At 68.2% G+C, this 113,567-nt stretch carries 104 protein-coding genes and 1 pseudogene (1 of these 105 running past the window's edge); 49 read left to right on the forward strand and 56 right to left on the reverse strand.

The features are described from left to right. Nucleotides 1-597: pseudogene (locus tag BMW51_RS04660) on the forward strand (IS5 family transposase); the annotation flags it as partial. Nucleotides 598-628: 31 nt separating this feature from the next. Here the strand turns inward: BMW51_RS04660 and BMW51_RS04665 are convergent. Next, nucleotides 629-2,794 carry a primosomal protein N' gene (locus tag BMW51_RS04665; RefSeq protein ID WP_093003941.1) on the reverse strand — a complete coding sequence of 722 codons (2,166 nt, stop codon included), beginning with the start codon at nt 2,792-2,794 and terminating at the stop codon, nt 629-631. Nucleotides 2,795-2,888: 94 nt separating this feature from the next. On the opposite strand from BMW51_RS04665, the gene BMW51_RS04670 reads away from it, so the two are divergent. Further along, nucleotides 2,889-3,629, forward strand: coding sequence for a DUF4197 domain-containing protein (locus BMW51_RS04670; protein WP_177171531.1), 741 nt, complete (start codon nt 2,889-2,891; stop codon nt 3,627-3,629). 19 nt (nt 3,630-3,648) lie between these two features. Beyond that, the gene (locus tag BMW51_RS04675; protein WP_093003945.1) at nt 3,649-4,551 is read left to right on the forward strand and encodes a tyrosine recombinase XerC; all 903 of its coding nucleotides are present in this window, start codon (nt 3,649-3,651) and stop codon (nt 4,549-4,551) included. Between the two features lie 173 nt (nt 4,552-4,724). On the opposite strand, the gene BMW51_RS04680 is transcribed toward BMW51_RS04675, so the two are convergent. The 5 genes from BMW51_RS04680 to BMW51_RS04700 form a co-directional block, all read right to left on the reverse strand. Further along, on the reverse strand, nt 4,725-4,979 hold the full coding sequence (locus BMW51_RS04680; RefSeq protein WP_093003947.1) for an ATP synthase F1 subunit epsilon: 255 nt from the start codon (nt 4,977-4,979) through the stop codon (nt 4,725-4,727). Then, nucleotides 4,979-6,451 (reverse strand): F0F1 ATP synthase subunit beta, encoded by a 1,473-nt coding sequence (gene atpD / locus BMW51_RS04685; RefSeq protein WP_093003949.1) that lies wholly within the window; start codon nt 6,449-6,451, stop codon nt 4,979-4,981. Before atpD ends, BMW51_RS04680 begins: the two co-directional genes overlap by 1 nt. A gap of 24 nt (nt 6,452-6,475) precedes the next feature. Further along, nucleotides 6,476-7,378: a F0F1 ATP synthase subunit gamma gene (locus BMW51_RS04690; RefSeq protein ID WP_093003951.1), complete on the reverse strand. Its 903-nt coding sequence runs from the start codon at nt 7,376-7,378 to the stop codon at nt 6,476-6,478. A 115-nt stretch (nt 7,379-7,493) separates the two neighbouring features. Next, on the reverse strand, nt 7,494-9,023 hold the full coding sequence (atpA, locus tag BMW51_RS04695) for a F0F1 ATP synthase subunit alpha (protein ID WP_093003953.1): 1,530 nt from the start codon (nt 9,021-9,023) through the stop codon (nt 7,494-7,496). 3 nt (nt 9,024-9,026) lie between these two features. After that, nucleotides 9,027-9,596 carry a F0F1 ATP synthase subunit delta gene (locus BMW51_RS04700; RefSeq protein WP_245708288.1) on the reverse strand — a complete coding sequence of 190 codons (570 nt, stop codon included), beginning with the start codon at nt 9,594-9,596 and terminating at the stop codon, nt 9,027-9,029. Nucleotides 9,597-9,897: 301 nt separating this feature from the next. Between BMW51_RS04700 and BMW51_RS04705 the strand changes: the two genes are divergently transcribed. Continuing rightward, complete coding sequence (locus tag BMW51_RS04705; RefSeq protein WP_093003955.1) at nt 9,898-11,412, forward strand: TadA family conjugal transfer-associated ATPase; 1,515 nt, start codon at nt 9,898-9,900, stop codon at nt 11,410-11,412. A gap of 84 nt (nt 11,413-11,496) precedes the next feature. Then, nucleotides 11,497-12,681 (forward strand): retropepsin-like aspartic protease, encoded by a 1,185-nt coding sequence (locus BMW51_RS04710; protein WP_093003957.1) that lies wholly within the window; start codon nt 11,497-11,499, stop codon nt 12,679-12,681. Here the strand turns inward: BMW51_RS04710 and BMW51_RS04715 are convergent. Continuing rightward, nucleotides 12,678-12,899, reverse strand: a complete 222-nt coding sequence (locus BMW51_RS04715; protein ID WP_093003959.1) for a hypothetical protein — start codon at nt 12,897-12,899, stop codon at nt 12,678-12,680. The two genes, BMW51_RS04710 and BMW51_RS04715, sit on opposite strands and share 4 nt — an antisense overlap. Before the next feature lie 39 nt (nt 12,900-12,938). Between BMW51_RS04715 and BMW51_RS04720 the strand changes: the two genes are divergently transcribed. Continuing rightward, nucleotides 12,939-13,748, forward strand: a complete 810-nt coding sequence (locus BMW51_RS04720; RefSeq protein WP_093003961.1) for a class I SAM-dependent methyltransferase — start codon at nt 12,939-12,941, stop codon at nt 13,746-13,748. 32 nt (nt 13,749-13,780) lie between these two features. Here BMW51_RS04720 and phaR read toward each other — a convergent pair whose 3' ends face one another. From phaR to BMW51_RS04750, 6 genes are all read right to left on the reverse strand, one after another. Next, the gene (phaR, locus tag BMW51_RS04725) at nt 13,781-14,329 is read right to left on the reverse strand and encodes a polyhydroxyalkanoate synthesis repressor PhaR (protein ID WP_093003964.1); all 549 of its coding nucleotides are present in this window, start codon (nt 14,327-14,329) and stop codon (nt 13,781-13,783) included. A gap of 92 nt (nt 14,330-14,421) precedes the next feature. Next, nucleotides 14,422-15,465 (reverse strand): alanine racemase, encoded by a 1,044-nt coding sequence (gene alr, locus BMW51_RS04730; RefSeq protein WP_093003966.1) that lies wholly within the window; start codon nt 15,463-15,465, stop codon nt 14,422-14,424. Between the two features lie 57 nt (nt 15,466-15,522). Continuing rightward, entirely contained in the window at nt 15,523-17,124 is a 1,602-nt protein-coding gene (locus tag BMW51_RS04735; protein ID WP_093003968.1) for an MFS transporter, read from the reverse strand. A gap of 59 nt (nt 17,125-17,183) precedes the next feature. Further along, nucleotides 17,184-18,197 carry an inorganic phosphate transporter gene (locus tag BMW51_RS04740; RefSeq protein WP_093003970.1) on the reverse strand — a complete coding sequence of 338 codons (1,014 nt, stop codon included), beginning with the start codon at nt 18,195-18,197 and terminating at the stop codon, nt 17,184-17,186. A gap of 13 nt (nt 18,198-18,210) precedes the next feature. Then, nucleotides 18,211-19,320, reverse strand: coding sequence for a DUF47 family protein (locus BMW51_RS04745; RefSeq protein WP_245708289.1), 1,110 nt, complete (start codon nt 19,318-19,320; stop codon nt 18,211-18,213). 155 nt (nt 19,321-19,475) lie between these two features. Next, complete coding sequence (locus BMW51_RS04750) at nt 19,476-19,997, reverse strand: ferritin-like domain-containing protein (protein WP_093003972.1); 522 nt, start codon at nt 19,995-19,997, stop codon at nt 19,476-19,478. Nucleotides 19,998-20,184: 187 nt separating this feature from the next. On the opposite strand from BMW51_RS04750, the gene BMW51_RS04755 reads away from it, so the two are divergent. Next, complete coding sequence (locus tag BMW51_RS04755; protein WP_093003974.1) at nt 20,185-21,537, forward strand: cation:proton antiporter; 1,353 nt, start codon at nt 20,185-20,187, stop codon at nt 21,535-21,537. Nucleotides 21,538-21,540: 3 nt separating this feature from the next. Here BMW51_RS04755 and BMW51_RS04760 read toward each other — a convergent pair whose 3' ends face one another. Genes BMW51_RS04760 through BMW51_RS04780 form a run of 5 tightly spaced genes read right to left on the reverse strand, consistent with a single transcriptional unit; the run spans nt 21,541 to nt 25,721 of the window. Beyond that, on the reverse strand, nt 21,541-21,885 hold the full coding sequence (locus BMW51_RS04760) for a hypothetical protein (protein WP_093003976.1): 345 nt from the start codon (nt 21,883-21,885) through the stop codon (nt 21,541-21,543). After that, the gene (locus BMW51_RS04765; protein WP_093003978.1) at nt 21,882-23,114 is read right to left on the reverse strand and encodes a molybdopterin-dependent oxidoreductase; all 1,233 of its coding nucleotides are present in this window, start codon (nt 23,112-23,114) and stop codon (nt 21,882-21,884) included. Before BMW51_RS04765 ends, BMW51_RS04760 begins: the two co-directional genes overlap by 4 nt. Beyond that, nucleotides 23,095-23,682 (reverse strand): NADPH-dependent FMN reductase, encoded by a 588-nt coding sequence (locus tag BMW51_RS04770; RefSeq protein WP_093003980.1) that lies wholly within the window; start codon nt 23,680-23,682, stop codon nt 23,095-23,097. Before BMW51_RS04770 ends, BMW51_RS04765 begins: the two co-directional genes overlap by 20 nt. 24 nt (nt 23,683-23,706) lie before the next feature. Continuing rightward, the gene (locus tag BMW51_RS04775; protein ID WP_093003982.1) at nt 23,707-24,777 is read right to left on the reverse strand and encodes an LLM class flavin-dependent oxidoreductase; all 1,071 of its coding nucleotides are present in this window, start codon (nt 24,775-24,777) and stop codon (nt 23,707-23,709) included. Between the two features lie 35 nt (nt 24,778-24,812). Then, complete coding sequence (locus BMW51_RS04780) at nt 24,813-25,721, reverse strand: aldo/keto reductase (RefSeq protein ID WP_093003984.1); 909 nt, start codon at nt 25,719-25,721, stop codon at nt 24,813-24,815. 54 nt (nt 25,722-25,775) lie between these two features. Between BMW51_RS04780 and BMW51_RS04785 the strand changes: the two genes are divergently transcribed. Next, complete coding sequence (locus BMW51_RS04785) at nt 25,776-26,852, forward strand: Gfo/Idh/MocA family protein (RefSeq protein ID WP_093003986.1); 1,077 nt, start codon at nt 25,776-25,778, stop codon at nt 26,850-26,852. A gap of 78 nt (nt 26,853-26,930) precedes the next feature. After that, nucleotides 26,931-29,387: a TonB-dependent receptor gene (locus tag BMW51_RS04790; protein WP_093003988.1), complete on the forward strand. Its 2,457-nt coding sequence runs from the start codon at nt 26,931-26,933 to the stop codon at nt 29,385-29,387. A gap of 60 nt (nt 29,388-29,447) precedes the next feature. Here BMW51_RS04790 and BMW51_RS04795 read toward each other — a convergent pair whose 3' ends face one another. Then, nucleotides 29,448-30,728 carry an MFS transporter gene (locus BMW51_RS04795; RefSeq protein ID WP_425440970.1) on the reverse strand — a complete coding sequence of 427 codons (1,281 nt, stop codon included), beginning with the start codon at nt 30,726-30,728 and terminating at the stop codon, nt 29,448-29,450. Between the two features lie 117 nt (nt 30,729-30,845). On the opposite strand from BMW51_RS04795, the gene BMW51_RS04800 reads away from it, so the two are divergent. Further along, on the forward strand, nt 30,846-31,862 hold the full coding sequence (locus BMW51_RS04800; protein WP_093003990.1) for a YeiH family protein: 1,017 nt from the start codon (nt 30,846-30,848) through the stop codon (nt 31,860-31,862). Between the two features lie 11 nt (nt 31,863-31,873). Here BMW51_RS04800 and BMW51_RS04805 read toward each other — a convergent pair whose 3' ends face one another. Both BMW51_RS04805 and BMW51_RS04810 read right to left on the reverse strand, forming a co-directional pair. Next, nucleotides 31,874-32,863 (reverse strand): LacI family DNA-binding transcriptional regulator, encoded by a 990-nt coding sequence (locus BMW51_RS04805; protein WP_093005013.1) that lies wholly within the window; start codon nt 32,861-32,863, stop codon nt 31,874-31,876. Between the two features lie 63 nt (nt 32,864-32,926). Continuing rightward, a complete protein-coding gene (locus BMW51_RS04810; RefSeq protein WP_245708290.1) occupies nt 32,927-33,652 on the reverse strand; it encodes an arylesterase in 726 nt (241 codons plus the stop codon). 13 nt (nt 33,653-33,665) lie between these two features. On the opposite strand from BMW51_RS04810, the gene BMW51_RS04815 reads away from it, so the two are divergent. From BMW51_RS04815 to BMW51_RS04825, 3 genes are read left to right on the forward strand one after another with little or no spacing between them, the layout of a single operon-like run. Next, on the forward strand, nt 33,666-34,340 hold the full coding sequence (locus tag BMW51_RS04815; protein WP_245708291.1) for an ABC transporter ATP-binding protein: 675 nt from the start codon (nt 33,666-33,668) through the stop codon (nt 34,338-34,340). Beyond that, nucleotides 34,337-36,850 (forward strand): ABC transporter permease, encoded by a 2,514-nt coding sequence (locus BMW51_RS04820; protein ID WP_093003994.1) that lies wholly within the window; start codon nt 34,337-34,339, stop codon nt 36,848-36,850. Before BMW51_RS04815 ends, BMW51_RS04820 begins: the two co-directional genes overlap by 4 nt. A 20-nt stretch (nt 36,851-36,870) precedes the next feature. Next, nucleotides 36,871-37,314: a hypothetical protein gene (locus BMW51_RS04825; protein ID WP_093003996.1), complete on the forward strand. Its 444-nt coding sequence runs from the start codon at nt 36,871-36,873 to the stop codon at nt 37,312-37,314. Here BMW51_RS04825 and BMW51_RS04830 read toward each other — a convergent pair. Next, entirely contained in the window at nt 37,311-38,117 is an 807-nt protein-coding gene (locus BMW51_RS04830; protein ID WP_093003998.1) for a SirB1 family protein, read from the reverse strand. The two genes, BMW51_RS04825 and BMW51_RS04830, sit on opposite strands and share 4 nt — an antisense overlap. Nucleotides 38,118-38,233: 116 nt before the next feature. On the opposite strand from BMW51_RS04830, the gene BMW51_RS04835 reads away from it, so the two are divergent. From BMW51_RS04835 to BMW51_RS04850, 4 genes are all read left to right on the forward strand, one after another. Next, nucleotides 38,234-39,019, forward strand: a complete 786-nt coding sequence (locus tag BMW51_RS04835; protein WP_093004000.1) for an exodeoxyribonuclease III — start codon at nt 38,234-38,236, stop codon at nt 39,017-39,019. Further along, nucleotides 39,016-39,387: a GIY-YIG nuclease family protein gene (locus BMW51_RS04840; protein ID WP_093004001.1), complete on the forward strand. Its 372-nt coding sequence runs from the start codon at nt 39,016-39,018 to the stop codon at nt 39,385-39,387. The genes BMW51_RS04835 and BMW51_RS04840 overlap by 4 nt, the downstream gene beginning before the upstream one ends. 127 nt (nt 39,388-39,514) lie before the next feature. Then, a complete protein-coding gene (locus tag BMW51_RS04845; protein WP_093004003.1) occupies nt 39,515-40,057 on the forward strand; it encodes a hypothetical protein in 543 nt (180 codons plus the stop codon). Continuing rightward, nucleotides 40,054-41,541, forward strand: a complete 1,488-nt coding sequence (locus BMW51_RS04850; RefSeq protein WP_245708292.1) for a PepSY-associated TM helix domain-containing protein — start codon at nt 40,054-40,056, stop codon at nt 41,539-41,541. The genes BMW51_RS04845 and BMW51_RS04850 overlap by 4 nt, the downstream gene beginning before the upstream one ends. Before the next feature lie 3 nt (nt 41,542-41,544). On the opposite strand, the gene BMW51_RS04855 is transcribed toward BMW51_RS04850, so the two are convergent. After that, entirely contained in the window at nt 41,545-42,165 is a 621-nt protein-coding gene (locus tag BMW51_RS04855; protein WP_093005017.1) for a retropepsin-like aspartic protease family protein, read from the reverse strand. Nucleotides 42,166-42,423: 258 nt separating this feature from the next. On the opposite strand from BMW51_RS04855, the gene thrS reads away from it, so the two are divergent. The 4 genes from thrS to BMW51_RS04875 all read left to right on the forward strand — a co-directional run bounded on the left by thrS (nt 42,424) and on the right by BMW51_RS04875 (nt 51,049). After that, entirely contained in the window at nt 42,424-44,427 is a 2,004-nt protein-coding gene (thrS, locus tag BMW51_RS04860; protein WP_093005019.1) for a threonine--tRNA ligase, read from the forward strand. A 159-nt stretch (nt 44,428-44,586) separates the two neighbouring features. After that, nucleotides 44,587-47,355 (forward strand): TonB-dependent receptor, encoded by a 2,769-nt coding sequence (locus tag BMW51_RS04865; RefSeq protein ID WP_177171532.1) that lies wholly within the window; start codon nt 44,587-44,589, stop codon nt 47,353-47,355. Between the two features lie 136 nt (nt 47,356-47,491). Further along, a complete protein-coding gene (infC, locus tag BMW51_RS04870) occupies nt 47,492-48,025 on the forward strand; it encodes a translation initiation factor IF-3 (protein ID WP_019517390.1) in 534 nt (177 codons plus the stop codon). A 234-nt stretch (nt 48,026-48,259) separates the two neighbouring features. Then, complete coding sequence (locus BMW51_RS04875) at nt 48,260-51,049, forward strand: TonB-dependent receptor (protein WP_093004009.1); 2,790 nt, start codon at nt 48,260-48,262, stop codon at nt 51,047-51,049. 56 nt (nt 51,050-51,105) lie between these two features. On the opposite strand, the gene BMW51_RS04880 is transcribed toward BMW51_RS04875, so the two are convergent. Both BMW51_RS04880 and mutS read right to left on the reverse strand, forming a co-directional pair. Then, on the reverse strand, nt 51,106-53,853 hold the full coding sequence (locus BMW51_RS04880) for a [protein-PII] uridylyltransferase (RefSeq protein ID WP_093005021.1): 2,748 nt from the start codon (nt 53,851-53,853) through the stop codon (nt 51,106-51,108). Nucleotides 53,854-53,909: 56 nt separating this feature from the next. Beyond that, nucleotides 53,910-56,483, reverse strand: coding sequence for a DNA mismatch repair protein MutS (mutS, locus tag BMW51_RS04885; RefSeq protein ID WP_093004011.1), 2,574 nt, complete (start codon nt 56,481-56,483; stop codon nt 53,910-53,912). Between the two features lie 127 nt (nt 56,484-56,610). Between mutS and BMW51_RS04890 the strand changes: the two genes are divergently transcribed. From BMW51_RS04890 to BMW51_RS04900, 3 genes are all read left to right on the forward strand, one after another. After that, a complete protein-coding gene (locus tag BMW51_RS04890) occupies nt 56,611-57,102 on the forward strand; it encodes a methylated-DNA--[protein]-cysteine S-methyltransferase (RefSeq protein ID WP_093004013.1) in 492 nt (163 codons plus the stop codon). 39 nt (nt 57,103-57,141) lie between these two features. Further along, nucleotides 57,142-59,424 carry an NADP-dependent malic enzyme gene (locus BMW51_RS04895; protein WP_093004015.1) on the forward strand — a complete coding sequence of 761 codons (2,283 nt, stop codon included), beginning with the start codon at nt 57,142-57,144 and terminating at the stop codon, nt 59,422-59,424. A gap of 90 nt (nt 59,425-59,514) precedes the next feature. Further along, complete coding sequence (locus BMW51_RS04900) at nt 59,515-59,925, forward strand: hypothetical protein (protein ID WP_177171533.1); 411 nt, start codon at nt 59,515-59,517, stop codon at nt 59,923-59,925. Nucleotides 59,926-59,931: 6 nt separating this feature from the next. Here BMW51_RS04900 and BMW51_RS04905 read toward each other — a convergent pair whose 3' ends face one another. The 13 genes from BMW51_RS04905 to BMW51_RS04965 all read right to left on the reverse strand — a co-directional run bounded on the left by BMW51_RS04905 (nt 59,932) and on the right by BMW51_RS04965 (nt 75,703). Next, complete coding sequence (locus tag BMW51_RS04905; RefSeq protein WP_093005026.1) at nt 59,932-61,035, reverse strand: cell wall hydrolase; 1,104 nt, start codon at nt 61,033-61,035, stop codon at nt 59,932-59,934. Between the two features lie 113 nt (nt 61,036-61,148). Next, the gene (locus BMW51_RS04910) at nt 61,149-61,337 is read right to left on the reverse strand and encodes a hypothetical protein (RefSeq protein ID WP_093005028.1); all 189 of its coding nucleotides are present in this window, start codon (nt 61,335-61,337) and stop codon (nt 61,149-61,151) included. Nucleotides 61,338-61,339: 2 nt separating this feature from the next. Next, entirely contained in the window at nt 61,340-62,488 is a 1,149-nt protein-coding gene (gene tgt, locus BMW51_RS04915) for a tRNA guanosine(34) transglycosylase Tgt (protein ID WP_093004017.1), read from the reverse strand. After that, nucleotides 62,485-63,009 (reverse strand): EF-hand domain-containing protein, encoded by a 525-nt coding sequence (locus tag BMW51_RS04920; protein WP_177171535.1) that lies wholly within the window; start codon nt 63,007-63,009, stop codon nt 62,485-62,487. The genes tgt and BMW51_RS04920 overlap by 4 nt, the downstream gene beginning before the upstream one ends. 153 nt (nt 63,010-63,162) lie before the next feature. Then, nucleotides 63,163-63,849, reverse strand: coding sequence for a response regulator transcription factor (locus BMW51_RS04925; protein WP_093004021.1), 687 nt, complete (start codon nt 63,847-63,849; stop codon nt 63,163-63,165). A 1-nt stretch (nt 63,850) separates the two neighbouring features. Then, a complete protein-coding gene (locus tag BMW51_RS04930) occupies nt 63,851-66,535 on the reverse strand; it encodes a sensor histidine kinase (protein WP_093004023.1) in 2,685 nt (894 codons plus the stop codon). Continuing rightward, the gene (kdpC, locus tag BMW51_RS04935; protein WP_093004026.1) at nt 66,535-67,113 is read right to left on the reverse strand and encodes a potassium-transporting ATPase subunit KdpC; all 579 of its coding nucleotides are present in this window, start codon (nt 67,111-67,113) and stop codon (nt 66,535-66,537) included. Before kdpC ends, BMW51_RS04930 begins: the two co-directional genes overlap by 1 nt. Before the next feature lie 13 nt (nt 67,114-67,126). Then, nucleotides 67,127-69,175 carry a potassium-transporting ATPase subunit KdpB gene (kdpB, locus tag BMW51_RS04940; RefSeq protein ID WP_093004028.1) on the reverse strand — a complete coding sequence of 683 codons (2,049 nt, stop codon included), beginning with the start codon at nt 69,173-69,175 and terminating at the stop codon, nt 67,127-67,129. A 13-nt stretch (nt 69,176-69,188) separates the two neighbouring features. Further along, nucleotides 69,189-70,892: a potassium-transporting ATPase subunit KdpA gene (gene kdpA / locus BMW51_RS04945; RefSeq protein ID WP_093004030.1), complete on the reverse strand. Its 1,704-nt coding sequence runs from the start codon at nt 70,890-70,892 to the stop codon at nt 69,189-69,191. Between the two features lie 13 nt (nt 70,893-70,905). After that, nucleotides 70,906-70,995 carry a K(+)-transporting ATPase subunit F gene (gene kdpF, locus BMW51_RS04950; protein WP_019517694.1) on the reverse strand — a complete coding sequence of 30 codons (90 nt, stop codon included), beginning with the start codon at nt 70,993-70,995 and terminating at the stop codon, nt 70,906-70,908. A 112-nt stretch (nt 70,996-71,107) separates the two neighbouring features. Then, a complete protein-coding gene (locus tag BMW51_RS04955) occupies nt 71,108-72,001 on the reverse strand; it encodes a TorF family putative porin (RefSeq protein WP_093004032.1) in 894 nt (297 codons plus the stop codon). A gap of 174 nt (nt 72,002-72,175) precedes the next feature. Next, nucleotides 72,176-73,351 (reverse strand): Na+/H+ antiporter NhaA, encoded by a 1,176-nt coding sequence (gene nhaA / locus BMW51_RS04960; RefSeq protein ID WP_281243243.1) that lies wholly within the window; start codon nt 73,349-73,351, stop codon nt 72,176-72,178. Between the two features lie 258 nt (nt 73,352-73,609). Further along, nucleotides 73,610-75,703 (reverse strand): M13 family metallopeptidase, encoded by a 2,094-nt coding sequence (locus BMW51_RS04965; RefSeq protein WP_093004036.1) that lies wholly within the window; start codon nt 75,701-75,703, stop codon nt 73,610-73,612. A gap of 159 nt (nt 75,704-75,862) precedes the next feature. Here BMW51_RS04965 and BMW51_RS04970 point away from each other — a divergent pair, with 159 nt between their 5' ends. From BMW51_RS04970 to BMW51_RS04995, 6 genes are all read left to right on the forward strand, one after another. Continuing rightward, nucleotides 75,863-76,102, forward strand: coding sequence for a hypothetical protein (locus BMW51_RS04970; RefSeq protein ID WP_093004038.1), 240 nt, complete (start codon nt 75,863-75,865; stop codon nt 76,100-76,102). Nucleotides 76,103-76,188: 86 nt separating this feature from the next. After that, the gene (locus tag BMW51_RS04975; protein ID WP_177171537.1) at nt 76,189-77,868 is read left to right on the forward strand and encodes a M28 family metallopeptidase; all 1,680 of its coding nucleotides are present in this window, start codon (nt 76,189-76,191) and stop codon (nt 77,866-77,868) included. Further along, nucleotides 77,865-78,851: an agmatine deiminase family protein gene (locus BMW51_RS04980; RefSeq protein WP_245708293.1), complete on the forward strand. Its 987-nt coding sequence runs from the start codon at nt 77,865-77,867 to the stop codon at nt 78,849-78,851. Before BMW51_RS04975 ends, BMW51_RS04980 begins: the two co-directional genes overlap by 4 nt. 316 nt (nt 78,852-79,167) lie before the next feature. Next, nucleotides 79,168-79,380 carry a cold-shock protein gene (locus BMW51_RS04985; RefSeq protein ID WP_093004040.1) on the forward strand — a complete coding sequence of 71 codons (213 nt, stop codon included), beginning with the start codon at nt 79,168-79,170 and terminating at the stop codon, nt 79,378-79,380. 99 nt (nt 79,381-79,479) lie between these two features. Further along, nucleotides 79,480-79,728 carry a hypothetical protein gene (locus tag BMW51_RS04990; RefSeq protein ID WP_093004042.1) on the forward strand — a complete coding sequence of 83 codons (249 nt, stop codon included), beginning with the start codon at nt 79,480-79,482 and terminating at the stop codon, nt 79,726-79,728. Then, nucleotides 79,725-80,330 carry a hypothetical protein gene (locus BMW51_RS04995; RefSeq protein WP_093004044.1) on the forward strand — a complete coding sequence of 202 codons (606 nt, stop codon included), beginning with the start codon at nt 79,725-79,727 and terminating at the stop codon, nt 80,328-80,330. The genes BMW51_RS04990 and BMW51_RS04995 overlap by 4 nt, the downstream gene beginning before the upstream one ends. Nucleotides 80,331-80,348: 18 nt before the next feature. Here BMW51_RS04995 and BMW51_RS05000 read toward each other — a convergent pair whose 3' ends face one another. Next, nucleotides 80,349-81,218, reverse strand: coding sequence for a 3-hydroxybutyryl-CoA dehydrogenase (locus BMW51_RS05000; RefSeq protein WP_093004046.1), 870 nt, complete (start codon nt 81,216-81,218; stop codon nt 80,349-80,351). Nucleotides 81,219-81,297: 79 nt separating this feature from the next. Here BMW51_RS05000 and BMW51_RS05005 point away from each other — a divergent pair, with 79 nt between their 5' ends. Then, nucleotides 81,298-82,311: a DUF1176 domain-containing protein gene (locus BMW51_RS05005; protein ID WP_093004048.1), complete on the forward strand. Its 1,014-nt coding sequence runs from the start codon at nt 81,298-81,300 to the stop codon at nt 82,309-82,311. A gap of 15 nt (nt 82,312-82,326) precedes the next feature. Here the strand turns inward: BMW51_RS05005 and egtD are convergent, their stop codons facing one another. Genes egtD through BMW51_RS05035 form a run of 6 tightly spaced genes read right to left on the reverse strand, consistent with a single transcriptional unit; the run spans nt 82,327 to nt 86,600 of the window. Further along, nucleotides 82,327-83,304, reverse strand: coding sequence for an L-histidine N(alpha)-methyltransferase (gene egtD / locus BMW51_RS05010; protein WP_093004050.1), 978 nt, complete (start codon nt 83,302-83,304; stop codon nt 82,327-82,329). Between the two features lies 1 nt (nt 83,305). Continuing rightward, nucleotides 83,306-84,565, reverse strand: coding sequence for an ergothioneine biosynthesis protein EgtB (gene egtB / locus BMW51_RS05015; protein WP_093005034.1), 1,260 nt, complete (start codon nt 84,563-84,565; stop codon nt 83,306-83,308). A gap of 35 nt (nt 84,566-84,600) precedes the next feature. Beyond that, entirely contained in the window at nt 84,601-85,158 is a 558-nt protein-coding gene (locus tag BMW51_RS05020; RefSeq protein WP_093004052.1) for a cob(I)yrinic acid a,c-diamide adenosyltransferase, read from the reverse strand. A gap of 13 nt (nt 85,159-85,171) precedes the next feature. Further along, a complete protein-coding gene (locus tag BMW51_RS05025; RefSeq protein WP_093004054.1) occupies nt 85,172-85,405 on the reverse strand; it encodes a twin transmembrane helix small protein in 234 nt (77 codons plus the stop codon). A gap of 9 nt (nt 85,406-85,414) precedes the next feature. Next, entirely contained in the window at nt 85,415-86,245 is an 831-nt protein-coding gene (gene gluQRS, locus BMW51_RS05030) for a tRNA glutamyl-Q(34) synthetase GluQRS (RefSeq protein WP_093004056.1), read from the reverse strand. Nucleotides 86,246-86,279: 34 nt separating this feature from the next. Then, nucleotides 86,280-86,600, reverse strand: a complete 321-nt coding sequence (locus BMW51_RS05035; protein WP_093004058.1) for a DMT family transporter — start codon at nt 86,598-86,600, stop codon at nt 86,280-86,282. Between the two features lie 191 nt (nt 86,601-86,791). Between BMW51_RS05035 and BMW51_RS05040 the strand changes: the two genes are divergently transcribed. The 4 genes from BMW51_RS05040 to BMW51_RS05055 are packed head-to-tail and all read left to right on the forward strand — an operon-like array spanning nt 86,792 to nt 90,401. After that, nucleotides 86,792-87,262: a hypothetical protein gene (locus BMW51_RS05040; RefSeq protein WP_093004060.1), complete on the forward strand. Its 471-nt coding sequence runs from the start codon at nt 86,792-86,794 to the stop codon at nt 87,260-87,262. A gap of 55 nt (nt 87,263-87,317) precedes the next feature. After that, a complete protein-coding gene (locus tag BMW51_RS05045) occupies nt 87,318-89,423 on the forward strand; it encodes a S9 family peptidase (RefSeq protein WP_093004062.1) in 2,106 nt (701 codons plus the stop codon). A 4-nt stretch (nt 89,424-89,427) separates the two neighbouring features. Continuing rightward, nucleotides 89,428-89,994 (forward strand): DedA family protein, encoded by a 567-nt coding sequence (locus tag BMW51_RS05050; RefSeq protein ID WP_093004064.1) that lies wholly within the window; start codon nt 89,428-89,430, stop codon nt 89,992-89,994. Then, nucleotides 89,991-90,401: an acyl-CoA thioesterase gene (locus BMW51_RS05055; protein ID WP_093004066.1), complete on the forward strand. Its 411-nt coding sequence runs from the start codon at nt 89,991-89,993 to the stop codon at nt 90,399-90,401. Before BMW51_RS05050 ends, BMW51_RS05055 begins: the two co-directional genes overlap by 4 nt. Nucleotides 90,402-90,479: 78 nt before the next feature. On the opposite strand, the gene BMW51_RS05060 is transcribed toward BMW51_RS05055, so the two are convergent. From BMW51_RS05060 to BMW51_RS05095, 8 genes are all read right to left on the reverse strand, one after another. Continuing rightward, complete coding sequence (locus BMW51_RS05060; protein WP_093004068.1) at nt 90,480-90,869, reverse strand: hypothetical protein; 390 nt, start codon at nt 90,867-90,869, stop codon at nt 90,480-90,482. A 217-nt stretch (nt 90,870-91,086) separates the two neighbouring features. Then, nucleotides 91,087-91,278, reverse strand: a complete 192-nt coding sequence (locus tag BMW51_RS05065; protein WP_093004070.1) for a hypothetical protein — start codon at nt 91,276-91,278, stop codon at nt 91,087-91,089. 150 nt (nt 91,279-91,428) lie between these two features. Then, a complete protein-coding gene (locus tag BMW51_RS15830) occupies nt 91,429-91,761 on the reverse strand; it encodes a hypothetical protein (protein ID WP_143051800.1) in 333 nt (110 codons plus the stop codon). 113 nt (nt 91,762-91,874) lie between these two features. Further along, a complete protein-coding gene (locus BMW51_RS05075; RefSeq protein ID WP_093005036.1) occupies nt 91,875-93,074 on the reverse strand; it encodes a multidrug effflux MFS transporter in 1,200 nt (399 codons plus the stop codon). Nucleotides 93,075-93,508: 434 nt separating this feature from the next. Next, nucleotides 93,509-94,231, reverse strand: a complete 723-nt coding sequence (locus tag BMW51_RS05080) for a CPBP family intramembrane glutamic endopeptidase (RefSeq protein ID WP_093004074.1) — start codon at nt 94,229-94,231, stop codon at nt 93,509-93,511. A 255-nt stretch (nt 94,232-94,486) separates the two neighbouring features. Beyond that, nucleotides 94,487-95,455 carry a class II fructose-bisphosphatase gene (gene glpX / locus BMW51_RS05085; protein WP_093004076.1) on the reverse strand — a complete coding sequence of 323 codons (969 nt, stop codon included), beginning with the start codon at nt 95,453-95,455 and terminating at the stop codon, nt 94,487-94,489. A gap of 76 nt (nt 95,456-95,531) precedes the next feature. Next, nucleotides 95,532-96,359: a 2,3,4,5-tetrahydropyridine-2,6-dicarboxylate N-succinyltransferase gene (gene dapD, locus BMW51_RS05090; RefSeq protein WP_093004078.1), complete on the reverse strand. Its 828-nt coding sequence runs from the start codon at nt 96,357-96,359 to the stop codon at nt 95,532-95,534. Beyond that, nucleotides 96,356-97,021 (reverse strand): pyrimidine 5'-nucleotidase, encoded by a 666-nt coding sequence (locus tag BMW51_RS05095; RefSeq protein WP_093004080.1) that lies wholly within the window; start codon nt 97,019-97,021, stop codon nt 96,356-96,358. The genes dapD and BMW51_RS05095 overlap by 4 nt, the downstream gene beginning before the upstream one ends. A gap of 116 nt (nt 97,022-97,137) precedes the next feature. Here BMW51_RS05095 and BMW51_RS05100 point away from each other — a divergent pair, with 116 nt between their 5' ends. The 11 genes from BMW51_RS05100 (at nt 97,138) to BMW51_RS05145 (ending at nt 106,858) form a co-directional block, all read left to right on the forward strand. After that, nucleotides 97,138-98,136, forward strand: coding sequence for an LLM class flavin-dependent oxidoreductase (locus tag BMW51_RS05100; protein ID WP_093004082.1), 999 nt, complete (start codon nt 97,138-97,140; stop codon nt 98,134-98,136). Between the two features lie 52 nt (nt 98,137-98,188). After that, nucleotides 98,189-98,662, forward strand: a complete 474-nt coding sequence (gene purE / locus BMW51_RS05105) for a 5-(carboxyamino)imidazole ribonucleotide mutase (RefSeq protein ID WP_093004084.1) — start codon at nt 98,189-98,191, stop codon at nt 98,660-98,662. Nucleotides 98,663-98,685: 23 nt separating this feature from the next. Then, on the forward strand, nt 98,686-99,771 hold the full coding sequence (locus BMW51_RS05110; protein WP_093004086.1) for a 5-(carboxyamino)imidazole ribonucleotide synthase: 1,086 nt from the start codon (nt 98,686-98,688) through the stop codon (nt 99,769-99,771). Between the two features lie 57 nt (nt 99,772-99,828). Then, nucleotides 99,829-100,503, forward strand: a complete 675-nt coding sequence (locus tag BMW51_RS05115) for an HAD family hydrolase (RefSeq protein WP_093004088.1) — start codon at nt 99,829-99,831, stop codon at nt 100,501-100,503. Further along, complete coding sequence (locus BMW51_RS05120) at nt 100,503-101,225, forward strand: phosphocholine cytidylyltransferase family protein (protein ID WP_093004090.1); 723 nt, start codon at nt 100,503-100,505, stop codon at nt 101,223-101,225. Before BMW51_RS05115 ends, BMW51_RS05120 begins: the two co-directional genes overlap by 1 nt. Continuing rightward, nucleotides 101,222-102,352 (forward strand): hypothetical protein, encoded by a 1,131-nt coding sequence (locus BMW51_RS05125; RefSeq protein ID WP_093004092.1) that lies wholly within the window; start codon nt 101,222-101,224, stop codon nt 102,350-102,352. Before BMW51_RS05120 ends, BMW51_RS05125 begins: the two co-directional genes overlap by 4 nt. A gap of 10 nt (nt 102,353-102,362) precedes the next feature. Next, nucleotides 102,363-103,484 (forward strand): CDP-alcohol phosphatidyltransferase family protein, encoded by a 1,122-nt coding sequence (locus BMW51_RS05130; protein WP_093004094.1) that lies wholly within the window; start codon nt 102,363-102,365, stop codon nt 103,482-103,484. A 55-nt stretch (nt 103,485-103,539) separates the two neighbouring features. Further along, nucleotides 103,540-104,019 carry a DUF2141 domain-containing protein gene (locus tag BMW51_RS05135; protein WP_093004096.1) on the forward strand — a complete coding sequence of 160 codons (480 nt, stop codon included), beginning with the start codon at nt 103,540-103,542 and terminating at the stop codon, nt 104,017-104,019. Between the two features lie 108 nt (nt 104,020-104,127). Beyond that, nucleotides 104,128-105,186: a diacylglycerol/lipid kinase family protein gene (locus BMW51_RS05140; RefSeq protein WP_177171538.1), complete on the forward strand. Its 1,059-nt coding sequence runs from the start codon at nt 104,128-104,130 to the stop codon at nt 105,184-105,186. Further along, nucleotides 105,183-106,109, forward strand: coding sequence for a hypothetical protein (locus tag BMW51_RS16180; RefSeq protein WP_245708294.1), 927 nt, complete (start codon nt 105,183-105,185; stop codon nt 106,107-106,109). Before BMW51_RS05140 ends, BMW51_RS16180 begins: the two co-directional genes overlap by 4 nt. Then, entirely contained in the window at nt 106,106-106,858 is a 753-nt protein-coding gene (locus BMW51_RS05145) for a nucleotidyltransferase family protein (protein WP_218139364.1), read from the forward strand. Before BMW51_RS16180 ends, BMW51_RS05145 begins: the two co-directional genes overlap by 4 nt. On the opposite strand, the gene BMW51_RS05150 is transcribed toward BMW51_RS05145, so the two are convergent. Continuing rightward, entirely contained in the window at nt 106,850-108,178 is a 1,329-nt protein-coding gene (locus BMW51_RS05150; protein WP_093004102.1) for a lipopolysaccharide biosynthesis protein, read from the reverse strand. The two genes, BMW51_RS05145 and BMW51_RS05150, sit on opposite strands and share 9 nt — an antisense overlap. Before the next feature lie 119 nt (nt 108,179-108,297). On the opposite strand from BMW51_RS05150, the gene asnB reads away from it, so the two are divergent. Next, complete coding sequence (gene asnB / locus BMW51_RS05155) at nt 108,298-110,181, forward strand: asparagine synthase (glutamine-hydrolyzing) (protein WP_281243244.1); 1,884 nt, start codon at nt 108,298-108,300, stop codon at nt 110,179-110,181. Nucleotides 110,182-110,202: 21 nt separating this feature from the next. Here the strand turns inward: asnB and BMW51_RS05160 are convergent, their stop codons facing one another. Beyond that, on the reverse strand, nt 110,203-111,468 hold the full coding sequence (locus BMW51_RS05160) for a DUF2254 domain-containing protein (RefSeq protein WP_245708296.1): 1,266 nt from the start codon (nt 111,466-111,468) through the stop codon (nt 110,203-110,205). 104 nt (nt 111,469-111,572) lie between these two features. On the opposite strand from BMW51_RS05160, the gene BMW51_RS05165 reads away from it, so the two are divergent. Further along, entirely contained in the window at nt 111,573-112,448 is an 876-nt protein-coding gene (locus BMW51_RS05165; protein ID WP_093004106.1) for an SDR family oxidoreductase, read from the forward strand. 52 nt (nt 112,449-112,500) lie between these two features. On the opposite strand, the gene BMW51_RS16030 is transcribed toward BMW51_RS05165, so the two are convergent. Then, entirely contained in the window at nt 112,501-113,214 is a 714-nt protein-coding gene (locus BMW51_RS16030) for a hypothetical protein (protein ID WP_177171539.1), read from the reverse strand. A 112-nt stretch (nt 113,215-113,326) separates the two neighbouring features. Here BMW51_RS16030 and BMW51_RS05175 point away from each other — a divergent pair, with 112 nt between their 5' ends. Continuing rightward, nucleotides 113,327-113,567: the 5' end (the start) of a response regulator gene (locus BMW51_RS05175; protein WP_093004108.1), read on the forward strand. The gene runs 422 nt beyond the window's last position; 241 of the gene's 663 nt are visible here — the first part of the coding sequence; its start codon is at nt 113,327-113,329; its stop codon lies beyond the right edge, outside the window.

The raw sequence follows: 113,567 nt of genomic DNA on the forward strand, positions 1-113,567 counted from the left end.
CCGATTAGGCCCGTCCACGACGATCTACAACCGGTTCAACCGCTGGTCGCGCCGTGGCTTCTGGCTCAGGCTGCTCGACGCGCTGGTGGATGCCGGTGTGGTCGCGAAGAGTACCGCGATCGACAGCACTTACATCAAGGCGCAACGCGCGGCCTTCGGTGGAAAAGGGGGCGCCAGATCCAGGCAATCGGCCGCTCGCGCGGTGGCTGGACTACCAAGGTCCACGCGCTCACCGATGTCATCGGCCGTCCCTATGCGCTGATGCTGACGGCCGGCAATGTCAGCGACGTGAAAGCGGCGCCTGCGCTCCTCAAACAAGCCGGTCGCATGCGCTACCTCCTTGCCGACAAAGGCTACGATGCCGACCGGCTACGTCGCTCGCTCCGCGACGTCGGAGCCGTTCCTGTTATTTCCGGACGGCGAAACCGCAAACGCACGATCCGCTACGACAAGGACCGATACCGTGGCAGGCATCTCATCGAGAACGCCTTCCGCCGTCTCAAAGACTTCCGCCGTGTCGCCACCCGCTACGACAAACTCGCCGCCAACTTCCTCTCAGGCGTCGCCATCGCAACCGCAATCGCCTTCTGGCTCTGATTGAGTCTCAGCCCTAAGCAACGCTGAAATTTCAAAGAAAATTGTAAGGGTCGACGTCGATTGAAACCCGCACCTTCGCCGGCCACGTAAGCTTCGCCAACCACGTTCGGATGACGTCCTGCACGTCCAGCGTGCGCCGTGCATGAACAAGCAGACGAAATCGATGCTTTCCACGCAGCATCGCAAGCGGTGCCGGTGCCGGGCCATAAACGTGCATGCCTTCGACCTCTGGCGCGGCACGACCGATCGAGTGAGCAATGTCGTGCGCTGCCGCCTTCTCCTCGCTCGAAACGATGATGGCCGCGTAGCGCCCGAACGGCGGAGCTCCTGCCTCGCGGCGCGCCTCGACCTCTGCGGCGTAGAAGGCGTCAGCATCACCGGTGATCAACGCTTGCATCACCTGTGCGCCTGGACTGTGGGTCTGAATGAATACGCGCCCCGGCTTCTCGCCGCGACCTGCGCGGCCAGATACCTGCCTGATCTGCTGGAACGTCCGCTCGGACGCGCGGAGATCGCCTCCCTCCAAGCCTAAATCAGCATCGACTACTCCGACGAGCGTCAGGTTCGGGAAGTGGTACCCTTTGGTAACGAGCTGCGTCCCTACGACGATGTCGATCGCTCCCGCTTCCATACTGGCGACGAACTCTGCAGCCTTGACGGGCGACCAGATGGTGTCCGACGTGACCAGTGCCGTACGCGCCTCGGGCCACAGAGCCGCTACCTCATCCGCGATGCGCTCGACACCTGGGCCGCAGGCGACGAGCGTGTCCTCGTTGTGACATTCCGGGCAGAGCCGCGGCACGGGCTCGACGTGGCCGCAGTGGTGGCACGCCAACCGCCTAGTCAGACGGTGCTCGACCATCCAGGCAGTGCAGTTGGGGCACTGAAATCGATGCCCGCACGTTCGACACAAGGTAAGCGGAGCGTAACCGCGGCGATTGAGAAAAAGCAGCGACTGCTCGCCTTTGACAAGGTTCTCCTCGATTGCGGCGACTAATCGCGACGCAAGCCAGCGTCCTCTGGGCGGAGGCTCGGCGATGAGGTCTATCGTCTCGATCGATGGCATCGTCGCGTTGCCGAAGCGCTGCGGCAGCTTAACTTCGAAGTAGTTGCCTTGCTCTACCTGTTGACGCGTCTCGATCGCGGGCGTGGCAGAGGCGAGGATAATCGGGCAGCTCTCGAACTTGGCACGCATGACTGCAACGTCGCGTGCGTGATAGTGAACTCCGTCTTCCTGCTTGAAGCTTGTCTCGTGCGCTTCGTCGACGACAATCAGCGCGAGGTCCGCGTAAGGTAGGAATAAAGCGGAACGCGCGCCAACCGTCACGCGCGCTTCCCCGCTCGCGATTGCACGCCACGCGCGCCGCCGTTGCGTGACGCGAAGCCCAGAGTGCCAAGCGATCGGTTCGCACCCGAAACGGTCGGTGAAACGCTTTAGGAATGGTTCGGTAAGCGCAATCTCAGGGAGCAGCACCAATGCCTGCCACCCTTGTCTGATTGCCTCCGCCACCGCTTCGAAGTAGACCTCGGTCTTACCTGAACCGGTGACGCCATCAAGCAGGGTCGGCCTGAAAGTCCTAGCCTTGACGTCGTTTACAAGCTGCTCAGCCGCCGCGCTCTGCTCGCCCGTCAAGGGTGGCGGAGCATGGGCAGGATCGGGGGTCGGATACAAGCCATCGATATCGACAACAACTGGCTCGATCGCACCGACTTTCACGAGTCCCCGGATAACCGCATCGCTGACGCCAGCGATGTCAGCAAGTTCGCGCACCAGGCCTTGGCGCTCACCTATACGCTCCAGCGCCTGAGCGCGCTGTGACGTCAGGCGGTCAGGTAGACGATCGGTCGCACGATATTCGACGACAGATCGCGACGACTCAATCGCCGTCGACGAGAGCGCCATTCGAACGACTGCAGCTGGCGGCGCCAAGTAGTAATCGGCCGTCCACTCGATCAATCGCCTGAGCGGCGCTCGCAAGGGAGGCACATCCGCGACGGCAAGCAAGTTCCTAAGTCGATTATCACCTACTTCAGCATCAGACGGTAATCGATCCGCTTCCCACACTACGCCAGTCAGCTGCCGCGGTCCGAGCGGCACGGTCACGATCGAGCCGGGTTCAACTTTCATTCCGTGCGGTACACGGTAGTCGAGCGGACCCAGCGCAGAATTGAGAACGAGGACGCGAGCACGAGACATGCGCCTTGCATGTAGGAAGTCAGCCCTGTTTGCGAAACTGAGAAGTCGTTCAGCCAGCGTTCGGCTGTTAAATCTCAGACAGGGGTACGTAGGCTTGCCCAAGGAAAATTCGATCATGTTAGCCAGACCGGACTTTCACGAAGTACAGGCGAGCCGTCGCATCTTCCTGCTATCTGGGATGCTTGGCTCGGCAGCGTTGCTATCCGGTTGCGCCACGATCGGCACGAGTGGTGGTCTGGATGAGGGATTGCGGCGCCTGCTGACCATCTCGACGCAGCGCGCGGTGACGCAGCTAGTAGAGCGAAAAGGTTACTTGAACGACGCGGTTGCAAGGATCACCCTTCCGTCGAACGTAGCCGGCGGGGATCGCTCTGGAGCTGTGCTGGGAGCGTTGCTTCGCTCGCGTCCCGTGCAGGATCAGCTGTTGCGTCTCGTCAACGATGCCGCAGGCGAAGCTGCCGACCGGGCTGCCCCCATCATTCTCGACTCGATCCGCAATCTGAGCTTTACCGATGCCGCTGCGATCGCTCGAGGTGGACCCACTGCTGCCAGCGACTATCTGGAGCGCGCGATCGGGCCGCGGATCATCGACGCCATGTTGCCGGAGGTCGGGGCGGCGTTGCGAAGCTTCGACGGTAATGGCGTCCTCGGTCCGGTGCTCGGGGCCGCTACCGGCATCAACGTCGTTGGCTTGCAGCGCGTGGTGACGACGCAGGCCGCACGAGGATTGTGGCGTGCGATCGGACGCGAGGAGGCCGCCATCCGTGCCAACCCGCGCTCGGCACGTGACCCCCTGGTCGAGGCGCTTTTCGCGGGTGGTCGCTTGCTGGGCTGATTTTGCTTAAAAGAGTTACATGGAAGGCGCGGCCTACGATTTCGGCATCTACCTCGCACAGCAACGACGGCGCTCGGTCCACACGGTCCGGGCTTATCGCGCGGCTGCGGAACGGTTCACCTCGTTCCTGCATGAACATTGGGGTGCTGAGATCGATCAACGGGCGCTCTCGCGGGTCCAGGCCGTGGACCTGCGGGCGTACCTTGCCAGTCGCGTGAATGGTTCGGCGACACGGTCGAGCGGCCTCTCGAATGCATCTGCGGCGCGCGAACTGTCCGCAGTTCGCGCCTTTCTCGACTGGGCGAATGGCGTGGGTTCGACCCCAGCGTTCAAGGGTCCGCGGGTCAAGAAGGGGGTACCGCGACCGGTCGCGCCTTCTGAAGCCGTGGCGCTGGCGACCGAGGTGGCGGAGGAGAGCGACGAGGCGTGGGTGGCCGCGCGTGACTGGGCGGTGCTGCTGCTGTTGTATGGCGCGGGGCTTCGGATCGGTGAGGCGTTGGCGCTGACCGGAGCGGCGCTGCCGCTGGGTGACACGCTGGTGGTGACCGGAAAGCGCGCGAAGACGCGGGTCGTGCCGTTGCTGGCAGAAGTTCGCGCAGCAATCGAGGATTATGCCGGGCGGGTGCCGTGGCCACTCGATCGCGATCAGCCTCTGTTTCGCGGTGTGCGTGGCGGGGGATTGTCGGCGGGGGTCGTGCGGGTGAAGGTGCAGCGCGCGCGCGGCAGGCTGGGGCTGTCGGATCGCACCACGCCGCACGCGCTGCGGCACAGTTTCGCGACCCATCTGCTGGGACGGGGAGCGGACCTGCGCGCCCTCCAGGAACTGCTCGGCCATGCGAGCTTGAGTTCGACGCAGGTGTACACGCAGGTCGATGCCGCGCACCTGATGGACGTTTATCGCAACGCGCATCCGCGCGCCTGAGCGGGTGGAAGTTGAGAAAGTTGACATTCACGCGCACACGCGCGGGCGTCTCAACTTGCGGCTCCGAGGTTGCTGATCGGCACATGATGCCGAGCTAGCCATGCGAGAAACGGTAGGACAGTCGGTAGGTTGGGCTGACGATCGGCAGCAGCACGATGCCGCTACCGATCAGATCATTCGGCGTGTTCGGCCAGTACGGTCAGGCCGCGTGCGTTGACCTCGGCCAAGCCGCCGCGCACCGCGATCGTCTCGGGTGCGCCGTTCGGGGTCATCTGCACCAGCACGTTGCCGTCGCGGATCGTCGCCATGAGCGGCGCGTGGCCTTCGAGCACCGCGAAGTCGCCCTCGGTTCCCGGCACGGTCACCATATAGACCTCGTCCGAGCGCACCAGGCGCTCGGGCGTGACCAGTTCGAAGTGGAGCGCCATTACGCTTCCTGCGCCAGCTTCTCGGCCTTGGCGACGACCTCGTCGATGCCGCCGACCATGTAGAACGCCGCCTCGGGCAGATGGTCGTACTCGCCGTTCACCACCGCCTTGAAGCTGCGGATCGTGTCGTCGAGCTGGACGAACTTGCCCGGGATGTTGGTGAACACCTCGGCGACGTGGAACGGCTGCGACAGGAAGCGCTGGATCTTGCGCGCGCGGCTGACGGTCAGCTTATCCTCTTCGGACAGCTCGTCCATGCCGAGGATGGCGATGATGTCCTGCAGCGACTTGTACTTCTGCAGCGTCGCCTGCACCGCGCGAGCGGTCTCGTAGTGATCCTGGCCAACCGTGCGCGGCTCCAGCACGCGGCTGGTCGAGTCGAGCGGATCGACTGCCGGGTAGATACCCAGCTCCGAGATCGCGCGGTTGAGCACGGTCGTCGCATCCAGGTGCGCGAACGAGGTCGCCGGCGCCGGGTCGGTCAGATCGTCCGCGGGAACGTACACGGCCTGCACCGAGGTGATCGACCCCTTGTTGGTCGAGGTGATCCGCTCCTGCAGCGCGCCCATGTCGGTCGACAGCGTCGGCTGGTATCCCACCGCCGACGGGATGCGTCCGAGCAGAGCCGACACCTCTGCGCCCGCCTGCGTGAAGCGGAAGATGTTGTCGACGAAGAAGAGTACGTCCTGGCCCTCCTGGTCGCGGAAATACTCGGCGATGGCGAGACCCGAGAGCGCCACACGAGCACGCGCGCCCGGCGGCTCGTTCATCTGGCCGTATACCAGCGCGACCTTCGAGCCCTCGCTAATCGCGTTGCCCTCGGCGTCCTTGGCGATGACGCCCGCGTCCAAGAACTCGTGATAGAGATCGTTGCCCTCGCGGGTACGCTCACCCACGCCCGCGAACACCGAGGTGCCGCCGTGGCCCTTGGCGATGTTGTTGATCAGCTCCTGAATCAGCACGGTCTTGCCAACGCCGGCGCCGCCGAACAGGCCAATCTTGCCGCCCTTGGCATAGGGTGCAAGCAGGTCGATGACCTTGATCCCGGTGACCAGGATCGCGCTCTCGGTCGACTGATCGATGAACTCGGGCGCCTTCGCGTGAATCGGTGCGCGCAGATCGGTGCCGACGGGACCGCGCTCGTCGATCGGATCGCCGACGACGTTCATGATGCGGCCGAGCGTCGCCGGGCCGACCGGCACGGTGATCTGGTTACCGGTGTCGGTCACGTTCTGGCCGCGGGTCAGCCCCTCGGTCGAGTCCATCGCGATCGTGCGGACGGTGTTCTCGCCCAGATGCTGCGCGACCTCGAGCACGAGGCGGTTGCCGTTGTTGTCGGTCTCGAGCGCCGACAGGATCGCGGGCAGGTGGTTGTCGAACGACACGTCGACGACGGCGCCGATCACCTGGCTGATGCGACCCACATTGTTGCTGCCCGAGACGTTGGGGCGGTCATCGAGGACGGTTGCCATGTTCTGCTTCCTGCTTCTGAATGCTTAGAGCGCTTCGGCGCCGGAGATGATCTCGACCAGCTCGGTCGTGATCGCGGCCTGGCGCGTGCGGTTGTACTGGATCGATAGGCGATTGATCATGTCGCCGGCGTTGCGGGTGGCATTGTCCATCGCGTTCATGCGGCTGCCCTGCTCCGACGCGGCGTTTTCGAGCAGCGCGCGGAACACCTGCACCGCGACGTTGCGCGGCAGCAAGTCGGCGAGGATCTGCTCCTCGCTCGGCTCATACTCGACCGCCGCGTCGCCGTCGTTCGACAGCGCAGGTGTAAGAGTTTGGGCGAGCTTGGGATCGCGCGTCGGCACCGACACGGGGATGATCTGCTGCGTGGTCGGGATCTGCACCAGCGCCGACTGGAATTTGGCATAGAACAGGTGCGCAACGTCGAACTCGCCCGCGGCGTAGCGCGCGAGCAAATCGTCGGCGATCGCCTTCGCCTCGTCGAAACGCGCGACCTTCATCGTCGAGAGATCGTGATCGGCGACGACGCCCGTCGGATAGAAGCGCTTGATCACGCGGCCCTTGCGCCCGACCGTGTAGAACCGGACGGTCTTGCCCGCGGCTTCCAGCTCCTCGGCCTTGCGGCGCGCGGCGCGGACGATGTTGGTGTTGAACGCACCCGCCAGACCACGCTCGGAGGTGACCACCACCAGCATGTGGACTTGATCCTTGCCGGTGCCGGCGAGCAGCGGCGACGCGCCCTCTCCGCCTGCGCGCGCGGCGAGGCTGGCGACCACGCTCTCGATCCGCTCGGCATAAGGGCGACCGGCCATCGCCGCTTCCTGCGCACGGCGCAGTTTGGCGGCGGCGACCATCTTCATCGCCTTAGTGATCTTCTGGGTCGACTTGACCGAGTTGATCCTGATCTTGAGGGCCTTGAGAGACGCCATTCGTTTCCTCTTACCGTCACCGCAAGCGGATCGGGGTCAGCGTTCGCCAGGGCCGTGTCGCTTGGGACGGCCCCTCTCCCAACCCTCTCCCCGGCGGGGAGAGGGTTTTGTTCTCTTACGCGAAGGTCTTCGCAAAGGAGTCGAGCGCGCTCTTGAGCTTGCTCTCACTGTCCTTGCTCAGCTCGCGGCTGTCGCGGATCCCGGTCAGCACGTCGGCGTGCTGCTCGCGCATGAAGCTGAGCATCGCGGATTCGTAGCGCACCACGTCCTGAACCGCGACCTGATCGAGATAACCGTTGGTGCCGGCGAAGATTGAGACGGTCTGCTCCTCGAACGGCATCGGGTTGAACTGCGGCTGCTTGAGCAGCTCGGTCAGGCGCGCCCCGCGGTTGAGCAGCTTCTGCGTCGAAGCGTCGAGGTCGGAGCCGAACTGCGCGAACGCCGCCATCTCGCGGTACTGAGCGAGCTCGAGCTTGATCGAGCCCGACACCTTCTTCATCGCCTTGGTCTGCGCAGCGCCGCCGACGCGGCTGACCGACAGGCCGACGTTGATCGCGGGGCGAATGCCAGCGAAAAACAGGTCGGTTTCGAGGAAGATCTGGCCGTCGGTGATCGAGATCACGTTGGTCGGGATGTAGGCCGACACGTCACCCGCCTGCGTCTCGATGATCGGCAGCGCGGTCAGCGAGCCAGCGCCGTTTGCCTCATTCATCTTCGCCGCGCGCTCGAGCAGGCGCGAGTGGAGATAGAAGACGTCGCCCGGATAGGCTTCGCGGCCCGGCGGACGGCGCAGCAGCAGCGACATCTGACGATATGCCACCGCCTGCTTTGACAGGTCGTCGAACACGATGACGGCGTGCATGCCGTTGTCGCGGAAATACTCGCCCATCGCGGTGCCGGTGTAGGGCGCGAGGAACTGAAGCGGCGCGGGGTCCGATGCGGTCGCGGCGACGACGATGGAATATTCCATCGCGCCATTCTCCTCCAGCGTGCGGACGAGCTGCGCGACGGTTGAACGCTTCTGACCGACCGCGACGTAGACGCAGTACAGCTTCTTCGACTCGTCGGTGCCGGCGTTCGCCTGCTTCTGGTTGATGAAGGTGTCGATCGCGATCGCCGACTTGCCGGTCTGGCGGTCGCCGATGATCAGCTCGCGCTGACCGCGGCCGACCGGCACCAGCGCGTCGATTGCCTTGAGGCCGGTCTGCACCGGCTCGTGCACCGACTTGCGCGGGATGATGCCAGGCGCCTTGACCTCAACGCGGCTGCGCTGATCCGAGACGATCGGCCCCTTGCCGTCGATCGGATTGCCGAGGCCGTCGACGACGCGCCCGAGCAGCCCCTTGCCGACGGGCACGTCGACGATGGTGCCGGTGCGGCGAACGGTGTCGCCTTCCTTGATCTCCGAATCCGAACCGAACAGCACGACGCCGACGTTGTCGGCCTCAAGGTTCAGCGCCATGCCCTGCACGCCGTTGGCGAACTCGACCATCTCGCCCGCCTGAACGTTGTCGAGGCCGTAGATGCGCGCGATGCCGTCGCCGACCGACAGCACCTGGCCGGTCTCGCTGACCTGGGCCTCGGTGCCGAAATTGGCGATCTGATCCTTGATGACGCGGGAGATTTCAGCGGCGCGGATGTCCATTACTCAGCCTTTCATCGCGCTGGCGAGCGCATTCAAACGGGTGCGGATCGACGAATCGATCATCTGGGAACCGATGCGAACTACGAGGCCGCCGAGCAGGTCGGGATCGACCGACAGGTCGACCGACACCTCGCGCCCGACGCGGGTGCGCAGTTGCTGCTTCAACTCGGCAACCTGATCTTCGGAGAGCGGGTGCGCGCTCGTCACCTCGGCGGTGGTCTCGCCGCGGTGGCGCGCCGCGAGCTGGCGATAGGCGCGAATGATCGCGGGCAGCTGTCCCAGGCGGCGGTTTTCGGCAAGGACGCCGAGGAAGTTCTTGGTCGTCTGATCAACGCCGAGTTCGTCGGCGGTGGCGAGCATAGCCTTCGCCGCCTCACCGCGCGCGACGAGCGGCGACGAGGTCAGCGCGCGGAAGTCGGCCGACTGATCGATCGCGTCGCGGACGCGCGACAGGCTCTGCTCGACCTCGTTGACCGTGCGCGCCTCGACCGCGAGATCGAACAAAGCGGTGGCGTAGCGTCCGCCCAGGCTCGCCTGGATGCTGCTACCGTGTGTGCCGCTGGAACTATCCACGCGATCCGAATTCCTTGCCTAACAATGTCGGCGTCCACGAGAATCGGCCGCCGGAGGATTTTTCCCCGAGCGAACGGATGGCGCGCGAACGGCACCTCGCAAGGGTTGGCGGGCGGGTAGCATTGGTCCCTCCGATTGACAACCGGGGACGCGTGACCGCGTGAAACGATGATGAACGCGAGATGATCCGCCTGTCATGATTGCCAACAGCCGTTGTCACGAAGGCTGAACGGCGCATTAGGTAAATCGCAAGCCTTGCCGCGCTACCCCAACCTCCAAGAACCGTAAGGATCGTGGTGGAATGAACGCGTTCGGGCGTCGTAACAATATCGGTGGTGCTGCGGCGCGGCCCGGCTTCGGTGTCGCGCGCCCGATGCAGGGCGGCGGGTTCCAGAAGCCCGAACCCGCGGGCGAGCAGTTTCCCGCGCTCGACACGCTGACGCTGCCCGCGGCGGAGGAGTCGCTGGTGCCCGCGTCGCAGCTCGACGCGATGCAGCGGCTGGCCGACCGGCAGGCGGCATCGGGCGAGGCAGGATCGAGCCGGGTCGAGGGTTTCGAGGCATCGATCCACCGCATCAAGGAGCAGGTGCTGCCGCGCCTGCTCGAACGCGTCGATCCCGAGGCGGCGGCGACGCTGGGCAAGGATGAGCTGGCGGAGGAATTCCGCCCGATCATCGGCGAGGTGCTGGCCGAGCTGCGGCTGACGCTCAACCGGCGCGAGCAGTTCGCGCTGGAAAAGGTGCTGGTCGACGAACTGCTCGGGCTTGGGCCGCTCGAGGAGCTGCTGGCGGACGCCGACATCAGCGACATCATGGTCAACGGCCCCGACCAGACCTTCGTCGAGCGCAAAGGCAAGCTGGAGCTGGCGCAGATCCAGTTCCGCGACGAGGAGCATCTGTTCCAGATCGCGCAGCGCATCTGCAACTCGGTCGGTCGCCGCGTCGATCAGACCACGCCGCTCGCCGACGCGCGCCTGAAGGACGGTAGCCGCGTCAACGTGATCGTGCCGCCGCTCTCCCTCAAGGGCACGGCGATCTCGATCCGTAAGTTCTCGGCGAAGCCGATCACGCTCGACATGATGGCGGGGTTCGGCAGCATGAGCCCGAAGATGGCGACCGCGCTGAAGATCGCGGGTGCGTGTCGGTTCAACGTCGTCATCTCGGGCGGTACCGGCTCGGGCAAGACGACGATGCTGAACGCCTTGTCCAAGATGATCGACCCAGGCGAGCGCGTGCTGACGATCGAGGACGCGGCCGAGCTTCGACTGCAGCAGCCGCATTGGCTGCCGCTGGAAACGCGGCCGGCGAACCTGGAGGGTCAGGGCGAGATCAGCATCCGTGACCTCGTCAAGAACGCGCTGCGTATGCGCCCGGATCGCATCATCCTGGGCGAAATTCGCGGGTCGGAGTGTTTCGACATGCTCGCCGCGATGAACACGGGTCACGATGGATCGATGTGTACGCTTCACTCCAACTCGCCGCGCGAGGCGCTGGCGCGTATGGAGAACATGGTGATGATGTCGGACATCAAGGTGCCGAAGGAAGCGATCAGCCGCCAGATCGCCGACAGCGTCGACATGATCATCCAGGTCAAGCGCCTGCGCGACGGCAGCCGCCGCGTCACTAACATCACCGAGGTGATCGGGATGGAAGGCCCCGTCATCGTGACGCAGGAATTGTTCAAGTTCGAGTATCTGGACGAGAGCGCCGACGGCAAGATCATCGGCGAATATCGCGCGATGGGCTTGCGGCCGTACACGATCGACAAGGCCAAGCAGTTCGGGTTCGACCAGGCGTTCCTCGAAGCCTGCCTGTAAGAAGCCTGTTTGTAAGAGGCCTGTTTGTAAGAGGCTGGGCGAAACAGGCGTGACCCGCGCCACGCGCGCGCTACAACGTCGGGCGTGTCGATCCTTCTCGCCCTTGCCGCCGCGCTCGCCCCCGTTGCGACAGCGCCTGCCGCTGCCGATTTCGACAACGGCGCGCAGACGCTGTCGCCCGACCACGAGACATGCTGGATCCCGTTCGAGTTCACGCCGGGCAATCAGATCCGTTTCGTCATGGCGCTGGAAGGAAACCCGGTCAGCGCGATTCTGGATACGGGCGTCAGTTACTCGGTGCTCGCCAAGCGCTACGCCGAGGCGCAACATCTGCGGGTGCGCGGCGACGCCAAGGCGGACGTGATCGGCGGATCGGTGCCGGTCGGCTGGATCCCGACGCGCATGCTGGCGATCGGCGGCCTCAGGCGCGAGGGCGGCCGGCTGGTCGTCGCCGACCTGCCCGCCGCGGCAACCGGGAGCGCGACGGCGGTCGACCTGCTCGTCGGCCGCGATCTGACCGCGGGCTACGCACTCGACATCGACTATGCCGGGCGCCGCTTCCGCTTCCTGCGCTCGGGACGAACGCCGTTCGCGGGCACCTCATCGCCGTTGTCGATCGCACCCGAGCGGCTGGTGTACGTGAGCTCGGTCGTGCTGAGCGGCGCGGAGCTGCGCCCGATGGTGGTCGATACTGGCGACGGCTCGGCGATCACGCTGAGCAAGGCCGGCTGGAACACTGCGCAGATGTCGAGCCGCGCCACCACCACGACCGTGTCATTCGGGCTCGCAGGGCCGGTCGTCAGCGAGGTCGCGATCGTGCCGCAGCTGGTCGTGGGCAAAACGATCGCGAAGAACGTCGAGGTGCGGGTCGAGCCGAGCGGCGGCTTCTCCGACAAGATCGGCGTCGCGGGGAGGATCGGTTCGGGTTTCCTGCAGAATTACCGCGTGCTGCTTGATCCCACCGCCGGGCAGATGCTGCTGTCACCGGGTCCGGGCGCGGACAAACCCCCGCTCAGGTCGACGAGCGGACTTCTGCTCGGCATCGCGCGGGATCGGCTGAAAGTACTCCACGTCATGCGCGGCGGACCCGCCGCGGCGGCGGGATGGCGCGACGGCGACCTGATCTGCCGCGTCGACGGACAGGCGATCACGCCCGCCTACGCGACCAGCCCGCTCGCGCGCTGGACCGCCGGGGCGCCGGGGCGAATTGTGGCACTCACCTTGTGCGACGGCACACAGCGGCGACTGACGCTCGCCAACTTCTACTAGCCTTTCGCCACCAGCAGCAGCGCGACCGCGAGCAGGATCAGTGCGAGCATCTGCACGCCGCGCCAGTCGAGCAGCCCGACCGCGTCAGGATCGACGCGCCTTGCACGACGGCGCTCGCGCCACGCAGCGAACAGCACGAGCAGCAGCGCGAGGATCGCGACGATCCCCGCGCCAACCTGCACGTCGCTTGCATCGCTCAGCACTTGTGTCGCGTCCATCGCTCGTCCAGCCTGCACGCATCAATCCCAGGAGGTTCGATGCCCCGTTCCACATTCCTTGCCCGACCCGCACTCGTGCTGGCCGCGACGCTCGCGCTCAGCGTCGGGATCCACGCCGCCACCGCGCCAAAGGTCGATCCCGCCATTGCACGCGCCGTTGCCGACACGTCACGCAGCGAAGCCGACCGCGCGCGCGATCGCTACCGCCACCCGGCCGAGACGCTCGCCTTCTTCGGTGTGACGCCGGCGAAGAAGGTGGTCGAGTACAACCCGAGCGGCGGCTGGTACAGCCAGATCCTGGCGCGGGTGCCCGCGAACGGCGGCAGCTACACCGCGCTCGTCACCTCGGCGAAGGCGGCGGATGGTGCGCGGCAGATGCTGGCGACGAAATCGCTGACCGGCAGTGTCGCCACGGTTGATCCCGCCACGGGCACGTCGACGGTGCCGGCGAACAGCCAGGACGTGGTACTGACGTTCCGCAACGTCCACAATCTGACGATGGCGGGCGGGCAATCGGCCGCGAACGTGTTCAAGGCGTGGTTCACGATGCTCAAGCCCGGCGGCACGCTCGGCATCGTCGACCACCGCCTGCCCGAGCAGGCCGACGCCGCGCGCGAGCGCGAGAGCGGTTACCTGAAGGTCTCGACGATACGCCGGCTGGCGGAAGACGCAGGGTTCAAGCTGGCGGGCACGTCGGAGGTGAACGCCAATCCCAAGGACGACACCAATCATCCCAAGGGCGTGTGGACGCTGCCGCCGACCTATGCCGCCGGCGACGCCGACCGCGCGAAATATGCCGCGATCGGCGAGAGCGACCGCATGACGCTGCGCTTCGTCAAGCCGCGCTGAACCCGGGTGCGGTAAGCGACCGATCCGGCCGCTTACCGCACCAATTTCTCGACCTTGTCCTGAAGCTTGGCGAGTTCGGCCTTCAATGCCGCAATCTCGTCGTCCTTCGAGGCGGTCGACGAGGCCGGCGCCGGCTTGGCTGCCGGGGTAAACGCATTCGCCGCGGCCTCGAACATCTCCATGTTGCGCTTGGCGATCTCGGCAAAGGGGGAACCGGCGAAGGCACCCTCGACCGCGGTCTTGAATTCGGCCTGGTTGCGGTGGAAGCTGTCCATCGACGCCTCGAGATAGCCCGGCACCATCGCCTGCATCGAATCGCCGTAGAGCGCGATCAATTGCCTGAGGAACGGCACCGGCAGCATCGTCTGCCCGCGGCTCTCCTCCTCCATGATGATCTGTGTCAGGACATTGTGCGTGATGTCCTCGTCGGTCTTGGCGTCGAGCACCTTGAAGTCGCGACCCGCGCGGGTCATCGCCGCCAGGTGGTCGAGCGTGATGTAGGACGAGCTCTCGGTATTGTAGAGCCGGCGATTGGCGTATTTCTTGATGATGACGGTGCCGTCGGTACGCTGCTTCTTCATCCTCGCCTCGCCTCCTTGTTATGAAGTGGAGGCTATCGTACCGCGTGACGCGCTGCAACACGGCCGCTGTGCTGCGCAGCAAAGGCCGCGGATCAGCCGTGCCAGTGGCGATCGAAACGTTGGCCAAGACCGGTTACCAGTTCGTACTGGCTCATCCCCGACGCCTTTGCCGCGCGGGGAAGATCGGGATCGAAACCGATCCAGTCGCCTTCCGCGACGTCGGCTTCGCTCACGTCGAGCGCGACGAGGTCCATCGACACGCGCCCGATCACCGGCAGCACCGCGTCACCGGCGAACGCCCGACCGGTGTCGGAGAAGCCGCGCCAATAACCGTCGGCGTAGCCCAAATTGACGATCGCCACCTGCGTCTCGGCGGGTGCGGTCCAGGTGGCATTGTAGCCGACCGTCTCGCCCGCGCGCACCATGCGGCGCTGCAGCACCTCCGCCTCGATCCGCACGACCGGCCGGATCACGTCCGCGAGCGCCGCAACCGGTACTCCGCCGTAGAGCGCGAGACCGGGCCGGGTGAGATCGAAATGGTAATCCCCGCCGAGCGTGATGCCGGCCGAGTTGGCGAGGCTCATCCGCTTCGCACTCGTTCGCCCGGCGAGTGCTGCAAAGCGCGTGCGCTGCTGCTCGTTCATCGCGCTGTCCTCGTCGGCGCAGGCGAGATGGCTGATCAGCGTGTCGATCGTGAGACCGTCGAGCAGGCCGTCGGCAACGTCGCCCGGCGACACGCCCAGGCGGTTCATGCCGGTGTCGACCATCACGTCGCACGCGCGGCCCCCGGCGTCGCGCCAGCGCTGCACCTGCGCGGGCGTGTTGAGCACCGGGCGCGCGGCGAGCGTGCATGCCGCGGCCATGTCTGCGTCGCGTACGCCGTGGAGCACCGACAAGGTCGCGCCCGCGTCTGCCAGCCGAGCGTCGGCGAGCGCGAGCGCCTCGTTCCACGACGAGACGAAGAAGTCGCGGCACCCCGCGGCGAGCAGGCGCGCGACGGCGGCATGCGCGCCGAGGCCGTAGCCGTCTGCCTTGACCGCCGCGCCGCATGCCGCGGCTCCGCTGAGTTTGGAGAGAGCGCGCCAGTTCGCCGCGAGCGCGGCGCCGTCGAGGGCGAGGCGTTGCGGAGCGGTCATGGTCAGGGGCGGCGACGCGAAGCGATCATCCAGGCTGCCCTAAAGCCTCGCACGCGATCACGCCACCGTGTCGGGTGCTCCGCGCGTCTCCTTCAGACCGAACAGCGTGACCAGCAGCGCGAGCAGCGTGACACCCCAGGTGTACCACAGCCCCGAATAGGGATCGCCGGTCTTCGCAACGATATACTGGCTGATGAACGGCAGAAATCCGCCGAAATAGCCGGTGCCGAGATGGTACGGGATCGACAGCGACGAGTAGCGGATCTCGGGTGGGAACATCTCGGCCAGGAGCGCCGCGACGGGGCCGTAGGTGATGCCCGAGAGCATCGACATCGCGAGGATCGCGAGAAGGATCAGCGCGATGTTGCCGGCGGTGGGCGTCACCTTGGTGAGATTATAGCCGCCGCGCGCGAGCGCCGCGTCGAGGCCGGCAGGCGACGTGTCCGCAACCAGGGTGTCGCCGATCGTCACCTGCGTCTCAGCGGCGGTCCGCGTCGTGTAGGGCACGCCTTTCTTCGACAGGGCATCGAGCAGCTTGCCGCACGCGGTCGCCTGTTGCTTGTCGAACGGGCTGTAGCGGCAGTCCGCGCCCGAGACGACGACGGGGTTGGCCTCCGCTGCGCGCGCGAGGCCGGGGTTGGCGGCCGCACCGATCGTCCAGAAGATCGGGAACAGCAGCGCGAGCGTCAGCACGTAGCCGACCACGATCGGCTTCTTGCGCCCGACCTTGTCGCTGACATGGCCGAAGAGCAGGAACCAGCCCGTCCCCATCAGCACGCCGAAGCCGGTGATGAGCTGCGCGGTGGTTTCCTCGACGCGCATCGTCGTCTGCAGGAACGACAGCACGGTGAACATGGCGGTGTACCAGATCACGGTCAGCCCCGCGGCGATGCCGAACAGCGCGACGACCATGCGGCGGATGTTGCCGGGGTAGGTGAAGCTCTCCTTGAGCGGATTGACCGCGCGCTCGCCCGCGGCGCGCATCTTCTGAAACACCGGGCTCTCAGACAGCTTGAGCCGCATCCACAAGGAAATTGCGAGCAGCAGCAGCGAGAAGAGGAACGGCAGCCGCCAGCCCCATGCCTCCCACGCGGCGCCGGACACCAGCGCCTTGAACAGCAGGATGACGGCGAGGCTGAGGATGAAACCGCCGACCACGCCCGCCTGGATGAAGCTGGTGTAGAAGCCCGAGCGACCCGGCGGGGAGTGTTCCGCGACGTAGATCGCCGCGCCGCCGTACTCGCCGCCGAGTGCGAGGCCCTGCGCGATGCGGAGCAGCAGCACGATCGCGGGCGCGGCGTAGCCGATTGCAGCGGCGGACGGGGTCAGGCCGACACCCGCCGTGGCGATGCCCATCAGCGTGATGGTGACGAGAAAGGTGTATTTGCGCCCGAGCCGGTCGCCGAGATAGCCGAACAACGCGGCACCCAGAGGGCGGAAACCGAAGCCGACCGCGAACCCCGCCCAGGCGAGCAGGGTCTGCACCGTTTCGTTGCCCGCCGGAAAGAAGGTGCGCCCGATGATGCCTGAGGCGGCAAGCGTGCCGTAGATGAAGAAATCGTACCACTCGAACACGGTGCCGAGCGCGGAGGCTGAGATGACGAGCCGGATGTCGCCGTGGCTCGGCGCTTCTTCCCCGTCGATCACTGCTGCGGCCATGTGCCTGTCCTCCCCTTCTCCACGAGTCATGTCGAGGGAAAGGGGCTAGAGCAAGCGGATCAGAACAGGCGTGTCAGGCCGTAGAAGAGCGCGCCAACCGCGGCAGACGCGGGAATGGTGATGATCCAGGCGATCACCACACTCTGCGCGACGCCCCAGCGGACCGCGGAGGCGCGGCGCGCGGTGCCCGCGCCGATGATCGCGCCGGTGATCGTGTGCGTGGTCGACACAGGAATGCCGAGCGCGGAGGCGGTGAACAGCACGATCGAGCCGGCGAGCGACGAGGAGAAGCCCTGGTGCTGCGACAGCTTGGTAATGCGAGAGCCCATCGTCTCGATGATCTTCCACCCGCCCGTCATCGTGCCGAGCGCGATCGCGACGTAGCAGCTGATCGCAACCCAGTGCGGCACCTCGAACGGACCCGACAGACGACCGGTCGAGTAGAGCAGCACGGTGATGATCCCCATCGTCTTCTGCGCGTCGTTCAACCCGTGACTGAGCGAGTAAGCGGCGGAGGACAGCAGGTGGAGCGCGCGAAAGCTCCGCTCGGCCTGGACCGAGGTCGAGCGGCGGAACGCCCAGCTGGAGAGCAGCATGACGAGCATGGCGAGGATCATGCCGAGAAGCGGCGACAGCACGATCGCGAGCACGGTCTTGTTGAGCCCGCCCCATTGGATGCCGCCGATGCCGGCATGCGCGACGCCCGCGCCGATCAGCCCGCCGACGAGCGCGTGGCTGCTCGACGAGGGGATGCCGCGCAGCCAGGTGACGACGTTCCAGAACATCGCGCCGCCCAGCGCGCCGAAGATGACCGCCGGGGTGACGACATCCTTGTCGATCAGGCCTTTGCCGATCGTTTCCGCGACCGCGTGGAGGCTGGGAAACGCAATGGTCAGGAAATAGGCGGCGAAGTTGAACACGGCGGCGAACAGCACCGCCTTCACCGGCGACAAGAGCCGGGTCGCGACCACGGTAGCGATCGAATTGGCGGCGTCGTGGAGGCCGTTCAAATAGTCGAAGGCAAGCGCGACGGCGATCAGGCCGACGAGCAGCGGAAAGGCGAGTTCGTGCATTGCGCGCAGCCGGTCAGGCGTGATCGATGACGATGCCGTCGATCTCGTCGGCGACATCCTCGAACGCGTCGACGATGCGCTCCAGGTGCTTGTAGAGCTCTCGCTCGACGACGAAGCGCAGCGTGTCGCTGGCGCCATGCTTCTGCAGCGAGCGCTTGAGCCCCGCGGCGTGAATTTCGTCGGCGTGACCCTCGATGCGGATCACGCGCTCGGTCAGTTCATGCAGGCGCTCGCCGTTGCGCGCCACGTCGCGCAGCAGCGGGATCGCCTCGGCGGTGACGCGCGCGGCGTCGACGATGATCGCGGCCATGTCGCGCATCTCGGGCTCGAACTCGGTCACCTCGTACAGGTCGCACGCGGCCGCGAAGACCTGCATCTCGTCGATCGTGTCGTCGAGCGCGCCGATCAGCGCGGTGATCGCGCCGCGGTCGAACGGGGTCAGGAAGGTCGCGCGCACGGTTTTCAGCACGTCACGGGTGATCGCATCGGCGTCGTGCTCACGCTCGACCACCTCGCGGATATGCTCCTTCGCGGACGGGCCACCCTCGAGCAACCGCGCGGTCGCCTCTGCGCCGGCGAGAACGGTCGCGGCGTGTGCCTCGAACATCTCGAAGAAATTACCGGTCTTCGGCAGCAGCCGCTGAAACCACGCGAACATTGTACCCCACTTATGGTTGGTCCGATTCGCGGTGGCCCTAGCACCGGATTGTTGCACTGCAACGCGGAACTGCGACGGAGCGAAGGAGCGGATGAGTTCGCGCAGGTCGGGCTCGTCGACGCGCTCGGCGGCCTCCGCAAGCGAGAACCAGCGCCGCTCGCGCTCGCCCTGCTCCTTCCACGTCGGCAGCTCCTGCGTGACTGCGAGCGGAAACACGTCGACGTCGATCATCAGCGACGCGCCGCTGCCGCGCCGCTTGCGATACCGATAGGCGCCGAGCGGTACCGGGCAGAGCGCGCCGGAGACGCCGGCTTCCTCCTCCGCCTCCTGTGCGGCGGCCTCGGGCAGTGAGCTGCCGGGACCGATGTTTCCCTTCGGGATCACCCAGCGACCGGTGCCGCGAGAGGTGACGAGCAGCACGCACACGCCCTCCCCGCCCGCGGCAGCGTCGATCCGGTACGGCAAGGCGGCGATCTGTCGAATGGAAACGGCCCCCGGTTTAGCGCATCGCCCGCGCAATCGAACGACGATCGCCGATGCGGGGCCCCACTTACAACGACGCCCCGGAGCCGTACAGTCCGGGGCGTCGAGCGCGATGGTCGCAGGCTTCTGGCGGCGCGTCAGTGGCTGGCGGTGTTGCCCGCCGCACGGCGCTGCACGTAGGCGAGCGTCAGTTCGGCGTTATGCTCGTCGACCCAATTGGCCATCGACAATTCCTCGTCGAGCGAAGTGGTGAGCAGCGGCGTCGCCTGCGCGAAATTCCCTGCGTCGGCGAGCGTGATGAGCGATTTGTAACTCGCCGCCTCAAAATTTTCGAACGCCAAGTTGGCGAAGGTGTTCTTCAGGATCTCGTCGGGCGCGAACACGTGCGCGATCGCGGCGAGATTTCCCGAGATCGAAAGCCCGATGTCTTTGAGCGTCGAATGTGTCTCGTTGAAGCTCGACAGGATCTCTTCGAGGCGCTGGATCTGCTGCTCAGTCTCGCTGCGGTGCAGCCGCAGACGGTCGGCGACCTGCGGATAATGTTCGAGATGGTCGAGTTGGCGGTCAATCAGTGCGAGCGCCTGATGCTCGACGCCGTGAGCGTTCTTCAATCCGGTGACGAACACCGATTGAACAACGTCGGTCGGGTAGCTGGCCATGCGCTTGTCTCCGTCGATAGGGGGCGGGTCGTTCGTGCCCACGACCAAAGCAGCGCCGGCACTGCCGTTCCCCGGGAAATGGCCTAATTGACGCAGGTTAGCCGTTACCTGCGCACGGACCTACGACGCTGCACCCCTTGCCACCGCGCCGCGATTATCGTTTCAGGCCGACGCAGGGGGAACGACGATGCCGGACGCACTGGAGAGTTTGTGGCGGACGCTGTGCGGCGTGCTAGGCGCACACGGCGCGGTGGTGGACGGCGCCGCGAGTTACGCGCCGGGTGACTTCTCGATCCACTTCTTCCTGCAACTGGCCGTGATCCTGATCGCGTGTCGGGTCGTCGGCTGGGTCGGGCGCGTCGCACTCGGCCAGCCGCAGGTGGTGGGCGAGATGATCGCGGGTGTGGTGCTGGGACCATCGCTGCTGGGACTGATCGCACCGGGATTGCAGGGTGCGATCTTTCCTAAGGAAACGAAAAACGTCCTCTACGCCGGCGCGCAGCTGGGTGTCGGGCTGTACATGTTCCTGGTCGGCACGACGCTCAGGCTCGACCATTTCCGGTCCAAGGCGCCCAGTGCGTCCGTCGTGTCGCTCGCGGGGATCGCGGCGCCCTTCGCGGTGGCGGTCGTGCTGACACCGTGGCTGCTCGGCGTGCCGGGGCTGTTCGCGATCGGGATCAGCCAGTTCAATGCGACGCTGTTCCTGGGCGCGTGCATCGCGCTGACCGCGTTTCCGATGCTGGCGCGGATCATCAACGAACGCGGGCTGGCCGACTCGGCGCTCGGCACGCTCTCGCTGACCGCTGGCGCGTTCGACGATGCGGTGTCGTGGTGCGTGCTGGCGATCGTGCTGGCGACGTTCGGTGGCGGCGCGGGCGTCGCGATCCTGGCGATCGGCGGCGGCATAGTCTGGGGCGCGCTGGTGCTGGTGTTCGGGCCGCGGCTGCTCGCGCCGCTGGCGCGCGCGGTGGAGCGCAAGGATGAGTTGACGCCGCCGCTACTTGCCGTCGTGCTGATCGCCTTCTGCCTGTCGGCGTTCCTGATGGACGCGGTCGGCATTCACGCGATCTTCGGCGGGTTCATCATGGGCGTGGTGATGCCACGGGGCCGGCTGACGGAGGAAATCCGCGCCAAGATCGAGCCGGTGACCGTGGTGCTGCTGCTGCCGATGTTCTTTACCTATTCCGGGCTCAACACGCGGCTGGATGCGGTCAGTTCGCCGGCGCTGCTGCTTGTTGCAGCCGTGATCCTGGCGGCATCGGTGCTGGCAAAGGGCGGGGCCTGCTACCTCGCGGCGCGGCTGGCGGGTGAGGACAATCGCACCGCGCTCGGCATCGGCGCGCTGATGAACTCGCGCGGGTTAATGGAGCTAATCATCATCAACATCGGGCTGCAGAAGGGTATCATCGGCCCGACGCTGTTCGCGATGCTGGTGCTGATGGCGATCGTGACGACGATGATGGCGAGCCCGCTGTTCGAGTGGGTCTATGGCCGGCACGGTCGCGCGAGTGGCGCGCTGAGCGAGATGCCGGCGCGGTAGCGTTCAGCGCGCGGATGTCGTGCCCTGAAGCGTCACAAGCGCGGCGACGATCGCGGGCTCGTCTGCGGGGCTGATGGGGGCATGATAGGCTTCGCGCATCTTGGTGACGGTCGCCTGCCACTTGTCGGCAGTCAGTGGCGGCTGTCGTGTGAGGAAATCGGGCGAGTGGCAGGCGGTGCAATGCTGCGACAGTGTCGTGCCCGCCGGCGTGTCGGGCAGCGCGGCGGTTTCAGCGGGCAGCGTGATGCTGACCGGCTGGAACGCGCCGGTCGGCTTCGCGAGCGGCGCGTCGGGCTCGGCCGAGCAGCCGGCGAGCAGCACCGTTGCGGTGAGGATCGCGACCCTCACGCGGCCGTCACCGCGACCGAGGCGATCTGGCTGCGCATGTAGCCGCCGGGGTTCCAGATCGCGTCCATCGATTGCGCCTGTCCGTCGGCGTTGGTGCAGCGCGCCCACAGGCGAAAGCCGCCCGGCCGCAGCCCGCCGATAGTAGCCTCCCACAGGCGGAAGCCGTATTTGCCCTGATCGGGGCCGAGGTGCGCTGCGTGCCACGTCTTTCCTGCGTCCATCGACAGGTCGACGCGCGCGACCGCGCTCGCCCCGCCCATCGCGAGGCCGCGGACGTAAAAGGGATCGTTCGCAACCACCTTGGTCGCGCGATCGACGTTGGTGAAGAAGGCGCGCGGCGTCATGCGGTTGATCGGGACGGTCGGGAAATCCTTCGCGCCCGGCTGCACGCCCGCGTCTGGTGTCGCGGGGATCTTGTACGCCTTCGCCATCCAGTAGTTATCGTCCTCGCCCATCAGCACCTCGATCCGGTCGAGTGCCTTGACCCAGTAGGTCGAGTACCAGCCCGGCACGATCAGGCGGATCGGATAGCCGTTGAGCATCGGCAGCGGCGCGCCGTTCATGGCAAGCGCGATCATCACCTCACCGTCGCGTGCGTGGTCCAGCGCGAGCGACTTGGCGAACCACGGCGCGCCGGGCGGCGGGCGGTCGAGGCCAGAGACGCGAACGTTGGCCGCGCCGCGTGCGACGCCGGCGAGGTCGAGCACGTCGCGCAGGCGCACGCCGCTCCACAGCGCGTTACCGATCGCGCCGTCGCCCCATTGCGCGCCGGGCACGCGGGGAGAGAATAGCGCTCGCGAGTTGCCCGAACACTGGTTCACCGCCGCAATCTCGACACGGGGCAGCCTGGCGAGGTCGGCGAGCGTCAGCGCGACCCGGCGTTGCACCGCGCCGCCGATGCGGAGGCGGAAGGTCGAAGGATCGACCGCCGTCGGAATGTCCTGATAATGCCAGCGGACGAAGAAGCGGTCGTTGGGCGTGAACACCTCGCCGTCCATCGCGCTCATCGGCGTCTCGAGCAGCGGCGCGCGTTCGCGCAGCACGATCATGCTGCCCTTCTGCGGCCAGTCGCCCGAGAGCTGACGCGTGCCGCCCGCGAAGCCGAGGTCGACCTGCTGCGCCGCCGCGCCGGTCGCGAGGCCCCCACCGATCAGGCTGGCACCGCCGAGCCCAAGCAGCGTCAACGCCTCGCGGCGGTCAGGCGCCGGATTAAGCCAGCGCGGCGGCATCGTGCACCACCAATGGCGCGAAGCGCGCGACCTGCCGCCCGACCAGGCGAAGTTGCTCGACCACCGCCGCGTCGCTCGCGCCGCCCTCGTCGTCGAACTTGGTCACCTGGCTGTTGATCGCGGCGGCAAAGGGTGTGGGCCAGCCGCGCAGCGCGTGGACGATCGAGCGCAGCGCCGCGATCGTCGAGCCCGTCGCCTGCCAGCCGTAGGCGGTCGCGATCAGTCCGACGGGCACGTCGGCGAGATACGGCCGCTCCGCATCGCGTGCGGTTTCCTCGAGCAGATCGAGCGCATTCTTGACCACGCCCGAGATGCTGCCGTGATAGCCGGGGCTGGCGATGATGACGGCCGATGCCTGACGTACCGCGGCGACGAACGCCTGTTCCTCGTCGGTCCGGCTCGTCGCCTTCGGATCATAGAGCGGCAGCCGCGCGAGCGCGTCGCCGCCGAACAGGCGCGTGCAGAACCCCTGCTCGCCCGCGGCCTCCAGCGCGATCCGCAGCGCGCGCTCGGTCGAGGACAGCCCACCGATCGTGCCGCCGATCCCCACCACCAATGGCTTATTCACCGCGACGTTCCTTGTCTGCCCGCCTCACAGCGGCGCGTGGTCGATCCGCGGCAATACGTGACGCGCGAACAGGTCCGCTTCCGCCGCATGGGGATAACCCGACAGGATGAAGGCGTCGATTCCCATGTCGCGGTACATCTGCAGCTTGGCGAGCACCTGATCGGGATCGCCGACGATCGCCGCACCGCAGCCCGAGCGCGCGCGCCCGACGCCGGTCCACAGATTCTCCTCGGCATAGCCGTCGTCCGACGCGCCTTCGCGCAAAGCGGCCTGCGCGGCGACGCCCATCGAGGTGGCGTCGAGCGACTTGGCGCGAATCTGCGCGCCCTCCTCCGCGTCGAGTTTGGAGAGCAGGCGATCGGCGTAGGCGCGCGCCTCGGTTTCGGTGTCACGAACGATGACGTGCGCACGGTAGCCGAACTTGAGCGTGCGGCCGTAGTCGGCGGCGCGCTTGGTCATGTCGGCGATGATTTCCGCCACCTTTTCCTTGGTGTCGGGCCACATCAGATACACGTCGCACGCACGCGCCGCTGCGTCGCGCGCGTCGGGTGACAGGCCTCCGAAGTAGAGCGGCGGCGCCTTGCCCGAGAAGGTCTTCACCCCCGCGGGATCGACGTCGAGCTTCCAGAACTCGCCCTGGTGGTTCAGATGCTCGCCGTTCAAGAGCGTCTTCAGGATCTGCATCGCCTCGACCGTCCGCTGATAGCGCGGCGCGGAGGCGAGCTTCTCGCCCGGCAGGTCGGAGGAGATGATGTTGATCTTCAATCGCCCGCGCGCAATCTGGTCGATCGTGGCGATCTGCCGCGCGAGCTGCGGCGGCCAGCTCTCCCCGACGCGCACCGCCATCAACAGGTGGATGGCCCGTGTCAGCGTCGCGATCGCGGCAGCGAAGGCGGTGGTGTCGATGCCGAGCGCGTAGCCCGAGGGGAGCAGGATGTTGTCGAACCCGCCGGTTTCCGCCTGCTGCACGATGTCGCGGCAATGCTCCCACGACGATTTCAGCTTGGGATCGGGCACGCCGAGGAACTCGTAATCGTCGTCGCATAGCGCCGAGAACCACGAAATCTCGCATGGCCCACGCGTGGAATCGCTCACAATCCTCTCCCCTCTCGTTCGTTATCGTGTGTCGGTTACGGCAGCCGCTCGCCGCGCGCGGCGACGAGGACATCGTACCAGTCCTGACGCGACCAGCTGACCTTGAAGGCGTCGGCGAGCTCGGCGATGCGCGCGGTGTTCTGCGTGCCGACAATCGGGATGATCCGCGCCGGGTGCGCCATGATCCAGCTGTAGGTCGCGGCCGCGCGGCTGACGCCGAAGCGCGTCGCGAAAGTGTCGAGCGCGTGGGCCACCGCCTGCTCGCGCGGGTTGCCCGGCGTGCCGATGCGCCCGCCGCCGAGCGGCGACCAGGCGAGCACCGCCAGGTCCAGCTCCATCGCCTGATCGATCAGACCGTTCGTCAGCGGATCGAGGAACAAGGGCGAATATTCGGGCTGCTGCGAGGCGAGCGGGACCGACAGGAACGAGGCGAGCACGCGGGTCTGATCCGCGGTGTAGTTCGATACGCCGACCGCGCGGACCTTGCCCGACGACACCATGTCGTCGAGCGCGCGGGCAACCTCCTGCGGGTGCGCGAGGATGTCGGGGCGGTGGATCTGGTAGAGATCGACCGAGTCGACCTTCATGCGGCGAAGCGAGTCGTCGAGCGCCTTGGTCAGATACGCGGTGCTCGAGTTGTACGGCACCGGCGGGGTGATGCCGCCCTTGGTGGCGAGCACCATGCGGTCGCGCAGACCCGGTGTCTCGGCGAACACCTCGCCCAGCAGCGACTCGGCGTCGCCGAACCCACCACTGCCGTCGAAGCCGTAGATATCGGCGGTGTCGAACAGCGTGACGCCGGCGTCGAACGCGGCCTCGATCAGCGCGCGCCCCTCTGCGGAAGACACGCCGGCGAAGCGCCACATCCCCCATGCGATCGGGCTGACAGACAATCCGCTCTTGCCGAGAGGACGTGGTTCGGGCGATAGAGTGATTTCAGACATCGTTGTCATACGTACGGCGGCGAGTGGAGAGGAGCAAGGGCTTTGGAAGGGCAAGTGCGTTACGGCCTGGTCGGCACCGGCATGATGGGGGTCGAGCATCTCAACAATCTGGCAATCACGCCGGACGCGGTGGTGACCGCGATCGCCGACCCGACCGAGCGCTCGCTCGGCTGGGCGAAGAAGGCGCTGGGCGACCGCGCCGAAGGCGTGCAAGCGTTCGGCTCTTCCGCCGAGCTTGCGAAGAGCGGGCTGGTCGACGCGGTGATCGTTGCCAGCCCCAATTACACGCACCGCGACGTGCTGACGCCGTTGTTCGGCGAGGGGCTGGCGATCCTGTGCGAGAAGCCGCTGGCGACGACGATTCCCGACGCGCGCTGGGTGGTCGAGCAGGCCGAGGCGAGCGCGCGGCCGTTCTGGACCGCGATGGAATATCGCTACATGCCCCCCGCAGCCGAGTTCATCGCACAGGTGCACAATGGGCGCATCGGTGCGCTCAAGATGCTGTCGATCCGCGAGCACCGCTTCCCGTTCCTGGAAAAGGTCGCCGACTGGAACCGCTTCAGCGCGAACACCGGCGGCACGATGGTGGAGAAATGCTGCCACTTCTTCGACCTGATGCGGCTGATCACGCAGTCGGAGGCGGTGCGTGTCTACTGCTCGGGCGCGATGGACGTGAACCATCTGGACGAGTCCTATGATGGCCGCACGCCCGACATCATCGACAACAGCTTCACGACGGTCGATTTCGCCAACGGCGTGCGCGCGATGCTCGACCTGTCGATGTTCGCCGACGGCGCGACCAACCAGGAGGAGATCACCGCGGTCGGCGACAAGGCGCGGCTCGACGTGCTGATCCCCGACGGCGAGATCGTCTATTCGCCGCGTGTCGGGTTCATGAACCCGAAGCAGGTCGAGCGCAGCACCGTCCACGTCGACGAGACCGCGCTGAACGCCGGCAGTCATCACGGTTCGACCTTCTACGAGCACCAGCGCTTCAACGCGGCGGTGCGGGGCGAAGGCGCGGTCGAGGTGAGTGCACGCGACGGGTTGATGGCGGTCGCGATCGGCACCGCGGCCGAGATCAGCGCGCGCGAGCACCGCGTCGTCGAGATGAGCGAACTGGGTTTCTAGCCACCAAAGACAATCTTTCAGTGACAGCGTTGACCTAAATCTCCAGCGAGAGAGTAGGTTTTAGGGAGGGACGAGACGATGAAGACGATGTTGACCGTGGGTACCGCATGGCTGGCGCTGATGGCGGCGCCGGCGCTCGCACAGACGCAGACGGGCACGCCCGAGACGACGACCGGCACCGGAAGCGCCACGACCGCCGCTGATGTCGGCAGCGACACCGCGACGCAGAGCGCGGCGAACGAGCCCGGTGACATCATCGTTACCGCGCAGAAGCGTTCGGAGCGGTTGCAGGACGTTCCGATCGCGGTGTCGGTGCTGTCGGGCGACGCGATCGCGGCAAAGGGCGCGGTCAATCTTGAGGGTGCGCAATATCTCGTCCCCACGCTTAACTTCCGCAAGTCGGGCACCGCGATCAACCAGTCGCTGTTCCTGCGCGGCGTCGGCACCTCGACCTTCTCGATCGCGGGCGAGCCGTCGATCTCCACGGTCGTCGACGGCGTCGTCTACAGCCGCGCGGGCGAGGCGTTCAGCGACCTGATCGACATCGACCGGCTGGAGGTGCTGCGCGGGCCGCAAGGTACGCTGTTCGGCAAGAACACCTCGGCCGGCGTCATCAACATCGTCACCAAGCGGCCGGGCAAGGATTTCGGCGGCTTCATCGACGGCGGCTATTATTTCGGCAATGGCAACGAGTACCGCGTCCGCGGCGCGCTCGACCTGCCGCTCGCCACCGGGATTGCCGCGCGCGTGACCGGTTTCTACGGCAATTACGACGGCAACATCCGCAACAACGCCTACGGTGGGCGCCGCGTCAACGGCTACGATCACTGGGGCGTGCGCGGGATGGTGGTCGCGGAGCCCACACCCGACCTGACGATTACGATCATCGGCGACTATCGCGAGTCGAACGACGATTGCTGCGCCGAGGTGATCGGCACCGGTCCGACCTCTGCCAGCGCGACCACCAACGCGCAGGTCAACGGCTTCATCAACTCGGGCGTGCTGCCGACGCCTGAAGGTGACCGCACGCGGCGGATCAACCAGGACCTGATCACGCACACCGACGAGAAGAGCTGGGGCGTGTCGGGTCAGGCCGACTGGACGCTCGGCACGCAGACGATCACCTACATCGGCTCGTACCGCGAATACGACAACACCGAGATTCGCGACGGCGACTGGCTGCCGCGCGCCTATACGACGTTCAACCAGCTGCACGATGTCGGCCCGCAGACGTCGAACACGATCACGCAGGAACTGCGGCTGACCAGCCCGTCGAACCAGTTCTTCTCCTATGTGCTCGGCGCCTTCTACTCGCGGGCGGAGACGACGCGAACGTTCACGCGCAACGACCTGGTCTGCACCCCTGCCCCGACGGTACCAGTACCGTGCTCGACACCCGGGCTGACCGTCACGCGCCCGACCGGGACCGCGGTGTTCGGGTCGGTGTTCAAGAACCTCGCCTTCTTCGGACAGGGCACGCTCAACTTCACCGACCGCCTGCGCGGCATCGTAGGGGTGCGCTACACCACCGATCAGCTCGACGTGTCGCACATCCGTCGCACCGCGCTGACGGGGCCGGGCATCTCGCCCAATTTCGATCAGGGCGTGTACAACGAATATCTGCGACTCGTGCGCGCCGGCGTGTCGCCCGTGACCGCGGCGACGCAGGCGGTGCCGGCGTCGAACGGCATTCCCTTCACCGCCAAGACGACCAACGACAATTGGTCGGGCCGCGTCGGGTTGCAGTACGACATCGTGCGTCAGTCGACCGCCTACGCGACCTATTCGCGCGGGTATAAGGGGCCGGCGTTCAACATCTTCTACAATCTGACCGGCACGGGCACCAACGTGATCCAGCCGGAGACTGCCGACAGCTACGAAGTGGGGCTGAAGAACACGCTGTTCGGTGGCAAGCTGGTGATCAATCTGGCGGGTTACTATGCCAAATACTACAACTTCCAGGCGAACAACCCCGACGTGATCGAGGGGGTGGTGGTCACGCGCTTCACCAATGCGGGACAGATTTCGACCCGCGGCGGTGAGCTCGACATCCTGTTCCAGCCGGCGCGTGATCTGTCGTTCTCGGGCGGGCTTGCCTACACCGACGCGCATATCGACCAGTTTCGCGTGCCCGCGAACGGCGTGACGACGGGCGTGATCCCGAACGGCACCACGCTCGCCTATGCGCCGAAGTGGAAGGGCTCGCTCGGTGCCGACTATCGTCTGCGTACCGGTGGGCCGATCGACTTTGCGCTGGGTGCGCAGGGGTCGTACCAGTCGAAGCAGCTGTCGCAGCTCGATGCCAGCGCCGCGGTTCGCGACGCGACGACGATCAAGGGCTACGGGCTGGTCGACGTACAGGCGGGAATTGTGGAGGCGAACGATCGTTTCCGCGTCAACTTCCAGGTCAAGAACCTGTTCGACCAGAGCTTCGCCGCGGCGATCACCTCGGGCGGGCCGGGTGGCAGCTACCGCTACATCATCCCGCGTGAAGCGGACCGTTATTACGGTGTGAATGCCCGCGTGAACTTCTAAGCGTCGCGCGCAAGCAAAAGCCGGCGGGGTCGCCCCCGCCGGCTTTTCTGTATCTGACGTTCAGTGCGCGATGATTGCCGGCGCGTCGCCGTCATGCTCTACCGCGACGATGCGCGGTATCAGCAGCTGGATGAAGCCGAGCGCCAGCAGGTAGGACGTCGCGCAGATGACCAGCGCGGGTGTGTAGCCGAGGCCGCGCGCCAGCGCCCAGGCCTGGAACTGGATCATCCCAATCGAGCCGAGATTGCCGCAGAAGGCCGCGATCCCGATCGTCGAGCCGACCGCGCGCGCGGGCGTGACATCGGTCGCGAGGCCGAAGACATTGGTCGAGAAGCCCTGGTGCGCGAACAGCCCGAGCCCGAGCAGCAGCGCCGCCGACCACGGACTGTCGACCGACATGACGAGCGGCACCGGCGTGACGAGTAGCGCGTAGACGAGCAGCGCCGACTTGCGTGCCGCATTCACGCTCCAGCCGCGCGCCATCAGTCGCGCGGGCAGCACGCCGCCGCTGATCGCGCCCATTGCGGCCAAGCCGTAGGTCAGCGCGATCGGCCAGCCGAGCGTCCCCTGCTGCAACCCGAACAGGCGGTGGAACAGGTCGGGCAGCCAGAGCAGCATAAAGAACCAGACCTGATCGGACAGCACCTTGGCGACCGCGATCGCGAGCGTGCGGCGGCTGCGCAGGATGTCGCGCCAGCGGACCGGCGCGGCCGTTATCGCGTCGAGGGCGACCGGACGCACGCGCAGCGCGAACCAAACCGCGACCCAGACGAGCCCCAGCCCGCCCGCGAGCAGGAACGCCGACTGCCACCCGAACGCGACCGCGAGCGGCGGGATCAACGCGGGTGTCAGCACCGCACCGACGTTGGGCGCGGTGTTGCCGATGCCGAGTGCGATCTGCCGGTCGCGATGGTTGAAATAGGTTGCGGCGGATTTGACCGCGGCGGGCGTGCCGATCGATTCGGCGACGCCGAGCACGACGCGTGCGCCGAGGAATCCGGTAACGGTGGTCGCGAAGGCGTGCGCCATGCCGGCCAAGCTCCACACGCCGACGCCGATGCCGAACCCGCGCCTGAGCCCCACGCGGTCGATGAACCAGCCGGTGCCGAGGAAGGCGAACGCGGTCGCAACCTGGAATGCGGTGCCCATGTTGGCGTAATCCTGATCCGACCAGCGGAACTCGGCCTCGAGCGTCGGTTTGAGCAGCGCCAGGATCTGCCGGTCGACGTAGTTGAGCATGATCGCGACGAACACCATCGCGACGATCACCCAGCGCGCGCGATTGCCCGCTTGGCCCTCCGCGTCGCCTGTCACGCCGTCCCTCACCGCGTCTGCCGCCATGTCCCTCTCCCGATTTGATTGACGACAACGTTGTCAGAGTGCGTGTGCTTAGGCTAGTCCCCTTCCACTCTAGCACTGGGATCGACGATGGCCGCTACACGTTCTGCCACCCTGCCGATGGCGGCCGACCTGTACGGCGACCTCGAACCCAGCCCCAAGGCGACGTGGCGCGATCATGTGCCGGGCTTGATCATCGTCGCGGCGGGAACGCTGTCGGCAGGGTTCATCTCGGACCATTATGGCGCGCCGCTCACGTTGATGTCGCTGCTGATCGGGCTGGCGCTTAATTTCCTGTCGGCGGACGCGCGGCTGACGCCGGGGCTGGCGTTCGCGTCGCGGTCGCTGCTGCGCTGGGGCATCGTGCTCGTCGGACTTCGCGTCACCTTCGGGCAGATCGTGGCGCTGGGTCCGGTCGCGCTGCTGGCGGTGCTGGTGATCGTCGCGGTGACGATCGGGTGCGGCGTGCTGGTCGGGCGCCGGCTTGGCTTCGATGCGGCGTTCGGGACATTGGCGGGCGGCGCGGTCGCGATCTGCGGTGCAAGCGCGGCGATGGCGCTGGCGACGACGCTGGGCGAGCGGCGCGCAAGCCAGGCGCAGCTGACCTTGGTGCTGGTCGGCATTTCGGCGCTGAGCGCGCTCGCGATGGTCACCTACCCGTTCGTCGCGCACTGGCTGCACATGAGCGACCTGAAGGCGGGGTTCCTGTTAGGCGCGTCGATCCACGACGTGGCGCAGGCGCTGGGCGCGGGTTATTCCTACTCGGATGCCGCCGGGCAGATAGCGGCGATCGTCAAGCTGACGCGCGTCGCGCTGCTCGCGCCCGTGCTGGCGATCGTCGCGATGTTCCTGCCGCGCGGCGAGAAATCGGGCAAACGGCAGGGTCTTCCGTGGTTCGTGGTCGGCTTCTTCGTGCTGGCGGGCGTCAACTCGACCGGCGTGATCCCGGCGCTGGTCACCGGTACCGCGGAGCGCGTCGCGGCCGGGCTGCTCGCCGCCGCCGTCACCGCGACCGCGATCCGGTCGCCGCTGTCGCAATTGCTGGAGGCGGGGCCGCGGCCGATGCTGGTGATCGCGGCGTCGACCTTGTGCGCGTTCGTGCTCGCGCTGGGCGCGGCGATGTTCCTGATCGGCTAGCCCGCCGGCATTCAACCGGTCGAGTCGCGTACCATCAGCGCGTGAGGCAGTTCGCGCTGCTCGAAGGTTTCTTCCGGTAAGAGCAGCAGGTCGGCGGCGTTCCAGGCAAGGTCGCGCACCGGCTGGCGCGTGGTGGTGAGCGGCGGCCAGACGTAGCTGGCGAGCGGATCGTCGCCGAAACCCGCGATCGCCAGCTCGGCGGGCACTCTGACCCCGCGTCGGTGCGCGGCGGCGAGTGCGCCGGCCGCCATGTCGTCGGACGCGGCGAAGATCGCGCTAGGCGGAGAGCCGAGCGACAGCATCGCCTCCGCCGCGCGTGCGCCGCTGGCGAAATCATAGTCGCCCTGCTCGATCAGCGCAGGGTCGGGGTCGATCCCCGCCTCGCCCAGCGCCGCCAGATAGCCCTCGTAACGCTGCGCGCTGGTCGCGAAGTCGCGCTGGCCGAGAATGTGACCGACGCGGCGGTGTCCGCGCGACAGCAGGTGGCGCGTCACTTCGTACGCGGCGGCGCGATTGTCGATGAAGACCGCCGCGCTCGCCTCCGGCCGGTGGCCGGGCGACACGCGTACGACGCGGACGCCGCGTTCCTTCAGGAAGTCGAGCACCTCGTCGTGGTCGCTGACCGGTGGTGTCAGGATCAGCCCGTCCAAGTGGCTGGTCGCGACCAGCGCCTCGACCTCCTCGAGCAGCCGACCCGAATTGCGGTCGTACGGCTGCGCGATCATGCGCACGCCGTCGACTTCGCAGCGGTCGCGGATGCCGGTCTGCATCGCGTAGACGTAGGCGGGGCTGGGATTGTCGCAGATCAGCCCGATTTGGAAACTGCGCCGTCCGGCAAGCGAGCGCGCGGCAAGGCTGGGGCGGAAGTTGAGCGCGCGCACCGCCTCTTCGACCTTCTCGCGCGTGGCGGCGCCGACGTAGCGTTCCTTGTTGAGCACGCGGCTGACCGTCTTGATCGACACGCCCGCGCGTTCCGACACGTCCTTGATCGTCGAGCGCACCAATTCCCCCCGCCTAGCCCGCCGTAGTGCACGCCCTGACCGCACAGGACAATGGCCGAGGCGTCAGCGCGCGGGCGGCAGCGCCTGTTCAACCAGCGGCGCGAGGCGGTCGGCGATGCGGTTGACGCCCTGTACATTGGGATGGACGCGGTCGGCCTGCATCAGCGCCGGGTTGCCGATCACGCCGTCGAGGATGAAGGGGTAGAGTTGGTCGCCGTCGCGCTTCGCGAGATCGGGCCAGATCGCATCGAAGGCGGCGACGTAGTCGGGACCGAGATTGGGCGGCGCGCGCATGCCGGTCAGTAGCACGGGCAGGCGGCGGCGTTTCAAGTCGTCCAGCATCGCGGTCATGTTAGCGCGCGTCTCGGCCGGTGAGATCTGGCGCAGCACGTCGTTGCCGCCGAGCCCGAGCATGACGAGATCGGGTACGCGCTTCTGCTGATCGAGCACGAACGCCAGCCGCTCGCGCCCCGCCGCGGTGGTGTCGCCTGAGACGCCTGCATTGACGACCGTCGCGTTGATGCCGCCCTGCCGCAGTCGCGCCTGGATCGCGTCGGGCAGGCTCTGCCCGCGACCCAGCCCGTAGCCCGCGTACAGGCTGTCACCGAAGGCAAGGATGACGCGTTCGGGCCCCTGCGGTCGCGCGACCTCGGCGGGCGCAGCAGTGGCCGCGTCCGCCGCTTCGTTCGCGGTCGCGGTAGGCACCGAGGCTTGACGCTCGCACGCCGCCACCGACATGGCGCAGAGCATAACGGCCGCGATGCGCGTCACCGACCTGGCTGGGAACAAGGGTGTTTTCCTCATGGCGACCGATACCGAGCAGCCTTCTATGGTGATCGACGCGCGCGATGTCACCTTGACGCTGGGCGAGACGGCGGTGCTGCGCGGCATCGATTTGCGCGTCCAGCGCGGAGAGAGCGTCGCGCTGCTGGGCAGTTCGGGGTCGGGCAAGTCGTCGCTGATGGCGGTGCTGACCGGGCTGGAGCGCGCGAGCGGCGGCAGCGTGATCGTCAACGGGCTCGATTTCGGCAAGCTGGGCGAGGACGAGCTGGCACGGGCGCGGCGCGGGCGGATCGGGATCGTGCTGCAGGCATTCCACCTGCTGCCGACGATGACCGCGCGGGAGAATGTCGCGGTGCCGCTGGAACTCGCCGGCGTCGCGGACGCGTGGGGGCGTGCGAAAGCCGAACTCGCCGCGGTCGGACTGTCGCACCGGCTCGACCATTATCCGGCGCAGATGTCGGGCGGCGAGCAGCAGCGCGTCGCGATCGCGCGTGCGCTGGCGCCGCGTCCGCCGGTCGTCTTCGCCGACGAGCCGACCGGCAATCTCGACACCGCGACGGGTGCCGCGGTGATGGACCTGCTGTTCGCCAGGCAGGAAGCGCTGGCGGCGACGCTGGTGGTCATCACGCACGATCACGCGATGGCCGCGCGCTGCGACCGCGTCGTGACGCTCGCCGACGGGCGGATCGCGTGAGCGACACTGCGAACAGCGGCTGGCATTTCGCCTGGCGCGTGGCGCGGCGCGAGCTCGACTGGAGGTTCAGGGGCCTGCGCATCCTGGTCGTGTGCCTGTTCCTGGGGGTCGCGGCGCTCGCGGCGATCGGCGGACTGGCGGCGGCGGTCGGCGGCGAACTGGCATCGCGCGGCGCGACGATCCTGGGCGGCGACGTGGAGCTTTCGGTGTCGCAACGCCGCGCCACCGCGGCAGAGCGCGCGTTGTTCGAGGCCGCCGGTCACGTGTCGGAAACGATCCGCATGCAGGCGAACGCCGTCACCGCGCGCGGTGGTGCTCCGATCCAGTTGAAGGCAGTCGACGCCGCCTACCCGCTCTGCGGCCGGGTTGCGCTGAGCGACGGACGGCGCCTCACGCATCCGGCGGACCGCGCGGCGTGGATCACGCCCGCGCTCGCTGATCGGCTAGCTCTGCGCCGCGGCGCGACGCTGCGCCTTGGCAGCGCCGTCGTGCGTGTCGACGGGGTGATCGCGGATGAGCCCGACCGTTTGGGAGAGGGCTTCACGCTCGGCCCGGTGGTAATCGTGTCGATGAACACGCTGGAGCGGACCGGACTCGTCCAGCCGGGCAGCCTGTACGACACGCGCTACCGGGTCCGCCTGCCCGCCGGCACCAGCCCCGCCGCGGCCGCGGCACGCGTGACCCGCGCATTTCCGGCCGGCGGTTGGGAAACGAAGACGCGCGACCGTGCGTCGCCCGGCGCGTCGCGCTTCGTCGACCGCATGGGTGAGTTCCTGACCTTGGTCGGGCTCGCCGCGCTGGCGATTGCGGGGATCGGCGTCGGCGGTGGCGTGTCGTCGTTCCTCGCCAGCCGGCGGAGCGCGATTGCGACGCTCAAGACGCTGGGCGCGACCGGCGGCGATGTCGCGCGCGTCTTTTCGATCGAGATCGGCGTCGCCGCCGCGATCGGCATCGGCGCAGGGATCGTGACCGCAATCGCGGCGATCCCGCTGCTCGGCGAGCTGCTCGGCCGCGTCCTGCCGATCGCGGGTGGGCTGGCGATCGCGCCCTGGCCATTCGTGAGCGCGGCATTGTACGGCGCGCTGATCGCGACCGCATTCGCCGCACCACCGATCGCGGCGGCGAGCGCGACCCCTGCGGCGGGGCTGCTGCGCGGCGTGCTCGCCCCGGTGCGGTCTGCGCCGTGGCGGGCGCGGGTGGTTGCGTTCGTGGCAGGCGGCGCGGCGATCGCGCTCGCGGTCTTTACCTCGGACCAGCCGGTGCTCGCGGCCGGTTTCCTCACGGCGCTGGCGGCGACGCTGCTGTTGCTGGCACTGCTGGGGTACGCCGTGCGCGTGGTCGCCGCGCGGTTGCCGGCGCCGCGGCGGCTGTTGCCGCGCCTCGCACTCGCCGCGCTGCACCGGCCGGGTGCGCGAACCGGCGCGCTGGTCGTCGCGCTCGGCCTGGGGCTGACGCTGTTCGTGCTGCTGACCGCGATCCGCACCAGCATCGACGCGGCGATCGCCACCAGTGTGCCGGCGCGCGCGCCCGCGCTGTTCGTGCTCGACGTGCCGCGCGACCGCGAGGCTTCGTTTCGACGCACGGTCGCGAGCGTCGCGCCGGGTGCCGAGGTGCGTACCGTGCCGCTGCTGCGCGGGACGATCACCGCCTACGGCACCACGCGCGTCGCCGACCTGAAGGAATTGCCTGAAGGCGCGTGGGCATTGCGCGGCGAGCGCGGCCTGACCTACGCCGACGCGCTACCCGCCGGCAGCACGATCACCGCGGGCAAGTGGTGGCCGCGCGGCTATGCCGGACCGCCGCTCGTTTCGGTCGACGAGCGGCTGGCGAAGGCGCTCGACCTGCATCTGGGCGAGCCGCTGACGATCAGCGTGCTGGGGGTCGAGCGGAGCGCGCGGATCGCGTCGTTCCGGCGCATTCAGTGGGACACGCTCGGATTCAACTTCGTGCTGGTGTTCTCGCCCAATACCCTCGCCGACGTGCCGCACAATCTCGCCGCGACGATCGACGCGCCCGCCGCGCGCACGAGCGCGATCACCGCCGCGCTGCTGGCGCCCTTCCCCTCCTCGTCGGCGATCGAGGTCGGTGGCGTGCTGTCGCAGGTGCGCGATCTGGTCAGCCAGGTCGCGCTCGCGATCGCCGCGGCAGCTGGCGTCGCGGTCGCCGCGGGCGTGGCGGTGCTGGTCGGCGCAATTGCGGCGGCGCGGGAGGCGCGAACCTATGACGCGGTGGTGCTGCGCGTGCTGGGCGCAACGCGCGCGCAGTTGATCGCGGGCCAGGCGATCGAGTACGCGCTGCTGGGCATGGTGGTGGCGCTCGTCGCGTTGCTGATCGGCCTGGCCGGCGCATGGTATGTCGTGACGCAGATGTTCGACTTTCCCTGGGCACCCGATCCAGTCATGGTCGTGCTGACCTTGGTCGGCGGGCTGGGCGCGACGATGCTGATCGGGCTGGCGGGCGCGTGGCCGATCATGCGCGTGCGGCCCGCGCGGGCGCTGCGCACCATCTGATCCGAGGTTCGAGAGGAAGCATGCACAGTTCGTGGGGTAGCAGTGGCGCGACGCCGATGCTGACGGGCACGCGCGACGAGCGCGAGGCGCAGCGCGCCGAGGCAAGGACGCGCCGCGCGGCCGAGCGGGTGGCGGCGGCCGAGGCGCGAACCGAGGCGCGCGCCAGCGCGCGCGACACGCAGTCCTCGCTGCGCGAACAGCAGCGCGAGCAGCGCCGCGTCGAGGAGGAACAGCGCCGCGCCGCCGCCGCCGACGCGCGCGACGCGCGGCCGAAGCGTCGCAGCAGCACGGGCTCGCTCGCGCGGACCGGCCACGCGACCGAGGAGCGCGACACGCGGCATTATTCGACCGAGCTCGACCTCGATCGATTGCGCTTGCTGGCGAGGCGCGGCGCGTCGGTCGCGGCGCTCGCGCACGCGTTCAAGATCAGCGAGGCGGCGGTCGCCGCGGCGCTGGCGGACTAGGTCCCGGCGAGCGAGTCGAGCGCCGCGGCGATCCGCACGCGCGTGGCGGCGTCGCGCGTGACCTCCAGCATCGCGCCGAGGCTCGCGCGCGCCGCAGCGATGTCGCCGTCCATCAGAGACAGGCGCGCATGTTCCCACCAGACGTGCGGATTGCCCGGCGCGAAGGTCGTCATCCGATCGAACAGCACCAGCGCACGACGCGGATCGCCGCCACGCTCGGCACGGGTGGCCTGATTGATGAGCAGGCGGACGAGCACGTCGCGATTGGACATGGCGGCGACGTGATCGGCGCGCGGCACTGCTGCCGCACCCAGCATCCGCTTGAGCAGGACCGACAGGCCCGCCTGGCTCATCTCCTGCCCGTCGTTGAACGGATCGATCAGCACGGGCGCGGTCGGCGGGCCGACCTGCGCCAGCACGTGGCCGGGCGTATTGAGCACGTCGGCGGTCCAGCCGACGCGCCGCGCGGCGGCGACGTAGAGGATCGCGAGGCTGATCGGCATGCCGCGGCGGCGATCGACGACGCGGATCAGGTCGGCGTTGTCGGGATCGTCGTAATGGTCGCGGTCGCCCGAGAAGCCGAACTCGCCCGCGATCACCTGCGCCAGCGCGGCGCCCTGCGTGCTGGCAGAGGGCGCGACGTCGGAGAGCGCAGCGACCCGCTCGGTGATGGCGGTCAGCACCGCTGCATAAGGGTCGAGATCGACGTCCGGGTGATCGAGCGCGGCGAGTTCGAGCGCGGCGGCGTCGAGCTGGATCGTCTCGTCCTCGACCAGACCCAATTGTACGATGGCGGCATCCATGACGTCATGGACGGCCGTGGCGCGGGATGGTTCCTGCGCACTTGCGAGGCGCGGGCGTGGAACGGAGCGGCAACGCGGGTCGTCTGTGCGCTGAGCCAAGCGCGGGAGGGAGCAAGGTGAAGATCGCGACCTTCAACGTCAACGGCGTCAACGGTCGCCTGCCCGTGCTGCTGCGCTGGTTGGATGAGGCCACGCCCGACGTGGTCTGCCTGCAGGAGTTGAAGGCGCCGGCGGCGAAGTTCCCGGCCGCCGCGCTGCGCGATGCGGGGTACGAGGCAATGTGGCTGGGGCAACCGCGCTGGAACGGCGTCGCGATCCTATCCCGCATTGGCGCGATCCACCCGACGCAGCGCGGGCTGCCGGACGATCCCGATCCGACGCAGCGCCGCTACGTCGAGGCGGCGGTGAACGGCGTGATCGTGGCGAGCCTGTACGTGCCGAACGGCAATCCGCGGCCGGGCGCGCGGTTCGACTACAAGCTGGCGTGGTTCGACGCGCTGATCGCGCGGGCGCAGATGCTGATCGACAGCGGCGTGCCGGTGGTGCTGGCGGGTGACTTCAACGTTATTCCGGCCCCGCACGACGTCTACGCGCCCGAGCGCTGGACGAAGGATGCGCTGTTCGCGCCCGCGGTTCGTACCGCTTTCGCGCGGTTGCTGGCGCAAGGGTGGACCGATGCGCTGCGCCACCTGCACCCCGATGCCACGCTCTACACCTTCTGGGATTACCTGCGGGATGCCTACGGGCGCGATGCGGGGCTGCGGATCGACCATCTGTTGCTCAGCCCCGCGCTCGCCGCGCGATTGTCGGATGCAGGCGTCGACCGGCACGTGCGCGGCTGGCCGCACGCGAGCGATCACGCGCCGACGTGGATCATGCTCGACGACGAGGGCGGAGCGTGACGCTGATGCTGTCGGGTGAGGAGGTGATCGCGCGCGCGACGAAGGTAGCCGCTGCGTTCCGCGCGACCTCGCGCGGCAGTGCGCGGGCGGGTTACTCGGTCTACCTGATCCTGCTGCACAATACGGCGCGGCGGCAGCCCTGGGGCATCTACGTCGGGCAGACGGTGCGCGACCCCGATCAGCGCTTCGACCAGCACAAGGCCGGGTACAAGGCGAGCGGCGCGGTGCGGCGCTTCGGTGTCCAATTGCTGCCCGATGCCGTCGCGCACCTGAACCCGATGGAGCGATGGGAATCGATCGAGCTGGAAGAAGCGATTGCGGCTGCGATGAGCGCGGGCGGGATCGGCTGGGTCGAGGGTGGCCATTGACCCAACTGACATGTGCGATTGATTTGCAATAGCGCGGTCGCTATAGCGCAGTGAAGGGCGCCGCCGGCGCGTTGCTGGGAAACGAGACGATGACGCGCACACCCCGGTACATGGTCGAGAACGCGCGGTGACGGCCGCGCTGCTCTTCGTGGTTGCCAGCGGCATCGGACTGGTCCGGCTCGGCTGGAGCGGACCCCGCATGGCAGCGGCGATCGGTTGGGCACTGGCGGCAGCGGCGCTCGTCGCGCTCACGTGGGCTGATGGTGCGTGGGGGCTGTCGGTCGGTGTGGTCGTCGGCATGGCGGCGGCGCTGGCGTGCGTCCTCTACGCCGGCTGGTCCTCCCCGGTGCGCGAGCGCCGCGCAGCCCGGGAAGCGCCCGCCATCTCGATCCCGCATCACCGCCGCGACGTGCTGCGGCGGCTGGCGGTCTTTGCACTGGCCGTGCCGGTCGCGTTCGTCGCGGCACAGTGGCTCGCGTTCGGGTTGCAGGCAGCGGTGCGCGGTGGCGGCGAGCTCGACAGCGACTCGGTCGTGCTGACGCTGTTCCTGCAACCGGTGATCTGGACCGCATTGCTGACGGTGCAGCTGACGCGCGCACGGCCGTCGCAGATGGTGGCGGCACCGCTGGTTGCCGCAATCGCGGGCACGATCCTGTGGGGTGCGGCGTGAGCGCGCCGCCGGTCTCGCCGCGCGAGACGCTGGTCAAGCGCGCGCTGGGCGGACACGCCGCGATCGGGCTGCTCGCCAGCGCGCTGATCTACATCATCTGCCTGAGCGGCACGTTGGTGGTGATCCACGACCGCTGGCAGCGCTGGGAACAGCCGGGTGTGCCCGAGATGACCGCGCTGTCGCCGGCGGCGGTCCAGCGCGCGATCGCGGGCGCCGTGGCGCGCGAGGCGGGCAAGCTGGCGACGACGCACCTGTACGTGCGGATGCCGAGCACGGAATTGCCGCGCGCGACCGTCACAACCGATTCGGGTGGGTGGTACGTCGACGGGGACGGCCGGATCGTGGGGCGTGAGGGGCATGCCTGGACCGACTTCATGGTCGCGATGCACGAGTATCTGCACCTGCCGATGACGTGGGGCCTGATCCTGGTTGGTGCGCTGGGCGTGATGCTGTGCGCGCTGGTGACGACGGGGGTGCTGGCGCATCCGCGCATCATCCGCGACGCCTTCTGCTTGCGCGCACGCCACGACGCGCAGCTCGCGCGCGCCGACTGGCACAATCGCCTGGGTGTATGGACGCTGCCGTTCGTGCTGGCGGTTGCGCTAACCGGCGCGTTCATCGGGCTGGGCGGCGTCGGCACGACGATGCTGGCGAAAGCGTACACGGGCGGCGACACGCTGAAGGTCTATGCGCACATCTTCGGCCACGAGCCGCCATCCGATCCTAAGCGCGCGGGAATCGCCGACGCCGCCGCGGCGCTGCGCACGCTCGACGCGCGGGTGCCGGGGGCGGTGCCGACCTACGTCATCGTTCACGAACCCGGCACGCTGGGCCAGCACGTCCAGATCCTGACCGCGCAGCCCAAGCGGCTGATCTACGGCGAGAGCTACTTCTTCGATCGCACCGGCGCGTTCCATTCCAAGGCCGGGCTGTCTGACGGTGCCGTGGGGCAGCAGGTCGCGGCGTCGTCGTACAACCTCCACTTCGGCAACTTCGCCGGGCTGCCGGTCGAGCTCGCGTACATGCTGATGGGATGCGCGCTGTGCGCGATCACCGCGACCGGCAACACGCTGTGGCTGGAGAAGCGGCGGCGGCGCGGGCTGGGCGGCGAGCGGCTGCGCGCGGGCTGGAACATGACGGTGTGGGGAACGCCGACGCTGATCGTATGGATGCTCTGGCTGCGCGCGGGAGTGGGTGCGGAGGCGCCACTCGCGCTGGCGTTCTGGAGCGCGTTCGCGGCGGCGCTGGTAGTAGCGATGCTCTACCCGCGGGTTGCCGAGGCGGTGCTGCTGCGGCGGGTGTGTGCGGGATCGGTGCTGCTCACCGCAGTAGGGCACCTCGTGCTGCTGCGTCCTGCGATCGCGGAGCCGGTCGTGATCGATCTCGTCGCGATCGGCCTGTCGGTGCCGCTGCTGCTGTGGGGCATGCGCGCGCGTCGAACCGCTCGGCGCGCTTCGATCAAGGCCGATCCGACGCCGGCGTGATCGTCAGACGTCGGTATCCTGCGGGTGGTGTGGCGTCAGGATCAGCGTCCGCCCCTCGACCCGCCAGCTTTTCAATCGCGACAGGAAGTTCATGCCGATCACGTCGATGTTGCCGAACGCGGGCGACACGACGACCGCCAGATCGCGCGCGACGACGTTGCCGAAGCGCAGCTCCTTCACCTCGCCCGTCTCGGCGCGGATCGCCCCGTTGGCGGTTTGCAGCACGACCGGGAACAAGGCGGGCTTGACCTCAACGCCGGCGGCGGCGGCAGTGTCGGGCGACAGCGCGGTGATCGTCGCGCCACTGTCGACCAGCAGGCGCTTCTCGACCCCGCCGATCTGCGCACGGACGTAGAAATGGCCGTCGGGCGACATGCGGATGCGCGTTTCCTCGCCCGACACCTGCTGGCTCTCGATGTCGAGCGCGGCTGCCATCCGCCCCATCCACGGATCGAACCGCTCGCGCTGCGCGACGACCATGTAGAGCAGGCCGGCGAGCCCGGCCCAAACCGCGAGCGACACGAGCGTGCGCAGTACCGGCACGCGCCGCGCGATCACCGAGGCGAGCAGCAGCACGCCGATCAGGATGTAGAAATGGGTGTTGCCCGCGAGGTCGGTGCTCATCGTGAGGAAGATATAGGTAGCCGCCCCACCCGGCCCAATGGCGCGGGCTGGCGCGATGGCGGCGCAAACGCTATGTTCCGGCGCGATGACGACGTGCCGTTTCCTTGCGCGAACTAGCACCGCCCCGGTGGCTCCGGGGTTCGGCGGCGCGCGCGCCTGAGCGGCGGCGTTCGCCCGACGTTTGCGCGCGCCCTCTTTCGCCGCGCGCGCTTCCGCCATAAGCGGCACCAAAGATTTCCTCAGGATTGATCCATGAACATGCTCTCGATCACGCTGCCCGACGGTTCGGTTCGCGAGGTCGCACCCGGCACCACCCCCGCCGACATCGCCGCGGCGATCGGACCCGGTCTCGCCAAGGCAGCGATCGCCGCGCGCGTGGACGGCGAGCTGCGCGACATCACGCGCCCGCTGACGCAGGACTCGCGCCTCGCGCTCGTCACGCAGAAGGACGAGGCCGACGCGCTAGAACTCGCGCGTCATGACCTCGCGCACGTCATGGCGGAGGCGGTGCAGCACCTGTTTCCGGGCACGCAGATCACCTTCGGTCCGGCGACCGACGACGGCTTCTACTACGACTTCGCGCCCCCCAAGATCGACGGGAAGGATCGGCCCTTCACCGACGATGACCTGCCGGGAATCGAGGCGGAAATGCGCCGCATCATCGCCAAGAACGAGCCATTCACGCGCGAGGTGTGGACGCGCGAGCAGTTGATCGACACGTGGAACAAGCAGGGCGAAACGTTCAAGGCCGAGTGGGCCGCCGAACTGCCTGATAACGAGGAACTGACGATCTACCGTCAGGGCCAGTGGCTCGACATGTGCCGCGGGCCGCACATGGCCTCGACCGGCAAGCTCGATCCTGCAGCGTTCAAGCTGACGCGCGTGTCCGGCGCTTATTGGCGCGGCGACCAGAAGAACGCGATGCTGAGCCGCATCTATGGCACCGGCTGGTTGAACAAGAAGCAGCTCGACCAGCACCTGTTCATGCTGGAGGAAGCCGCCAAGCGCGACCATCGCAAGATCGGGCAGGAAATGGACCTGTTCCACCTCCAGTCGGAGGCGCAAGGGTCAGTGTTCTGGCACCCCAAGGGGTTCGTGCTGTGGCGGCAGATGGAGGCGTACATGCGCCGCCGGCTCGACGCGGCCGACTATGCCGAGGTCAAGACGCCGCAGCTGATGGACGCACGGCAGTGGGAGCAGTCGGGCCACTGGGGCAAGTACCGCGAGAACATGTTCGTGGTGCCCGACGAGATCCCCAACACCGAGGACGAGGGTGCGGTGCTGTCGGGCGACGCCGACCTGATGGCGTTGAAGCCGATGAACTGCCCCGCGCACGTGCTGATCTTCAAGCAGGGGATCAAGTCGTACCGCGACCTGCCGATCCGCATGGCCGAGTTCGGCTGCTGTCACCGCAACGAGCCGCACGGCGCGCTGCACGGCATCATGCGGGTGCGCCAGTTCACGCAGGACGACGCGCACATCTTCGTGCGCGAGGACCAGCTGGTCGAGGAAGTGCGCAAGTTCTGCGAGCTGCTCGACAGCGTCTACCGCGATCTGGGGTTCGAGGACTACGCGGTGAAGCTGGCGCTGCGCCCCGACAAGCGCTTCGGCTCGGACGAGATGTGGGACAAGGCGGAGGCCGAGTTGCGCGAGGCGGTGCAGGCGTCCAGCCTGTCCGACGCGATCAAGGCGAAGTTCGAGGAGCTGCCGGGCGAAGGCGCCTTCTACGCACCCAAGCTCGAATTCCACCTTACCGACGCGATCGGGCGGACGTGGCAGGTCGGCACGATCCAGTCCGACCGCGTGCTGCCCGAACGGTTGGACGCAAGTTACGTCGGCGAGGACGGCAACCGTCACCGCCCGGTGATGCTGCACCGCGCGATCCTGGGCACGTTCGAGCGCTTCATCGGCATCCTGATCGAGCATCACGCCGGGCGCTTCCCGCTGTGGCTGGCGCCGGTGCAGGTGGTAGTGGCGACGATCGTCAGCGACGCGGACGATTACGCGCATCAGGTCGCAGCCGAGCTGCGCGCCGCGGGGCTGCGGGTCGAGACCGACCTGCGCAACGAGAAGATCAACTACAAGGTGCGCGAGCACTCGGTGGCGAAGGTCCCGGTGCTGCTGGTCGTCGGCAAGCGCGAGGCGGACGAGGGCACCGTCGCGGTTCGGCGGCTGGGCAGCCAGGGACAGGAGGTCGTCGCACTCGGCGACATCACGCAGCGGCTGCGCGACGAGGCACGCGCGCCCGACATGATGCGCTGACGGGCGAGCGGGTCTGCGGAACGCGTCCGCAGACCCGCTCGCGGCGCAACGGCTTGCCGCAGCGCAGCGACAAAGCGCGTGACTTTCCCCGCGCGACCGCTAACCGCGCCCGCCTAACCCAGCGGCGCACAGATGCCGCGGTCATCAGGGATCGCACCCATGTATCGTTCGTATCGACCCGCGTTGGCGGCGGGCCTGCTCTCGTCCGCGCTGCTGCTCACCCTACCCGCTGCCGCGCAGCAGTCACCGGTCGGGCAAGCGGGCGATCAGTCCGCGCCGCCGGCGACTGATCAGACCGGCGACACACCGGGCGACATCCTCGTCACCGCAACGCGGCGCGCCGAGCGCCTGTCGGACGTGCCGATCGCAATCACCGCGATCTCGGGCGAGACGCTCGCCGCGACGGGCGCGGTCGACCTGCGCGGGATCGATCAGGTCGCGCCCTCGCTGCTCGTGTCGGGCGCGACGAGCGAGGCGAACTTCACCGCGCGCATTCGCGGCATCGGCACGGTGGGGGAGAATCCGGGGCTGGAAAGCTCGGTCGGGCTGTTCGTCGACGGCGTGTATCGCGCGAGGAGCGGCGTCGGGCTGACCGAATTGGGTGAGGTCGACCGCGTCGAGGTGCTGCGCGGGCCGCAGGGGACGCTGTTCGGGCGCAACTCGACCGCGGGCACGATCAGCATCGTGACGCGCGCGCCCGAGCTCGGACGCACCGACGCGCACGGATCGGTCTCCTACGGCAATTACGATTACTGGCGGCTCGACGGCGCGGTGAACCTGCCGGTCGGCGAGACCGCGGCGGTGCGCGTCGATGGCGTGTGGCAGCGCCGCGACGGCTTCATCCGCCAGTTGACCCCCGGCGAGCCCGACATCCAGGACCGGAACCGCTGGCTGGCGCGCGGGCAGTTCGCCTGGGCACCGAACGACGCGCTGTCGGTGCGCATCATCGGCGACTATGCCGAGCGTCACGAGAATTGCTGCAACGGCGTGCTGCTGGGTCCGGTGCGCAACCTGACGCGGACCGATCCGGCTGGCGGCGCGATCGCGGTGGGTGCGAACACGCTGCTTCCGCTGCTTCAGGCACTGGGCGCGAATTACCAGCTGCCGCCCGCTGGCGAGCGGTTCCAGTTTTCGACCTCGACGAGCGCGGGTGTGCCGTACCGGTCGGAGGTGCGCGATTGGGGCGCGTCGGGCGAGGTCAACTGGCAGCTGGGCGCGGCGACGCTGACGTCGATCACCGCGTGGCGCGATTACAAGAACCGGATGGGTCAGGACAACGACTTCAACCGGCTCGACCTGCTCGACCGGCAGGACCTCGACCGGCGGTTCCGCAACTTCTCGCAGGAAGTGCGGCTTGCCGGACGCGCGTTCGACGGGCGGCTCGACTGGCTGGTCGGCGGTTACTACGGCAACGAGAAGCTGAACGTCGACGACGACCAGCGTTACGGACAGGATTACACCCGCTTCGCCAATTGCATCATCGCGACCTCGTTTGCCGCATCGGGCGCGGGACAGGTCGACCTCGCCTCCCCCACCTGCTCGAGCGCGCCGGCGAGCGTGTTCGCAGGCTATGACGCGGTGGCGCGGCAGCTGGGTGCGGCACCGCTGAACGGCACCGGCGCGAACGACGGGAACTTCACGCAGGTGAGCCGCAACTGGGCGTTGTTCACGCACAACACGCTGGCGATCGTCCCCGACCGCCTGTTCGCCACCATCGGCGTTCGCTACACCGACGAGCACAAGCGGGTACGCGCCGACTACCGCGCGACCAACACGCTCTGCCCGGCGCTGCTCAACTCCTCGCTCCAGTCGCTCGCCGGGCTCGCCTGCGTCGTGAACGGCGCAGGCGTCGACATTCCCGCGGGCACGCCGGGGTCGACGTTCGACGACGGGCAGTGGACCGGCACCGCGGTGCTGGGGTTCAAGCCGGTGACGAGCGTGCTCGTCTACGCCTCCGCCTCGCGCGGGTACAAGGCGGGCGGGTTCAACCTCGATTTCTCCGGGCTCGACCGCCCGTGCTTCGCGGGCGCGGGTACGGCGGCGCAGGCGGCGGCGTGCGCGGCGTTGCTCAGCCGGCCGGCGAACACGCCGGGCAACGGTCGCGCCGAGGTCGCCGACCTCGCCTATGCCAGCGAGAAGGTGACCGCGTACGAGGTCGGCGCGAAGTGGAACGGGCGCAGCATCGACGTGAACGTCGCGGCGTTCCACCAGCTGTTCAGCGGCTATCAGCTCAACACCTATAACGGCACGAGCTTCGAGGTCGCGAACATTCAGTCGTGCCGTGATAGCCTGAACCGCGCCGATACCGACGCGTCGGCGGCGACGGGGGCGTGCGCGCCCGACCGGCTGCGGCCGGGCGTGGTATCGACCGGCGTCGAGCTGGAGAGCACGATCCGCCCGGTGCGCGACGTGTCGGTCAATCTCGGTTTCACCTACGCGCACACGCGTTATCGCCGCTATCTGGTCGGGACCGGCGGGCGGCCGCTGTCGCCGGTGCTGTTCCAATTGCCCGATCAGGACCTGTCGAACGCGCCCGAGGTCGTCACCACCGCGGGCATCGGCTGGACGCCCGCGGTCGGCACGCGCGGGCTGACCGGGCTGGTCTATTTCGACGTTCGGATGCAGAGCGACACCAACACCGGCTCCGACCTCGATCTGGAAAAGGTGCAGGACGCGTTCGCGGTGGTGAACGGTCGCCTTGGCCTCTACGGCGCGAGCAGGCGCTGGGGCGTCGAATTATGGGCGCAGAACCTGCTCAACCAGCGATACTTCCAGCTCGCCTCGGACATACCCGCTCAAGGATCGGGCACATTCCGCAGCGTCCAGCAGGCCGCGTCGGGCGGGTTTTCGGGCAGTGCGAACGCGCTATACATCGGCTTTCCGGGCGAGCCGCGCACGTACGGCGTGACGCTGCGCGGCAGCTTCTAGAACACACGTCAGCGACAAAAAGACCGGCGCACCCACTCTTTCAAAGCGAGGGTGCGTCGAACATCTTCCGATTCATGCAGCGAAAGCTTATATCGACGGCAGTGAATCAACAGGAGAAGTATCTATCCGTCCGCCTATGATGCGCCGCCCAATGCAGGCGCCGCCGATGAATGGTCCTCGCTTCAACGAGTGGATCCAGAGCCAGAAGGTCCGCGTGATCGATCACGAGGGCGAGAATCTCGGCGTGATGTACACGCGCGAAGCGATGGCGCAGGCCAAGGAAGTCGGGCTCGACCTGGTCGAGGTGTCCCCCAACGCGGACCCGCCCGTCGCCAAGTTCCTGGATGTCGGCAAGTTCAAGTACGAGGCTCAGAAGAAGGCCAATCTCGCCCGCAAGAGCCAGAAGACGCAGGAGATCAAGGAGATCAAGATGCGTCCGAACATCGATGACCACGATTACGACACCAAGATGAAAAAGGTGGTCGAGTTCATCGAGGAAGGCGACAAGGTTAAGGTCACCATGCGCTTCCGCGGTCGCGAGCTGAGCCACGGCTCGCTCGGCATGGCGGTGCTGCAGCGCGTGGCCGAGGCGACCAACGAGATCGCCAAGGTTGAGGCCTATCCGCGCATGGAAGGCCGTCAGATGCTGATGGTGCTGTCGCCGAAATAAAGTTGGTGCGCGCCGGCCGGATCACCGCCGGCGCGCCGCTTTCCTGCACTTCGCGGGCATTCCGTAGCGTCAGCCGCCCCCGCGGTTTTGTGTCTTTCCATGTCGCGTGTTGCGTGTGAGCCACACCCTCGTATTTTCTGTTACGCGGCACGTAAGAATTACTAGACGCGTAAACCCATCCGCATAGGATCGACACCAAACCCGATATTCAAATCTGGGAGAGGATCGACCTTGATGCGCACCTACGCGACCCTTCTGTCCACCGTCGCCTGCCTGGCGGCCTGCCCCGCACTGGCGCAGGAGCAGACCAGCCCCGTCACCACCAACGCCGCGGTCGATGGCCAGAGCAACACCGCCGCCGCACAGGCGAGCCCGACCGGCGAGCTGGGCGCGGGCGACATCGTCGTCACCGCGACTAGGCGTGCCGAGCGGCTGGCCGACGTGCCGATCTCGATCAACGCGGTGAACCAGGAGAGCCTGCAGAATTCGGGTGCGACCGACATCCGCGGTGTGGCGCAGCTCGCGCCGTCGCTCAGCGTGTCGTCGACCGGTTCGGAAGCGAACGCCTCCGCGCGTATTCGCGGCATTGGCACCGTGGGCGACAATCCGGGTCTCGAAAGCTCGGTCGTCACCTTCATCGACGGCGTGTACCGCAGCCGCACGGGATCGGGCCTGAACGACATCGGCGAGATCGAGCGCGTCGAGGTGCTGCGCGGACCGCAGGGCACGCTGTCGGGCCGCAACTCGTCGGCGGGTGCGATCAACATCTACACCAAGGCGCCGTCATTCGACTTCGGCGGCTACGGCGAGGCGACTTACGGCAATTACGACAACGTTCGCCTGGCCGGCGCGCTGACGGGTCCGATCGTCAAGGACCTGCTCGCCTTCCGCGTCGACGGCGTCTACGCCAAGCGTGACGGTTTCTACCGCGACGTCATCAACAACACCGACTTCAACGATCGCAACCGCTATTTCGTCCGCGGGCAGCTGCTGCTGGAGCCGTCGAGCGACTTCTCGGTCCGGCTGATCGGCGACTATACGCGCCGCGACGAGAAGTGCTGCGGCGCGGTCTACGTCGATCTGCGCGAGAAGATCGATCCGACGCCGGGCACGCCGGGCGACTTCGCGATCAACCCGGCAGGCAATCGGATCGTGCAGGTGATGCAGTCGCTGGGAGCGGTGTTCCCGAGCGCGGGCGATCCGTACAACCGCCGCATCGCGCAGACGCCGGGCCGTGATTATTCCAACATTACCAAGGATTACGGCGGGTCGGCGCAGGTCGACTGGAACTTCGGTGGTGCGGCGCTGACCTCGATCACCGCGTACCGCGAGTACAAGTCGTTCGGCGCGGGCGATTTCGACTACGGCAACCTCGACCTCGTCTATCGCCGCGACGACGGCAACGCCTTCCGCCGCTTCCGCACCTTTACCCAGGAGCTGCGCCTGAACGGCGAGGCGTTTGGCGACCGGCTCAACTGGCTCGTCGGCGGCTTCTACAGTAACGAGAAGCTGCGCGTGGCGGACAACATCCGCTTCGGCACCGATTACGGCGCGTTCGCCGCCTGTCGCGTGATCGCGAGCGCCAATCCGCTCGCCGCGCTTCGTGCGCCGCGCCAGCCGGGCTGTCTGAGCGCGACGGGGCGTGCGGTGCTCTCCGGCCTGGTGCCCGGCACCACGCCCGCGTTCGGCGCGGCGACGGGCACCATTCTCGCCGGCATCGATCGTCTGTCGACCTTGAGCGACCGCGGCGGCATCCGCGACAATTACGACCAGAAGAGCGAGAGCTACGCCTTCTTCACGCACAACGTGTTCAAGATCACCGACACCTTGTCGCTGACCGGGGGCCTGCGCTGGACCAAGGAGACGAAGAGCCTCGACGCGAGCTTCACCAACGACAACACCGTCTGCGCGCAGCAGCTGGGCAATCTCGCGCCGCTGCTCGCCAATCCGCAGCTTGCCTCGACGGTCGCGGGCATCCTGACGCTCAGCTGCACCGGCAACTCGAGCTCGACGATCAACGGCAAGTCGATCAGCGACAAGTTCAGCAACGACGAATTTACCGGCACCGCGGTGCTGTCGTGGAAGCCGGTCGATCGGCTGATGACCTATGCCAGCTATTCGCGCGGGTTCAAGGCGGGCGGGTTCAACCTCGACAAGTCGGACCTGGGCCTCGCCTATCTGCCGCAGACGACGCTGGCGCCGAACGCCGCCGCGCTGCGCTTCGACCCCGAGACGGTCAACGCGTACGAGATCGGCCTGAAATATTCGTCGCGCCCATTCACGTTCAACCTGGCGGCGTTCCGGTCGGACTTCACCAACTTCCAGCTGAACACCTTCAACGGCACCAACTTCATCGTCCAGAACCTGAGCAGCTGCGACGATGGCCTGAACGGCGCCGACAAGGACAACAGCGCCGCGACCGGTCGCTGCACCAGCGGCGTCGGCACGGGCGTGCGCAGCCAGGGTGTCGAGTTGGAAGCGGGCTTCTACCCCGCACGCTCGGTCGCAATCACGATGGGCTACACGCTCGCCGACACCAAGGTGCGCCGCAACATCGTCGGTTCGGCCTCGGGTGAGCCGCTCGACCCCGCGCTGTTCCTGCTGCCGGGCGCGCAGATGCCGCTCGCGCCACGCAACGTCATCACGACCTCGGCATCGTGGACGCCGGAGATCGGATCTAACGGCATGTCGGCGCTGTTCTACATCGATCAGCGCACCTCGTCCGACTACAACACCGGATCGGACAACTTTCCCGAGAAGGCGCAGGACGGCTTCACCGTCGTCAACGCCCGCGTCGGCCTGCACGGGCGCGATGACCTGTGGGCGATCGAGGTCTGGGCGCAGAACCTGCTGAACCAGGATTACCAGCAGGTCGCGTTCAACGCGCCGTTCCAGGGTGCGGGCAGCCAGGCGCAGGTGCAGGCGTTCGGCACCGCCGGCGGCTTCGCGACCGCGAACCAGGTGTTCACCTCGTACCTGGCCGAGCCGCGCACTTATGGCCTGACGGTGCGCACGCGCTTCTAAACGACTGATCCGTCAACGAAGGGGGCCGGTCCGCACGCGCGGGCCGGCCCTTTTCTTTACGCCGCTTCCTCCAGCGCGCGCCCTGCGGCAGCGGCCAGCAGGCGGCGCTCCAGCCCCTTGATCTTCGACGACAGCGCAATCTTGTCGCCGGTCAAATCGGTCAGATAAAAGGTGTCGACCGCGCGCTCGCCATAGGTCGATACGTGCGCGGAGTGGATCGTCACCTTCGACTGGAACAGCGCGTGGGCGAGCTGGTTGAGCAGCGCCGGGCGATCGCGCGCGTTGACCTCGACCACGGTGAAGCGGTTCGACGCCTTGTTGTCGACCAGCACGTTGGGCTCGATCGCGAAGGCGTCGGCGCGCAGGCGCGGTAGCGGCTTCGCCTTCAACCGGTCGGTCAGCCGCACGCGCCCGGCGAGTGCGTCCTCAATCGTGACGCGGATGCGCTGCAGCTGCTCGGCCTCGTCGAACGGGCGGCCGAGCGGGTCCTGGACGAGGAAATTGTCGAGCGCCATGCCGTCGCGCGTCGTGTGGATACGCGCGTCGATGATGTTACCACCCGCAACGTTGATCGCGCCTGCAATGCGGAAGAACAGCCCGGGATGGTCGGTCGCGTAGACGGTGACGAGCGTCGCGCCGCGTTCGGGGTACACCTGCGCCGCGATCGACAAGGGCGCGTCGTCCGCCTGCGTGACGACGCGCGCGTTCGCCTCGAGCACGTCGGCGGGCTCGGCGATCCAGTACGGCTCGGGCAGACGGCGAACGTAAGCGGCGAGCGCGTCGGCGTCCCAGCCCATCGCGTCGCGCAGGCCCTCCTGCTTCGCCTCGATCCGCTCGGCCCGCCCCTTCTGCTTGTGCCCGAGCCGCAGCACCTCCTCCGCGCCCTCGTACAAATCAGCGAGCAATTGCCCCTTCCAGCCGTTCCACGTGCCCGGCCCGACCGCGCGGATGTCGACGGTGGTCAGCACCAGGAGCAGCCGCAATCGCTCGAGGCTCTGCACGGTCGCGGTGAAATCGAGGATCGTCTTGAAGTCGGACAGGTCGCGCTTGAACGCGGTCGCCGACATGAGCAGGTGATGGCGCACCAGCCACGACACCGTCTCGGTCTCCGCGCGGGTGAGGCCGAGCCGCGGGCAGACACGCAGCGCGACCTCCGCGCCCAGCACCGAATGGTCGCCACCGCGGCCCTTGGCGATATCGTGCAGCAGGACGGCGACGTAGAGCACGCGGCGCGAGACGACCTGCTCCATCACCGCGCTGGCGAGCGGATGGTCGGCCTTGAGCGTGCCCTGCTCGATCCGCGCGAGCAGGCCGAGTGCGCGGATGGTGTGCTCGTCGACCGTATAGTGGTGATACATGTCGAACTGCATCTGCGCGACGACGCGCGCGAAATCGGGCACGAAGCGCCCGAGCACGCCGGTCTCGTTCATCCAGCGCAGCACCAGCTCGGGATCGTTGGGGCTGGTCAGCAGGTCGAGGAACAGCGCATTGGCGCGCGGGTCGCGCCGGACCGAGGCGGCGAGTTTCGCGTCGCGGGTGGCGCAGCGCATCGCGAGCGGGTGGATCTCCATCTTCGTCTGCGCGGCGAGCGCGAACGCCTCGACCAGGCGCACCGGCTCCTCGGCGAAGAAGTCGTCGCGCGGGATCGCGAGCCGGCCGCGGTCGACGGTGAAGCCGTTCAGCTTGCGCGGGGACCGGAGCAGCCGCTTGATCCGTTCACCGCTGTGGCGCCGGTTGTAGCGTTCCTCCAGGTGCGCGAGGAACAGGCCGGTCAGCGACCCCACGGTCTTTGCCTGCAGGAAGTAGAATTGCATGAAGCGCTCGACTGCCGGTTTGCCCGGTCGGTCGGCGTAGTGCATCCGCTGCGCGATCTCGCGCTGATAGTCGAAGGTCAGCCGGTCCTCGGCACGGCCCGCGATCAGGTGGAGGTGGCAGCGCACCGCCCAGAGGAAGTTGTCGGCGCGGTGGAACAGGCGATATTCGTCGGCCGTGAACAGCCCCGCTTCCTTCAACTCGCGCGAGCTGCGCACCTTGTAGGCGTATTTGCCGATCCAGAATAAAGCGTGGAGGTCGCGCAGGCCGCCCTTTCCCTCCTTTACGTTCGGTTCGACGACGTAGCGCGTGTCGCCCATGCGGATGTGGCGTGCGTTGCGCTCCGCCAGCTTGTCGGCGACGAACTCGCGCTCGGTACCGCTGCGCACTTCCTGGTCGAAGCGCGTGGCGGCTTCCTCGTACAACGCCTCGTCGCCCCAGAGGTAGCGCGCCTCGAGCAGCGCGGTGCGCACGGTTACGTCGCCTTTCGCCTGGCGCACCATGTCGTCGAGCGAGCGGCTGGAATGGCCGACCTTGAGCCCCAGGTCCCACAATGCATAGAGCATCGATTCGATCGCCTGCTCGGCCCAGGGCGTCTGCTTCCACGGTGTGACGAAGCCGATGTCGACGTCGCTGAACGGCGCCATCTCGCCGCGTCCGTAGCCGCCGACCGCGAGCAGCAGCAGCCGCTCCGACGCGGTCGGATTGTTTATGGGGTAGAGCCGCGCGACGGTGAAGTCGGCCAGCGCGACGATGACCTGATCGACGAGGTACGCCTGCGCGTTCGCCGCCTCCAGCCCGCGCGAGGGATGCTCGGTCAGGCGCCGCGCGATCTCCGCGCGGCCCGCGTCGAGCGCCGCCTTGAGGATCGCGGTCGCGCCGCGGCGAAGCTGCGCATCGCCCTTCCCCGGCAGCGCGGCGAGCGCCTCGGCGAGCACGCGGCGGTCGACGATGGCACGACGGTTGGGCAGTTGCTCGAAGGTACGGCGCATGGTGCAGACATAAGCGTGCGCGGTGCCGAAGGGGAGCCCCGCGTCAGCCCCGAGCACTATCCTTCGCGGGCGAGCGCCTTCAAGCGGTAGAGCGTGTCGAGCGCCTCGCGCGGGGTGAGCGCGTCGACGTCGATCGCCTCGACCTCGGCGCGGATTGCGTCGCACTGCGCTTCCTCCGCCTGCGCGGCGGCGGCGAACAGCGGCAGGTCGTCGAGCCCGGCGGCGAGTCCGCCCGTCTTGGCGCGCCCGGCCTCCAGCTTTGCGAGCACCGACTTGGCGCGCGCAACCGTGCCCGGCGACATGCCCGCCAATCGCGCGACTGCGAGCCCGTAACTGCGATCCGCCGGCCCCTCCGCCACCTCGTGCAGCAGTACCAGATCACCCTTCCACTCGCGCGCGCGGACGTGGTGGAGCGACAGCGCGTCGCAGCGTTCGGCCAATCGCGTCAGCTCGTGATAGTGGGTCGCGAACAGGCAGCGGCAACGGTTCTCCTCGTGGATCGCCTCCACCACCGCCCAGGCGATCGCCAGCCCGTCATAGGTCGAGGTGCCGCGCCCGACCTCGTCGAGGATGACGAAACTGCGCGGGGAAGCCTGCGCGAGGATCGCGGCGGTCTCGACCATCTCGACCATGAAGGTCGAGCGGCCGCGCGCGAGATTGTCCGATGCGCCGACGCGGCTGAACAGGCGGTCGACGAGGCCGATCGTGGCGCGTTCCGCCGGCACGTAGCTGCCTGCCTGCGCGAGCACCGCGATTAGCGCGTTCTGGCGCAGGAAGGTCGACTTGCCGCCCATGTTGGGGCCGGTGACGAGCCACAGGCGGTTCGCCTCCGACAGGCGACAGTCGTTGGCGACGAAACGGTCGCCCGCGTTGGCGAGCGCGCGCTCGACCACCGGATGGCGTCCACCCGCAATCTCGAAGCACGGCTGCTCGACCAGGTGCGGCCGCGTCCAATGACCTTCCGCCGCGCGCTCGGCGAGCCCCGCGGCTACGTCGAGCCGCGCGAGCGAGTCGGCGGTCGCCGCAATGTTTTCGCGCGCGGCGAGCGCGATCTGCGTCAGTTCCTCCAGGTGCGCGGCCTCCGCGGTCAGCGCGTGCGCGCCGGCCTGCGTCACGCGCGCGGCGACCTCGTGCAGCTCGGGCGCGTTGAAGCGGATCGCGCCCGCCATCGTCTGGCGGTGGGTGAAGCCCGAATCGGCGCGCATCAGCGGATCGGCGGCGCGCGCGGGCACCTCGATATGGTAGCCGAGCACACCGTTGTGCTTGATCTTGAGCGCGGAAACGCCGGTGTCGGCGCGGTATTTCGCCTCCAGCGCGGCGATCGCGCGGCGGCCGCCCGCGCCCGCGTCGCGCAGGTCGTCGAGCGCGGCGTCGTAGCCCGCGGCGATATAGCCGCCGTCGCTCGCCTCGATCGGGGGTGCGGGAACCAGCGCGCGCTTGAGCAGGTCGATCAGCGTGCCATGCCCGCGCAGGCGCGGCAGCGTGTCGGCGAGGAGTGCGGGTGCGGGTTCGACGCGGCCGAGCAGTTCGGCGAGGTGCCACGCGCCGTCGAGACCGTCGCGGAGTTGCCCGAGATCGCGCGGGCCGCCTCGCCCTGCCGCGAGCCGTCCGAGCGCGCGGCCCACGTCGGGGAGCGCGCGCAAGGCGCTGCGCAACCGCTCGCGCAAGGCTTCGTCGTCGTGGAACAGCGCGACGAGCGCCTGCCGCGCCTCGATCGCGCCCAGGTCCATCAGCGGCGCGGCGATGTCCTCGCTGAGCAACCGCGCGCCGGCGCCCGTCACGGTGCGGTCGACCGCGTCGAGCAGGCTGCCCTTGCGCTGCCCCGTGACCGTGCAGGTCAGCTCAAGGCTCTCGCGCGTGGCGGCGTCGATCGCCATCGCCTCGGCGGCGGCGCTGAGCGCGGGCGGGCGGAGGAATGGCAGCGCGCCCTTGGCGTTATGCTCCAGATAGGCGACCAACGCCCCCGCCGCCGACAGCGCGGCGCGCGAGAACTGACCGAAACCGTCGAGCGTCGCGACGCCGTACACGCGCTTCAACCGCGCCTCGCCGCCCGCGCTGTCGAAGTCGGCGCGCGGGCGCCACACGCTGGCGGGGTGATCGGCGCCCTCGCACGCGACGACCTCGGCCGCGCCAAGACGTGCGAGCTCGGCGCCCATCCCGCCCGCGTTGGTCTCAATCACGACGAAGCGTCCGGTCGACACGTCGGCGGCGGCGATCGCGACCGCGCCGTTCACCTCGCCGATCGCCGCGCACCAGTTCGCCGCGCGCGCGTCGAGCAACGCTTCCTCGGTCAGCGTGCCGGCGGTCACGAAGCGGACGATCGCGCGGCCGACCAGCGCCTTCGACCCACGCGCCTTGCGTGCCGCCTCGGGCGTCTCGGTCTGTTCGGCGATGGCGACGCGGTGCCCGGCCTTGATCAGGCGTTGCAGGTACGCGGTTGCGGCGTGGACCGGCACGCCGCACATCGGGATCTTCTCGCCCTCGTGCTCACCGCGCGCGGTCAGCGCGATGTCGAGCACCTGCGCCGCGACGCGCGCGTCGTCGAAGAACAGCTCGAAGAAGTCGCCCATGCGATAGAACAGCAGGCAATCCGCCGCCTCCGCCTTCAGCGCCAGATATTGCGCCATCATCGGGGTCGGGGTGGAAACGCTCGCCATCGCGGGCGCGATACAGAAGCGGGCGCGGCGGCGAAAGGCGTGTCGGTGCCGGCAGGGAGGCGCTATGTCTTCGCGAAAGCAATCGAGAGCCGTCGCCGTCATGCTGTATCGCACGTCCCTGCCCTCCCCGATCGGTACGCTGACGCTGGTCGCGTCGGACGCGGGGCTGGTTGCGATCCTGTGGCCCGACGAAGCGCCCGACCGGGTGCGTTTGGGCGACGCCAGCGAGCGCGACGATCACCCGGTGCTCGCTGCCGCGGCCGCGCAGCTCAGCGGGTATTTCGCCGGCACGCGCACCGCGTTCGACCTGCCGCTCGACCCGCAAGGCACGCCGTTTCAGCGTGACGTATGGCTGGCGCTTGCCGACATCCCGTTCGCCGAGACGCGCAGCTACGCCGAGATCGCGCGCGCGATCGGCCGGCCGACCGCCACGCGCGCGGTGGGTGCGGCGAACGGGCGCAATCCGTTGTCGATCGTGGCGCCATGTCACCGCGTCGTCGGCGCGAACGGCGCGCTGACCGGGTTCGCGGGCGGGCTTCCGGCAAAGCGTTTTCTGCTGGACCACGAACGTCACATTTCGGAGGCGTGGTAACGGTTCACTTATCCGCCACCTTTCCGTAAGGGCACGCGCATGACCGATCCCCGCAACGGCGCCGCCGAAGAAGTGAGCAACGACCAGTTTTCGGAGCGCGAGGCGCTGCTGTTCCACTCCGAGGGGCGGCCGGGCAAGATCGAGATCATCGCGTCGAAACCGATGGCGACGCAGCGCGACTTGGCGCTCGCCTATTCGCCCGGCGTCGCGGTGCCGGTGCGCGCGATTGCGGACGATCCCGCCACCGCCTATGATTACACCGCCAAGGGCAATCTGGTCGCGGTGATCTCCAACGGGACCGCAATCCTGGGGCTCGGCAACCTCGGCGCGCTGGCGTCCAAGCCGGTGATGGAAGGCAAGGCGGTGCTGTTCAAGCGTTTCGCCGACGTCGATTCGATCGATCTGGAATTGGCGACCGAGGACGTGGATGCGTTCGTCAACGCGGTGGCGCTGCTGGAGCCGAGCTTCGGCGGCATCAACCTCGAGGACATCAAGGCGCCCGAGTGCTTCATCATCGAGCAGACATTGCGCGAGCGGATGAACATTCCGGTCTTCCACGACGACCAGCACGGCACCGCGATCATCTGCGCCGCGGGGCTCATCAACGCCTGCCTGCTGACGGGTCGCAAGCTGTCCGAGATCAAGGTGGTGGTGAACGGCGCGGGCGCGGCGGCGCTCGCCTGCACCGACCTGATCAAGGCGATGGGCGTGCGTCAGGAGAACGTCCTGATCTGCGATCGCACCGGCGTGATCTATCAGGGACGCGAGGGCGTGAACCAGTGGCAGTCGACGCACGCGGTCGCGACCGACCGGCGCACGCTGACCGAGGCATTGGCGGGCGCGGACGTGTTCCTGGGGTTGTCGGCGGCAGGGGCGCTCAAGCCCGAGATGGTCAAGGACATGGCCAAGGCGCCGATCATCTTCGCGATGGCGAACCCGGAACCGGAAATTCGCCCCGAGCAGGCGCGCGCCGCGCGGCCCGACGCGATCATCGCGACCGGGCGTTCGGACTATCCGAACCAGGTCAACAACGTGCTCGGCTTCCCCTTCATCTTTCGCGGCGCGCTCGACGTGCGTGCGTCTGCGATCAACGACGAGATGAAGATCGCCGCTGCCAACGCGATCGCCGAACTGGCGCGGCAACGCGTGCCCGAGGAAGTCGCCGCGGCCTACGGCGTGCAGCACAGCTTCGGCCCCGACTATATCATCCCCGCGCCGTTCGATCCGCGGTTGATGGAGGAGGTGTCGGTCGCGGTCGCCAAGGCGGCGATGGATTCAGGCGTCTCGACCAAGCCGATCCTCGACCTGGACGCGTACCGCCAGTCGCTGCGCGCGCGATTGAATCCAACCACTTCGGTGCTGAGCCTCGCCTATGAGGGTGCGCGCGCTCATCCCAAGCGCGTGATCTTCGCAGAGGGCGAGGAAGAAGTGGTGCTGCGCGCCGCGATCGCGTTCAAGGAAGGCGGCTACGGCACGCCGGTGCTGGTCGGGCGCGACGACGTGCACGACCGTCTCGCCGCGCTCGGCATCACGCACCCGGAGGAATATGAGGTCCACAACAGCCGCAAGTCGCCGCTGGTGCCGCGGATGGTCGACTTCCTCTACGGACGGCTGCAACGCCGCGGCTTCCTGCGCCGCGATTGCGAGCGGATGATCAACCAGGATCGCAACACCTTCGGCGCGGTGCTGCTGCAACTGGGCGAGGCCGACGCGATGATCACCGGGATCACGCGCACCTTCGCGCAGAGCTACCGCGAGGTGCGGCGCGTGATCGATCCCAAGCCCGATCGCACGCCGTTCGGCATCCACGTGCTGGTCGGGCAGAGCCACACGATCTTCATCGCCGACACGACCGTCAACGAGCGGCCGAGCGCGGAAGAGCTGGCGGATATAGCCGAGCAGACCGCCGCGGTCGCGCGCCGCATGGGGCACGAACCGCGCGTCGCGTTCCTCAGTTACTCGACCTTCGGAACGCCCGAGGGTTCGTTCCTCGACAACATCCGCCAGGCGGTTACCGTGCTCGACGGACGGCAGGTGAGCTTCGAGTATGAGGGCGAGATGTCGCCCGATGTGGCGCTCAACCCGAAGCAGCAGGCGAATTATCCGTTCGCGCGGCTGTCGGGTCCGGCGAACATCCTGGTCATGCCTGGTCTGCAATCGGCCAATATCTCGGCGAAACTGCTGCGCGAGCTTGGCGGCGACGACATGATCGGGCCGATGCTGATCGGGATGGAGAAGCCGGTGCAGATCGCGCCGATGACCTCGACCGCGGGCGATCTGATGACGCTGGCGGTGCTGGCGGCGGGCGGGATCGCGCGCTGAGCCACGTTGATGCAGGATAGAATATCCGGCCGGTCCGCAACCGATCGGCCGGACTGATCATTACGCCTCTATCTGACGAACAGGAGGCGAATGATGAAGATGGCGGTGGCGGCACTCGGCGCGGCGATGCTCGTGTCGGGGTGTAACGGTCTGGGTGGCGGTCTGGGTGGCGGCAGCTACGGCGGCTATAGCGCGTATGACTATAACCGGCCCGATCCGGCGTATGGCGGCTATTATGCCGACCGCTACTACCGCGACGACGCGCGCTACCGTGAGCGCCGCCTGGGCAACAACGACCGCGTTTATGTCGGAAACGACGGGCGCTATTATTGCCGCCGCAACGATGGCACGACCGGTCTGATCGTCGGCGGGCTCGCCGGTGGCGCACTGGGTGCGGCGATCGCACCGGGTGGCTCTGGCCTGCTCGGCGCGCTGCTCGGCGGTGCGGGTGGAGCGGCGCTCGGCAAGTCGGTCGACAAGAACAACGTCCGCTGCCGCTGAGGCAGGTTACCTGAGCGGTTTGCCCGAGTCCTTCCAGCGGTCGAGTATCTGGGATTCAGGCAGATCGCCTTTCGGTGACGTACCGGACGGCGGCGGGGCGACGATCGCCTCGCCGCTGTCGACGTGCCGCGGTTGGATGTCGACTGCCGGTGTGATCTTGCGCTCGGCCGCGTGTGCCGGCGTGGAGGTCGGCGTTGCGGTCGTCGCAGCGCTGGTCGGGGCTGACGAGACAATCGCCTGATCGGCCGCGACGATCGGTGTCGGGATCACGGCGTCGATCGCGCGGTGCGGGCCCGGCACCGGCTCGTGTCCAGCGTAGCGCTGGACGAAGGCGCCGGCGGTTCCCCAGAACCCTTTCCAGCGATGGAAGAAGTGCGCGCCGATCGCGTCGGTCATCACCAGCGTGCGGTTCCACGCCGGCGTGACCGCGTAGGTGTGATAGTGCGTGGCGAGACCGACGGGTGCGAAGACGTAGCCGCCGAGCGCCGCCGCCGCGATCCGCGCCGCGCGGGCCCAACCCGCGGGCGACGGCACGCGCGCCATCGCGCCGTCGCAGGCGAAGCTGAACTGGCACGAGCGCCGCTCCGATCCTTGATAGACGACGCCGCAGACGGTGGCGGGAAAGGCAGGGTGCCGCGCGCGATTGAGGATTACCTGCGCGACCGCGCGCTGCCCGTCGTCGGGCTCCGACGCCGCCTCGTAGTAGATCGCCGCGGTCAGGCACTCGAGCGCGCGGCCGCGATCGACCGTGCTCGCCCGCGCGGTGGAGAAGGGTTGCGCCGCAACCACCGAGCCGTCGCCTGCGGGTAGTCGCGCGAAGGCGAGCGGGACCGGTGGCAGTGCGATCGTGCCGGTCGTGCCGGCGGCGGGCGAAGCGTAGATCGGCTCGGCGGCCCCGGTGATCTGCCCGCTCGCCCGGACACCCGCGGGCACCGGCACGCTGAGCGCGGCGTGAGGCGCGCGGGCGTATCCGTCGCCGACGACGCGCAACACGCCCTGTATCGCGAGCGCTGAGGCAAGCAGGATCACGAGCCCCGCGACGATCGCCCACGACACGCGCACCTGGCGCAGCCGCACCAATGCGGTACCCGGTGTCGTTCGCCTCGCCATGCCGATGATCGCGCCTGCTCCGTGCCACACCCGCGGTTACGCAGGGCAACGCACGCCTTAGCGCGGCAATCCTTGCCGATCCGCTATCACGCGGCCGCGCGAGGCGGAAACGCTCAGCGCTTCTTGCCGTTGGCGAACAGCAGCGCGGCCGCGACCGCGGCGGAACCGATGCCGACGCCGACGATGCCGCCGAGTTGCCAGCGGCGCGCCTTGTCGCTCGCCTTCGCCTTGTCGGCGCCCGCGTCCTTGTGCACCTTCGCGGCCTTGGCGGCTTCGAGGATCTCGTTCGGCTCGTCGCTCATCGTCATTCTCCCTTGCCGTCGCCGTAACGCGCGCGGAAATCGTCCGCAAAGGCCGATAGCGTGCCCGCTGAAATCGCGGCGCGCAGGTCGGCCATCAGCGCCTGATAGAAGAAGATGTTGTGCTCGGTCATCAGCATCGCGCCCAGCATCTCGCCCGCACGGACCAGATGGTGCAGGTAGGCGCGGCTCCACGTGGCGCAGACAGGACATGCGCATGCTGGGTCGAGCGGGCCCTGATCCTCGGCGAAGCGCGCGTTGCGTATGTTGATCGGCCCCGCGCGCGTGAACGCCTGACCGGTGCGGCCCGAGCGGGTGGGCAACACGCAGTCGAACATGTCGACCCCGCGCTCGACCGCGCCGACGATGTCGTCGGGCTTGCCCACGCCCATGAGATAGCGCGGACGATCGGCGGGCAATTGCGCGGGCGCGTAATCGAGGCAGGCGAACATCGCATCCTGCCCCTCGCCCACCGCCAGACCACCGATCGCGTAACCGTCGAAGCCGATGTCGACCAGCGCGTCGGCGGAGGCGCTGCGCAGCCCCTCGTCGAGCGCGCCCTGCTGAATGCCGAAGATTGCGTTACGCGCGGCATGCGCCTCGCCGCCGCGGCCGTCGCGCCCGTCGAACGCGTCGCGGCTGCGCTTCGCCCAGCGCATCGAGCGCTCCATCGCGGCTGCCTGCACCTCGCGCGGCGAGGTGGTCGGCACTAGTTCGTCGAACGCCATCGTAATGTTGCTGCCGAGCAGCCGCTGGATCTCGATCGAGCGCTCGGGCGTGATCAGATGACGCGATCCGTCGAGGTGCGAGCGGAAGGCGACGCCCTCCTCCGATCGTTTGGTCAGCTCGGACAGGCTCATGACCTGGTACCCGCCCGAGTCGGTCAGGATCGGCCGATCCCACCCCATGAAGGCGTGCAACCCGCCCAGTCGCGCTACGCGCTCCGCACCCGGGCGCAGCATTAGGTGATAGGTATTGCCTAGGATGATGTCGGCGCCCGCCGCACGCACGTCGGCAGGCTTCATCGCCTTGACGGTCGCGGCGGTGCCGACCGGCATGAACGCGGGCGTGCGGACGACGCCGCGCTCCATCGCGATCTCACCGGTGCGCGCGCGCCCGTCGGTCGCGGCAATCGTGAAGGCGAAGCGGGTCATCGGCGCTTCTTCTCGGGCGGAGGCGCCGGCCGTGGCATGGGACGCCCGGCGGTCGGTCCCTTCGCATCGACCGGACCGGTACGATAGGTGACCAGCTCGGCGCGGCTGATCCGCTTGTCACCGTTCTTGTCGTAGCGCGCGAACAGGCGTGAGAAATGGTTCTGCAACTCGTCGAGCGAGACGCGGTCGTCCTGGTTGCGGTCGACCTCGAACGGGCTCGGCAGCGCGTTGCGGTCACCCAGCCAGCGCTCGGCCCAGTCGGCGAAGGCGATGTAGCGCAGATAGCCGCTCTTCGCGGTGTCGATCGCCTCGAACGATCGCCTGACCCCCGCCTGCATCTCCGACCGGTCGACCAGCCCGTCACCGTCGGCATCGAAGGTCGCGATCATCATCGCCACCGGCTCGACCACCATCGTCGCGGGCGTCTGCGGCGTACCGGGCAACGGCGCGCGGACGACAATCTCCGGGTCCGCAGCGGGTGCCGCGGCCTGGAGCGCCAGCGCGAGTAGCGCCGCAATCACGCGCACACCTGTTGCAACATGGCTATCGGATGAGTTCGGCCGTTTCCACGCACCTTCAACGACCTTCCACTACGAGCCCGAACGCCGGCTGCTGCGATCCCTAGCTAAGCCGGCGTGGTAGGATCAAGCCGCAACGATCCGGCGCACTCGCCATCACTGATCCGCGCGCAGGCGATAGCCGACGCCCAGTTCGTTGGCGATGACGCTGCCGACGGGTTCGGGTGCCTCCAGTTTCTGGCGCAGGTTGCGGATGACGATGCGCAGATATTCGACGCGCGGGTCCTCGTCCGCGCCCCAGCATGCGGACAGCAGCCGCTCGTGCGTGACGACGCGGCCGATGTGTCGCGCGAGGACGCCGAGCACGTCGTGTTCCTTGCGAGTGAGGTGAAGTTCCTCATTGCCGCGCGTGACGGTGCGGCGATCGAGGTCGATGCTCAGGTCGCCGCGGTGGACGATCTTCGGCGTCGTCCCCGACCCGCCGTGATGGCGCAAGGCGACGCGCAGGCGGGCGAGCAGTTCGTCGGTGTCGAACGGCTTGGTGACGTAATCGTCGGCGCCGAGGTCGAGCGCGCTGACTTTCTCGTCGACTGCATCCCGCGCCGACACGACCAGGATGACTAGGTCGGCCTGTGCGCGCAGCAGCGGGATGATGCTCAAGCCGTCGCGGTCGGGCAGCCCTAGGTCGAGCAGCACCGCGCCGGGTTGCTCGGTCGCTGCCTGGCGCAGCGCGTCGCGACCGTTCGCTGCCTCGACGACATTGTAGCCGGCGCGGTTCAGCGTGTTGCGCAGCAGGCGACGGATCGCTGCGTCGTCGTCCACCACCAGGATCTTGGCCGGCATGTCAGTTACCCTCGGACAAGGTTTCGCGAACGATCAGATCGGCGGGGAAGACGAGCGCGAAGGCCGCGCCGGTCGCGTCGGGGCGGTTCGACGCCTCCACGGTCATCCCCATCGCCTCCGCAAACGCTTTCACGATCGCGAGGCCGAGACCGGTGCCGCCGACCGCGCGGTCCGATCCCTCCAGCCGGCGGAACGTCTCGAACACCTCGCCCTCCTGCCCCGGCGGCAGGCCGGGTCCGTGGTCGAGCACAGACAGCCTGAGCTCACCGAAACGGTTACGCCCCTCGATCACGATGTCGCTGCCCGGATCGCCGTAGCGGCCGGCATTGTCGAGCAGGTTGAGCAGGCAATGATGCAGCAGTTGCGGATCGGCGCGCACCAGCGGCAGGTCGGGCGGCACGTCGAGGCGGACGGCATGGCCCTCGAGCGCGCGGCGGGCGTCATGTGCGGCGCCGGTGACCGCGTCGCTCAGGTCGATCGGCTCGACTCGCAGCCGGAGCGCGCCCGCCTCGACCCGCGCCATGTCGAGCAGGTTGGCGACGAAGCGGTTCAATCGTTGCGCCTCGCTCTCGATCGTGCCGATCAGTTCGGGCGTTGCATCGTGGTGCAGCTGCGCGGCGGCCGCAATTACCGCGGTGAGCGGCGTTCGCAGGTCGTGGCTGACCGAGGAGAGGAGCGCCGCGCGCAGCCGGTCGCGCGTGCGTACCGCATCGACGTCGCGCATCTCCGCCTGCAGTCGCAGCCGTTCAAGCACCAGCGCCGACTGGTCGATCAGGCTGCTCAGCAGCGGCAGCTGATCGGCGCGGACGGGGTTGCCGACCTTGTCGCTGGCGACGCCGAGGACGCCCAGCACGCGCTCGCCCGCCTTCATCGGCTGGAACAACCATTCGGAGGCAGCGAGCGTGCCCGAACCCTTGCCCGCGGGACTGCCGGTGTCGAACGCCCAGCCGGCGGCGGCGGTGTCCATCGTGTCGAGGCGGTAGGCGGGATCGCTGGCGGCGACGATCTCCAGCTCGGCACCATGCGCGCGCGACAGCAACACGACCTGCACGTCGAGCAGACGGCGAACGTCGTCGCAGATCATCTGCGCGGCGGTGTCGAGGTCGTTGATGCCCGCAATCTGGCGCAGGAAGCCGGCGAGGATGGCGTTGGTCCGCGCGCTGGCGGCGGCGAGGTCGGCCTGCGCGCGGACGCGCCCGGTCAGCTGGCTGGTGGCAATGGCGATACCGAGCAGCACGATCACCGACACGAGGTTCTCGGGATTGCTGATCGTCAGCGTGCCGGTCGGGGGCAGGAAGAAGAAATTGTAGGCGAGGCTGGACGCGATCCCGGCGTAAAGCCCGGTGCGCAGGCCGAACAGGCTCGCCGCGGCCATGACGGGCAGCAGGTAGAGCAACGCGACATTGCCGAGATTGAGGATCTGGAATAGCGCGCTGGCGAGTGCGGTGACGCCCGCGACGATTCCCGTCGTGATCGCATAGCCGGCGGGGCTGCCCCACTGCCCGCCACGGCGATGTGTGGTGGTCGCCGTTGCCGGCCGCGTCGTACCGGTCACCGGCATCGGCAGCACGTGAACGGTGACATCGGGCGTGTCGCGCACCAGCTGGTCGACGATCGAGCCGTGACGCAGCTCGAACCAGCGCGAGCGGTGCGACTTGCCGAGCACCAGCTGCGTGGCGCGCAGATCGACCAGCACCGACTGGAGTCCGGCGACGACGCGCTCGGCCGGCACGGTTGCGACCGCGGCGCCGAGCTGGGTCGCGAGCGTCATCGTCGCGGCGACGCGGGCGTGCTGCTCGTCGGTGAAATGCGCCGCGCGCGGTGTCTCGATGAACACCGCGGTCCAGGGTCCGCGCAGACCGTCGGCGACGCGTTTCGCCGCGCGCACCAGCGCGTCGCAGCCCGGCTGCTCGCTGATCGCGACGACGATGCGGTCACCGCCGGCCCAGGTGCCGCCGAGCCCGAGTGCGCGCACGTCGTCGAGCATCCGCGCGTCGACCGCCTGCGCGGCGCGGCGCAGCGCCAGTTCGCGCAGTGCCGACAGATTGGACTTGGAGAAAAAGTGGCCGAGCGCGCGCGTCGCCTCGGCAGGCAGATAGACCTTGCCCGCCTTCAATCGCTCGATCAGCTCGTCGGGGGGGATATCGACGACCTCGATCTCGGCCATCTCAAGGATCGAGTCGGGCACCGTCTCGCGCACGCGGACGCGGGTGAAGCTGGCGACGACGTCGTTCAGGCTCTCGACGTGCTGAATGTTGACGGTCGAGTAGACGTCTATTCCCGCCGCCAGCAATTCCTCGACATCACCGTAGCGCTTGGGGTGGCGACTGCCCGGCGCGTTGGTGTGCGCGAGTTCGTCGACCAGCACGAGGCGCGGCGCGCGCGCGAGGATGGCGTCGAGGTCCATCTCGTGAAGCGTGCGGCCTTCGTATGCCACGTCGCGGCGCGCGACGATCTCATGCCCGCGCAGCAGCGCCTCCGTTTCGGCGCGGCCGTGCGTTTCGACTACGCCGATGACGACATCGACGCCGTCGCGGCGGCGCGCGGCGCCTTCCGACAGCATCTCGAACGTCTTGCCGACGCCGGGCGCGGCGCCGAGAAAGATCTTTAGTCGCCCCCGCCCCTCCTGCGCGGCGGCGCGCAGGAGGGCGTCGGGATCGGGTCTGTCGCCGCCTGCCGCCGCCATCAGCGCGTGGGCACTCCGGCATCGAGGGCGCGGTTGAGCGCCAGCACGTTGACGCGCGGATCACCCAGCAGCGGGCGGACGGTCAGCTGCGCGACGAGTGTCCGCACGCGCGCCAGCGGCAACCCGCGAACCCGCGCAACCCGCGGCGCCTGCGCCTGCGCCGCGGCGGGCGACAGATCGGGATCGAGCCCCGATCCGCTCGCGGTGACGAGATCGGCCGGCAGCGCGCCCGCGACCCCTGCGCCGCGCTGCTTCGCCACATCGGCCTTCACGCGATCGACCAGCGCCTGCGACGCGGGGCCGAGATTGGAGGCCGACGAGGCGAGCCCGTCGTATCCCTTGCCGGCCGCCGACGGGCGCGTGTTGAAGTAGCGATCGGCGGCGAATGCCTGACCGACCACGGTCGATCCGATCACCTGTCCTTGCGCACCGCGAACGAGGCTGCCGTTCGCCTGCGCTGGGAACACCAGCTGCCCGATGCCGGTCATCGCGAACGGATAGGCGAGGCCGAGAAGCGCGGCGAACAGGATCGTCATGACGATCGCGGGCCGAAGCGCGGAGGAGAAGTCCTTACCCATGTGTCCGGTATCCTTACGCTAGACCGAGACCGCCGACCACGAGGTCGATCAGCTTGATGCCGACGAACGGCGCGAGCAGGCCGCCGAGACCATAGACGGCGAGATTGCGCGCCAGCAGCGGCCCCGCCGCCATCGGCTTGTACGCGACGCCCCTGAGTGCCAGCGGCACCAGCAGCGGGATGATGATCGCGTTGAAGATGATCGCGCTGAGGATCGCCGACTGCGGCGTCGCGAGCCCCATGACGTTCAGCACGCCGAGCCCGGGATAGAGTGCGACGAACATCGCCGGGATGATCGCGAAATATTTCGCCACGTCGTTCGCAACAGAGAAGGTGGTGAGCGCGCCGCGCGTCATCAGCAGCTGCTTGCCCAGGCCCACGACCTCGATCAGCTTGGTCGGGTCGCTGTCGAGGTCGACCATGTTGCCCGCCTCGCGCGCCGCCTGCGTGCCGGTGTTCATCGCGACGCCGACATCGGCCTGTGCGAGCGCAGGCGCGTCGTTGGTGCCGTCGCCGCACATCGCGACCAGCTTGCCGCCCTGCTGTTCCTTGCGGATCAGCGCCAGCTTGTCCTCGGGCGTCGCCTGCGCGAGGAAGTCGTCGACGCCCGCTTCGGCTGCGATCGCGGCGGCGGTCAGCGGGTTGTCGCCGGTGATCATGACGGTACGGATGCCCATCGTGCGCAGCTCGCCGAAGCGCTCGCGGATGCCCGCCTTGACCACGTCCTTGAGGAAGATCGCGCCGAGCAGGCGACCGTCCTTCGCGACCGCGAGCGGCGTGCCGCCGGCGCGCGCGATCTCGTCGGTGATGCGGCGCAGCTCGGTCGCCGCGGCGGTCGCGCCCGATCCTTCGTTGGCGCGCAGGATCGAGTCGACCGCACCCTTCTGGATCGACGTATCGCCGAAGCGGACGCCCGACACGCGGGTCTGCGCGGTGAACGGGATCACCTCGGCGCCCTGGGGCATCGGCCGCTGCAGGTTGAAGCGGTCGCGCGCGAGCACGACGATCGAGCGACCCTCGGGCGTCTCGTCCGCCAGACTGGCGAGCAGCGCGGCCTCGGCCAACTCGGCGTCGCTGGTGCCGCCGACCGAGCGGAACTCAGCTGCCTGGCGATCACCGATCGTGATCGTGCCGGTCTTGTCGAGCAGCAGCACGTCGACATCGCCCGCCGCCTCTACCGCACGGCCCGATTTCGCCAGCACGTTGAAGCGTACGAGGCGGTCCATACCTGCGATGCCGATCGCCGAGAGCAGTGCCGCGATGGTCGTCGGGATGAGGGTGATGAGCAGCGCCGCGAGGATCGCTACGGGTATGCTGCCGCCCACGTAGGACGCGAAGCCCGGAATGGTGCCGACCGCGATCAGGAAGATGATCGTGAGACCCACGAGCAGGATGGTCAACGCGACCTCGTTCGGCGTCTTCTGTCGCTCGGCACCTTCGACCAGCGCGATCATGCGGTCGAGGAAGCCCTTGCCCGGCTCGACGGTCACCTTGACGCGTATCTCGTCGGAGATGACGCGGGTGCCCGCGGTGACGGCCGAGCGATCGCCGCCTGCCTCGCGGATCACCGGGGCGCTCTCGCCGGTGATCGCGGCCTCGTTGACGCTGGCGACGCCCGAGACGACTTCGCCGTCCGACGGAATCAGATCGTTCGTCTCGACCAGCACCACGTCGCCGACCTTGAGCCGGCTGGCGGGAACGTTGTCAAACTGACGTCCGTCGCCCTTCAACCGCTTGGCGACGAGCTCCGCCTTGGTGGCGCGCAAACTGGCGGCCTGGGCCTTGCCGCGACCCTCGGCCAGCGCCTCGGCAAAGGTGCCGAACAGAACCGTGAGCCACAGCCAGACGGCCAGCTGTGCCTTGAAGGCGAAGGTCAGATCGTCATGGCCAATGACGAGCAGGATCGTCATCAACGCGGCCACGGCCGCAGTCACGAACATGACCGGGTTGCGGACCAACTCGCGTGGGTTGAGCTTCAGGAACGATGCCTTGATCGCCGGCACGACCAGGTCGGCGGTGAACAGGCTTTTGGCCGAAGACTTTTGGGTTTGGGCTTTTGCCATGATGGCCCCCGGATCAGGAAAGCTGGCCGCGGATCATGCTGAGATGATCGGCGATGGGACCGAGCGCGAGGCTCGGCAGGAAGGTGAGACCGCCCAGGATCAGGATGATCCCGACGAGCAGGCCGACCCAGAGGCCGCCGGTGGTCGGGAACGAGCCCGCGCTTTCCGGCGTGTATTTCTTCGCCGCCAGGCTGCCGGCGATCGCCAGCATCGGCACGATGACGAAGAAGCGGCCGAACCACATCGCGATGCCGAGCAGCCCGTTATAGTAGGGCGTGTTGGCGGTCAGACCCGCGAAGGCCGAACCGTTGTTCCCGACCGCGCTGGTGAAGGCGTAGAGGATCTCGGAAAAACCGTGCGGTCCCTTGTTGAGCGGCCCGGCCAGACCCTGCTGCAACACCGACGACAGCGAGGTCAGCCCGAGGATGACGAGCGGCAGCACCGCGATCGCCAGAACGGCGAGCTTCACCTCGCGGCTCTCGATCTTCTTGCCGACATATTCGGGCGTGCGGCCGACCATCAGCCCGGCGACGAACACCGCGAGGATCGCGAACAAGAGGAAGCCGTAGATGCCCGCGCCGACGCCGCCGATGACGACCTCGCCCAGCTGCATGTTGAACAGCGGGATCATGCCGCCGAGCGGAGTGAAGCTGTCGAGCATGCCGTTGACCGCGCCGCACGACGCGGCGGTGGTGACGACCGAGAACAGCGCGCTGGCGGCGATGCCGAAGCGGACCTCCTTACCCTCCATGTTGCCGCCCGCGACACCGAGCTGGTGCAGGACCGGGTTGCCTGCGGCCTCCTGCCAGTAGGTGACGGTGACGCCGGCGAGGAACAGGATCACCATCGCCGACAGGATCGCCCAGCCCTGCCGCGTGTTGCCGACCGCCTTGCCGAAGGTCCACGTCAGGCCGAAGCCGATAACGAAGATCGACAGCATCTGCACGAAGTTGGTCAGCGCAGTCGGGTTCTCGAACGGGTGCGCGGAATTCGCGTTGAAGAAGCCGCCACCGTTGGTGCCGAGCATTTTGACTGCTTCCTGGCTGGCGACGGGGCCGAGCAGGATCGATTGGCGCGCACCCTCCAGCGTCTGCACGTCGACCACGCCCGCCATCGTCTGCGGCACGCCGGAAGCGATCAGGAAGACGGTGTAGACGACGCAGAGCGGCAGCAGCAGGTAGAGCGTGATCCGGGTCATGTCGGCCCAGAAATTGCCGATCGCCTTTGCCTCACGCCGCGCAAAGCCGCGGAACAGCGCGAAGGCGAGCGCGATGCCGGTTGCAGCCGACAGGAAGTTGTGGATCGTCAGCCCCAGCATCTGGCTGAGGTTCGACATCGTCGCTTCACCGCCGTAGCTCTGCCAATTGGTGTTGGTGGTGAAGCTGACCGCGGTGTTGAACGCGAGGTCAGGCGACAGTCCGGCGAGCCCCTGTGGATTGCCCGGCAGCACGCCCTGCAGCCGCAGGACAGCGTAGGTCAGCACCAGCAGCGCGACGTTGAACAGCAGCATGTGGACCGCGTAGCGGCGCCAGCCCTGCTCTTGCGCGGGGTCGATGCCCGACAGTTTGTAGAAGCCGCGCTCGACAGGGCCGAGCACGAGGTGGAGCGGCGTACGCCGTCCTTCGTAGAGCGCGTGGAGCCACAAGCCGACGGGCTTGGTGAGCGCCAGCAGGATGCCGACGAACAGCAGGATCAGGAACCAGCCCTGAAGTGTCATGGAACCGCTCCTTTCAGAAGCGTTCGGGGCGGATCAGGACCGCCACGAGATAGACGAGAAGGCCGATCGCGGTCAGCGCCGCCAGCCAGAGATCGAGCGTCATGTCAGCCCTCCCTCACGCATTGTCGCACAGGCGGGCGTAGGCGAGCGTCAGCGCGAACAGCCCGATGATGATGGCGATCCAGAGCAGGTCCTGCATTGCTGTTCTCCGATGCTCAGAAGGCGGCGGTCAGCGAAACGACGACGGTGCCGCCGGCGATGTTGCCGGTGCCGTCCTGCCCCTTGCTGAAGCTGGGGCGGAGGTAGGCGGCTTCACGGTTCGAGATGTCGGTGTCGACGTAGCTGACGTTGAAAGTCAGATTCTTGTAGGTGGCATCGGCGCCGAGCGACCAGTCCCAGTAGGCGCCGGTCGGCGACACCGCGGTCGCGTTCGGCCCCAGCCCGTCCTGCCCCCAGCTGTGACCGACGTGCGCCTTGGCGGTGAAGGGCGTGCCCGGTACGGCGGCCGCGCCGTCACCCCACAGGTAGAGGTTGTCGTCCTTCGCGCCCGGGCGATTGTAGACGCCTGCCGCCGCATCGGCGCCGGTGTTGTACCATTTGCCGATCGCCTGCTGTTTCGGCGCATAAGCGACACCCGCAGTCAGCGTGGCCGGGCCGGCAGTACCGGTCAGCTTGGCATAGGGCTCGGCGAAGTCGGTCTTGTCCGCGCCGCCGGGATACATGTACCAGGTGAGGCCGACGTCGAGCGTCGCATTGTCGGCGAGCTTCGCCTTGTAGCCGCCGATCAGGTCGAGCTCCATGTTGGCGCCGCCGAACGTGCCCCAGCCCGCCAGGTTCGACGCCCAGGTGCCGACGTACAGCCCGCTCTGGTGCGCGACGGTGATGCCGCCCTGCGATGCCAGCTGCTCGTCCGACTGCGACACGCCGCGGAAGCGGTAGTCGGACGCGATCCCGACCGACCCGCTGACGGTCAGCGCGGGCGGCGGCGCGGTTTCCGCGACCGCGACCGCCTTGTCATTGGGCGTCGACGCCGGTTGCGACTGCGCCTGCGCGGCGGCCGGCAGTGCCAGCACGGCGACCGCGACGGCGGCGGCGAAATGGACCTTCATTCTTGCACCCCTTGAGGAGCGACCGTCCCGCGACGTCGCTTTCAGGGATGCGCGATTAGGCGCAGCCGTCGTTTGAATTCGAGAGCGATTCGGGCAAATCGCATAGTGCTGGCATATAGAAGACGTATTCTCATGCCCTCGCCCGCGCCGCTCGCACGGGCCGACTTCGTCGGATTAGTTGCGGCGCGCCGCCGGTGCGCTGAGGAACAGCACGGCGGACCCGATCAGCGCCGACAGCACCGATCCGGCGAGCACGCCGAGCTTCACCTCGCGTTCGAGCAGCGGGTCGGCGAAGGCAAGCCCGCCGATGAACAGGCTCATCGTGAAGCCGATCCCGCAGAGCAGCGCGGTGCCGTAGACCTGCGCCCAGCTGGCCCCGCCCGGCCGCTGCGCCCAGCCGAGCCGCTGCGCACCCCAGACCGCACCGAACACACCCACCTGCTTGCCGACGACCAGCCCCGCCGCGATGCCGAGCGGGAGAGGATCGAGCAGCGTAGCCAGGCTGAACCCCGCCAGCGACACGCCGGCATTCGCGAAGCCGAACACGGGCACGATCAGATAGGCGACCCAAGGCTGCAGCGCGTGCTCCAGCCGGTGGAGCGGCGATCCCGCGGCGTCGGGGGCCCCCGGCGAGCGGCGGATCGGGATCAGCGCCGCGGTGACCACGCCGGCGATCGTCGCGTGGATGCCCGACATCCACACCGCGACCCACAACAACGCGCCCAGCGCCATGTACGGCAGCAGCCGCACGACCCCCAGCCGATTGAGCACGAACATCACGCCCGCGATTGCCCCGGCCGCGAGCAGCTTCAGCCCGCTGATCTCATTGGTGTAGGCGAGCGCGATCACCGCCACCGCACCCATGTCGTCGACGATCGCGACCGTGGTCAGGAACAGTTTGAGCGAGGTCGGCACGCGCTTGCCCAGCAAGGCCATGACGCCGATCGCGAAGGCGATGTCGGTGGCGGACGGGATCGCCCAGCCACGCGCCAGTCCAGGCGTGCTGCCGGCAATGGCGAGATATACGCCGGCGGGCACCGCCATGCCGCTGACCGCCGCGATCGACGGCAACGCGCGGTCGGCCCAGCTCGACAGATGCCCATCGACCAGCTCGCGCTTGATCTCCAACCCGACCAGCAGGAAGAACAGCGCCATCAGCGCGTCGTCGACCCAGTGCCGCACCGACATCGGCCCGACGTAGCTTTCGAGCACGCGCGAGTATCCCTCGCCGATCGGGCTATTGGCGACGATCATCGCCGCCGCGGCGGCTGCCATCAACACCAGCCCGCCCGATGCCTCGCTGCGCAGGAAAGCGCGCAAGGCCGACTTGGGCTTCAGGCGGACAGCCAGCTTCGCCGCGGTGACGATGGGTGAGGTCTCGGCTTTGGGAGAGGAAACGGGATCGTGGTCGGGCAAGCCGATGCTCCGGGCGCAGGCATTCATGCGCTGGCGGCCCGACCAGCGCTGACAAACCTGCCGTGCGCGAACGCGCGACACCCGGCGGCGTCAGTTGCATTGCGGTGACGCGATGACAACCCCGAACGGCTTCGATTTGGGACCGCGCGCCGGAAAGTGGCCAGGACGCGGGCGGCGTCCCGGCCGGTCAGTTTACCAGATGCGCACGCGGTCGGCGGGCGCGATATACTGCTTCTCGTCGGGCGTGATCTTCCACGCGGCGTACCAGGCGTCGACGTTGCGCAGCGGGTTGACCGCGCGGACCTGCCCCGGCGAGTGCGGGTCGCTGACGAGCTGCTGGCGCAGTGCCTCGGGGCGGAACAGCGTGCGCCACACCTGACCCCAGCCCAGGAAGAAGCGCTGGTCGCCGGTATAGCCGTCGATCACGCGCGCGGGCTTGCCCTTCAACGAATTGTGGTATGCGTCGAGTGAGATCAGCACGCCGCCCAGATCGGCGATATTCTCGCCCATCGATGCCTTGCCGTTGATGTGGATGCCCGGCAGGCCGGGGAAGTCGTAGGCCTCGTACTGCGCGCCGTAGCGGTCGGCCTGCGCCTCGAACTTCTTCGCATCCTCGGGCGTCCACCAGTCGCGCAGGACGCCGTGGCCGTCGGACTTGCGACCCTGGTCGTCGAAACCGTGCGTGATCTCATGCCCGATCACGCCGCCGATCCCGCCGTAGTTGATCGCGTCGTCGGCCTTGGGATCGAAGAATGGCGGTTGCAGGATCGCGGCCGGGAACACGATCTCGTTCTTGACCGGGCTGTAATAGGCGTTGACCGTCTGCGGCGTCATGCCCCACTCGGCGCGGTCGACCGGCATGTTCATGCGGTTGCGGTCGTAATCCCACTCGAACCGCGACGCGCGCTCGGCGTTGCCGACGAGATCGCCGGGCACGATCCGCAGGCCCGAATAATCGCGCCACTTGCTCGGATATCCGACCTTGACCGTGAAGTTCTTGAGCTTGTCCTCAGCCTGCGCCTTGGTTGCCGGGCTCATCCAGTTCAAGTTCTGGATACGACCCGCGAGCGCGACGCGCAGGTTGGCGACCAAAGTGTCCATCTTCGCCTTCGATTCAGGCGGGAAGTACAGCTGGACGTAGTCGCGGCCGATCCCCTCACCGACGCCGTTCTCCGCGAACGCGACCGCGCGCTTCCAGCGCTCGCGCTGCTGCGGCTGGCCGTTCAGGAACTTCGAGCGGAAATCGAACTGCGCGTCGACGAAGCGCTTCGACAGGAGCGGCGCGATCTGGTCGGCGGTGCGGAACGCTTCCCACGCCTTCAACGTGTCGAGGTCGGTGTCGGCATAAACCTTGGCGATGTTTGGAAACGCGGTGTTCTGCGACACGATCGCGCGCTCCGCCTTGCCGAGGCCCGCACCCTGCCAGAACGGATCCCACGGGAAGCCCGGCGCCTGCGCCTTCAACTCCGCCAGCGTGGTCAGATTGTAGGTCTTGTCGCGGTCGCGGCTCTGCGCGCGGGTCCAGTGCGCCTGTGCGAGGCGGGTTTCCATCGCGACAACGTCGTTCGCGGCCTTTTCCGCATTGGGCCAGCCCGCCATACCGAGCATCTGCGCGACGTACTGGCGATAACGCGCGACCTGCGGTTGGAACTTCGGATCGAGATACAGGTCGCGGTCGCCTAGCCCCAGCCCGGACTGGCGCAGGTAGAGCGCGTAGGTGTCAGGCTTCTTCGCATCGTCCGCCACGCCGGGGCCGAAGAAGCTCGATCCGAAGCCGCCGATCGCGCGGCCCATCGCCGCCGCCATCTGATCCTTGTTCTGCACCGCCTTGATCGCGGCGAGACGCTGCGTCAGCGGGGCGGCGTCGAGCTTCTCCGCCGCGGCCTGATCCATGAACCCGTTGTAGAGGATTGCCGCCTTCATCCGGTCGGGATGCGCGGTGTCGCTGGCGCTATAACCCTGCAGCAGCGTGCGCAGCCGCTGCTCCGACAGGTCGCGCAGCACCGCGAAGGCGCCGTAGGACGAGCGGTCGGCGGGGATCTGCGTGTTCTTTGCCCAGGTGCCATTGACGAAGTTGAACCAATCGTCGCCCGGCCGGATGCTGCGGTCCATGCCCGCGGTGTCGAAGCCCCACGAACCGTAGCTGGTCGCCCCGGCGTCGGTCGCAGGTGCCTGTGCAGATGCCGGTGCAGGCGGTGCTACCTGCTCGACCCGACTGAACGCGGGAGCGGCGATCGCGACCGACGCAGCGGCGGTCGCCGCGAGGAAAAAGTGCTTTTTCGACAAGGACTAATCTCCGAAAGGAAGGATAGTATCGCTGGTAACAACACTGACATAACCAGACATATGTTGCAACATCCCTGCCCTATGTTGGTTGAGCGATCTGACTGGCGGCATCGCCGCACGGCGGTCGTGCGTTGTGCCTTCATCAATCGCGGAGAACAGATGATGCGTTTCGTCCAGATCGACATTTTGCCGGACGGCCGCGCGCTGGTCGACATCGACAAGCTGACCCACGCCGTTCCGCAGCAGGACGGCGGCACGCGGCTGTTCCTCGGCGCGCAGCACCTCGACGTGCCGCACACGCTGGACGAGCTGGAGAACGTCCTCGCCGGCCGCGCACGCGACGACGACGGGGAGCATAGCGGCGCGGGCTTCGGCGTGCGCGGCGGCAAATGGGTGTGACACGGCGGTTCGCGCGCCGGCGCGCCTGTGCTGCTTGCGGACGCTTGTCGCGGCTGGCAGATGCCGGGCTAACAGATGGAGTTTCCATGCGCCTTATCGCCACCCGCCTGACCGCCACCCTTCTCGCTTCCGCGCTGATTGCGCCCGCAGCACTCGCGCAGACCGCGACGCTCCCCGCGCCCGCGATCCCCGTTCAGACGCTCAAGGACGTAACCAAGGAGCTGTCGTCCGACGCCTACGAGGGCCGTGCACCGACCACCGCGGGTGAGACCAAGACGATCGATTATCTGGTCAAGCGGATGAAGGCGGCGGGGTTGAAGCCCGGCAACGCGGGCAAGTGGACGCAGGACGTACCGATGGTCGCCAGCACCGCTAGCGCCGTGCGCCCGATGGTGTTCTCGGGCGGCACGACCCCGCTGTCGCTCGCCTACAAGAGCGACATGGTGGTCGGCACCTACCGCGTGGTGCCGCAGGTCAGCATCGCCAACTCGCCCGTCGTGTTCGTCGGTTACGGCGTCAACGCGCCCGAGAAGGGGTGGAACGATTATGCCGGGCTCGACGTCAAGGGTAAGACGGTCATCATCCTGTCGAACGATCCTGACTGGGCGGTGCCCGAGACCAAGGGCCTCTTCAACGGGCGCGAGATGACCTATTACGGTCGCTGGACCTACAAGTTCGAGGAAGCCGCGCGGCAGGGCGCCACCGCCGCGATCATCGTCCACGATACCGAACCCGCCGCCTATCCCTGGGCGGTCGTGCAATCGTCGTGGACCGGCGAGCAGTACGAGCTCGACGCCGCCAACAACCACATGGACCAGAGCCAGGCGATCGGTTGGATACAACTGGCGCAGGCGAAGGCTTTGTTCTCCAGTGCGGGCAAGGACTTCGCCGCGCTGTCGCGCGCCGCGGCGACCAAGGGCTTCCGCGCCGTGCCGCTGGGCGTCACCATGTCGGTGGGGTTCGAGAACAAGATCAAGAAGTCGCTGTCGCACAACGTCATCGGCGTGCTGCCGGGCAAGCCCGCTGCACAGGGCGGGGCCCCTGGCGATTACGTGCTCTACTCGGCGCACTGGGATCACCTGGGGCGCTGTGAGCCCGTCAACGGCGACGACATCTGCAACGGCGCGGTCGACAATGCGTCGGGCACCGCGGGGCTGATCGCGCTCGCGGAAACGTTCGCCAAGGCGCCGCCGACGCGTCGCTCGGTCGCGTTCCTGGCGGTGACCGCGGAGGAGTCCGGGCTGCTCGGCAGCGCTTATTACGCGCAGCACCCGGTGTTCCCGCTGGCGCGTACGGTCGCGGGCATCAACATGGACGTGCTGAACGTCAACGGCGCGGTGCGCGATTTCGAGATCACGGGCGCGGGCAAGAGCGAGCTGGAGGACATGGTAAAGCCGCTGCTCGCCGCGCAGGGTCGCCGGATCACGCCCGAGGCGACGCCGGAGAAGGGGCATTACTTCCGCTCCGACCATTTCTCGTTCGCGAAGCTCGGCGTGCCGATGCTGGCGGGCGGCAGCGGCGAGGATTTGGTCAACGGCGGGGTCGCGGCGGGCAAGGCCGCGGCGGAGGATTACACCGCCAACCGCTACCACAAGCCGCAGGACGAGTATCGCGCGGACTGGAACTGGGACGGCGCGGTGCAGGACCTGACGATCTACTATCAGCTCGGGCGCGAGCTGGCGGACGGCAACGCCTGGCCCAATTGGTACAAGACCGCCGAGTTCCGCGCCGCGCGCGACCGCTCGCGCGCCGGAGCCGCCCAATGAGCGCCGACGTGAACGTGACGACGCGCACGCCGCCGCCTGAATGGGCGCCGCACGCCGCGGTGTGGATCGGCTTTCCGAGCCATCCCGAGCTGTGGCAGGACGATCTCGACCAGGCGCGCGACGAGGTCGCGGCCTTCGCCAAGGCGGTCCACGCCGACGGCGCGGGCGAGACGGTAATCCTGGTTGCCGCCGACGACGAGGCGGCCGACGCCGCGCGCGCGCTGGCGCCGTTCGCTCAAGTCGTGGTCGAACCCTTCGGCGACATCTGGCTGCGCGACACCGCGGCGATCCTGGACGGCGCAGGCGTGGCGCACGATTTCCGCTTCAACGGCTGGGGCGGCAAATACGACCTGCCCGGCGACGACGATGTCGGTGAGCGTCTCGCCGCCACCCGCGGGCTTGAGGCGGAGGCGCACGACTGGGTGCTGGAGGGCGGCGCGATCGACGGCGACGGCACCGGGACGGTCGTCACGACCGAGCAATGCCTGCTCAACCCCAACCGCAACCCGTCGCTGTCGCGCGGCGAGATCGAGCGGCGATTGCGCGACGATCTGGGCTACGCACGCGTCGTCTGGCTCGGCGACGGGCTGCTGAACGATCACACCGACGGGCACGTCGATAACCTCGCCCGCTTCGTCGGCGAGAACCGGCTCGCACTGCCGCAGGCGGCGGAGAACGATCCCAATTGGCGCGTCTACCAGGACGCCGCCACCCGCGCGCGCGCCGCGGGGCTGGAGGTCGTCCATGTCCCCTCCCCCGGCCGCGTGCTGCGCGACGAGGAAGTGATCCCGGCGAGCTACATGAACTTCTACATCGGCAACGCCGCCGTCGTGGTGCCGCTCTACGGTACCGAGCACGATCAGGCGGGCGTCGCCGCGGTGCAGGGGCTGTTTCCGACACGCCGCGCGGTCGGCCTTCGCGCCGACGCGATCCTGACCGGGGGCGGGAGTTTCCACTGTATAAGCCAGCAAATCCCGGCCTAGCCGCGTCAATCCCGGCCTAGCCGCGTCGGCGAAGCGACGGCGGCGCTGCGCGGCCCAGCCGCGCAAGGCCGGGATCGGCCGGCGGGCAGGCGAAGCCAAGCCCATCCGACGTCAAGGCGGCGGCTCCGCCGTCGCCCCCTCCACCCCACCGCTGACAACGATAAACCTTGCGCTGCGCCGCGATCACGCCCACATTGGACCGGCTATAGTCGCACATCGACGGTTTTTCGGCGCTTCGCGACCTTTCTTCCTTCCTTCCCTGCAGCCTTGAGCGGCGTGCGCGTCCGTCTGTCGGCGCGCTTGTGAAGGAACGAACATGAGCATCACCGGCACCGTCAAATTTTTCAATCTCGACAAGGGTTACGGCTTTATCGCGCCCGACGGCGGCGGCGATGACGCGTTTGTCCACATCTCCGCGGTCGAGCGGTCGGGCATGACGACGCTCAACCAGAACCAGCGTGTCGGCTACGAGCTGGAGCAGGATCGCCGCGGCAAGATGGCGGCGGTGAACCTCAGCCACGCGGAATAAGGCAGGCTGCGGTGGCGGTCGACCGACCGTCACCGTCGTTTCTGGTCGGCGCCGTGACGTTATAGGTTCGCGTCGTGCCGGTCTACGGAGTTCAAGCCCATGTCCAACGACGCCGCCTTTTTCCGCCGTCAGGCCAGCACGCAGCGCAGTGCCGCCGCGGATGCGACACTCAGCAACGTGCGCGAACGCTGCGAGCGCGCCGCTGCCTCGTGGGACGCAATGGCGCTTCGAGCCGAGCGAACCGACAAGCTGCGTGCTTACCGCCAGCCGATCGCACGGGCCGAGGCTGACGCGCCCGCGACCGGAGCGCTCGCGTCTGAAGCCGGCCCGATCGTCGCGGCGGAGTGACCGCGCTCGCACTGGCGCTGCGCCAACGGTCCGACACCCTACCCAACCAGCCCGAGCGGCATGTCGAACTCGAACGAGCGGTCGCATTGCTCCTGCGTGCTGCCGACTGCTTGAGCGCTGTCGCAACCGAAGGCAGCCTCTCGCACCCGTGGCCTCACGGCGATGCGGCAGGCGTACGTGCACGCTATGTCGCCAACTGCCTGCGCGAACTCGATACCTTTCTCAAAGGTGTGCTCAATGAGGTCGCGCCGACCCGCATCGGGCAGCCGCGCGAGCATAACGCTGCCAACCGTGTCGAACGCCTGTTGAGCGCGACAGCGCCGGCGCCGACGCTCACCACCTTGCGGATGCCGGGTGTGACGACGGACGCCGACCGGCTGCGCGCACTCGGCCGCTCGCGCGCGTGCCTGTGGCATTGTCATGGGCTAGTGCGACGCGCCGACCGGCCGGAGGTCGCGTGGATGTCGGCGGGCTGGTGCGCATCCGGCTCGACACGGCTACGTCGCTACGGCGTCGGCGAGCGGATGGCGCCCGATGGATGCGAACTCGCCGGGGTAGCCGTCTTCTACCACGACCTGGCGGGCAGGATCGCGCGGCGCTGACCCCGCCCGCGCTTCCGATCAGCGCGTCGGAACCGGCGTGTCGCCCGAGTAATCGTAGAAGCCGCGTCCGCTCTTGCGACCGTACCAGCCCGCCTCGACGTATTTGATGAGCAGCGGCGCGGGGCGGAACTTCGGATCGCCCGTGCCCTCGAACAGCACGCGCGTGATCTCCAGGCAGGTGTCGAGCCCGATAAAGTCGGCGAGCGTCAGTGGGCCCATCGGATGGTTGAGCCCCAGCTGGCAGGCGAGGTCGATGTCGGGGATCGTCGCGACGCCTTCACCCAGCGCGAAGCAGGCTTCGTTGAGCATCGGCATCAGCACGCGGTTGACGATGAAGCCCGGCGCGTCGTTGGCGCGCACCACCTGCTTGCCGAGCTGCTGCGCATAGGTCTCGATCGTCGCCACGGTTTCGTCGCTCGTCGCGAGCCCGCGGATGATCTCGATCAACCCCATGACGGGCACGGGATTGAAGAAGTGCACGCCGATAAAGCGTGCCGGGTCGGGTGCGGCCTGCGCCAGCCGCGTGATCGGGATCGACGAGGTGTTCGACGCGAGCACCGCGTCGCTGCCCAGCGCCTTGCCGACGCGCTCAAAGATCTGCCGCTTGATCGCCTCTCGCTCAGTCGCTGCCTCGATCACCAGCGCGCAATCGGCCATTTCGCCCACGTCGCCGACGGCCTCGATCCGCCCGAGCAGGTTGTCGCGCGCGTCCGCGTCGATCTTGCCCTTCTCGACATCGCGCGCCAGCCGCTTGGCGATGCCGGCCTTGCCCGCCTCGGCGCGTGCCTGGTCGACGTCGCTCAGGATCACGCGGTAGCCCGCCGCCGCCGACACCTGCGCGATGCCGGCACCCATCTGCCCCGCACCGATCACGCCCACTGATTGCATTCGCCTGTTCCTCATCCTCGTGTACCCGCGCGCTCTAGCCCGCTTTGCGGCCGCTGCGCCACCGCGCTATCTTTGCCGAATGCGCCTGATCGTTACCGCCGCCATGCTGTTCGCCGCCTCGCCTGCCATCGGACAGGCGCGACCCGGCGCGCTCAAGACATTCAGCGACTGGGCGGTCGGGTGCGACAATACGCATCGCTGTACGCTCACCTCGCTCGCGCCCGAGCGGGCGCCGGTGTCCGGCTACACGGTCGCGATCACGCGCGCGGCCGGGGCGGCGGGCGGCTACGAGATCTCGGTCGGCAACACGGGCGACGGTGCAGCGCCGATCGCATTGCGCGTCGGCGCACAGCGCTTCGCGGTGGCGGGCAGCGGGCTGGCGGGAGCGAGCGCTGCGCGGATCGTCGCGGCACTCACCGGGGCGCGAACGCTCGTGCTCGTCGGGCGGGCGGGCAAGCCGCTCGACACCGTGTCGCTCGCCGGCATCTCGGCCGCGCTCCGCTACGTCGATGCGGTCCAGCACCGCGTCGGCACCGTCACCGCAGCGGTGGCAAAGGGGCGCAACGCCGCCGCCACGGTCCCGCCCGCTCCCGCCGCACCGATCATCCGCGCGCGCGCGCTCACCGGCACGCCAGCGCGTCTGACCAAGGCGCAGGTCGCGGCGATGAAGCGCACCGCGCGCTGCGAGGCACCGCCCAGCCCTGATGTCGACTGGAGCCCGGTCGTCTCCGCGGTTGGGGGCGGCGTGTCGCTGGCGGTGCTGCCGTGCTCGGCGGGTGCGTACAACGTCAACGGCGCGTTGTTCGTCATCCGCGGCAACCGCGTCACCCCAGCGCAGACCGACGCGCCCGCGGGGTTCGAGGCGAGCGGCGCCGATCCCGAGACGCCGGTGCCGAGCGTTGTCAACGGCCGCGTCGAGAACGGCGTGCTCACCAGCTACGCCAAGGGGCGCGGGCTGGGCGACTGCGGCGTGTCGCAAGCCTTCGCTTGGGACGGCACCCGCCTGCGGCTGATCGAGCAGGCGGAGATGAGCGAGTGCCGCGGCAATCCCAATTTCATCCGCACCTGGACCGCGCGCGTCGAGCGGCCCTGATGCGCACGATCTCTGCTAGGGCGCGGGCCGCTCCGCCTGCGCTTCGGCCAGGATCACCGCGAACTTGCCCTCGTCGTCGGTCCACTCGCGGATCGGCGTCCACCCGCCGCTGCGCAGCAGGATGCGCGCGTCACGCGGCCCGTATTTGTGGCTGTTCTCGGTGTGGATCGTCTCGCCCGCCTCTACGTCGAAGGCGCGGCCCTCGACCGTGAACGACACGTTGCGAGTCGCTTCCAGATGCATCTCGATCCGCGCGCGGTCGTCGTTCCAGATCGCGCGGTGGCGGAATGCGTCGACGGGGATGGTGCCCGCCAGCTCGCGGTTGATCCGCTCGAGCAGGTTGAGGTTGAACGCCGCGGTGACGCCCTGCGAATCGTCGTAGGCGGGCACTAGCACCGCCTCGTCCTTGATCCGGTCCATCCCGATCAGCAGCATCGCGCCCTCGCCCAGCGACCCGCGCATCGCGCGCAGCAGGTCGACCGCGGCGAGCGGGATCAGGTTGCCGATCGTTGAGCCGGGGAAGAAACCGAGCTTGGGCGCATCCTTGATCGTGTGCGGCAGGGTCAGCGTGCGGGTGAAATCGGCCTCGAACGGCAGCACCAACAGGTCGGGGAACGCCGCCGACAAGGTGCGCGAACTCTCGCGCAGGAAGTCGCCCGAAATGTCGATCGGCACGTAGGCGGAGGGCTTCACGCATTTGAGCAGCGTCGGCGTCTTGGTCGAGGAGCCGGAGCCGAACTCCACCACCGCGCGGCCTTCGCCGGTCAGCTGGTGCAACTCGGGGCAGAGGCTTTCCAGCAGCGCGACCTCGGTGCGGGTGGGGTAGTATTCGGGCAGGTCGGTGATGTCCTCGAACAGCTCCGACCCGCGGTGGTCGTAGAACCAGCGCGCGGGGATCGCGCGCGGGCGGCGCGCGAGGCCCGCCAGCACGTCGGCGCGGAACTGCGGGTCGGCGAGACTCGCCTGACCATCCTCGATCTCGGGTTTCAGCATCTTACAGGTCCTTGGCCAGCCGTACGCCGGTGAACTGCCAGCGCTGATGGGGGTAGAAGAAATTGCGGTAGCACGCGCGCGCGTGGCCGCGTGGCGTCGCGCAACTGCCGCCGCGCAGCACGAACTGCCCGTTCATGAACTTGCCGTTATATTCGCCGACCGCGCCCTCGACCGCGCGGAAACCGGGGTATGGCCGGTAGGCGCTGCCGGTCCATTCCCACACGTCGCCAAAGAACGCAGGACCATCCGCCGCAGGACGTGGTTCGACCGGTCCGGCGGCATCCATCTGGTTCCCCGCGCCAGCCTGGTGACCTTGCGCTGCGGCCTCCCACTCGAACTCGGTCGGCAGCCTCGCACCCGCCCAGGTCGCATAGGCGTCCGCCTCGTAGAAGCTGACGTGCGTCACCGGTGCGGCGGGGTCGACCGCGCGGCGCCCGTCCAGCCCGAAGCGCGTCCACACGCCGTCACGTTCCTGCCAATATAGCGGCGCGACGACGCCCTCGCGCTGCACCCAGCCCCAGCCGTCCGACAGCCACAGCCGCGCGTCGCGGTATCCGCCATCGGCGATGAAGCGCTGCCACTCGCCGTTGGTGACGGTGCGGTCGGCGATCGCGTGCGCGGGCACCAGCGCGCGGTGCCGCGGCCCCTCGCAATCGAACGCGAAGCCTTGCCCATCGTGACCGACCTCGACCACACGCTCGTCGCTCTCGATCCAGCCGATCGGGGCCGGCATCGCGACCGGCACCTTGGGTGCCGCGGGCCACACCGCGGGCTCCAACGGGTTCTCGCTCATCAGGTGGAGCAGGTCGGTGACGAGCAGTTCCTGATGCTGTTCCTCGTGGTGGCAGCCGAGTGTGACGAGCTCGATCGCGGCGTCCGGCAGATCGTCGATCGCCGTCAGCAACGCGTCGTTCACCGCCGCACGGTACGCCAGCACCTCGTCCAGCGTCGGCCGCGTCACCATGCCGCGGCGCCCGCGCGCGTGACGGCGTCCTTCGGCCTCGTAATAGCTGTTGAACAGGAACGGGAAGCGTGGGTCGTGTAGTTGGTAGGCCGCAATGTGATCGCGCAGCACGAACGTTTCGAAGAACCAGGTGGTGTGCGCCAGATGCCATTTGGCCGGGCTGGCATCGTCCATCGACTGCACGGTCGCGTCGGCGTCGGAGAGCGGGGCGACCAGCGCCTCGCTCAACGCGCGAACGCTGGCGAAACGGCGTGCCAATTCATTGTGCGATCCAGCGGTCTGACGCTGCGGTTCCATCATCATCTCCCCGCCGCCAACCAGATTATTCTATGTTAGCGGTTTTCCCCGGCTACCCATAGAACGTCCCCACCTGCCAATAAGTTCACCGCGCGGCACGCCACGAACAGGAAATCGGACAAGCGGTTGAGATAGGCCAAGGCTTGCGGGTTCGCCGCGTCGCCGATCGCGACCGCCGACCGCTCCGCGCGCCGTACGATCGCGCGTGCCAGGTGCAGCGACGCCGCTGCCCCGCCCGGCAGCACGAAGCTGGTCAGCGGCGGTATTTCGGCGTTCATGGCATCAATCTCGCGCTCCAGCCGCTCGACTTGCGCTGGCACAATGCGCAGCGTCATCTCGCCGGGCGTAAAATCATCGCCCGGCGTCGCCAGATCGGCGCCCAAGTCGAACAGGTCGTTCTGTACCCGCGTCAGCGCACTCCGCAGATCGTCGTTCGTCAGACTCGCGATTGCTACGCCGATTGCACTATTCGCCTCGTCGACGTCGCCGATCGCGACCATCCGCGCATCGGCCTTCGACACGCGGCTGCCGTCGACCAGCCCGGTCGTACCCTGATCGCCCGTGCGCGTGTAGATGCGGTTTAGCTTGACCACCCCGGCGGTGCGCTCAGCTACGCCCGGCGGCGGCGAGCAGCAGCACGCAGACGAGGATCGCGGCCGCCTGGAACATGATGCGCTGCTGCATCATCCGGTTGGACTTCAATTGCCCCGCGGTCGGCCCGTCGCCGCCGCCGCGTACCTGCGCCGATTGCTCCTGAAGAAAGGAGATGATGCCGCGGACGAGCGCGACCACCGTGGCGAGCATCGCCGCGACGAGCAGGATGACGAGAAAGGTGTTCATGGCGTCAACCTAGGTATGAAACGCGCCGTTTGGAAGCTGCCCGCGGCGCAAATCGTCCGCCAGCGCGAGGCCGTCCATACCGCTCTCGCGTAACGCCGCTAGCGTCGGTGCACCGTGCCGCTTCGCCAGCCGCTCGCCGTCTGGGCCGGTCAGCAGGTCATGGTGGTGATAGCGCGGGGTCGGCAGGTCGAGCAGCGCCTGCAGCAGGCGGTGGATGTGCGTCGCCTCGAACAGGTCGCGCCCGCGCACCACGTCGGTCACCCCTTGCGCCGCGTCGTCGATCGTCACCGCCAGATGGTAGCTCGCCGGCGCATCCTTGCGCGCGAGCACGACGTCGCCCTGCTGCTCGGGCACCGCCACGATCGTCTCGCCCCGATCGGTCCAGTCGAGCGTACCGGTGCGCGCGACCGCCGCCGCCATGTCGAGCCGCCAGCAATGCGGTTCGTTCATCCGCGCCGCCGCATCCACGCCGCGACACGTGCCGGGATAGACATTGGCGGGTCCGTGCGGCGCGCTCATCGCCTCGGCGATCTCCGCGCGGGTGCAGAAACAGGGGAAGAGCAGCCGCTCTTCGCGCAGCCGATCGAGTGCCCCCTGGTACAGCGCCAGCCGGGCCGATTGGAACACGACCGGGCCGTCCCACGCCAGCCCGAGCCACGCGAGGTCGGCCATGATCGTCTCGACGTGCTCGGTACGACTGCGCGTGCCGTCGATGTCTTCGATGCGGAGCAGGAACTGCCCCCCACCGCTGCGCGCCAGGTCGTGCGCGCGGATGGCGGAGTATGCGTGGCCGAGATGAAGCCGTCCGGTCGGCGACGGCGCGAAGCGTGTGACGATCATGCGCTCCGGCACATGCGTACGCCGGCGCGCGCGCTCAAGCGGTGGCGAAGAACTTCGTCCCCACGACGCCGATGATGATGAGCGCGATGAACCCGATCTGCGCGGGGTTCAGCTTCTCGCCGAACAGAATCACGCCGAAGATCGTGACGCCGACCGCGCCTAGCCCGGTCCACACCGCGTAGGCAGTGCCCGCCGGCAGTCCGCGCATCGCCAGCGCCAGCAGTCCCATGTTGACGAAACTGAGCGTCACCGGAACTGCCGATGCCACCCAGCTGCCCTGCACCGCCGCCCATTTCAGGCTCAGCGCCCAGATGATCTCGGTCACGACCGCCACGCCCAGAATGACCCACGCCATCGGGTTTTCTCCACTCACGGGCTCGTTGGAATGGGTACAGCCGCCGGAAACCCGAAAGAGGCGCTGCACGTCAAAGTGGCGCGCCCTAGCCGAGCCGCCGCCGCTCCGCAACCGATTGGGGGATACAAGCTTATCCCGGCGTGTTAGCCTCGCATTCCGCGGGGTCGCGGCACCACTATCGGGAGGCTTGCATGCTGTTCCTTCTCTCCTTGTCCGCCGCCATCGCCGGCGCTGCGCCCGCCGCGCCCGCAACGATCGATCTGAACCCGCAGGATCGCTACGCGCTGCTCGCCGGGCTCGGTGCGCGGCTGAACGGCCGCTACATCGTGTCGGGGATAACTGACGCGGACGTAGAATGCGCCGCCTCGCACGTCTGCGTGACGCCAAACATGGTCGAGGACGGTCGCGCACGGGCGAGCGTGCAGCAGGTTGGCTCCTACCGGCAACTGCTGGACAGTGTGTTGATCGACGACCGCAAACCCGTCGCGATCGTGGCGTTCCGCACCGCGCAGCGCATCGGCGATGGCCGCATCCGCTTCGTCGCCTCGGTGTTCGAGCGCGACACCGGACGCTGGAGCAACAAGGTTATGGAGGTCGGCAGCTCGCCCAACCTTCTGCCGCTCGCGCTGCGCAGCGAGTTGCGATCCTACCGCGATCAGTGACACCGGCGCGCGGTGGCGCGTGACTAAAGCCCGCGTCGCACGTTAGGACGCGCGCATGACCGATCACACCGACGCCGCAGCCGCACCTAAGCCGCCTGTCGCCCCGACGCGCCCGCACGAATTCACCACCCACGGCATCACGATCAGCGATCCCTGGGCGTGGCTGAAGGACCCGAACTACCCCGAGGTCAACGACCCCGACGTGCTCGCCTATCTCGAGGCCGAAAACGCCTATTTCGAGGCGCAGATGGCGCCGCACCGGCCGCTCGTCGACCGGCTGTACGAAGAGATGAAGGCGCGCATCAAGGAGGACGAATCGTCGGTCCCGCAGAAGGACGGCGATTACCTCTACTGGGCCGCGTTCGAGACCGGCGGTCAGTATCGTAAGTGGTGGCGCCGGCCCGTCGGCAGCGCCGACGACGGCTCGGCCGACGAACTGATCCTCGACGAGCCCGCGCTGGCGGAAGGCAAGGAATATTTCCGCCTCGGCGGCTTCTCGATCTCGAACGACGCGACGAAGCTCGCCTACGCGGTCGATGACAACGGGTCGGAACGCTTCACCGTTCGCGTGAAAGACCTTTCCACCGGCGAACTGCTGCCCGACGTGATTGAGGGAATGCTGTCCGACATCGTCTGGATCGCGGACGACAGCGGCTTTCTCTACGGGCTGGCCAACAAGGAGTGGCGCACCGACAATGCGCGCTTCCACCGCCTCGGCGACGATTCCGCCAGCGACGTCGAGCTGTTCCACGAGGATGACGAGGGCTACCGCGTCGCGGTCGGCGAGACGAGCGACCGGCGCTGGATCGTGATCGGCACCGGCGACCATGTGACGAGCGAGGTGCGCCTGCTGCCCGCCGACGATCCCTTTGCCGAGCCGATCCTCGTCGCGCCGCGTTTGGCCGGGCGCGAGTACGATGTCGACACGCACGGCGACACCTTGTTCATCCACACCAACGACACCGACCCGATGTGGCGGCTCGTCACCGCGCCGATCTCGGCGCCGGGCGACTGGTCGGAGCTGATCGCTCCGTCACCGCATTTCTACATGACCGGGGTCGAGTGCTTCGCCGACTTCTTCATCGTCGAGGGGCGAGAAGACGGGCTCGACCAAATCCTGATCCACTCCTACGATGACGCCGAGCCGAAGCGGATCAGTTTCCCCGAGGCGAGCTATGCCGCGGGCACCGGCGACAATCCCGAGTACGACCAGCGCGTGATCCGGCTCGGCTACGAATCGATGGTCACTCCGGGCACCGTCTACGATTACGACGTGGCGACCGGCGAGCTGACCACGCTTAAGGTGCAGGAAATTCCGTCAGGGTACGATGCGAGCCGCTACGCGACCGAGCGCCTCCACATCACCGCGCGTGACGGCACACAGGTGCCCGTGTCGATCGTCTATAAGCTCGACGATGACGGGGGGGACTTTCCACGCGACGGCAGCCGCCCGCTGTTCCTCTACGCTTACGGTGCCTACGGCCACGCGATCCCGCCGGGCTTCTCGACCGGGCGGTTGAGTCTGCTCGACCGCGGCTTCGCCTACGCGATCGCCCATATCCGCGGCGGCGATGACCTCGGCCAGCAATGGTACCATGACGGCAAGCTCGAGAAGCGCGAGAACACGTTCAACGACTTTGTCGACGTCGCGCGCGCGCTGGTCGCGGATGGATGGACCAGCGAGGGCCGCATCGCGGTCGCGGGGCGCAGCGCTGGCGGCGAACTGATGGGTGCGATCGTCAATTCCGATCCCGAACTATGGGGCGCAGTGATCGCCGACGTGCCCTTCGTCGACGTGCTCAACACCATGCTCGACGAATCGCTGCCGCTGACGCCGGGCGAGTGGCCCGAATGGGGCAACCCGATCGAGGACAAGGCCGCGTTCGAGCTGATCCGCAGCTATAGCCCGTACGATAACGTGCGCGCGCATGCCTATCCGCCGCTGTTCATCTCCGGCGGGCTCAACGACCCGCGCGTGACCTACTGGGAACCCGCGAAATGGGCGGCGAAGCTGCGCGCGACCAAGACCGACGCCAACATCCTTCTGCTGAAAACCAACATGGGCGCAGGGCACGGCGGCAAGTCGGGACGGTTCGAGAGCTTGCGCGAGGGCGCGGAGGAGCACGCCTTCGTGCTGTGGCAGCTGGGCGTCGAAGCCTGAGCTGGTGTCGATCGAGTCGCTGGTCGCTGAGTACGGGCTCGCCGCGCTGTTCGCCGGTGCCGCGCTGGAGGGCGAGGCTGCGGTGATCGCAGGCGGGCTGCTCGCGCACCAAGGGCTGATCTCGCTGCCCGGTGCGGCGGCGGCGGCGGCGGCGGGGTCGTTCCTCGCCGACCAGGGCTGGTTCGCGGTCGGGCGGCACTTTCGCCATCACCGCTGGGTGGAGAGACTGCGCGGCACCGCGGCGTTCGCACGCGCGCAGGAACAGCTGGAAAAGCATCCGCGCAGCTTTATCTTCGTCTTCCGCTTTCTTTACGGACTGCGCACCGTCAGCCCGATCGCGGTCGGCACGACCACCATCTCGCAGCGGCAGTTCTTCGCGATCAACCTGGTCGCCGCGATCATCTGGGCGATCATCTTTACCGGCATCGGCTATCTGTTCGGCGATGCGGTGGAGGAGTTCGTCGGGCGGCTGCGCCACGACACGCGATTGTGGTGGATCGTCGGCGGCGTCGTCGCGGCGGGGCTGATCGTCGCCGCGATCCACTGGTGGCGAGGAAGGGGAAAGCCATGACCTTTACGCAGCGCTTTATCGCGGCACCGGACGACATCGACGAGCTCGGCCACGTCAACAATGCGGTGTGGGTGCGTTGGATACAGGATCTGTCGGTGGCCCACTGGCACGCGGTCGCCGCGCCCGAGCACCGCGACGCGTTCGTCTGGGTCGTGACGCGGCACGAGATCGACTATCGCGGCAACGTGCGCGAGGGCGAGCGGGTGACGGGCGAGACCTGGGTGTCCGAGCCACCACGCGGCGCGCGCTTCGATCGCCATTTCCGCTTCACCGGCGACGACGGCCGCGTCCGCGTCGAGGGCGTCACGACCTGGGCGATGATCGATCGCGCCACCGGCCGTCTGGTCCGTATCCGCGAGAAAATCGCCGCGCCGTTCCTCGATGAGGAAATTGGCGTCGAACACTAGCGGACGAAAGCCGCTTCACGCTTCGTCGAACAAGCCGCAGTTTGTATCGGCCTATTCGGCTGTTCGTTGACGTGGGCGTCAGTGAAGCGTCCCGCGCGGCGGCGGGATGTTGCGGATCGCGCGGACGAGGTCCCTCGCCGCGTCCGCGTCCACCAGGAGGGCTGCCGTCGCGATCGCCTCGGGCTGGCGACCCTCGAGAACGAGGCGCCACAATCCCAGCAGCACGGCCTCGATTTCCTCGACCTGCGGATGACACGGGCGCTGGAACGACAGCGTGTCGGCGGAGCAGCGATCGAGGATCGTCATCGCCGCATCGAACGACGAACCGCCGTCGATGAAACGGCCGGCGACGGCGCGCTTGGGCTCTCCCGCCAGCGTCAGTGTGTGCACCCACGCGCGCATCGCGTCGAGCACCAGTCGGTCGGGTGTGCGCAGGTCGGTGACCGCGCGGTCGATGAGATCGTACATGCGAGAAAAGCCGCCACGTTCGATGAGAATGGTTCTCATTATAACGTCAGCGGCTCTTCGTCAAATCGCTTGGATGCCTCGAACGGTCATTCGGTCAACACGACACCGATCCGCTCCAGTCCGACATATCATATCATTCATCGATTCGACCGGTCGCAGATACGACAACGCCGCCCGCGCAGGGCGCGGACGGCGTATGTTCGTCAGTTGTTGAAGCTCAGGCGTTCGCCGGCTCGAAATGCCCGCACCAGTCGCTCGCCTCGACCTTCGGCCACACGCCGGCGGCGTCGCCGTTCGCCTGCCCGATCGGCGGGTTGTAGCGGCACAGGCCGAGCGACTCGCCCGAAGCCTCAGTGTCGAAGAACTTGCACTTGGCGCAGGCCGCGCCGTCGATGGTGGTGAGGGCCATGATCTTTCTCCGGTCTGGCTGGACAACAGCAACGCGTCCGTCTGCCTTACTCAACTTGAGTAACGCATCCGAGTTCCGGAAAACAAGAGTATTCGCCCCTTGCGAATCACTCTCATACAGCAGTGCGAACGACTATCAAGAACAAAGTTATCAGGTTGGTGACATTTGCAACAACTTCAGCGTGCGTTGCTGAGAGCATCGATGCTGATGACGCGGCATGACTTGCGACATGTCACTGATAGTCATTCTCAACTTGAACGGTGCGCGTCGAGCCTGGTGATGATCGACGATGCGGAGCGCCAGCAGATCGATTGCTTGATCGTACAGCGCGGCCCGCGCGCACCGCCCACGCTCCAGCAGATCGGCGCGCGCCATCCGCGCGAGCGCCAGCGCGTCAGGGCCGTAACGTGCGACGTAGGTGGAGGCGAGCGCGCGAACCTCAGCACGCTGGCCACAGGCGATATCAAGCAAACTACGCAACATACGTAATGGCCAACCACCGCGCCCGAGAACGGTTGCCCGGTTAACTATCCTTTGTTGGCGCCGTGCGACGAGTGGAGACGGTAAGCGCGACGACGCGCGACGACGCGCGACGATCAGGGCGCCTGGCGCGCGTGGAACAGCCTGCCCTCCTCCACCACTAGCACGACGCCGAGCACCGCGATGCCGATGCCGAGATAGCCGATCGCGAGCGGCAGCGTGGTGCCGTTGTACGATTGCCCGATCAGCGATCCGACGATCACCGCGCCGACGCTGGTGATGAACCCCTGGATCGACGAGGCGGTGCCCGCGATATGCCCGACCGGCTCCATCGCCATCGCGCCGAAATTGGATCCGCACAGACCGATGCAGGTCATGCTGAGCGCCTGGAACAGCATGTAGCTGACCAGCGACTCGACGCCGAGCAGGATGACGGCGATGTGCCCGACTGACAGCGCGATAAGGGCCAGTACCGCAGCCTGCGAGATCAGCCGGGTGCCGAGTCGCTCGACCAACCGGCTGTTGGCGAACGAAGCGACGCCCATCGCGAAGGCGCAGGCGGCGAACAGGTAGGTGAAGCGGTCGCCCATGCCGAACTCCTCGACGAAGATCTGCTGCGCGGAAGAGACGAACGCGATGATCCCGCCGAACGTCATTGCCGCAGCGATCGCGTAGCCGGCCGAGAAGCGATTGGTGAGCGTCAGGCGATAGGCGCTGCCCAGCGCGGCTATAGACAAGCTCCCACGCCGCTCGATCGCCAGCGTCTCGACCAGCCGCAGCGACGACCAGGCGAGCACGAAGGCGGCAAAGGCGGCGAGCGCGTAGAAGATGAAGCGCCACGGGCCGAGCGTGTTGAGGAGCAACTGACCCAGTGTCGGCGCCATGATCGGCACCAGGAAGAAGATCATCTGCGCGACCGACAGCGTCCGCGCCATCTGCCGCCCGTGGAAGCGATCGCGCACGATCGCCACCGCCAGCACCCGCGTGGAGGCGGACATCAAGCCCTGCAACACGCGCGCGCCCAGCAATGCCGCGAACGTCTGCGACCCGGCCGCGAACACGCTCGCTGCCACGAACCCCGCGAGTGTCGCCAGCAGGATCGGCTTACGCCCGAACCGATCGGCGAGCGGGCCGTAGACCAGCTGACCGCTGCCGAAGCCGAGCATATAGGCGGTGATGATCCATTGCCGGTGGTTCGCGGTCGCGACACCCAGCTGCGCGCCCATGTCGGCGAGCGCGGGAAGCATCAGATCGACACCCAGCGCGTTCACCGCCATCAGCGCGGCGATAAAGGCGACGAACTCGCGCGGATGCATCCCCGCGGCACTGCCCGAGGTGGTGGTTGAGGACGCCTGATTCATGGCGCTCGGTTAATCTGTTGCGCTGCACAATGCCACCGTTGTCAGCGATGCTGCCGTAACGCTGACGGCACACTCGACGGTTGATGCGCACAGCTGATGTGCCGGCTGCGTCAGATCGGCACGCCCATGCCAATTGTGTTCTTGTGTTGCTACATCGAATGATGGAGATTGTCCGCAACCCGCCGCATCCCTTTGCTTCGGGTGCTACGGAAGGTCGCTTCACGCCGCGCTGCGCGAGTTTGCGCGACGTGGAGCGATCTGCGCCACGCGAGCGCCATCTTTTCTACACCTTCTGCTGCTATCAGCATCGGCGGGGCGCATCCGCGCCTCACGGACAGCAGGTCGCCCCGTCTTTGCCACGCGAAGGCGGGGCGACTTGGCGCTGACGGTCAGGCGCGCCAGTCGATCCTGCCGGTCAGCAGCGGGCGCAGCACCAGCGCGTTCAGATCGATAAACACGTGCAGTCCGATCGCGACCCACAGACTGGCGGTCGCGACATAAGCGTAGGCGAGCAGCGCGCCGACCAGCGTCGTGGCGATCACACCGGTCCAACCCTGATACCGATGCGCCGCGCCGAACAGGAGCGTCGAGAGCACAAAGGCGACGACCGGCTCGCCGGTCACGATCGTCGCGAGCAGGGGTATGAGCAAGCGGAAGAAGCATTCCTCGCACACGCCCGCGACGAGCGAGAGCAGCACGCCCCAGCCGAGTTCGCCTCGCCCGCGCGGCAGCACCGCGCCGATGCGTCCGACCTGCAATCGCCGACGCGTGACCCGCGCCGCAACCGCGCCGATCAGCGCGCCCGTCAGCACCGCGCCGCCCAAGAGCAGCGTCGAGCGGCCCGCGAGCGAAATCGCGCCGGTCACCTGTCGGAGGGGCGCGAACGCTTGCGGCATCGCGAACAGCGCGTCGATCCGGCCTGCGGCAGTCAGCAACACGATCGCCGGCGCCCCGAACAGCAGCGCGATCCTCGACGCGGCGCGCGTGAAGTAGCGCGCGCGCCCGCTTGGCCAGTGCGGCGGTGGAAACCCGACCTCGCCGCCACGAATGAAATGCGCGAACGCCGCCAGCGCGAGCACCAGCAACGCCGCTGCCCACAGCCGGTCAGCCACGCGAGGGTTCCGCTGCGCTCATCGCTCCGATCCTCTCACCGTCCGATAACGTGGAGGATGCCCGGCGCCGCCGCATCGTTCCGCCATGCTCGGCGCCGACGTGCAACGGAAGCGAGATCGGTCCGCGTCCTGCGACGCCGCGAACGCGGGGCGCTATGGCTCGCGCAACTTCGCGTCGGTCCGTGCGGAATAGCAGAAGGGCCCCGCCGCGCGCCCGCGATAGACCGGACCTGCCCAGCAGCCGCCCTGCAGGCGTCAGCGGTCGAGGCGGTGCTCGCCCTTGACCCAGCGCACCGTGCCCGACGACGCGCGCATGACCACGCTCTCGGTCGTCATCACCTTGCCGCGGCGCTTCACACCCGCGAGCAGCGAACCGTCGGTCACGCCGGTTGCCGCGAAGATGCAGTCGCCCTTCGCCAGATCGGTCAGATCGTACTGCCGGTCGAGGTCGGTCACGCCCCATTTCGCCGCGCGCGCACGCTCGTCGTCGTTGCGGAACAGCAGGCGGCCCTTGAACTGCCCGCCGACGCAGCGCAGCGCGGCGGCCGCCAGCACGCCCTCGGGTGCGCCGCCCGATCCCATGTAGACGTCGATCGTGGTGTCGGGGTCGGTCGTCGCGATCACGCCCGCCACGTCGCCGTCGCCGATCAGCACAATGCCGCAGCCGATGCTGCGCAGCTCGGCGATCAGCGCCTCGTGGCGCGGGCGATCGAGCACGCAGGCGATGATGTCGGCGGGCTTGACGCCCTTCGCCGCGGCGATCGCCTCGACGTTCTCAGTCGGCGTCCGATCGAGGTCGATCACGCCATCGGGCAGCCCGGGGCCGACCGCCAGCTTGTCCATGTACACGTCGGGCGCGTTGAGCAGGCCACCGCCCTCCGCGATCGCCAGCACCGCGAGGCTGTTCGGCCCCGATTTCGCGCAGATCGTCGTCCCTTCGAGCGGGTCGAGCGCGATGTCGATCGCGGGGCCGGTGCCGCTGCCGACCTTCTCGCCGATGAACAGCATCGGTGCCTCGTCGCGCTCGCCCTCGCCGATCACGACGGTGCCGTCCATGTCGAGCTCGTTGAGCGCGGCGCGCATCGCCTCGACCGCGGCGGCATCGGCCGCCTTCTCGTCACCGCGGCCGGTCAGCGTCGACGCCGCGATCGCCGCGGCTTCGGTCACGCGCACCATTTCGAGCACGAGCACGCGGTCGAGCACCTTGGAGGCCGTCGTGGTCATCGCTGAAATCCTCTTGGTGGCGCCGCAGCACCGATGTTTAACGCGTTAAACGCCCTATCGCGGGCGCGGCAAAGGTTCAATCCCGCAGCAGTTCGTTGATCCCGGTCTTCTCGCGCGTCTGCGCGTCGACGCGCTTCACGATCACCGCGCAATATAGGTTGGGGCCGGTGCCGGTCGACGACGGCGCAGAGCCCGCCACCACGACCGAATAGGGCGGCACCTCACCGTAGAAGGTCTCTCCGCTCGCGCGGTCGATGATGCGGGTGGACTTGCCGAGATAGACACCCATCGACAGCACCGCGCCCTCACCGACGCGCACGCCCTCCGCGACCTCCGACCGGGCACCGATGAAGGCGCCGTCGCCGATGATCACCGGATCGGCCTGAAGCGGTTCGAGCACGCCGCCGATACCGACGCCGCCCGACAGATGGACGTTGCGCCCAATCTGCGCGCAGCTGCCGACCGTCGCCCAGGTATCGACCATCGTCCCCTCACCGACATAGGCGCCGATGTTGACGAAGCTGGGCATCAGGATCGCGCCCTTGCCCACGTAGGCACCGCGGCGGACGACGCTGCCCGGCACGGCGCGGAAAGCCGCGGCGCGAAACTGTTCCTCGCTCCAGCCCGAGAACTTGGACGGCACCTTGTCGAACCAGTGGCCCTGGCCGGGACCGTTGTCGATCAGGGCGTTGTCGTTGAGGCGAAAACTCAGCAGCACCGCCTTCTTCAACCATTGGTTAACGCGCCACCCCCCCGCCCCGTCCGGCTCGGCGACGCGCGCGGTGCCGGCGTCGAGCTGCGCCAACGCCTCGTGCACCGCGTCGCGGACCGCGCCGGTGGTGTTCAGCCCGATCTCGGCGCGATTCTCCCACGCGGTGTCGATGGTTTGGGCGAGATCGGTCATAGGGTCTCCGTGATGCTAACAAGCCAGTGCGTCACATCGGTGACGCGGATATCGACGAAGCTGCGATCGGCGTCGTGGTCCTGCTCGCTGCCATTGTCGACCCAGACGGTCGTCATGCCGATCGCCTTGGCGGGTTTGAGGTTGCGCGCCATGTCCTCGACGAACAGGGCGCGGGTCGGATCGATGCCGAACGCGGTGCAGATGCCGGCATAGGCGGCGGGCGCGGGCTTGGGCACCAGATCCATCGCGTGAATGTCGTGGACCGCCTCGAAACTTTTGCCCAGCCCGAGCCGGTCGAGCACCTTCAGGGCGTAGGGGCGGTCGCCGTTGGTGAACACGATCTTGCGTCCGGGCAGCTTGGCGAGCGCCGCCGCCATCGGCGCATTCGCCTCCAGCACGTCCATCTCGATATCGTGGACGTAGGCCAGGAACGCCGCGGGATCGACCTCATGCTCCGCCATCAGCCCGGCGAGCGTCGTGCCGTGGTCAAGGAAATACGCCTTCTGCACGCGGTGTGCCTCGGCCAGATCGAGCGACAGCAGCTCGGCGATGAACGCGGTCATCCGCCGGTCGATCAGCGCGAACAGGTTCGCCGAGGCTGGGTAGAGCGTGTTGTCGAGGTCGAACAACCACGTGTCGATGTGCGAGAGTTCGGGCGGCATCGACGCGGCTGTAGTCCGGTTCGCCGGCGGGTCAAAGCCCGACACCCAAGCTCACCTGTGCGACAGCCAAGCTCACCTGTCTGGCACAGCGCCGCCTCCGCCCCCATCTTTCCTCCATGACCCTATATTCGCTCCTCGATCTCGTCCCCGTCGTCGAAGGCGGCACCGTGTCGCAGTCGCTGGCGAACGCCGCCGATCTCGCGCGCCATGCCGAGACGCTCGGCTTCAACCGCTACTGGGTGGCCGAGCACCATGGCATGAAGGGGATCGCGTCCGCGGCGACCGCCGTGGTGATCGCTCACGTCGCAGGCGCGACCAAGCACATCCGCGTCGGCTCTGGCGGCATCATGCTGCCGAACTCGGCGCCGCTTCAGATCGCGGAGCAGTTCGGTACCCTGGACGCGCTCTACCCCGGCCGGATCGACCTGGGCCTCGGCCGCGCGCCCGGCAGCGATCAGCGCGTCGCACATGCGCTGCGTCGCAACCTCGCCAGCGATGCCAACCAATTTCCCAACGACGTGGTCGAGTTGCAAAGCTATTTTGCCGACGATGGCCGCACCGGCATCTCCGCGACGCCCGGCGCGGGTGCGAAGCCGGAGATGTGGATTCTCGGCTCCAGCCTGTTCGGTGCGCAACTCGCCGCGATCCTAGGTCTCCCCTACGCGTTCGCGTCGCACTTCGCGCCCGACGCACTCGATCAGGCCCTCGCCATCTACCGCCGTGACTTCAAGCCGTCGGCGCAGCTGTCGCGTCCCTACGCGATGGCGGGGTTCAACGTCTTCGCCGCCGACACGCATGACGAGGCCGAGTTCATCGCCAGTTCGCAGCAGCAGTCATTCATCGCGCTACGCACCGGTACGCCGGGGCTGATGAAGCCGCCGGTCGCGAACTACCGTGCCAGCCTCCCACCGTCGCACGCCGCGATGCTCGACAACGTCCTGTCCTGCTCCGCGATCGGCACCCGCGATGAGGTCGCGCGCGGCATCGCCGACTTCGTCCAGCGCACGCAAGTCGACGAGGTGATGGTGACCAGCGCGATCTACGACCATGACGCGCGCAAGCACTCGCTCAGCCTCACCGCCGACGCGATGGCCGAGCTGAAACAAGCCGCCTGAACCGGTCGGGAGGGCATTGCCCTCCCGCGCTCGCCCGGTTACGCCGCGGCGCATGACGCAGGTCGGCATCATCATGGGCTCGACGTCCGACTGGGACACGATGAGCCACGCGGCCGAGACGCTAGACGCGCTCGGCGTCGCGCACGAGGTCCGCGTCGTCTCGGCGCACCGCACCCCGCAGCGGCTGTACGATTACGCGACCGGCGCTGCGGATCGCGGGCTCAAGGTCATCATCGCGGGCGCAGGCGGCGCGGCGCACCTGCCCGGCATGGCGGCGTCGATGACGCACCTGCCCGTGCTCGGCGTGCCGGTCGAGTCAAAGGCGTTGAAGGGCATGGATAGCCTGATGTCGATCGTGCAGATGCCCGGCGGCGTCCCCGTCGGCACGCTCGCGATCGGCAAGGCCGGTGCGATCAACGCTGCGCTGCTCGCCGCCGCGATCCTCGCGCTGTCCGACGACGGACTGTCGCTGCGATTGCAGGCGTGGCGCGCGGCGCAGACCGCCGGCGTCGCCGAAGCCCCCTGACCTCTCGCCAGACGGAACCCGCCATGCCGCTCGCCCAGCTCGACCGCCCGCTCGCCCCCGGCGGCACCATCGGCATCCTGGGCGGCGGGCAGTTGGGGCGCATGATCGCGGTCGCGGCCGCCCAGCTCGGCTATCGCACCCACGTGCTCGCTCCTGACCGCGAGAGCGTCGCCGCGCAGACCGCGTCGAGCCTGACGCGCGCCGATTACCACAACAAGGTCGTGCTCGCCGATCTTGCCGCGCAATGCGACGTCGTCACCTACGAGTTCGAGAATATCGCGGTCGCACCCGTCGAGTGGCTGGCCGAGCTTGTACCGGTCTATCCTCCGCCCAAGAGCCTCGCGGTCGCACAGGACCGTGTCGCTGAGAAGCGCTTCGTCGAGGAGGTCGGCGGTCGGCCCGCGCGTTGGCAGGCGGTGAATTCGCGCGAGGAGCTTGACGCTGCATTGGCCGCGATCGGGACGCCAGCCGTACTCAAGACCACACGCTTCGGCTATGACGGCAAGGGTCAGACGCGGATCAACGACGCCGCCGAGGCGGATGCCGCGTGGGAGGCGATCGGCGGCCCCGCGATCCTCGAGGCGTTCGTGACCTTCAGCCACGAATTCTCGATCATCCTCGTGCGCGGGATCGACGGCACGATCACCAGCTACCCTCCGCCTTGGAACGAGCATCGCGACGCGATCCTCCACCGCTCGACCGTGCCCGCCCCCGCGGAGATCGCGCGGCAGTGGACCGAGGCGGCAGCGCTGACTGGGCGGATCGCCGACGCGCTGGGTCATGTCGGCGTGCTGACCTGCGAGTATTTCGCCGGTGCGGACGGTCCCGTGTTCAACGAAATGGCGCCGCGCGTTCACAATTCCGGGCATTGGACGATTGAGGGCGCCGAGACCTCGCAATTCGCCAACCACGTGCGCGCGATCTGCGGCCTGCCGCTGGGTGACACCGCGCTGACCGCGCCCGCGGTGGTGATGGAGAATTTGATCGGCGACGAGTGGCAGCGCTGGTCCGATTTGGTCGCGGCACCGCGTACTCACCTCCACCTCTACGGCAAGCGCGAGGCACGCCCAGGTCGCAAGATGGGGCATGTCACGCGGCTGGAGCGCTGAGGGCTCCGCCACGCGTTGCCTTGCTGCTGCCCAGCTTCACCGCCAAAGGCGCGCGTAATGACCCGCTACGCGTTCTACGATCTGGACCGCACGATCACGCGATTGCCGACCTGGTCCGCGTTCCTGCTGTTCGCGGCAAGAGCGCGCGCGCCGTGGCGGTTGGCGCTCGTCCCCGCCGCTGCGCTCGCAGCAGTCGCGCACAAGGGCGGGCTGCTCGGTCGCGATCGGTTGAAGGAGGTCATGCACCGGCTGCTGATCGGTGGCGCGATCCCCGCAAATGATCTCGCGACGATCGCCAACAGCTTCGCCGAGCGACAACTCGCCGGCAATATTCGCGCGGGCGCGATTGCACGGATCGCCGCCGACCGTGCGGAAGGCTACCGCGTCGTGCTCGCTACCGCCGCGCACCGTTTCTACGCCGCGGCAATCGCGTGGCGGCTGGGCATCGACGACGTGATCGCGACCGAGGCGAGCGGGTCGGGCGACACACACGTCTCGCACCGCCTGTCGGGCGCAAACGTCTACGGCGCGGCCAAGCTCGCTGCGGTCACCGCCTGGCTTGCCGCGCGCGAAGAGCCGCGTGAGCGGCAGCACATCCGCTTCTACAGCGACCACGCGACCGACGCGCCCTGCCTCGCCTTCGCCGACGAAGGCTTCGCGGTCCATCCCGACGCCCGCCTGCGTACGCTCGCCCGCGCGAACGGCTGGCCGATCCTCGACTGGGAGCAGTGATGCGCGCGATCATCCTCAGCGCCGGGCGCGGCTCGCGGTTGCTGCCGCTGACCGACCTGATGCCGAAATGCCTCGTGCCCGTCGGCGGGCGCGCGATCCTCGACCATCAGCTGCACGCGCTCGCCGAGGCGGGCGTGGACGAGGCGATCGTCGTCGCGGGTTACCGCCACGATCAGGTCGGCGCGCACCTCGCGACGCATCGCTCGCCCTTGCGCGTCGAGCTGCGCTTCAACCCGTTCTGGGCGGTGTCGAGCAGCATCGGCAGCGTCTGGGCGGCGCGCGACGTGCTCGACGACGCCTTTTGCCTGCTCAACGGCGACACGACGCTTACGGGCAAGATCCTCGCGCGCGCGCTGGCGCACGACGGCGAGTATGACCGTGCCGGCGTCGGGCTGGTAGTCGAGCCGATCGCGCGCACCGACACCGACGACATGCTGGTCCGGGTCGAGAACGGCCGCGTCGTCGCGGTGTCGAAGGCGCTCGCGCCCGCGACTGCGACACACCGCTCGCTCGGCGTCGTCGTCGCCGGCGCACAGAGCGGCTATCTGCCCGTGCTCGACCGCGTGATCGCGGGGGCGGACGGGATCAACGCCTACCACCACAACGTCGTCGCCGCGCTCGCGACGCAAGGCGCGGTCCACGCGATCGTCGAGGAGAGCGGCGGCTGGGTCGAAATCGACCGGCCCGAGGATGTAGAGCGCTGGAACGCGCGGCCGCGATGAAGGCCGCTCCGGTCGCCTTCCTGTTCCTCGGCGAAACGCTGCTGATTCCGCACCTCTTCCCGATCGTCGAGGTGCTGGCCGATCTGCGCCCCGACCTGCCGCTCGACCTCTGGGTATCGACCTCGATCCACGAAGAATTGCTGACCGGCTGGACCGATCAGCTACCGCAGGTGCGCGTCCGCCGCGCGCCCGGCTTCCGCCACCTCGCCCACACTGCGCCCGGCGAGCGCCCTGCGCTGCCGCCCAAGCTGCCGATGCTGCTCCGCCTCGCGCCCAGGCTGGCGCGCACGCGCGTCGTCGTCTGCGCCGAGCAGACCAGCCTGTGGCTGCCGCGGCTGTTCCCGTTCCTGCGCGTCCGATTCGTCAAGACCTCGCACGGCGTCGGCTCGATGAGCGCGCGCGACGATAGGAGGCGGATGGCGGCGAGCTACACGCTGGTGCCGAGCGAGCAGGAGCGCGCCACCTATCTCGCGCGCGGCATGGCGCCCGAGCGGATCGAGGCGACCGGCTACGTCAAGGCCGCCTTTCGCCAGCGCACTCCCGCGCAAGCCTTGTTCGCGGACGATCGTCCGGTGCTGCTCTACACCCCGCACTGGCAGGCACACCGCTCGTCGTGGCCGGTTTGGGGGCCGCAGGTGGTCGAGCAACTCGCCCGCCAGCGCGACTGGAACGTCATCCTTGCCCCGCATCAGCGCCTGATCGAGCGTGCACCCGAGGTACGCGACGTGCTCGCGCGCGTCGCGAATTTGCCGCACGTCCACGTCGATCTCGACAGTTTCGCAACCGTCGACGGCAGCTACACCGCCGCCGCCGATCTCTATCTCGGCGACACGTCGAGCCAGCTGATCGAATTCCTGATCCGACCGCGTCCAGCCGTGTTCCTCAACGCACATGCGCGAGATTGGGTAGACGATCCCGCCCACGCGATGTGGCACGCGGGCGAGGTGGTGAACGACCTCGCCGACCTGCTCCCCGCGATCGAGCGAGCCCCTGCTCGCCACGCCGACTTCGTCGCCATCCAGCACGATCTCGCCACCGCTGCGCTCGGCGACGCGAGCGGCGCGGGTGCCGCACGCGCGGCCGACGCGGTGCTGCGCGTCCTCGCCAACACCGAACCGCGCCGCTAAAGCGCCGCCGATGCAGTCGACCGACGCCATGCCCGCGGTGATCCCGCTGGGCGACAATCCCGTGCTCCTGTGGGGCATGACCGCGCGCGAGCGGCTGCGCCGCATCGCCGCGGCGCGTCGCCTGCCGTTCGGTGACGCGAAGGCGGCGAGCGACACCGTCATCCTGTCCAACCTCGCTTTCGTGTTCGATCCCGCCTGGATCGTCTGGCTACAGCCGCGTCCCGGCACCGTGCTGACGCGCGGCGGACAGGTCGTGCTCGCGCACATCGCTGCGGCCGATCGTGCCGCGTGCGAGCGTGCCATCAGCGAGGGCGCCTCCCTCCCCGCTCACCTCGAACAGGTCGCGGCCGAGCGCGACGAGGGTATCTTCAACGAGGCCTTGCGCAAGCGCGAGCGGCCCTTCGCGGAGGCACTGGTCCCCGCTGCCGTGCCCGCGATCGAGCGCGCCAGCTACGTCGGCGCGTACAAGGGGGTGACCGACCTCCTGACCAAATATCTCTGGCCCGAATGGGCGTTCGCGCTGACCCGGGTCGCGGCGCGCATCGGTATATCGCCCAACGGCGTCACCGCGATCGGATCGGTGCTGTGCATCGTCGCGACGATCGCCTTCTGGCACGGCTGGTTCTGGACCGGGCTACTGACCGGGCTGATCTTCATGGTGCTCGACACCGTCGACGGGAAGCTCGCGCGCTGCACCATCACCTCGTCGAAGCTCGGGAACGCGTGGGACCACGGCGTCGACCTCGTCCACCCGCCGATCTGGTGGTGGGCGTGGGCAGCGGGCTGTGCGCCTTATGGACGGGCGCTGTCAGACGAGACATTCTGGGCGGTGATGGCGGCGATGCTGTTCGGCTACGTCGTGCAACGGCTGATCGAGGGCGCGTTCATCGTCCGCTTCGGCATGCACATCCACGTATGGGAACGGTTCGACAGCCGCTTCCGCCTCGTCACCGCCAGGCGAAATCCCAACATGGTGATCCTGTTCGCCGCCTTGCTCATCGGCCGTCCCGATTGGGGAATCGTTGCGGTGGCGGTTTGGACGATGTTGTCGCTCGTCGTGCACGGCGTGCGGCTGCTACAGGCGATCCTGCGCGCCCGCGGCGGCGAACGGCTGTTCAGCTGGCTCGCCTGACGCCGTGTCGGCCAGCGCGGGTTGCAGGCCAACACCGCTGACCCATATCGACTTCATGACACGACCATTATTCTACACCGCAGCGGGGCTCGCCGCGCTGCTCGGCAGTGCGTTGCTCGCTCCCGATGCGGCGGCGCAGGCGTGCGCGGGAACGTTCGGTGCGGGCAAAACGCGCCTGGTCGTCACCGCGACCGAGATCCGCAACGCGCACGGCGAAATGGTTTTCACGCTCTACCCCGACGATTCGGGCCGCTTCCTCGCTAAGCACGGAAAGCTGCTGCGCGTGCGTACCGCCGCGCAGTCGCCGGCGACCACTGCGTGCTTCTGGGTCACGCCCGGCTCCTACGCCGTCGCCACCTATCACGACGAGAACGGCGATCACGATTTCAACCGCACGCTGTTCACGATCAAGGAAGGCTTCGGCTTCTCCAACGACGCGCCGACAACACTGGGGCTGCCGAGCCTGTCGCGGGTGCGGTTCCCGGTTCCGGCGGGCGGCGCATCGATCCGGGTGCGGACGCGTTATTCGCGCTGAATGTAGCGACTTGTTGAGCCTCTGCGCTGTGCACGTGCGCCCGCGACACAATTTCGCCTGATCGCGGGTACATCTGCATCGTGCAATCGCGTGTGGAGCGCCGATCGAGTGAACTTTTCCTTCAAGACTGCAGCGCTCGCGCGCGGACGGGCGCCGGTAGCGGGCGCACCAACGATTAAGGCACCACGCGGCGACGCGCAGATCGTGCCGTTCCCGCGCGCACCGTCCGCGCGCGCACCCGAGCTGGCGCAGGTCGGCGTCATCAGCAATCCGCGCAGCCGACGCAATCGGCAGGGTAATCCCGTTCACCGTCGCGCGGGTGCGACCCGCGACATGCTGGTCGTCGAACCGGCGACGCAGGAAGAATTGTCCGCCGCACTCGCCGGATTCGAGGCGCGCGGCGTCGAGCTGATCGTCGTCGACGGTGGCGACGGCACCGTGCGCGACGTGCTGACCGCCGCGCCGCGCGTTTTCGGCGGGCGCGTACCTCCGATTGCGGTGATCCCGTCGGGCAAGACCAATGCGCTGGCGCTCGACCTGGGTATTCCGTGGGACTGGTCGGCGGGTGCGGCACGGCAGGCGCTCGCGGCGGGTCACCTCGCCACGCGGCAGCCGATCGAGATCACCGGCGAGGACGGCCTCACCCATCGCGGCTTCCTGTTCGGCGCCAGCGGCTTCACGCGCGCGACCGACCTGGCGCAGCGCACGCATGACATCGGCGCGTTCGGCGGCGTCGCGGTCGGGCTGTCCGTCGCGGGTGCGGTGCTGCAGACGATGTTCGCGGGCGCGAACAATGCGTGGCGCGCGGGTGAGCGCGTGCGCGTGGCCAATCTGACCGACGGCAGTGAGTCGACGCATGACCTGTATCTGCTGCTCGGCTCGACGCTGCGGCGCCTGCCGATCGGCCTGCGCCCGCTCGGCGCCGCTGCGGAGGGGTTGAACATCCTGGCGGTGGAGGCACCGCCCCGGTTGTTGCCGGTCGCGGTGCCTGCGATCCTCGCGGGACGCGAGGGCGGCTGGCTCGCACGTGCGGGCTATCATCATCGCCACGACGTGCCGCCGAGCCGGCTGACGCTGCCCGGCGGGTTCGTCCTCGACGGGGAGCGCTACGCCGGTGGCGATTACATCGTGCGCGCGGGCGATCCCGTGACCTTCGTCACGCCGTGAGCCGCGACGCGGGCGCGTCCGCGCTGCGCGGCTTGGTCGCCGCGGAACTGGACCGCACCATGCCGGCGGTCGTCGCCGATGCCGCGCACCGGATCGCGCAGGTGCTGAACGGCGAGGCGGTGCTGTTCTACGGCTCCGTGCTCAGGACCGGTGATCTGGGCGGCGTGCTCGACTTCTACGTCCTGCGCGCGCCCGGTACCGCCAAGGGGGCGAGCCGTCGTATCTGGCCGGATGTCAGCTACCATGAGGTCGCACTCGGAACTCGCGTGATCCGCGCCAAGGTCGCGACGATGGACCGCGACACCTTCGCGCGCGCCGCGGCGGGAGAGACGCGCGACACGACGATCTGGGCGCGCTTCGTGCAACCCGTCGCGCTGATCTGGTCCGCCGACCCCTGCGTCCACGACGCGATCGTCGGCGCGGTCGCGAACGCGGCAGTCACCGCCGCGCACTTCGCCGCGCTTCACGGACCCGCGAGCGGAACGGCAGGCGACTACTGGCGCGCGCTGTTCCGCGCCACCTACGCGACCGAGTTCCGCGTCGAGGCGCCGGGGCGTGAGGATCAGATCCTGTCGTACGACCGCGCCCGCTACGATGCGCTGCTGCCGATCGCCTGGACCGTAGGAGCGGTCGCCTGGTCGGGAGACGATACGACGCTTACACCTGTGCTGACCGACGCGCAGCATCGCTCGCTCGCCCGCCAATGGGCGCGTGCACGGCGCTGGGGCAGGAAGCTGAACGCAGCGCGACTGGTCAAGGCCGCCTTCACCTTCGATGGCGCGACGCGGTATGCGCTTTGGAAGATCGAGCGGCACACCGGTCTGTCGGTGCCGCTGACGCCATTTCGCGAGCGGCACCCGGTGCTCGCCGCGCCTGGCGTGTTGTGGCGGCTGTGGCAGCATCGCCGGCTGCGTGCCTCGTGACTCTTGCCGATCCAGCCGCCTTGATCCTGGCGGGGTCGCGCGGGGGCGAGGACCCGGTCGCGCGCTACGCCGGAGTCACTGACAAGGCACTGATCCCCATTGGCACGGACACCATGCTCGCGCGCGTCACGGCCGCGCTGCGCAACGCGGGCATCGAGCGGATCGGCGTGTCGGCGAACAGCCCCGCGGTTCGCACCGAGGCCGCGCGGCTCGGCACCGAACCGCTCCCCGCCGCCGCCGGGCCGAGCGCGAGCACCGCCGACGCGCTCGCCCTGCTGGGCGCGCCGCTGCTCGTGACCACCGGCGACCACGCGCTGCTCGACCCCACCTGGGTCAACGACTTCATCGCGCGCGTGCCCGCGGACGCCGATGTCGCGGTGCTGCTCGCGCGGCGCGACGCGATCGAGCGCGCCGCGCCCGGATCGAAGAGGACTTACCTGCGGTTTGCCGACGGCGACTGGTCGGGGTGCAACCTGTTCTATCTCGCCACACCGCAGGCGAGCCAGGTCATCGCCTTGTGGCAGTCGGTCGAGCGCGATCGAAAGCGGCCGTGGCGCATCGTCCGCCGGCTCGGCCCGGCGCTGCTGCTACGCTACCTGCTCGGACGGCTTTCGCTTTCCCAGGCAGTCGCCCACCTCGGGCGAACCGCCGGCGTCACTGCCGCGGTGGTCGCCGCGACTGACGGCCTCGCCGCGGTCGATGTCGACAAACCCGCCGACCTCGACTTCGTTCGGGCGCGCCTAGGTTAGCCGCGCGCTGCGTACGTAGCTCCAGACCATCGCGATCATCAGCAGCGCGCTGACCAGAGAGGCGCCGAACACGCCGATGCTCGCCCCTGCCGCGCCGATGCGCGGCAGCAACACGAGCATCAGCGCGAACTGCGCCACAACGCCGACCGCGCGCGCGCTGACCGCGGAGGTCGAGCGGTCGCCCGCGAGCAGCACCGGCTCGAACCCCACCACCGCCAGATCGATCGACCCCGCCGCGGCCAGCCATAGAAGCAGCGGGTAAGCGTCGGCATAGGCCGCATTGCCGCCGACCGCGACCAGCACCGGTCGCCCGATCAACGCCACCACGATCAGGATGACCAGCGCCCCGCCCGCGCTGGCGCCGAACATGCGACGAAGCGCGCGGCCGAGCTCCGCCGGCGCCACATCGCGCACGGTGCGCACCACTTCGGGAAAGGCGGCGCGCGAGATCAGCTGCGACAGCTTGGTCAGCGCCTGCGCCAATTGCAGCGCGATGCGGAACGCGCCCGCCGCCGCGGGGCCACCGAACGCGCCGACGAACATCAGCGGCACCTGCTTGGTCGCGAGCCCCAGCGACGACACAGCGTTGCTGCTCACCAGAAAGCGCACCAGCCCCGGATTTTCGCTGGTCAGCGTCGCCCAGTGGGCGCGCGCGTGCCGGACGAGCGACAGGTCGCCACTGCGGTGAAGCGTGATCCAATAAGCGGCGGCGGTGGCGAGTTCGGCCGCGGTCCACGTCCACAGGAACGCGTGCAGCGTCGGCGCGAAAGCGGCGGCTGCAACCGCGCCGACGAAACGCACCGCAGGCGTCACGCTGTCCGCCGCCGCAGCGGCGCGAAACCGGTCGGTCAACCGCAACACGCCCAGCGCTGCCGAGCGGATCGACAGCAATTGCGCGGCGGTGAAGATGATCGTGTCGCGCAGGAGCGGCGCGGTGATCCCCAGCCGTTCGCGCCACACCAGCAGGATAACCGCGGCGAGCGCCAGTCCGAGGAGCGCGCTGATCGCGTCGAGCGCCATGCTGGCACGGTAAAGCCGCCCGAGTGCCGCCGTGTCCCCGCGGGCGCGGTGATCGATGCCGAACCGGACAACGACCTGCCAGGTCTGGAACCCGACCAGCAGCGCCAGCCCCTGCGCTGCGCCGGTGACGAGCGCGAAGCGGCCGAAATCGGCGAGGCCGAGCGTGCGCGTGGCGATCCCCAGGTACAGCAGCGACAGCACCGCCAGCACTCCGCGACTGGCGAGCAGCCAGCCGAGGTTGGCGAGCACCGCGCGCATGCCGCCCGCCCGCGCAGGCGCAGAAATCAACCCGTCCGTCATCGGCTCCGCCTAGATAGCCGCTGCGGCAGCGGCAAGTCCGTGACACAGGCCAAGAGCGCCGCTAGGGCAGCCCTCCTCACCCACATCAACGAATTGCGAAGGAGCGTCCTATCTGCGGGATTGCCGGTCTGTACGCGCCCGGGCGGGCGGCGGTCGATGGTGCCACGGTGCGCCGGCAGTGCGACACGATCCTGCATCGCGGCCCCGACAGCCACGGCGTCATGGTCGATCGCGATTTCGGCTTCGGCATGCGACGCCTGAGCATTATCGACGTGGCGGGCAGCGACCAGCCGATCCACAGCGCCGATGGCCGCCACGCGATCGTCTTCAACGGCGAAATCTACAATTATCGCGAGCTGCGGAGCGAATTGCGCCACCGCGGCCACTCCTTCGCGACCGAGGGCGACGCCGAGGTGATCCTCGCGGCGTGGCGCGAGTGGGGCGACGATGCCTGGGCGCGGCTCGACGGCATGTTCGGTGTCGCGATCTGGGACCGCTACACCCGCCGCCTGACGCTGGCGCGCGACGCGCTCGGGATCAAGCCGCTCTATTACACCTGGCAGGACGGGCGGCTGGCGTTCGGGTCGGAGCTGAAGGCGGTGCTCGCGGTGCCGGGGCTGCGCTTCGACGCGGATGCGCGCGCGGTGCACGATTATTTCAGCTTCGGCCACGTCCGCGCGCCGCGCTCGATCTACGCGCAGGTCGGCGTGCTGGCACCCGGCCACCTGCTCGAACTCGGGCCCGACGGGTCCCTGCGCACCCGCGCGTTCTGGGCTGCGCGCTACGCGCCCGCCGCGCCGCGCTCGGCGAAGGACTGGGTGGAGGCGTTTCGCACCACCTGGCTCGACACCGTGCGCGCGCAGATGCTCGCCGCCGACACCGATGTCGGCGCGTTCCTGTCGGGCGGGGTCGATTCGTCCGCGGTCGTGGCGGCGATGGCGCAGGTGTCGCAGCGCCCGGTCAAGACCTTCACGATCGGCTTCGCCGAGCGCGCCTACGACGAGAGCCCGTACGCCGAGGCAGTCGCTAGGCACCTGGGCTGCGACCACCGCACCCATGTCGTCGACCCGAAACGCGCGTGGCAGATCCTGCCCGAGATCCAGCAGGCTTACGACGAACCATTCGCCGACCCATCCGCGATCCCGACCTGGTACGTGAGCGAAGCCGCGGCGCGCGACGTCAAGGTGGTGCTGTCGGGCGACGGCGGCGATGAATTGTTCTTCGGTTACAAGCGCCACCTGACCGAACACCGCCTGCGCCACGTCCCCGCCCTTGCGCGCCGCGCCGCACGCGGCTTCGCGGCGCTGCCGCCGCTTCCCTGGGGACCGGGTAACCGCCGGCTGCAGCGCTGGCAGAAGACCGCCCGCAGCGCCGGCCTGCCCGACGGCGGCACGCGCTTCTTCGCCAAGACGCAGATCACCGCGCCCGAGCTGCGCCGCCGGCTGTTCGCGGACACGCTGCTGGACGGACGCGACGGGAATGGCGCGATCGCGGCACTCGCGGCGGAATATTACCCCGACATGGCGGCGATCTCGTCGTCCGACCTCGAACAGTTCGCGATGTGCGACCTGCAACTCAACTTGCCGGGCGCTATGCTGACCAAGGTCGATCGCGCCAGCATGGCCCACGCGCTGGAGGTGCGGGTGCCGATGCTGTCGCGCGAGATGGTCGCGCTGGCGCTGTCGATGCCCCCGGACGTCAAGCTGCGCGGCGGCATCGGCAAATATCCGGTGCGCGCCGCGATCGCGCCGTTGCTGCCCGCCGGCATCCTTGATCGCCGCAAGCAGGGTTTTCAGGTGCCGCTGGCCGAATGGTTCCGCGACGATTTCGGCGCCTACGCGCGCGAGCTCTGGGTTGGCAGCGGCGTCGCGGCTTCGGGCTACCTCAATTCGCGCAGCGTCGATGCTCTGTTCGACGAACATTATCGCGGGCAGCGCGATCACAGCCGCCTGCTTTACGCGCTCAGCCTGTTCTGCCTGTGGTGGCAGGCGCGGCCGGCCTGACGCGGGGCTTCGCTGTATCGGCTAGGTGCCGTCGGCGAACGCCTCGGCGCGAACCCGTTCGATCAGCGCGATGTCGCGCGCGCTCGTCATCGCGTCGCGCGCGCGATCAACGGCGTCGTCCGCTTCGCGCTTGATGATCGCCTTGGCGGCGGGCGTGTGCGCCGCGAGCGCGGCCAGCGTCTTCTGCAACCGCACGCCCACCTCGATCATCCCTGCGCCGTCGCGCGCGATCGGGCGGCAGAAATCCTCCAGCAGATCGCTCAGCCGCAGCGCGCGCATGCGGACGCGGCCGGGAACGGACGCGAACTCGTCCTCAGGCTGGTCGAACAGGCGCAGCAGCACGCGTCCACCGGCCTCGATCACTGAGATAGCGGTGCCCGGATCGTTGACCGCGGGCGACAGCGCGCGCGACGCGATCTCCGACAGGACAACGAGCCCGAAGCGGGGATCGTGATCGAAGGCGCGGTGGGGCGCCAACGTGAATGACTGACGAACGCGCCTGGTCACCTCTTCGTCGGCAGCGATGCTCAGCGTCGCCAGCGCGTGCTCCGGGTCGACCCACTCGCCGGGCAGGACGTGCACGTCGATGTCGGTGTCCGCTTCCTCGGCGATCTCCCCCAGCTCCGCCAGGTCGATGTGCGTGACCCGCCCCATCGTCGTCGCGCGCACGTCCGCCCCGGTCCGACGCGATCGCGCGTGTTCGCCCGACCTTACGTCCAGCGCGCAGGCGATCGTCCCCAGCGCCTCGGTCGCGGCGCGCTCCACCCGGTCGATCGTGTCAGCGACGCGGCCGAAGCGCGCGATATGCTCGATCCAGCGCAGCAGCGTGACCACGATGAACACGATGACCGCGACCGTGCCCGCGAGCAGGATGACGCGACCGGTCTCGCCGTACAGGCCGGTCGACAGCGCAATGATGCCGACGATCGCAAAGAGGAAGCTTCCCAGGAACGTGGCGAGTGCGTTCTGCGCGGTGCTGTCGTCGACCAGCAGCTGCACCGCACGCGGGGTGATCGTGCTGGTCGCGCCCGAGAAGGCCGACACCATCGCGGTCAGCGAGAAAGTGGTGACCGCCAGCATGCTCGACGCCAGCATGCCGAGAATGCCGTCAACCGACTTCGCGCCGACCTTCGTCGCGAAGGTGTACGAAATTGCGTGCCCTGCGAGCGCACCCGCCAGCGCCAATGCGCCGCCGAACAGGCAGAACAGCGCCGCGCGAAACCATATCCTGCGCGTCAGCAGGCGTAATACCCACTGCCAGCGCGTCGTTGCCCGTCTACCGCTCATCGACGAACAAGGCTTCGCACCCGGTCTATGTTCCGCCGCTCGCCTTCGCGGCACCTTCGCCAACGTCGTCCGTTGCTGCGCATGATCCCCCGACAGGAGCCGACATGACCGACGATCCACGCACCAGCCAGCCGACCAGCTTTCCGGGCGAGCCGCAGCAGCCACGCCCCGGTCTTTCCAAGGACATGCATACCAAGCCCGATCACGGCGAGGAGAGCTACATCGGCAAGGGGTTGCTGCGCGACCGGGTTGCGCTGATCACCGGCGGTGATTCGGGGATCGGCCGCGCGGTCGCGATTGCCTACGCGCGCGAGGGTGCCGACGTTGCGATCTCCTACCTCGACGCCGAGCAGGCCGACGCGGAGGAAACGCGCACCTGGGTCGAGAAGGCGGGCCGCCGCTGCCTGCTGCTGCCCGGCGACATCCGCGACCGCGATCACTGCGCCGCGCTGGTCGAGCAGACCGTCGCCGAGTTCGGCCGGATCGACGTACTGGTCAACAACGCCGCCGCGCAGACGATGAACGAGGGGATCGAGACGATCGACGACGACGAAATGCAGGGCGCGTTCGCCGCAAACGTGTTCGCGATGCTGCGGCTCGCGAAGGCGGCGGCGCCGCACATGAAGCCCGGCTCCGCGATCGTGAACACGACCAGCGAACAGGCCAAGGTCGCGGGCAAGAACATGATCGTCTACGCTGCCACGAAGGGGGCGATTTCCAGCCTGACGGTGGGACTGTCGAACCTGCTCGCGGGTGACGGCATTCGCGTCAACGCGGTTGCGCCGGGGCCGGTATGGACGCCAATCCAGCCGATCGCCAAACCGAGCGACGAGCTGGAAACGCTGGGTCAGGACACGCCGCTCGGCCGTGCGGGCCAGCCAGCCGAGCTCGCCCCCGCCTACGTCCTGCTCGCCTCGGGCGAGGGCAGCTACATGTCGGGTGCGATCGTCGCGGTGACGGGCGGCGTGCCGATCGGCTGAGTGACGACGCAACCGGCCGAGGAAGAAGCCTCGGCCGGCCACGTTTGGTGCGTCAGCGCCTGATCGTGGCGTCGGGTGCGACCTGGCCCGTGCGGTTCAGGCCCGGCGCGGCGGGCGGCGGCGGGAGAGCGCCCGCACCGCGCGCAGGCGGAGCACCGGCACCGGGTGGCGGCGGCGGAGGAGCACCCGCGCCCTCACCCATCGCGGGCGGCGGAGGCGGTGCGCCTGCACCCATGCCAGGCGGTGGCGGCGGGGCGCCCGGACCTCCCGGGGGCGGCGGAGGAGCACCGGCACCGGCACCGGGTGGCGGCGGAGGCGGCGCGCCGGCACCACGCGGCGGTGGCGGTGGGGCGCCTGCACCGGGCGGCGGCGGCGGCGGTCCGACTTCCTGCACCGCGCCCGATGAGTCGACGAGGAAGCGTGCGCGCAGCTGCCCCTGATCATAACGGCCCTGCACCAGCATCGGCGTGCCGACACGCACCGCGCCCTGCGCCTCGCGACCGGCATCGACCAATGTGCGACCGCTGCCGTCCTGCACCACGAAGCGGTTGCCGTATACCTCGGCAACGCGGCCCTTGACCGTCACCACGCCGCTCGACTGCGGAAGCCGCGCGATCGCGGTCGGAACGGTCGGCGCCATCTCGATCGCCGGTCGTGTCAGCGACACCGCGCCCGCGCCACCCGCGACACCGATCGCGACCAATGCGGCGGCGACGATCCCTAGCTTCTGGCCGCGGCTGAACCCCGGCTCTCTCAGGTGAAACATGATTTCCTACTCCTTGGCTTCGACGAATCACCGTCTAGCCGCACGCACGCCCACCCCCGCTGAACCCGACGGTTCAGTTTCGGTTTAAGCATCGCACCTAGGAGCCGACACGATGCGCATCCTCCTTGTCGAAGACGACCACGACCTCGGCCCCGCCATCGCGCGCGCGCTGCGTGACGAGCATTTCGCGGTCGATGTCGCCCGCGACGGCATCGACGCCGCGCATCTCGGCACGACCGAGGCGTATGATGCCGCGGTGCTCGATCTCGGCCTGCCCGGCATGGACGGCGTGTCGGTGCTGCGCGCGTGGCGCGAGGCCAAGCGCGCCTTGCCTGTGCTGATTCTGACCGCGC

The organism is Sphingomonas palmae (genome assembly GCF_900109565.1).
Taxonomy (GTDB): domain Bacteria; phylum Pseudomonadota; class Alphaproteobacteria; order Sphingomonadales; family Sphingomonadaceae; genus Sphingomonas; species Sphingomonas palmae.

What these genes read in the sequence shown, in the direction of transcription:
- BMW51_RS04665 (WP_093003941.1), bottom strand. Translation starts at nt 2,794, where the DNA reads ATGTCTCGTGCTCGCGTCCTCGTTCTCAATTCTGCGCTGGGTCCGCTC.
- BMW51_RS04675 (WP_093003945.1), top strand. Translation starts at nt 3,649, where the DNA reads ATGGAAGGCGCGGCCTACGATTTCGGCATCTACCTCGCACAGCAACGA.
- BMW51_RS04680 (WP_093003947.1), bottom strand. Translation starts at nt 4,979, where the DNA reads ATGGCGCTCCACTTCGAACTGGTCACGCCCGAGCGCCTGGTGCGCTCG.
- atpD (WP_093003949.1), bottom strand. Translation starts at nt 6,451, where the DNA reads ATGGCAACCGTCCTCGATGACCGCCCCAACGTCTCGGGCAGCAACAAT.
- BMW51_RS04690 (WP_093003951.1), bottom strand. Translation starts at nt 7,378, where the DNA reads ATGGCGTCTCTCAAGGCCCTCAAGATCAGGATCAACTCGGTCAAGTCG.
- atpA (WP_093003953.1), bottom strand. Translation starts at nt 9,023, where the DNA reads ATGGACATCCGCGCCGCTGAAATCTCCCGCGTCATCAAGGATCAGATC.
- BMW51_RS04705 (WP_093003955.1), top strand. Translation starts at nt 9,898, where the DNA reads ATGAACGCGTTCGGGCGTCGTAACAATATCGGTGGTGCTGCGGCGCGG.
- BMW51_RS04715 (WP_093003959.1), bottom strand. Translation starts at nt 12,899, where the DNA reads ATGGACGCGACACAAGTGCTGAGCGATGCAAGCGACGTGCAGGTTGGC.
- BMW51_RS04720 (WP_093003961.1), top strand. Translation starts at nt 12,939, where the DNA reads ATGCCCCGTTCCACATTCCTTGCCCGACCCGCACTCGTGCTGGCCGCG.
- phaR (WP_093003964.1), bottom strand. Translation starts at nt 14,329, where the DNA reads ATGAAGAAGCAGCGTACCGACGGCACCGTCATCATCAAGAAATACGCC.
- alr (WP_093003966.1), bottom strand. Translation starts at nt 15,465, where the DNA reads ATGACCGCTCCGCAACGCCTCGCCCTCGACGGCGCCGCGCTCGCGGCG.
- BMW51_RS04735 (WP_093003968.1), bottom strand. Translation starts at nt 17,124, where the DNA reads ATGGCCGCAGCAGTGATCGACGGGGAAGAAGCGCCGAGCCACGGCGAC.
- BMW51_RS04740 (WP_093003970.1), bottom strand. Translation starts at nt 18,197, where the DNA reads ATGCACGAACTCGCCTTTCCGCTGCTCGTCGGCCTGATCGCCGTCGCG.
- BMW51_RS04750 (WP_093003972.1), bottom strand. Translation starts at nt 19,997, where the DNA reads ATGGCCAGCTACCCGACCGACGTTGTTCAATCGGTGTTCGTCACCGGA.
- BMW51_RS04755 (WP_093003974.1), top strand. Translation starts at nt 20,185, where the DNA reads ATGCCGGACGCACTGGAGAGTTTGTGGCGGACGCTGTGCGGCGTGCTA.
- BMW51_RS04765 (WP_093003978.1), bottom strand. Translation starts at nt 23,114, where the DNA reads ATGCCGCCGCGCTGGCTTAATCCGGCGCCTGACCGCCGCGAGGCGTTG.
- BMW51_RS04780 (WP_093003984.1), bottom strand. Translation starts at nt 25,721, where the DNA reads ATGTCTGAAATCACTCTATCGCCCGAACCACGTCCTCTCGGCAAGAGC.
- BMW51_RS04790 (WP_093003988.1), top strand. Translation starts at nt 26,931, where the DNA reads ATGAAGACGATGTTGACCGTGGGTACCGCATGGCTGGCGCTGATGGCG.
- BMW51_RS04795 (WP_425440970.1), bottom strand. Translation starts at nt 30,728, where the DNA reads ATGGCGGCAGACGCGGTGAGGGACGGCGTGACAGGCGACGCGGAGGGC.
- BMW51_RS04800 (WP_093003990.1), top strand. Translation starts at nt 30,846, where the DNA reads ATGGCGGCCGACCTGTACGGCGACCTCGAACCCAGCCCCAAGGCGACG.
- BMW51_RS04815 (WP_245708291.1), top strand. Translation starts at nt 33,666, where the DNA reads ATGGCGACCGATACCGAGCAGCCTTCTATGGTGATCGACGCGCGCGAT.
- BMW51_RS04825 (WP_093003996.1), top strand. Translation starts at nt 36,871, where the DNA reads ATGCACAGTTCGTGGGGTAGCAGTGGCGCGACGCCGATGCTGACGGGC.
- BMW51_RS04830 (WP_093003998.1), bottom strand. Translation starts at nt 38,117, where the DNA reads ATGGATGCCGCCATCGTACAATTGGGTCTGGTCGAGGACGAGACGATC.
- BMW51_RS04855 (WP_093005017.1), bottom strand. Translation starts at nt 42,165, where the DNA reads ATGAGCACCGACCTCGCGGGCAACACCCATTTCTACATCCTGATCGGC.
- thrS (WP_093005019.1), top strand. Translation starts at nt 42,424, where the DNA reads ATGCTCTCGATCACGCTGCCCGACGGTTCGGTTCGCGAGGTCGCACCC.
- BMW51_RS04865 (WP_177171532.1), top strand. Translation starts at nt 44,587, where the DNA reads ATGTATCGTTCGTATCGACCCGCGTTGGCGGCGGGCCTGCTCTCGTCC.
- infC (WP_019517390.1), top strand. Translation starts at nt 47,492, where the DNA reads ATGATGCGCCGCCCAATGCAGGCGCCGCCGATGAATGGTCCTCGCTTC.
- BMW51_RS04875 (WP_093004009.1), top strand. Translation starts at nt 48,260, where the DNA reads ATGCGCACCTACGCGACCCTTCTGTCCACCGTCGCCTGCCTGGCGGCC.
- BMW51_RS04880 (WP_093005021.1), bottom strand. Translation starts at nt 53,853, where the DNA reads ATGCGCCGTACCTTCGAGCAACTGCCCAACCGTCGTGCCATCGTCGAC.
- mutS (WP_093004011.1), bottom strand. Translation starts at nt 56,483, where the DNA reads ATGATGGCGCAATATCTGGCGCTGAAGGCGGAGGCGGCGGATTGCCTG.
- BMW51_RS04890 (WP_093004013.1), top strand. Translation starts at nt 56,611, where the DNA reads ATGCTGTATCGCACGTCCCTGCCCTCCCCGATCGGTACGCTGACGCTG.
- BMW51_RS04895 (WP_093004015.1), top strand. Translation starts at nt 57,142, where the DNA reads ATGACCGATCCCCGCAACGGCGCCGCCGAAGAAGTGAGCAACGACCAG.
- BMW51_RS04900 (WP_177171533.1), top strand. Translation starts at nt 59,515, where the DNA reads ATGATGAAGATGGCGGTGGCGGCACTCGGCGCGGCGATGCTCGTGTCG.
- BMW51_RS04905 (WP_093005026.1), bottom strand. Translation starts at nt 61,035, where the DNA reads ATGGCGAGGCGAACGACACCGGGTACCGCATTGGTGCGGCTGCGCCAG.
- BMW51_RS04910 (WP_093005028.1), bottom strand. Translation starts at nt 61,337, where the DNA reads ATGAGCGACGAGCCGAACGAGATCCTCGAAGCCGCCAAGGCCGCGAAG.
- tgt (WP_093004017.1), bottom strand. Translation starts at nt 62,488, where the DNA reads ATGACCCGCTTCGCCTTCACGATTGCCGCGACCGACGGGCGCGCGCGC.
- BMW51_RS04925 (WP_093004021.1), bottom strand. Translation starts at nt 63,849, where the DNA reads ATGCCGGCCAAGATCCTGGTGGTGGACGACGACGCAGCGATCCGTCGC.
- BMW51_RS04930 (WP_093004023.1), bottom strand. Translation starts at nt 66,535, where the DNA reads ATGGCGGCGGCAGGCGGCGACAGACCCGATCCCGACGCCCTCCTGCGC.
- kdpC (WP_093004026.1), bottom strand. Translation starts at nt 67,113, where the DNA reads ATGGGTAAGGACTTCTCCTCCGCGCTTCGGCCCGCGATCGTCATGACG.
- kdpB (WP_093004028.1), bottom strand. Translation starts at nt 69,175, where the DNA reads ATGGCAAAAGCCCAAACCCAAAAGTCTTCGGCCAAAAGCCTGTTCACC.
- kdpA (WP_093004030.1), bottom strand. Translation starts at nt 70,892, where the DNA reads ATGACACTTCAGGGCTGGTTCCTGATCCTGCTGTTCGTCGGCATCCTG.
- kdpF (WP_019517694.1), bottom strand. Translation starts at nt 70,995, where the DNA reads ATGACGCTCGATCTCTGGCTGGCGGCGCTGACCGCGATCGGCCTTCTC.
- BMW51_RS04955 (WP_093004032.1), bottom strand. Translation starts at nt 72,001, where the DNA reads ATGAAGGTCCATTTCGCCGCCGCCGTCGCGGTCGCCGTGCTGGCACTG.
- BMW51_RS04970 (WP_093004038.1), top strand. Translation starts at nt 75,863, where the DNA reads ATGATGCGTTTCGTCCAGATCGACATTTTGCCGGACGGCCGCGCGCTG.
- BMW51_RS04975 (WP_177171537.1), top strand. Translation starts at nt 76,189, where the DNA reads ATGCGCCTTATCGCCACCCGCCTGACCGCCACCCTTCTCGCTTCCGCG.
- BMW51_RS04980 (WP_245708293.1), top strand. Translation starts at nt 77,865, where the DNA reads ATGAGCGCCGACGTGAACGTGACGACGCGCACGCCGCCGCCTGAATGG.
- BMW51_RS04985 (WP_093004040.1), top strand. Translation starts at nt 79,168, where the DNA reads ATGAGCATCACCGGCACCGTCAAATTTTTCAATCTCGACAAGGGTTAC.
- BMW51_RS04990 (WP_093004042.1), top strand. Translation starts at nt 79,480, where the DNA reads ATGTCCAACGACGCCGCCTTTTTCCGCCGTCAGGCCAGCACGCAGCGC.
- BMW51_RS05000 (WP_093004046.1), bottom strand. Translation starts at nt 81,218, where the DNA reads ATGCAATCAGTGGGCGTGATCGGTGCGGGGCAGATGGGTGCCGGCATC.
- BMW51_RS05005 (WP_093004048.1), top strand. Translation starts at nt 81,298, where the DNA reads ATGCGCCTGATCGTTACCGCCGCCATGCTGTTCGCCGCCTCGCCTGCC.
- egtD (WP_093004050.1), bottom strand. Translation starts at nt 83,304, where the DNA reads ATGCTGAAACCCGAGATCGAGGATGGTCAGGCGAGTCTCGCCGACCCG.
- egtB (WP_093005034.1), bottom strand. Translation starts at nt 84,565, where the DNA reads ATGGAACCGCAGCGTCAGACCGCTGGATCGCACAATGAATTGGCACGC.
- BMW51_RS05025 (WP_093004054.1), bottom strand. Translation starts at nt 85,405, where the DNA reads ATGAACACCTTTCTCGTCATCCTGCTCGTCGCGGCGATGCTCGCCACG.
- gluQRS (WP_093004056.1), bottom strand. Translation starts at nt 86,245, where the DNA reads ATGATCGTCACACGCTTCGCGCCGTCGCCGACCGGACGGCTTCATCTC.
- BMW51_RS05035 (WP_093004058.1), bottom strand. Translation starts at nt 86,600, where the DNA reads ATGGCGTGGGTCATTCTGGGCGTGGCGGTCGTGACCGAGATCATCTGG.
- BMW51_RS05040 (WP_093004060.1), top strand. Translation starts at nt 86,792, where the DNA reads ATGCTGTTCCTTCTCTCCTTGTCCGCCGCCATCGCCGGCGCTGCGCCC.
- BMW51_RS05045 (WP_093004062.1), top strand. Translation starts at nt 87,318, where the DNA reads ATGACCGATCACACCGACGCCGCAGCCGCACCTAAGCCGCCTGTCGCC.
- BMW51_RS05055 (WP_093004066.1), top strand. Translation starts at nt 89,991, where the DNA reads ATGACCTTTACGCAGCGCTTTATCGCGGCACCGGACGACATCGACGAG.
- BMW51_RS05060 (WP_093004068.1), bottom strand. Translation starts at nt 90,869, where the DNA reads ATGTACGATCTCATCGACCGCGCGGTCACCGACCTGCGCACACCCGAC.
- BMW51_RS05065 (WP_093004070.1), bottom strand. Translation starts at nt 91,278, where the DNA reads ATGGCCCTCACCACCATCGACGGCGCGGCCTGCGCCAAGTGCAAGTTC.
- BMW51_RS15830 (WP_143051800.1), bottom strand. Translation starts at nt 91,761, where the DNA reads ATGTTGCGTAGTTTGCTTGATATCGCCTGTGGCCAGCGTGCTGAGGTT.
- BMW51_RS05075 (WP_093005036.1), bottom strand. Translation starts at nt 93,074, where the DNA reads ATGCATCCGCGCGAGTTCGTCGCCTTTATCGCCGCGCTGATGGCGGTG.
- glpX (WP_093004076.1), bottom strand. Translation starts at nt 95,455, where the DNA reads ATGACCACGACGGCCTCCAAGGTGCTCGACCGCGTGCTCGTGCTCGAA.
- dapD (WP_093004078.1), bottom strand. Translation starts at nt 96,359, where the DNA reads ATGACCGATCTCGCCCAAACCATCGACACCGCGTGGGAGAATCGCGCC.
- BMW51_RS05095 (WP_093004080.1), bottom strand. Translation starts at nt 97,021, where the DNA reads ATGCCGCCCGAACTCTCGCACATCGACACGTGGTTGTTCGACCTCGAC.
- BMW51_RS05100 (WP_093004082.1), top strand. Translation starts at nt 97,138, where the DNA reads ATGACCCTATATTCGCTCCTCGATCTCGTCCCCGTCGTCGAAGGCGGC.
- purE (WP_093004084.1), top strand. Translation starts at nt 98,189, where the DNA reads ATGACGCAGGTCGGCATCATCATGGGCTCGACGTCCGACTGGGACACG.
- BMW51_RS05110 (WP_093004086.1), top strand. Translation starts at nt 98,686, where the DNA reads ATGCCGCTCGCCCAGCTCGACCGCCCGCTCGCCCCCGGCGGCACCATC.
- BMW51_RS05115 (WP_093004088.1), top strand. Translation starts at nt 99,829, where the DNA reads ATGACCCGCTACGCGTTCTACGATCTGGACCGCACGATCACGCGATTG.
- BMW51_RS05120 (WP_093004090.1), top strand. Translation starts at nt 100,503, where the DNA reads ATGCGCGCGATCATCCTCAGCGCCGGGCGCGGCTCGCGGTTGCTGCCG.
- BMW51_RS05125 (WP_093004092.1), top strand. Translation starts at nt 101,222, where the DNA reads ATGAAGGCCGCTCCGGTCGCCTTCCTGTTCCTCGGCGAAACGCTGCTG.
- BMW51_RS05130 (WP_093004094.1), top strand. Translation starts at nt 102,363, where the DNA reads ATGCAGTCGACCGACGCCATGCCCGCGGTGATCCCGCTGGGCGACAAT.
- BMW51_RS05135 (WP_093004096.1), top strand. Translation starts at nt 103,540, where the DNA reads ATGACACGACCATTATTCTACACCGCAGCGGGGCTCGCCGCGCTGCTC.
- BMW51_RS05150 (WP_093004102.1), bottom strand. Translation starts at nt 108,178, where the DNA reads ATGACGGACGGGTTGATTTCTGCGCCTGCGCGGGCGGGCGGCATGCGC.
- BMW51_RS05160 (WP_245708296.1), bottom strand. Translation starts at nt 111,468, where the DNA reads ATGAGCGGTAGACGGGCAACGACGCGCTGGCAGTGGGTATTACGCCTG.
- BMW51_RS05165 (WP_093004106.1), top strand. Translation starts at nt 111,573, where the DNA reads ATGACCGACGATCCACGCACCAGCCAGCCGACCAGCTTTCCGGGCGAG.
- BMW51_RS16030 (WP_177171539.1), bottom strand. Translation starts at nt 113,214, where the DNA reads ATGTTTCACCTGAGAGAGCCGGGGTTCAGCCGCGGCCAGAAGCTAGGG.